At 73.6% G+C, this 115,343-nt stretch carries 86 protein-coding genes, 2 tRNA genes and 2 pseudogenes (1 of these 90 running past the window's edge); 52 read left to right on the top strand and 38 right to left on the bottom strand.

Annotated elements, in window-relative coordinates; all coding sequences use genetic code 11:
• On the bottom strand, window positions 1–5,972 hold the 5' portion of the coding sequence (locus ACIQ87_RS29030) for an RHS repeat domain-containing protein (RefSeq protein WP_402412087.1). It extends 766 nt beyond the left edge of the window; 5,972 of the gene's 6,738 nt are visible here — the first part of the coding sequence; its start codon is at window positions 5,970–5,972; its stop codon lies off the left edge, out of view.
• A 531-nt stretch (window positions 5,973–6,503) separates the two neighbouring features.
• Here ACIQ87_RS29030 and ACIQ87_RS29025 point away from each other — a divergent pair.
• On the top strand, window positions 6,504–10,793 hold the full coding sequence (locus tag ACIQ87_RS29025) for a ricin-type beta-trefoil lectin domain protein (protein ID WP_402412084.1): 4,290 nt from the start codon (window positions 6,504–6,506) through the stop codon (window positions 10,791–10,793).
• Between the two features lie 190 nt (window positions 10,794–10,983).
• The gene (locus ACIQ87_RS29020) at window positions 10,984–14,937 is read left to right on the top strand and encodes a beta-N-acetylglucosaminidase domain-containing protein (protein WP_402412081.1); all 3,954 of its coding nucleotides are present in this window, start codon (window positions 10,984–10,986) and stop codon (window positions 14,935–14,937) included.
• Between the two features lie 181 nt (window positions 14,938–15,118).
• Here the strand turns inward: ACIQ87_RS29020 and ACIQ87_RS29015 are convergent, their stop codons facing one another.
• Window positions 15,119–15,763 (bottom strand): HNH endonuclease, encoded by a 645-nt coding sequence (locus ACIQ87_RS29015; RefSeq protein ID WP_402412078.1) that lies wholly within the window; start codon window positions 15,761–15,763, stop codon window positions 15,119–15,121.
• A 493-nt stretch (window positions 15,764–16,256) separates the two neighbouring features.
• On the opposite strand from ACIQ87_RS29015, the gene ACIQ87_RS29010 reads away from it, so the two are divergent.
• From ACIQ87_RS29010 to ACIQ87_RS28970, 9 genes are all read left to right on the top strand, one after another.
• A complete protein-coding gene (locus ACIQ87_RS29010) occupies window positions 16,257–17,432 on the top strand; it encodes a mechanosensitive ion channel family protein (protein ID WP_402412075.1) in 1,176 nt (391 codons plus the stop codon).
• 262 nt (window positions 17,433–17,694) lie between these two features.
• Complete coding sequence (locus ACIQ87_RS29005) at window positions 17,695–18,885, top strand: ROK family protein (RefSeq protein ID WP_402412072.1); 1,191 nt, start codon at window positions 17,695–17,697, stop codon at window positions 18,883–18,885.
• A 142-nt stretch (window positions 18,886–19,027) separates the two neighbouring features.
• On the top strand, window positions 19,028–20,383 hold the full coding sequence (locus ACIQ87_RS29000) for an ABC transporter substrate-binding protein (protein WP_402412070.1): 1,356 nt from the start codon (window positions 19,028–19,030) through the stop codon (window positions 20,381–20,383).
• Window positions 20,384–20,410: 27 nt separating this feature from the next.
• Window positions 20,411–21,427, top strand: a complete 1,017-nt coding sequence (locus ACIQ87_RS28995) for a carbohydrate ABC transporter permease (protein WP_402412067.1) — start codon at window positions 20,411–20,413, stop codon at window positions 21,425–21,427.
• A 20-nt stretch (window positions 21,428–21,447) separates the two neighbouring features.
• Window positions 21,448–22,356 (top strand): carbohydrate ABC transporter permease, encoded by a 909-nt coding sequence (locus ACIQ87_RS28990; RefSeq protein ID WP_402412066.1) that lies wholly within the window; start codon window positions 21,448–21,450, stop codon window positions 22,354–22,356.
• Window positions 22,356–23,645, top strand: coding sequence for a 6-phospho-beta-glucosidase (locus ACIQ87_RS28985; protein WP_402412063.1), 1,290 nt, complete (start codon window positions 22,356–22,358; stop codon window positions 23,643–23,645). The genes ACIQ87_RS28990 and ACIQ87_RS28985 overlap by 1 nt, the downstream gene beginning before the upstream one ends.
• Before the next feature lie 172 nt (window positions 23,646–23,817).
• Entirely contained in the window at window positions 23,818–24,837 is a 1,020-nt protein-coding gene (locus tag ACIQ87_RS28980) for an N-acetylglucosamine kinase (RefSeq protein ID WP_402412060.1), read from the top strand.
• A gap of 151 nt (window positions 24,838–24,988) precedes the next feature.
• Entirely contained in the window at window positions 24,989–25,735 is a 747-nt protein-coding gene (locus ACIQ87_RS28975; RefSeq protein WP_402412057.1) for a hypothetical protein, read from the top strand.
• Window positions 25,736–26,078: 343 nt separating this feature from the next.
• Complete coding sequence (locus tag ACIQ87_RS28970) at window positions 26,079–27,179, top strand: hypothetical protein (RefSeq protein ID WP_402412054.1); 1,101 nt, start codon at window positions 26,079–26,081, stop codon at window positions 27,177–27,179.
• Window positions 27,180–27,333: 154 nt separating this feature from the next.
• Here ACIQ87_RS28970 and ACIQ87_RS28965 read toward each other — a convergent pair whose 3' ends face one another.
• Window positions 27,334–27,990, bottom strand: a complete 657-nt coding sequence (locus tag ACIQ87_RS28965; RefSeq protein WP_402412053.1) for a response regulator — start codon at window positions 27,988–27,990, stop codon at window positions 27,334–27,336.
• Entirely contained in the window at window positions 27,987–29,285 is a 1,299-nt protein-coding gene (locus ACIQ87_RS28960) for a sensor histidine kinase (RefSeq protein ID WP_402412051.1), read from the bottom strand. Before ACIQ87_RS28960 ends, ACIQ87_RS28965 begins: the two co-directional genes overlap by 4 nt.
• A gap of 133 nt (window positions 29,286–29,418) precedes the next feature.
• Here ACIQ87_RS28960 and ACIQ87_RS28955 point away from each other — a divergent pair, with 133 nt between their 5' ends.
• Both ACIQ87_RS28955 and ACIQ87_RS28950 read left to right on the top strand, forming a co-directional pair.
• Window positions 29,419–30,330: an ABC transporter ATP-binding protein gene (locus ACIQ87_RS28955; protein ID WP_402412049.1), complete on the top strand. Its 912-nt coding sequence runs from the start codon at window positions 29,419–29,421 to the stop codon at window positions 30,328–30,330.
• Complete coding sequence (locus ACIQ87_RS28950) at window positions 30,327–31,184, top strand: ABC transporter permease subunit (protein WP_402412046.1); 858 nt, start codon at window positions 30,327–30,329, stop codon at window positions 31,182–31,184. Before ACIQ87_RS28955 ends, ACIQ87_RS28950 begins: the two co-directional genes overlap by 4 nt.
• Window positions 31,185–31,278: 94 nt before the next feature.
• Here ACIQ87_RS28950 and ACIQ87_RS28945 read toward each other — a convergent pair whose 3' ends face one another.
• Both ACIQ87_RS28945 and ACIQ87_RS28940 read right to left on the bottom strand, forming a co-directional pair.
• Window positions 31,279–31,842, bottom strand: coding sequence for a DUF4291 domain-containing protein (locus ACIQ87_RS28945; RefSeq protein ID WP_402412044.1), 564 nt, complete (start codon window positions 31,840–31,842; stop codon window positions 31,279–31,281).
• 592 nt (window positions 31,843–32,434) lie between these two features.
• A complete protein-coding gene (locus ACIQ87_RS28940; protein WP_402412041.1) occupies window positions 32,435–33,190 on the bottom strand; it encodes a tyrosine-protein phosphatase in 756 nt (251 codons plus the stop codon).
• Window positions 33,191–33,590: 400 nt separating this feature from the next.
• Here ACIQ87_RS28940 and ACIQ87_RS28935 point away from each other — a divergent pair, with 400 nt between their 5' ends.
• From ACIQ87_RS28935 to ACIQ87_RS28910, 6 genes are all read left to right on the top strand, one after another.
• A complete protein-coding gene (locus tag ACIQ87_RS28935; RefSeq protein WP_402412039.1) occupies window positions 33,591–34,706 on the top strand; it encodes a PucR family transcriptional regulator in 1,116 nt (371 codons plus the stop codon).
• A 311-nt stretch (window positions 34,707–35,017) separates the two neighbouring features.
• On the top strand, window positions 35,018–35,776 hold the full coding sequence (locus ACIQ87_RS28930; RefSeq protein WP_402412036.1) for a hypothetical protein: 759 nt from the start codon (window positions 35,018–35,020) through the stop codon (window positions 35,774–35,776).
• 115 nt (window positions 35,777–35,891) lie between these two features.
• Window positions 35,892–37,922: a flotillin family protein gene (locus ACIQ87_RS28925; protein ID WP_402412033.1), complete on the top strand. Its 2,031-nt coding sequence runs from the start codon at window positions 35,892–35,894 to the stop codon at window positions 37,920–37,922.
• A 152-nt stretch (window positions 37,923–38,074) separates the two neighbouring features.
• On the top strand, window positions 38,075–42,847 hold the full coding sequence (locus ACIQ87_RS28920) for a DNA repair ATPase (protein WP_402412030.1): 4,773 nt from the start codon (window positions 38,075–38,077) through the stop codon (window positions 42,845–42,847).
• A gap of 152 nt (window positions 42,848–42,999) precedes the next feature.
• The gene (locus ACIQ87_RS28915) at window positions 43,000–43,854 is read left to right on the top strand and encodes a class I SAM-dependent methyltransferase (RefSeq protein WP_402412028.1); all 855 of its coding nucleotides are present in this window, start codon (window positions 43,000–43,002) and stop codon (window positions 43,852–43,854) included.
• Window positions 43,855–43,861: 7 nt separating this feature from the next.
• Entirely contained in the window at window positions 43,862–44,953 is a 1,092-nt protein-coding gene (locus ACIQ87_RS28910; RefSeq protein WP_402412025.1) for an aromatic ring-hydroxylating dioxygenase subunit alpha, read from the top strand.
• A 519-nt stretch (window positions 44,954–45,472) separates the two neighbouring features.
• Here ACIQ87_RS28910 and ACIQ87_RS28905 read toward each other — a convergent pair.
• The 6 genes from ACIQ87_RS28905 to ACIQ87_RS28880 form a co-directional block, all read right to left on the bottom strand.
• Window positions 45,473–47,149, bottom strand: a complete 1,677-nt coding sequence (locus ACIQ87_RS28905) for an FAD-dependent oxidoreductase (protein WP_402412022.1) — start codon at window positions 47,147–47,149, stop codon at window positions 45,473–45,475.
• 69 nt (window positions 47,150–47,218) lie between these two features.
• Window positions 47,219–48,130, bottom strand: coding sequence for a diiron oxygenase (locus ACIQ87_RS28900; protein ID WP_402412019.1), 912 nt, complete (start codon window positions 48,128–48,130; stop codon window positions 47,219–47,221).
• A 264-nt stretch (window positions 48,131–48,394) separates the two neighbouring features.
• Window positions 48,395–49,444: an alpha/beta hydrolase gene (locus tag ACIQ87_RS28895; protein ID WP_402412017.1), complete on the bottom strand. Its 1,050-nt coding sequence runs from the start codon at window positions 49,442–49,444 to the stop codon at window positions 48,395–48,397.
• A gap of 201 nt (window positions 49,445–49,645) precedes the next feature.
• Window positions 49,646–53,026, bottom strand: coding sequence for a tetratricopeptide repeat protein (locus ACIQ87_RS28890; RefSeq protein WP_402412014.1), 3,381 nt, complete (start codon window positions 53,024–53,026; stop codon window positions 49,646–49,648).
• A gap of 15 nt (window positions 53,027–53,041) precedes the next feature.
• Entirely contained in the window at window positions 53,042–54,229 is a 1,188-nt protein-coding gene (locus ACIQ87_RS28885; RefSeq protein WP_402412012.1) for an RNA ligase family protein, read from the bottom strand.
• 77 nt (window positions 54,230–54,306) lie between these two features.
• Window positions 54,307–54,936 carry a TetR/AcrR family transcriptional regulator gene (locus tag ACIQ87_RS28880; protein ID WP_402412009.1) on the bottom strand — a complete coding sequence of 210 codons (630 nt, stop codon included), beginning with the start codon at window positions 54,934–54,936 and terminating at the stop codon, window positions 54,307–54,309.
• Between the two features lie 138 nt (window positions 54,937–55,074).
• Between ACIQ87_RS28880 and ACIQ87_RS28875 the strand changes: the two genes are divergently transcribed.
• Window positions 55,075–56,487 carry an amidase gene (locus ACIQ87_RS28875; RefSeq protein WP_402412007.1) on the top strand — a complete coding sequence of 471 codons (1,413 nt, stop codon included), beginning with the start codon at window positions 55,075–55,077 and terminating at the stop codon, window positions 56,485–56,487.
• Between the two features lie 61 nt (window positions 56,488–56,548).
• On the opposite strand, the gene ACIQ87_RS28870 is transcribed toward ACIQ87_RS28875, so the two are convergent.
• Together ACIQ87_RS28870 and ACIQ87_RS28865 are read right to left on the bottom strand one after the other, a co-directional pair.
• Complete coding sequence (locus tag ACIQ87_RS28870) at window positions 56,549–57,313, bottom strand: response regulator (protein ID WP_402412004.1); 765 nt, start codon at window positions 57,311–57,313, stop codon at window positions 56,549–56,551.
• Window positions 57,310–58,548 carry a histidine kinase gene (locus ACIQ87_RS28865; protein ID WP_402412001.1) on the bottom strand — a complete coding sequence of 413 codons (1,239 nt, stop codon included), beginning with the start codon at window positions 58,546–58,548 and terminating at the stop codon, window positions 57,310–57,312. Before ACIQ87_RS28865 ends, ACIQ87_RS28870 begins: the two co-directional genes overlap by 4 nt.
• 343 nt (window positions 58,549–58,891) lie before the next feature.
• Between ACIQ87_RS28865 and ACIQ87_RS28860 the strand changes: the two genes are divergently transcribed.
• Window positions 58,892–62,542: an AAA family ATPase gene (locus ACIQ87_RS28860; protein WP_402411998.1), complete on the top strand. Its 3,651-nt coding sequence runs from the start codon at window positions 58,892–58,894 to the stop codon at window positions 62,540–62,542.
• A gap of 2 nt (window positions 62,543–62,544) precedes the next feature.
• Here ACIQ87_RS28860 and ACIQ87_RS28855 read toward each other — a convergent pair whose 3' ends face one another.
• Complete coding sequence (locus ACIQ87_RS28855; RefSeq protein ID WP_402411996.1) at window positions 62,545–62,679, bottom strand: hypothetical protein; 135 nt, start codon at window positions 62,677–62,679, stop codon at window positions 62,545–62,547.
• A gap of 472 nt (window positions 62,680–63,151) precedes the next feature.
• Between ACIQ87_RS28855 and ACIQ87_RS28850 the strand changes: the two genes are divergently transcribed.
• The gene (locus tag ACIQ87_RS28850) at window positions 63,152–63,421 is read left to right on the top strand and encodes a hypothetical protein (RefSeq protein WP_402411993.1); all 270 of its coding nucleotides are present in this window, start codon (window positions 63,152–63,154) and stop codon (window positions 63,419–63,421) included.
• Between the two features lie 915 nt (window positions 63,422–64,336).
• Here the strand turns inward: ACIQ87_RS28850 and ACIQ87_RS28845 are convergent.
• From ACIQ87_RS28845 to ACIQ87_RS28830, 4 genes are all read right to left on the bottom strand, one after another.
• On the bottom strand, window positions 64,337–64,693 hold the full coding sequence (locus tag ACIQ87_RS28845) for a hypothetical protein (RefSeq protein WP_402411990.1): 357 nt from the start codon (window positions 64,691–64,693) through the stop codon (window positions 64,337–64,339).
• 293 nt (window positions 64,694–64,986) lie between these two features.
• A tRNA-Leu gene (locus ACIQ87_RS28840) sits at window positions 64,987–65,070 on the bottom strand.
• A gap of 107 nt (window positions 65,071–65,177) precedes the next feature.
• On the bottom strand, window positions 65,178–66,176 hold the full coding sequence (locus tag ACIQ87_RS28835; RefSeq protein ID WP_402411987.1) for an alpha/beta hydrolase: 999 nt from the start codon (window positions 66,174–66,176) through the stop codon (window positions 65,178–65,180).
• Window positions 66,177–66,182: 6 nt separating this feature from the next.
• A complete protein-coding gene (locus ACIQ87_RS28830; RefSeq protein WP_402411985.1) occupies window positions 66,183–67,250 on the bottom strand; it encodes an alcohol dehydrogenase catalytic domain-containing protein in 1,068 nt (355 codons plus the stop codon).
• Between the two features lie 97 nt (window positions 67,251–67,347).
• Between ACIQ87_RS28830 and ACIQ87_RS28825 the strand changes: the two genes are divergently transcribed.
• Both ACIQ87_RS28825 and ACIQ87_RS28820 read left to right on the top strand, forming a co-directional pair.
• On the top strand, window positions 67,348–67,977 hold the full coding sequence (locus ACIQ87_RS28825) for a CGNR zinc finger domain-containing protein (protein ID WP_402411983.1): 630 nt from the start codon (window positions 67,348–67,350) through the stop codon (window positions 67,975–67,977).
• A gap of 113 nt (window positions 67,978–68,090) precedes the next feature.
• Entirely contained in the window at window positions 68,091–68,453 is a 363-nt protein-coding gene (locus ACIQ87_RS28820) for a peptidoglycan-binding protein (protein WP_402411980.1), read from the top strand.
• Between the two features lie 69 nt (window positions 68,454–68,522).
• Here the strand turns inward: ACIQ87_RS28820 and ACIQ87_RS28815 are convergent, their stop codons facing one another.
• The 3 genes and pseudogenes from ACIQ87_RS28815 to ACIQ87_RS28805 all read right to left on the bottom strand — a co-directional run.
• Window positions 68,523–68,780, bottom strand: a complete 258-nt coding sequence (locus ACIQ87_RS28815) for a DUF397 domain-containing protein (RefSeq protein WP_402411977.1) — start codon at window positions 68,778–68,780, stop codon at window positions 68,523–68,525.
• Between the two features lie 20 nt (window positions 68,781–68,800).
• On the bottom strand, window positions 68,801–69,031 hold the full coding sequence (locus tag ACIQ87_RS28810) for a DUF397 domain-containing protein (RefSeq protein WP_402411975.1): 231 nt from the start codon (window positions 69,029–69,031) through the stop codon (window positions 68,801–68,803).
• A gap of 13 nt (window positions 69,032–69,044) precedes the next feature.
• Window positions 69,045–69,794, bottom strand: a pseudogene (locus ACIQ87_RS28805) (Scr1 family TA system antitoxin-like transcriptional regulator); the annotation flags it as partial.
• Between the two features lie 202 nt (window positions 69,795–69,996).
• On the opposite strand from ACIQ87_RS28805, the gene ACIQ87_RS28800 reads away from it, so the two are divergent.
• The 3 genes from ACIQ87_RS28800 to ACIQ87_RS28790 all read left to right on the top strand — a co-directional run bounded on the left by ACIQ87_RS28800 (window position 69,997) and on the right by ACIQ87_RS28790 (window position 71,699).
• Window positions 69,997–70,431 carry an ATP-binding protein gene (locus ACIQ87_RS28800; RefSeq protein ID WP_402411972.1) on the top strand — a complete coding sequence of 145 codons (435 nt, stop codon included), beginning with the start codon at window positions 69,997–69,999 and terminating at the stop codon, window positions 70,429–70,431.
• A gap of 14 nt (window positions 70,432–70,445) precedes the next feature.
• Window positions 70,446–71,000: a hypothetical protein gene (locus ACIQ87_RS28795; RefSeq protein WP_402411970.1), complete on the top strand. Its 555-nt coding sequence runs from the start codon at window positions 70,446–70,448 to the stop codon at window positions 70,998–71,000.
• A gap of 192 nt (window positions 71,001–71,192) precedes the next feature.
• Complete coding sequence (locus ACIQ87_RS28790) at window positions 71,193–71,699, top strand: hypothetical protein (protein ID WP_402411967.1); 507 nt, start codon at window positions 71,193–71,195, stop codon at window positions 71,697–71,699.
• 319 nt (window positions 71,700–72,018) lie between these two features.
• Here the strand turns inward: ACIQ87_RS28790 and ACIQ87_RS28785 are convergent, their stop codons facing one another.
• Both ACIQ87_RS28785 and ACIQ87_RS28780 read right to left on the bottom strand, forming a co-directional pair.
• Window positions 72,019–72,930, bottom strand: coding sequence for a ribosome-inactivating family protein (locus tag ACIQ87_RS28785; RefSeq protein ID WP_402411964.1), 912 nt, complete (start codon window positions 72,928–72,930; stop codon window positions 72,019–72,021).
• A 214-nt stretch (window positions 72,931–73,144) separates the two neighbouring features.
• The gene (locus tag ACIQ87_RS28780) at window positions 73,145–73,837 is read right to left on the bottom strand and encodes an alpha/beta fold hydrolase (RefSeq protein ID WP_402411962.1); all 693 of its coding nucleotides are present in this window, start codon (window positions 73,835–73,837) and stop codon (window positions 73,145–73,147) included.
• Between the two features lie 134 nt (window positions 73,838–73,971).
• Here ACIQ87_RS28780 and ACIQ87_RS28775 point away from each other — a divergent pair, with 134 nt between their 5' ends.
• The 3 genes from ACIQ87_RS28775 to ACIQ87_RS28765 all read left to right on the top strand — a co-directional run bounded on the left by ACIQ87_RS28775 (window position 73,972) and on the right by ACIQ87_RS28765 (window position 76,985).
• Window positions 73,972–74,487: a hypothetical protein gene (locus ACIQ87_RS28775; RefSeq protein WP_402411959.1), complete on the top strand. Its 516-nt coding sequence runs from the start codon at window positions 73,972–73,974 to the stop codon at window positions 74,485–74,487.
• A 238-nt stretch (window positions 74,488–74,725) separates the two neighbouring features.
• On the top strand, window positions 74,726–76,279 hold the full coding sequence (locus ACIQ87_RS28770; protein WP_402411956.1) for an AMP-binding protein: 1,554 nt from the start codon (window positions 74,726–74,728) through the stop codon (window positions 76,277–76,279).
• A 190-nt stretch (window positions 76,280–76,469) separates the two neighbouring features.
• The gene (locus ACIQ87_RS28765; protein WP_402411954.1) at window positions 76,470–76,985 is read left to right on the top strand and encodes a GNAT family N-acetyltransferase; all 516 of its coding nucleotides are present in this window, start codon (window positions 76,470–76,472) and stop codon (window positions 76,983–76,985) included.
• Here ACIQ87_RS28765 and ACIQ87_RS28760 read toward each other — a convergent pair.
• Entirely contained in the window at window positions 76,967–77,959 is a 993-nt protein-coding gene (locus tag ACIQ87_RS28760; RefSeq protein ID WP_402411951.1) for a GlxA family transcriptional regulator, read from the bottom strand. The genes ACIQ87_RS28765 and ACIQ87_RS28760 overlap by 19 nt on opposite strands.
• A gap of 100 nt (window positions 77,960–78,059) precedes the next feature.
• On the opposite strand from ACIQ87_RS28760, the gene ACIQ87_RS28755 reads away from it, so the two are divergent.
• Entirely contained in the window at window positions 78,060–78,656 is a 597-nt protein-coding gene (locus ACIQ87_RS28755; protein ID WP_402411949.1) for an isochorismatase family protein, read from the top strand.
• Here ACIQ87_RS28755 and ACIQ87_RS28750 read toward each other — a convergent pair.
• Entirely contained in the window at window positions 78,634–78,777 is a 144-nt protein-coding gene (locus tag ACIQ87_RS28750) for a hypothetical protein (RefSeq protein WP_402411947.1), read from the bottom strand. The two genes, ACIQ87_RS28755 and ACIQ87_RS28750, sit on opposite strands and share 23 nt — an antisense overlap.
• An 87-nt stretch (window positions 78,778–78,864) precedes the next feature.
• On the opposite strand from ACIQ87_RS28750, the gene ACIQ87_RS28745 reads away from it, so the two are divergent.
• Window positions 78,865–79,797, top strand: coding sequence for a sigma-70 family RNA polymerase sigma factor (locus tag ACIQ87_RS28745; protein ID WP_402411945.1), 933 nt, complete (start codon window positions 78,865–78,867; stop codon window positions 79,795–79,797).
• 54 nt (window positions 79,798–79,851) lie between these two features.
• Here ACIQ87_RS28745 and ACIQ87_RS28740 read toward each other — a convergent pair whose 3' ends face one another.
• Together ACIQ87_RS28740 and ACIQ87_RS28735 are read right to left on the bottom strand one after the other, a co-directional pair.
• Window positions 79,852–80,370 carry a DinB family protein gene (locus ACIQ87_RS28740; protein WP_402411943.1) on the bottom strand — a complete coding sequence of 173 codons (519 nt, stop codon included), beginning with the start codon at window positions 80,368–80,370 and terminating at the stop codon, window positions 79,852–79,854.
• Window positions 80,371–80,422: 52 nt separating this feature from the next.
• Window positions 80,423–80,998, bottom strand: a complete 576-nt coding sequence (locus ACIQ87_RS28735) for a nucleosidase (protein ID WP_392878738.1) — start codon at window positions 80,996–80,998, stop codon at window positions 80,423–80,425.
• Between the two features lie 531 nt (window positions 80,999–81,529).
• Between ACIQ87_RS28735 and ACIQ87_RS28730 the strand changes: the two genes are divergently transcribed.
• The 10 genes from ACIQ87_RS28730 to ACIQ87_RS28685 all read left to right on the top strand — a co-directional run bounded on the left by ACIQ87_RS28730 (window position 81,530) and on the right by ACIQ87_RS28685 (window position 94,977).
• On the top strand, window positions 81,530–82,870 hold the full coding sequence (locus ACIQ87_RS28730) for a hypothetical protein (RefSeq protein WP_402411940.1): 1,341 nt from the start codon (window positions 81,530–81,532) through the stop codon (window positions 82,868–82,870).
• 22 nt (window positions 82,871–82,892) lie between these two features.
• Window positions 82,893–83,843, top strand: coding sequence for a glutamate ABC transporter substrate-binding protein (locus ACIQ87_RS28725; RefSeq protein WP_402411937.1), 951 nt, complete (start codon window positions 82,893–82,895; stop codon window positions 83,841–83,843).
• Between the two features lie 257 nt (window positions 83,844–84,100).
• Window positions 84,101–85,498, top strand: a complete 1,398-nt coding sequence (locus ACIQ87_RS28720) for a hypothetical protein (RefSeq protein ID WP_402411936.1) — start codon at window positions 84,101–84,103, stop codon at window positions 85,496–85,498.
• Between the two features lie 5 nt (window positions 85,499–85,503).
• Window positions 85,504–88,020: a tetratricopeptide repeat protein gene (locus ACIQ87_RS28715; RefSeq protein ID WP_402411933.1), complete on the top strand. Its 2,517-nt coding sequence runs from the start codon at window positions 85,504–85,506 to the stop codon at window positions 88,018–88,020.
• A 3-nt stretch (window positions 88,021–88,023) separates the two neighbouring features.
• Window positions 88,024–89,343, top strand: a complete 1,320-nt coding sequence (locus ACIQ87_RS28710; RefSeq protein WP_402411931.1) for a protein phosphatase 2C domain-containing protein — start codon at window positions 88,024–88,026, stop codon at window positions 89,341–89,343.
• Between the two features lie 108 nt (window positions 89,344–89,451).
• Complete coding sequence (locus ACIQ87_RS28705; RefSeq protein WP_402411928.1) at window positions 89,452–90,807, top strand: VWA domain-containing protein; 1,356 nt, start codon at window positions 89,452–89,454, stop codon at window positions 90,805–90,807.
• Between the two features lie 73 nt (window positions 90,808–90,880).
• Window positions 90,881–92,209, top strand: a complete 1,329-nt coding sequence (locus tag ACIQ87_RS28700) for an FHA domain-containing protein (RefSeq protein WP_402411925.1) — start codon at window positions 90,881–90,883, stop codon at window positions 92,207–92,209.
• Between the two features lie 194 nt (window positions 92,210–92,403).
• Complete coding sequence (locus ACIQ87_RS28695) at window positions 92,404–93,321, top strand: ABC transporter ATP-binding protein (RefSeq protein ID WP_402411923.1); 918 nt, start codon at window positions 92,404–92,406, stop codon at window positions 93,319–93,321.
• Complete coding sequence (locus ACIQ87_RS28690) at window positions 93,318–94,454, top strand: ABC transporter permease (RefSeq protein ID WP_402411920.1); 1,137 nt, start codon at window positions 93,318–93,320, stop codon at window positions 94,452–94,454. Before ACIQ87_RS28695 ends, ACIQ87_RS28690 begins: the two co-directional genes overlap by 4 nt.
• A gap of 118 nt (window positions 94,455–94,572) precedes the next feature.
• Entirely contained in the window at window positions 94,573–94,977 is a 405-nt protein-coding gene (locus tag ACIQ87_RS28685) for a globin (protein ID WP_402411917.1), read from the top strand.
• A gap of 67 nt (window positions 94,978–95,044) precedes the next feature.
• On the opposite strand, the gene ACIQ87_RS28680 is transcribed toward ACIQ87_RS28685, so the two are convergent.
• The 5 genes from ACIQ87_RS28680 to ACIQ87_RS28660 form a co-directional block, all read right to left on the bottom strand.
• Window positions 95,045–95,737, bottom strand: a complete 693-nt coding sequence (locus ACIQ87_RS28680; protein ID WP_402411914.1) for a hypothetical protein — start codon at window positions 95,735–95,737, stop codon at window positions 95,045–95,047.
• A 29-nt stretch (window positions 95,738–95,766) separates the two neighbouring features.
• Window positions 95,767–96,210, bottom strand: coding sequence for an acyl-CoA thioesterase (locus ACIQ87_RS28675; RefSeq protein ID WP_402411912.1), 444 nt, complete (start codon window positions 96,208–96,210; stop codon window positions 95,767–95,769).
• A 128-nt stretch (window positions 96,211–96,338) separates the two neighbouring features.
• Window positions 96,339–98,003: an energy-dependent translational throttle protein EttA gene (ettA, locus tag ACIQ87_RS28670; protein WP_402411910.1), complete on the bottom strand. Its 1,665-nt coding sequence runs from the start codon at window positions 98,001–98,003 to the stop codon at window positions 96,339–96,341.
• 356 nt (window positions 98,004–98,359) lie between these two features.
• A complete protein-coding gene (locus tag ACIQ87_RS28665; RefSeq protein WP_402411907.1) occupies window positions 98,360–99,793 on the bottom strand; it encodes a Cys-Gln thioester bond-forming surface protein in 1,434 nt (477 codons plus the stop codon).
• Between the two features lie 358 nt (window positions 99,794–100,151).
• A complete protein-coding gene (locus ACIQ87_RS28660) occupies window positions 100,152–100,769 on the bottom strand; it encodes a single-stranded DNA-binding protein (protein ID WP_402411904.1) in 618 nt (205 codons plus the stop codon).
• 654 nt (window positions 100,770–101,423) lie between these two features.
• On the opposite strand from ACIQ87_RS28660, the gene ACIQ87_RS28655 reads away from it, so the two are divergent.
• Window positions 101,424–101,499, top strand: a tRNA-Arg gene (locus ACIQ87_RS28655).
• A gap of 243 nt (window positions 101,500–101,742) precedes the next feature.
• Here the strand turns inward: ACIQ87_RS28655 and ACIQ87_RS28650 are convergent.
• Window positions 101,743–102,297: a TetR/AcrR family transcriptional regulator gene (locus ACIQ87_RS28650; protein ID WP_402412098.1), complete on the bottom strand. Its 555-nt coding sequence runs from the start codon at window positions 102,295–102,297 to the stop codon at window positions 101,743–101,745.
• A gap of 129 nt (window positions 102,298–102,426) precedes the next feature.
• Between ACIQ87_RS28650 and ACIQ87_RS28645 the strand changes: the two genes are divergently transcribed.
• From ACIQ87_RS28645 to ACIQ87_RS28630, 4 genes are all read left to right on the top strand, one after another.
• Complete coding sequence (locus ACIQ87_RS28645) at window positions 102,427–102,975, top strand: GNAT family N-acetyltransferase (protein ID WP_402411901.1); 549 nt, start codon at window positions 102,427–102,429, stop codon at window positions 102,973–102,975.
• 325 nt (window positions 102,976–103,300) lie between these two features.
• Complete coding sequence (locus ACIQ87_RS28640; protein WP_402411898.1) at window positions 103,301–103,651, top strand: hypothetical protein; 351 nt, start codon at window positions 103,301–103,303, stop codon at window positions 103,649–103,651.
• Between the two features lie 35 nt (window positions 103,652–103,686).
• A complete protein-coding gene (locus ACIQ87_RS28635) occupies window positions 103,687–104,496 on the top strand; it encodes an enoyl-CoA hydratase/isomerase family protein (RefSeq protein WP_402411895.1) in 810 nt (269 codons plus the stop codon).
• Between the two features lie 166 nt (window positions 104,497–104,662).
• Window positions 104,663–105,271, top strand: a complete 609-nt coding sequence (locus tag ACIQ87_RS28630; RefSeq protein WP_402411892.1) for a hypothetical protein — start codon at window positions 104,663–104,665, stop codon at window positions 105,269–105,271.
• Between the two features lies 1 nt (window position 105,272).
• Here the strand turns inward: ACIQ87_RS28630 and ACIQ87_RS28625 are convergent, their stop codons facing one another.
• Window positions 105,273–106,499 carry an acyl-CoA dehydrogenase family protein gene (locus tag ACIQ87_RS28625; protein WP_402411889.1) on the bottom strand — a complete coding sequence of 409 codons (1,227 nt, stop codon included), beginning with the start codon at window positions 106,497–106,499 and terminating at the stop codon, window positions 105,273–105,275.
• 133 nt (window positions 106,500–106,632) lie between these two features.
• Here ACIQ87_RS28625 and ACIQ87_RS28620 point away from each other — a divergent pair, with 133 nt between their 5' ends.
• A complete protein-coding gene (locus tag ACIQ87_RS28620; protein WP_402411888.1) occupies window positions 106,633–107,256 on the top strand; it encodes a TetR family transcriptional regulator in 624 nt (207 codons plus the stop codon).
• A 140-nt stretch (window positions 107,257–107,396) separates the two neighbouring features.
• Window positions 107,397–108,836, top strand: a complete 1,440-nt coding sequence (locus tag ACIQ87_RS28615; protein WP_402411885.1) for a cellulase family glycosylhydrolase — start codon at window positions 107,397–107,399, stop codon at window positions 108,834–108,836.
• A gap of 66 nt (window positions 108,837–108,902) precedes the next feature.
• On the opposite strand, the gene ACIQ87_RS28610 is transcribed toward ACIQ87_RS28615, so the two are convergent.
• On the bottom strand, window positions 108,903–110,927 hold the full coding sequence (locus tag ACIQ87_RS28610; RefSeq protein ID WP_402411882.1) for a M3 family metallopeptidase: 2,025 nt from the start codon (window positions 110,925–110,927) through the stop codon (window positions 108,903–108,905).
• A gap of 279 nt (window positions 110,928–111,206) precedes the next feature.
• On the opposite strand from ACIQ87_RS28610, the gene ACIQ87_RS28605 reads away from it, so the two are divergent.
• The gene (locus tag ACIQ87_RS28605; protein WP_402411879.1) at window positions 111,207–112,919 is read left to right on the top strand and encodes a bifunctional 3'-5' exonuclease/DNA polymerase; all 1,713 of its coding nucleotides are present in this window, start codon (window positions 111,207–111,209) and stop codon (window positions 112,917–112,919) included.
• Window positions 112,920–112,971: 52 nt separating this feature from the next.
• On the opposite strand, the gene dhaM is transcribed toward ACIQ87_RS28605, so the two are convergent.
• Window positions 112,972–113,364, bottom strand: a complete 393-nt coding sequence (gene dhaM / locus ACIQ87_RS28600; RefSeq protein WP_402411877.1) for a dihydroxyacetone kinase phosphoryl donor subunit DhaM — start codon at window positions 113,362–113,364, stop codon at window positions 112,972–112,974.
• Window positions 113,365–113,530: 166 nt separating this feature from the next.
• Here dhaM and dhaK point away from each other — a divergent pair, with 166 nt between their 5' ends.
• Both dhaK and dhaL read left to right on the top strand, forming a co-directional pair.
• Window positions 113,531–114,526, top strand: coding sequence for a dihydroxyacetone kinase subunit DhaK (dhaK, locus tag ACIQ87_RS28595; RefSeq protein WP_402411874.1), 996 nt, complete (start codon window positions 113,531–113,533; stop codon window positions 114,524–114,526).
• 26 nt (window positions 114,527–114,552) lie between these two features.
• A complete protein-coding gene (gene dhaL, locus ACIQ87_RS28590) occupies window positions 114,553–115,173 on the top strand; it encodes a dihydroxyacetone kinase subunit DhaL (RefSeq protein WP_402411871.1) in 621 nt (206 codons plus the stop codon).
• 8 nt (window positions 115,174–115,181) lie between these two features.
• Here the strand turns inward: dhaL and ACIQ87_RS28585 are convergent.
• Window positions 115,182–115,343 (bottom strand): annotated as a pseudogene (locus ACIQ87_RS28585) (IS110 family transposase); the annotation flags it as partial.

The raw sequence follows: 115,343 nt of genomic DNA, 5'->3' as shown, positions 1-115,343 counted from the left end.
CGGGCGTCGTTGAAGCCGATCAGGTCGCCGACGATGTCGACCACCTTGTGCACGAGCTCGTCGCGCTTGCGCTTGCTCTCGTTGAGGTTCTTGTGCGCGGTATCGAGTGCCTGGCCCGCGGTCCACTCTCCCCGCGTGGGCGCCGGTGGCGGGGGCACCGTGGGCGGCGACCAACTCGCGGGGGTGATCCAGGTGTAGCCGTGACCATTGTCCATTGCGGCTGTGATGCCGTCACACTCTGCCTGAGTGTCGCACGTGGGCTTCAGACCGTTGGCGTCCGACTTGTTGATCGGGCTGTTGTTGGCGTACGCGTACGCGTTCCACTGCTGGGGATCACCGGCGTCCACGATCGGGTCGGGGCTGATGAAGCGCCCCGTCCCGGGGTCGTACTCACGGGCGCCGAGAAGGGTGAAGCCGGTCGACTTCTCCATGGTGCCGCCGACGAAGCCCTTGTCCCCGGCCCAGACGCCCGCTGCGGGCTGGGTGCCGCGCTCGTTGCCGAACGGGTCGGTGGGACGGCGGACGTGGGCGAGGGTTGCCGAGTCGAACTGGACACCGTTGGTGCCGTGCGGGTCCGCGCCCTGGTACGCCAGCGTCGACGTCCCGTTGGTCGTGGTGCGCGTGATGGAAAGGCCGTTGGGCGCCCCGTAGCTCCGGACGTTGCTGACGACCTTGGTGGCGGTGTCCAGGGTGATCTGGTCCGCGCCCAGGTTGAGCGTGGTCTTGCCGGCCTCGCGACGGATCAGCTGGTTGCCCGACACGTCGTACAGGTAGCTGGTCGCACCGCTCTGGCCGGTGCCGGTGATCTGGTCGAGCTTGCCCTGGGCGTTCCAGGTCAGCGTCCTGGTGCCCGGAGTGTCGGTGATCGAGGTGGTGTTACCCGCCGCGTCGTAGGTGTACGAGGTCACCGCCGTACCGGCCGGGCCGGTCCGGGTGGACTTCATCAGCGCGTGCGGACCGCCCGTTCCGCCGCCCGTCTTCGGGTCGGTGGACGGGGCGTTGGGGCCGGTACCGAAGGTCTGGGTGGTGGTGACGTCCTTGGTGGCGTCGCCGGTGACGTCCTTCTGGACCAGCTTCGTCCGGTTGCCGATGAGGTCGTACTCGTACTGCTGCCAGTACGGGGCGGGCCCGCCGATGCTTGGCTTGCCGGCGGTGACGGCCGGGCCGTCGGTGTTGGTGCAGGCGCCGACGCCGGGAACGCTCGGCTGCGGCTTGGTGGTCTGGGTCCCTGCGTCGGTCCAGGCCTGGGTGAGCCTCCCGAGGTAGTCGTGGGTGAAGCACTGCAGGTCGGCGACCTGGCCGTCCTGCGCGTTGCGGGCCGAGGTGACCTGGCCCATCGGGTTGTAGGTGTAGTCGACCGAGTCCACGTGCGCGGTCTCGGCGGTCTGCTTGTCCACGATCGAGCGCGTCACCCGGCCGGTGGCGTTGTCGATCACCATGGTGGCGACCATCTGCGCGCCCGCGCCACCCACTGTCGTGCGGTACGGCCGGCCGTAGGGGTCGTAGCGGACGTCGGCCACGAGGGTCGACTTCGCGGCGCCGAAGCTGCTGGTGAGTCCGCCGAACTGCCCGACGGTGTCGGTGGCGAAAGTCAGCTTCTCCCTGCCCATGCCGGCCACTGCCGGCATGGTCGTGGTTGTCAGGCGGCCTGCGGCGTTGTAGGTGTTGTCGGTCTGGTAGACCCCCGCGAGTTCCTTCTCCGCCGTCGGGATGGTGACCTTGGCGCCGAGTTCGCGGTATCCGATGTCGTAGCCGGTGATCTCCGACGTGTAGGCGTCGTTGCCCACGTATCGGGTCGAGGAGGTCGGCTTGCCCTTGGCCAGGCTGTCGTAGGTCCAGGTGGCGACCTTCTTGGCCGGGTCGGCCGTCGTGCCCTCGTAGGCTGCGATGTTGCGGCCGAGCAGGTCGGTGACGCTGGTGGCGCTCTTGCCGCGGGAGTCCGTGACCGTGACGAGGTTCTTGCTGTCGTCGTACGCCGTCGTCCCGGTGCCCGAGTCCGGGTCCGTGGACTTCACCAGCCGGCCCAGAAGGTCGTACTCATACGTCCACCGGTTGCCGGCCGCGTCCTTGCGCCAGGCCTCCTTGCCCTCCGGCGTGTAGCCGTAGGTGGTCTCGTCGTACGCGCCGGTCGGGGTGTTGGCCTTGTACTGGCGCAAGGCGACCGTGTTGCCGCGGGCGTCCGACACGGTCGCGGTGGCGTAGCCGCCGGCCGGCGGGGTGGTGCGGACCTCGTCGGCTCCCAGGTAGTCCGCGTGGGTGCGCCACTGCTCGATGCCGTACGACTGGAAGATCGAGTCGACGACCCGGCCGATGCCGTCGTACTTCTTGACGGTCTGGGACGGGATCTTGCTGTCCGGCTGGACCCCGCCGTTGGGCAGGAAGAGCTGACCGCTGGGCGGCGCCTGGTCGTTGTGGTAGGCGGCGCTGGTCTTGACCTGCCAGCCGTGCGAGTCGAACAGCGCGTCGGTGATCATCCGGCCGGTTGCCCCCGAGGGGGTGCTGGCCTGGGTCTGGCGGATTCGGCCGAGGCCGTCGTAGATGGTGAAGCTGGAGGTGTAGGTCTCCTCCGTGCCCTCCATGTTGCCCATCAGGGCCTGGGAGAGTACCTGCGAGGGCGCGTTGGAACCGTTGACCGAGTACGAGAACTTGCGGTTGGGACGGGTGGGATGTGTCGCGCGGTCGTTGCCGGGGCTCCAGCCCGCGACGGCGCGGCCGAGGGAGTCGAACTCCTGCTCGCTGATCCGGCCGTTCTCGTCCTTGATCTTGAGCGCCGAGCTACGGCCGACGTCGAGGGTGCTGACGGTCTGCCAGCCCATCGGGTTGGTGTGGGTCACCTGGGTCGGCAGCTGGCCGGCCGCCGGCGAGTAGGCGGTCTTGGTCTCGGCACCGCCCGGGTGGGTGGCGTCGGTGCGGGTCGGGTCGACGGTGCTGATGACCCGGCCGTAGTCGTCGAAGCTCGCGCGGGCGGTGGCCCGGTAGACCGGCCTGCCCGCCTCGTCGTATCGCTCCAGGACCTCGGACGAGGTCTGCTCGGCCTTGGCGCCGGCCTGGCCGAGCAACATGTTGTCGAAGTAGGACCGGGTGTCGGCGACCGTGTTGTCCTTGGTCGCGGTCTGGCCGCAGGCGCCCTTGAGGACCAGGGTGCGGGAGGCCAGCAGTGTCGGCGCCTCACCGGGGCCGGCGGCGTACTCGAAGGAGGTGCAGAGCAACTGCTCGGGGTGGGCGATGTCCCCGTTGTCGTAGACCGTCAGCGGACGGGCGAGTGGCGTCGAGTCGTACGTGGTGGAGCTCTCACGGGTGCGCCAGTCGCCGTTGGCGAGCTTCTCGCGGTTGGTCGCCTTCAGGGCGTTGACAGCCCGGGCCGTGACCGCGGGCATACCGCCGGACTGGTTGCGGGTGGCCGTGATCGGACCGAGCCAGGGGTCGGTGACCACGGTGGACAGCAACTCGCCGTTGTCACCTGTGTAGTTGGCGGAGTCACGAACGAACCCGGCCAGGACGTTCTCGTCCTTGATGGTGCCACCGTGGGCGTCCTTCACCGACACCTGACGGGTCGTGCCGTTGGCGAGGACGTCGCCGTCCATGCCACGCAGGAAGGTCGTCACCGACTTGGTGCGGGGCGCCTCGACGTCGCTGCCGCTGCCGCTGCGGGTGGTGACCGTCGCGTACCCGCGGAACTGGTCCCAGGTGCGTGCCTTGGGGTCGGCCATCTCGGAGTCGTTGCGGTGCCAGGCCGCGCCGCCGCCGTACTCGTAGTCGGTGACGACCGCGGGCTGGCCGCCGGCGACCGAGTCCTCCTGGGTGACCGACTGCACGATGATCTTGTTGAACCAGTCGTTGACCGGGTCCGGCGCGGTCTGCCCGGGCAGGTACCACTTGACCGGCATGCAGGCCATCGTGTTGCTGTCCTCGGACGCCGGCATCTTCCCGCCGACCTCGCGCGAGCACTCGGCGGGCCGGTACACGACGTTGATCAGGCCGCCGGTCTCGGTGGTGATCTTCTGGATGCGCGGACGCTTGTACGGCTCGATCGAGGCCGAGGTGCCGTCCGGTTGGACGATCCGGCCCGTGACGCGGTTGGCGATCTGCAGCGGCTGGAAGTACACCGCGGGCAGGGTGATCGGCGTGCGGTTGTTGCTGCCGGTGCGCTGGATCGAGTCCAGCCAGAGCGACGGCGAGGTGCCGTCGCCCGGGTCCTGGAAGGACTGGTTGAGGGCGTAGGAGTCGACCGGGCGGTACTTGGCGCCGTCCCAGACCTCGGTGTCGACCTTCGTCAGGCGCTTGGCGGTCCAGAAGGTCGGCGAGTAGACGGTGCAGTCACCGGTGGCGTCGCAGTTCTGGTCGACCGGGGTGTCCGGCCAGCGCTTGGCATTGGCCTTGGTCCGCAGGGACGGGTCGCAGCTGAAGTCCTTGTCCGGCAGGCAGCGTTCGGCGGTGCGGAACCACACCTGGGCGGCCGGGTTGGCCTTGCCCTTGGCCGCGATCTGGTCGGGCAGGCGCTGGCCGTAGCCGACCCAGGTCGGGTAGCTCGCCCGCTGGTACTGCGTCCGGGTGCCGTTGCCGTTGTTCTGGCCGCCGCCCCGGGCGTAGTAGTTCTGCTCCTGGTCGTACCGGTAGGTGATCAGGTTCTGGTGCGGGTCGACGACGTAGTCCAGCGACCACTGCCAGCCCATCTGGTTCCAGGAGCTGGTGGCCGGCGAACCGGTCTTCAGGCACGGGTCCTGGCCCCCGGGCCAGTAGACCGGCACGGTGGAGACCGAGTTGCTGGCCTGGTCGGTGCCGTCGCCGCCGGGCAGGTGGTTGGCGCCGAAGTAGTACTGGGTGCCCTCGGTGGTGGTGATCCGCCAGGCCTCGCCGTTCCAGGCGCCGTTGTTCTGGCCGGTCAGCCGCTCGACCTTGGTGCCGTCCTCGCCCTGGAGGTGCCACTCGCAGGACTTGTCGTCCTTGACCAGCTGGCCCGCGTGGCCGGCGAGCGAGAGCTGGAGCAGGTCGCCGCCCCAGCACTGGTCGCCCGACTTGTCGATCCCGGCGTCCTTGCAGCCCTTGTAGGCGCGGACGATGGAGCCCGGCTGCCAGTCCCAGCCCTCGCCGATCCAGGACGGCTGGGCGTTGGTGGAGGCGGTCTTGCCGTCCACCGCGGAGGAGTCGTAGCCGAACGAGACGTCGGGGGCCGGGCCGGCCAGTGCGGAGGGCAGCTCGGCGGTGTAGCCGTAGGTGAAGTTGCCCGCGTTACCGCCGGCTTGCCATGAGGCTGACGGGGTGATCGGCGAGGCGGTGAAGTCACCGCCGCTGCCCTTGGCCTCCGCCTCGACGGCGAGTGCCACGGTCGAAGCGGTGCCGGCCGGGCTCCCGGAGGCCCCGGAGGCGAAGGACTTGGCGGCGACGGAGGTGGTCGGCTGCGGGACGTCGACCTCGGCCACCAAACGGCCGGTCGAGGCGTCCCGATGCGACGGGACCGGGGTGCGGGTGCCGCAGCCGACGGCCCCCGGAGTCGTCAGTGCGCAGCCGGGCAGCTGGACGATACGGGCCCGCGAGGCCCAGTTGGCGCCGGCGTTCTTCGCCCAGGCCTGGATGTCGATCCCTACCTGGACCCGACCGGCCTGAGCACCCTCACCGGCGTCGGTGACGCCCAGCAAGGCGCCGTTCACACCCGCGGCGCTGGTCCGGGCCTGGTCGGCCAGTTCGATCCGGAGCGCCGGGGATTGGAGCGCCGACGCGGCCTCCTGGGCCGCAGGTGCCGCGAGGCCGGCCGACTTCACGCCGGGCGCCGAGGCGACCCAGACCGGCAGCGAACCGGCCTGCACGGGCACCGAGGTCGGCGTCGCGTCAGCCGCCGACGGCGCCATGGCGGCACCGGCACCGCCGAGGACGGCGGTGGCCAGGCCTGCCGGCGGGCTGGAGTCAGCCGGCGGCGACCACTTCTTGCCCGGATCCGGCGTGTGGCCGGTGGGCTTGCCGTCGGCGCCCTTCACCGGCTGGGTAGCCGGAACCGGCGTATTCGGTGGCACCCATACGTCGGGAGGGGCGGCCGCTTGGGCGACCGCCTCCACCGAAGGGAGCGTCACCACGGACATGGTGACGGCCAGAGCCGCCACCACGGCCACCCGCAAACTTCGCGGACGGGTGAACAGGCGGACAGAACGAGACAACTGATCCCCCACAGATTGTCGAAGCTCGAATCGGGCCGACCGGACCGGCCCAGGCCCCCGGCACCATAGGCGCACACGACCGATCAAAAGTAGGAAAGATGTAAAAGCTTCCCCTGTGATCAATGTCACCTGGAGAGCAAGGCGTTACCACCCCGACAACTCGGACACCTCGTCGACAAAACGCTTTGACAGCGAAGCAAATGTGAAGGCAGCGTGCGACCGATCTCTGCTCACATCACCAATGACGAGGGGGTCTTCATGTCGAGGTCACATCCTCCATCTCCGTCCTTTTCGCGACGACCTGCGGGAATCCGGACATTCCGAGTGGCTCTCCTGCCGCTCGCTTGCACGGCCGTGCTCTCCCTTGGCGCCGGGCTGCTGGCGGTGCCCGGAATCGCGGTAGCGGCTCCCGCCGACCGCAACCACGGGCCCGCCGACGCCTCCTGGCCGACGCCATCCGCCAAGGGGCAGCCCGACTCCCGCTCGGCGCGGACCGAGGCGATACGCGCCGCCCAGGCGAAGGCGAAGAGCACCGGGAAGCCCGTCGTGGTCGACTCCATGACCACGGGCGGCAGCCAGACCACGGCCAACCCGGACGGCACGCTGACCACCGACTCATCGCCCATCGTGGAGCGGGTCAAGAACGCCGACGGCACCTGGCGCGCCGTGGACGCGACGCTGCGGACCACCCCCGACGGGACGGTCACGCCCACCGCCGTGCCCTCCGGCCTCACCTTCTCCGGAGGCGGCACCGGCGCGCTGGCCACCCTGGCCACGGCGGACGGCAAGAAGCTGTCGATCAAGGCGCCGTTCACCCTGCCGAAGCCCGAACTCTCCGGCAGCAGCGCCCTCTACCGCTCCGTCCTGCCGGACGTCGACCTGGAACTGAGTGCCACCCCCGCCGGTGGCTTGCGTCAGGTCCTGATCGTGCGCACCGCCCAGGCGGCGGCCGACCCGAAGATCCAGAAGCTGCACCTCGACACGGCCGTCGACGGACTGACCGTCAAGGCGGACGCCACCGGCAACCTGTCGGCTGAGGACGCTGCCGGCAAGGCCCGCTTCACGGCTCCGGCACCCGTCATGTGGGACTCGTCCACCGCTCCGGTCCCGGAGCCCAAGGCCGCGGCCCAGTCCGCCGCGGCACCCGCCGCGGACGGCACGGCGGAGGCCGCCGGATCCGACAGCAAGGCTCCCGGCCCCGGCGCCCGGACCGCGCCGATCGCCACCACCGTCAGCGGCGGCGGCATCGACCTGGTGCCGGACGCCTCGCTCCTCGGGCAGGGCACCGGCCCCTGGTTCATCGACCCGGGCTGGAACCCCAGCGTCGACAACGGCACCCAGGCCTGGGCCCAGGTGCAGTCGGCCTACCCGGAGACGATGGAGTACAACGGCACGCAGCTCGGCCAGGACACGCCTGCGGCCGGCTACTGCGGCTACATCGACACGAGAAACCGCTGTGAGAAGGAGGGCAAGGAACGCGCCTACTTCCAGCTGGGTCTGAACTCGGCGTTCTGGGACTCGACCGTCCTCACCGCCAAGCTCTACGCCACCGTCGCCGAGTCGTCCAGCCCCTCGACCGACACTCCGATGGGCCTCTACTCGACCGGGTCGGCCAACAGCAACCCGATCAACCAGTGGACGCGCTGGAACGCCCAGCCCTGTCCCGAGCCGTGGAACTGCTCCAAGGTCGGCATGAACTGGATTCGCGGCGGCGGCGGCAAGGAGTTCGACGTCTACAGCCAGATGGTCCAGGCCGCCCGCGAGCACTGGGACGGCTGGACCTTCATGTTCGCCCCCGACGACGAGGGCAACAAGTACTACCGCCAGCGGTGGGCCAACAACCCGCACATCGTGGTGACCTACGACTTCGCGCCCCACGTCGGCGATCCCAAGACCAGCCCGCCCCCGGGCTTCGCACGCGACGCCACGTCCGACCCGTGCCAGACCCCCGGCACCGCCAACCCCTGGGACAACCCGGGCTGGGTCGGGATCAACACCGACATCACCCTGAGCGCGGACACCTGGTCGCCGACCGGTGAGCAGCTCTGGACCGCGTTCAAGATCTGGGACGACGACGACAACGGCTCCTCGAAGGTCTACGAGACCGGCTGGGCGGCGAGCTCGGGCCCCAAGTACGCGAGCGTCGGATCGTTGATCGACGGCCACCAGTACGGCTGGTTCGCCACCACCACCGACGGCACGCTCGCCAGCGACAACAGCCGGACGTGCTTCCTGCGCGTCGACCGGACTCCGCCGACCGCCCGCATCACCTCGACGGACTTCCCCGAGTCGGGAACCCTCGGTGGGCACCCCAAGCGCGTCGGTGAGCCCGGTTCCTTCGTCCTGACCGGCACCGACCCGGCCCCGGCCACGGGCGGCCGCTCCTCCGGCCTGGCCTGCGCCCGCTGGACCACCGACCCGATCCAGGCGTCGGCCACCGGCTGGAACTGCAACGACGGCGGCAACGTCGTCAAGATGAACGGCGACGGCAGCTTCGAGCTGAAGAACTTCGTCGCCAACCACTGGGGGACGAACTTCCTCTACCTGCAGACCCAGGACAACGCCGGCAACATGTCCCAGCCGGTCGCGTACACCTTCTTCGTCCCGAGCAACCCGGCCGCGGGCGACCCGGTCATGGGCGACATCGACGGCGACCGGAAGGCCGACGTCCTGTTGCCCGACGGCACCGGCTCCTTGCGCCTGGTCGGCGCGCACGCCGACCCGTACGCATCGCCGAACACCAAGCCGGCCTCAGCGCCGGGGGCAGCCGACAACCAGGACTGGAGCACGGTCCAGATCACCCACCGGGGTTCGTTCAGCGAGCGGAACGTCGACGATCTTGTCGCCCACGCTCCCGGGGCCGGCAAGCTCTACCTGTACGCCAACGACGACACGGCCGGGCATCTCGACGGGCAGGCGGCCGTCGAGCTCTCGAAGAGCCGCGCGTGCATCCTGCCCAACTACACGCCGATCGACTGTGCGACGCACGGCAACGGCGGTGACTGGTCCGCGGTGACTCAGATCGCGGCGTTCGGATCACCCACCGGCGACACTCCCAGGAACCCCGGGACCAACATGGCCGGTTTGCCGAACTCCTCGCTGCTCTTCGTCGAACACGGTCGGCTGTGGCTCGGCCAGCAGGACACCAACAAGAACCTCGACGGCCCCACCATCCTGCTGTCGGAGCCGGACCCGCTCAAGGACAAGCAGGACTGGGACTACTACAACCTGATCACCCCCGGTCCGGCCAAGGGGACGAAAATCCCCACCCTGTGGGCCCGTTCGAAGACCGACGGCACCATCCACGCCTACCAGTTGGCCCCGGCACCCGGGAACACCTTCGACGCTTCCGCCTTCTCCAGCCCCACCAAGGGCTGGCTGGCCAACGGCGTCGACCCCAAGCTGTACCCGAAGGTGGGTTCCAACGGCGACGTCACCGGTGACGGCGTCCCGGACCTCTGGGCCGTGGACACCAACAACCAACTGGTCGCCTGGGCCGGCATCGGCACCAAGGCAGCCGACGTCAACGCCGGCCCGACGGTGACCGGCCTGGAGAAGACCCCGGTCGCGCTCGGCAACCTCAACCGCCCCGCCGGCAACTGGCTGGCCACGCACGACGGCACCAACACCGTCCGCGACGGGCAGAAGCGCACCGACGGGTCGGCCACGAACGTCGGCTGGGGCCCGGAGACCGTGGACGGCCGGCCGGCCACCGTGGGCTACTTCAACCCCGGCGTCGGCTCGAACGTCACCATGACGGGGCCGGTGGTCGACACCCGCAAGAGCTTCACCGTCTCCACCTGGGCCTTGTCCGGGTCGGCCGGCGGTGTGGTCGCCAGCCAGGAGACCTCGCACGGCAGCAACTTCCTGCTCTACAGCGACGGCGCGGGCATGAACTGGCACTTCGCCCTGGCGACTTCGGACGACGACACCTGGTCGTACGACTACACCGACACGCAGAACGCCGCCGCCCAGACCCGGCTCGGTGTCTGGACGCGGCTGACCGCCTCCTACAACGCCGGCTCCGGAGCGATGGCGCTCTACGTCGACGGCGTCCTGGCCGGCACCAAGGTCCACCGGGCCGGCACCAGCCCGGCGTCCTCGGGGCCGTTCACGCTGGGCCGGTACAGGTACCAGTCCAAGCCGTCCACGAGTTTCGACGGAGCCATCAGCAGCACCGCCGTCTACCCGTTCGCGGTGGCTCCGAGCGCGCCGGGCCTCACCAGCGTCGTCCGCTCGGGCGTCGACTCGAACATGTGCGTGGACGACGTCAACGCGAGCACCGCCAACGGCAACCCGATCATGCTGGTGAACTGCAACGGGAGCGAGGCGCAGCAGCTCGCCCTCGGGAACGACGGCACCGTCCGGGTGAAGGGCGGGTGCATCGCCACGGTGAACGCCGGCATGACCGACGGCACTCAGCTCGAGTACCGCACCTGCGACGGCACGGCGGCGCAGAAGTGGATCCCGCTCGCGAACGGCGCGCTGTTCCACCCCGCGTCCGGTAAGTGCTTCGAGATCCCCGGCGGGCCGGCGGCCAACGGCACACGGCTCCAGATCGCGGGCTGCGGCTACTGGCCGAACCAGCAGTGGAGCCTGCCGATGCTGAAGTCGGCCGTGCTTCCCGCTCCGCCGCGCTCCTGACCTCCGGGTTCCGAGTGGGTGTCAGGGCCCGCGTCGCCGGTCGGCGGCGCGGGCCCTGCGCGTTGCCGGGCGCCCTTCGGAGAGGGAGGAACAGGGCAACTCAGGCATATCAGTCGACGGCGTTGACACCCGGGTCGGCCAGCTGGTGGGGTTGCCGGAGATGTGGTCGTGGCCTGGCGAGGAGGCTCCTGTGCAAGCCCGAGTGTCCGTTGCGGCCGGGCGGCGGCTGCGGTCGCAGTTGGAGCAGAGTCCCGCGTTGCGGGACGTCGTGCAGCACCCCGCGGCGGTGGCGGCGCGCCAGCTGACGGCGCGGACGTGCCGTCAGTTGGCGCCGCGTACGGCGGACCGGCTGATCGCCGATCTCAAGGGGACGGAGCCGTTGCTGGCGTCCGTGCGGGAGGAGCGGGCCGAGCGGGCCGCCGGGCGGCCGGGGCGGCGGGCGATACAGATAGCCGCCGGGGTCGCGGCCGCGGCGGTGGTGGGCGGGCTGCTGGCCGGCTCGGTGCCGTCGACGGCGTACGCGGCACCCGCCGCGGCCTCGGCGCCGGACGTGGTCGGCGCCGCGCCGCAGACGCCGCTGGGCAGCGTGACCGACCCGAAGGTGTTCCCGAAGCCGCAGCAGCAGACGGTGGCGGGCAGGCCCGTCGCGGTGCCGTCGGCCGTGACGCTGGTGACCGCGCCCAAGGTGGACCAGGGCGCGGTGCGGGCCGTCCACGAGGTGCTGGAGGTCGCCGGGGCGACCGAGGTGACGCCGCAGCCGGACGGCGGGACGCCGGCCGCCGGCACGCTGGTGGTGTACGTCGGCGGGCCCGCCGAGGGCGCCGGCGGCGAGACCGGCCGGGTGCTGCGCCAGTTGGCGGTCGCGGCGGGCGGCCGGGAGGACGCCGCGCCCTCGACCGCGGGGATGCCGGCCGGCGGGTACGTGCTGTCGGTCGGTCAGCTGCCCGCCCAGGGCGGCGGGACGTACGGCGCCGTGGTGCTGTCCGGCGTGGACGCCACCGGTACGTTCTACGCCGCGCAGAGCCTGCGTCAGCTGCTCGCCGCCGTACCGGCCGGGCAGGGGCAGGCGCCGGGTGCGGCCGGGCTCGGACTGCCCGGGATCACGCTGCGGGACTGGCCGACCGGCGCGCCGGTGCGCGGCACCGCCGAGGCCTTCTACGGCACCCCGTGGAGCGCCCGGCAGCGGCTGGAGCAGGTCGACTTCCTGGGCCGCTCCAAGCAGAACTTCTACCTCTACGCGCCCGGTGACGATCCGTACCGGCTCTCCCGCTGGCGCAACGCCTACCCCGCGGCCCAGGCCGAGGAGCTGCGCGAGCTGGGCTTCCGGGCGCGCCAGAACCACGTCACGCTCGGCTACGCGATCGACCCGGGGCAGTCCCTCTGCTTCAGCTCCGGCAAGGACGTGGACGCGCTGGTGAACAAGCTGGACGGGCTGCGGGGGCTCGGCTTCACCGCCTTCCAGCTGCAGTTCCTGGACGTCAGCTACGACGAGTGGCACTGCGGCGACGACCGCGACGAGTACGGCACCGGGCCCGCCGCGGCCGCCAAGGCCCAGGCCGAGCTGGTGAAGAAGGTGCAGGACCGGCTGGTGGCGCGGAACCCGGGCCTGGCGCCGCTGTCCGTCGTCCCCACCGAGTACCACCAGCAGGGCGCCACCCCGTACCGCAAGGCGCTGGCGGCTGCGCTGCCGGAGGGCGTCCAGGTGGCGTGGAGCGGGGTCGGGGTGATCCCGGAGAAGATCACCGGCGCCCAGGCCTCGGACACCGCCGGGCTGTACGGGCACCCGCTGCTCACCATGGACAACTACCCGGTCAACGACGCCACCCCGGACCGGCTCTTCCTCGGCGCCTACGCCGGGCGCGACCCGGAGGTGGCCACCCGCTCGGCGGCGCTGCTGACCGGCGCGATGCAGCAGCCGGTGGCGTCCCGGATCGCCCTCTCGACGGCCGGCGACTTCGCCTGGAACCCGGCCGGGTACAAGCCGGAGGAGTCCTGGCAGGCCGCCGTGCGCTCGCTGGCCGGGCCGACCGGTGCCGCCCCGACACCCGCCGGGACGGCTCTGTCGGCGGTCACCGCGCTGGCCGGGAACAGCACCTCCTCCCCGCTGTCCAAGCAGGAGTCCGGCTATCTGACACCACTGCTGGACCGGTTCTGGGCGGCCGCCGAGCCCACCTCGGGCGCCACCCCCGACGTCGCCCGCCTGGTCGAGGCCGCCGCCCCGCTGCGGGAGGCCTTCGCCACCATGGCCACCGCCCAGCAGACCCTGGCCGGCACTCCGGCCACCGCCCAGCTGGCCGGCGAGGCCGCGCCCTGGCTGGGCCCGCTGCGCGACTACGGGCTGGCCGGACAGGCCGCCCTGGACATGCTGCTGGCGCAGCGCGGCGGCGACGGCACCGCGGCCTGGAAGGCCCGGGTCGAGCTCAACCGGCTGCGCGAGCAGCTGGACCGGGCCCCGGCCACCGTCGGCACCGGGGTGCTCGGCCCGTTCCTGGACCGCGCCGTGCGCGCCGCCGACAACTGGGCGGGCGTGGGCGGCGGCGCCGTCACCCCGACCACCACCATGGGCACCGCGCAGGACCACCTGCCCGCACTGATGACCGACGGCGTGGCCGAGACCTTCTACTGGAGCTCCGCTCCCCCGCAGCCCGGCGACGCGGTCGGCCTGGACCTCGGCGCGGGCCGCCCGGTCAGCGGCGTGACCGTGCTGATGGGCGGCTGGGGCAACGGCCCGGACGCCCGGACCGCCTCGGACGACTACATCCGCGACGGCGTGCTGGAGTACACGACCGGCGAGGGCGGCTGGAAGCAGCTCGCCGCGGTCAGGAACCAGAAGACGGTCAGCGCCCAGCTCCCGCCGGGCACCGTGGTACGGGCGGTGCGGCTGCGGGCCACCACCGCGCAGAAGACCGCCGTCGCGGTGCGCGAGTTCACCGTCACCGCCCCCGACGAGTCCCCGGCCAGCGTCAGCGGCGGTCCCGACGCGGCGCCCGGTTCCTCCGCCGCCGCCGTGCTGGACGGCAACCCGGACACCGCGTACCGGGCCGCCAAGGCGCCGACGGCGATGGACGAGCCGCTCGTCGTCGAGCTCGGCGCGGCCCGTCCGCTGGACCGGCTCACCGTGCTGACCGACCCGGCCGTGCACGCCACCGCCACCCTCGCGGTGCGCCGGGCCGACGGCACCTGGGCCGACCTCGGCACCGTGCAGCCCGGCTACAACGAGCTGCCGGCCGGCGGGCTGGCCGCCGACGCGTTCCGGCTGACCTGGCGGCCCGGCGGCGACCCGCCGGTGGTCAACCAGGTGATCCCCTGGTACGCGGACGCCCCGGCGGCCCGGCTCAGCCTCGCCGACCCGGCCCTGGACGTGGTCACCGGCGCCCCGGCCCCGGTGACGACCCGGGCCACCGTCGAGGCCGGCCGGCCCGAGGGCACCACCGGCGAGCTGCGCACCGAGGTGCCGGCCGCCGCCAAGGGCCTGACCGTGACCCCGGCCGGCCCGGTGACCGTGCCGCGCGGCGGCCGGGTGGGCGTGCCGCTGCTGGTGAGCGCCGCCGCGGACACGCCGTCCGGGACGTACCAGGTGCCGGTGCAGTTCGTGGCCGGCGGCACCACCGTCCGGCAGGTGCTCCAGGTGCACGTGGTGCCGCCCACCGGCGGTCCCGACCTGGCGCCCGGCGCCAAGGCCACCTCCTCGGGCGACGAGACGGCGGGCTTCCCGGCCTCGGCGGTCAACGACGGCGATCCGAAGACCCGCTGGTCCTCGCCGGCCAAGGACGACGCCTGGGTGCGGCTGGAGCTGCCGCAGCCGACCAGGCTGGGCGCGGCGGTGCTGCACTGGCAGGCCGCGTACGCCGTCTCGTACCGGATCCAGGTCTCGACGGACGGGAACACCTGGACGAACGCGGCGACGGTGGACAACGGCAGGGGCGGCGACGAGACGGTCCGCTTCGACGCGCCCGGGGTCCGGTACGTCCGGGTGCAGGGCGTGGCGCGGGCGACCAAGTACGGCTACTCGCTGTTCGGCATCGAGCTGTACGCCGTGACCCCGCCGGCCGCGCCGCAGCCCCCGGCCGGCGGCCAGCCCGCCCAGCCCGGCGGCGTGCCGGGCGGCCCCGCGGCGCCTCCCGCGACGGCGCAGAAGCCGTAGCCGCAGCCGTAGCCCGCAGCCTCAGCCGTAGCCCGTAGCCGGGCAGGAGCCGGGCAGGAGCCCGAGAAACGCGGCCGGGCCCGGAGAACGCGGCGGGCCGCCGGCTCCCCTGCGCGGGGGGCTCGGCGGCCCATGAGGCGCGTACCGACGGTGTGACGGGCGGGCCCTTGTGGAGCTGCGGTCAGGCGGAGAGCGGTTCGGGCTGCTCGCCGCGGCGGACGGGGGCTGGGTGGGCGGGGTGCGCCCGGCCGAGCGGGACGGGGTGGACCGGCTGCTCGGTATGGTCGTGGTGCTCGTACTCGCCCCACTGTGGGGCGCGCAGCTGGTCGCCGCCGTAGGGCTCCAGGTAGGGCCGCCACCGCGGGTCCTTGATCCCGGTGCCGATGATGCGCCAGGCCAGGCCGCTGGGCGGCGCGGGTGGTCGCTTCATCCGCCAGCCGAGCTCGGTGAGGTGGCGGTCGGCCTTGGTGTGGTTGCAGCGGCGGCAGGCCGCCACCACGTTGTCCCACCGGTGCTGGCCACCGCGGCTGCGCGGGATGACGTGGTCGACGCTGGTGGCGGCGGCCCCGCAGTAGACGCAGCGGCCGTGGTCGCGGGCGAACAGCGCCCGGCGGGTGAGCGGGACGGGCCCGCAGAACGGGACCCGTACGAAGCGGGTCAGTCGGACGACGGACGGCGCCGGAAGGGCGCTGGTGGCGCTGTGCAGAGTGACTCCCGAGTCCTCCAGGCTGACCGCCTTGTGGTTGAGGACCAGGATGAGTGCGCGGCGCATCGATACGACGCCGAGTGGCTCGTAGGACGCGTTGAGGACCAGGACATGCGGCACGGATGCCTCCTTGGACGCCTGCGGCGCGTGGCTCGCGCCGGGACGAGCGGTTGGACCGCGCCACGCGTGCGCGATCTCCCCCAGTGTCGCCTTACGCCTTTGTACGGCGCCACCACTCCTGTGTAACGGACCTGACTTGAACTCCGGGTGTGGTCTCTGTCATAGCCGGTATGCCCGGGGAAGGTCGGGTTGCACCCGGGTGGCGGTGCGGTGCGCCCCGGTGACCCTGCCGGGTGGCCCTCCGGGGGCACGGTTCGGCCGTCCGGAGCAGCGCCCCGACTGCCCCGGGCGGCCAGGTGGCGCCGGTGCGCGGGGAGCGTACGGGGGCGTTGACGGGGCGTTCGGAACGCTCCGTACGCCCTCGGGCACGCTCGTGGGAGGTTCCCGGCGCGTCAGGCCGGGCAGACGGTGGCGGATAGGCTAACGCTCTCGGTCCGCGGGCCGCTCGTCGGCGGTGCGGGCCGGACCGCACCCCCGTCAGGAAGGCCCGCACGTGTTCAGCTCCGGTGCCACCGGTCCGTCCGACGCGTCCTCGACGCTCTCCCCCCCGACGCCGGCCCCGAGCCCCACCGCGCAGCTGCCCGAGCTCGACCTGCGGATACCGACCAGCGCGCAGGAGGTCTCGGACACCACCCGGCAGGCCGCCAGCTGGTTCGACACCCACTGGCAGGGCTGGCTGGCCGCGGGGCTGCGGATCGTCTTCATCATCATGCTGGCCCTGGTGCTGCGGGCCGTGGTGCGCAAGCTCATCACCCAGCTGATCGGGCGGATGGCGCGCTCCTCGGAGAACCAGGAGGAGAGCCGGCTGGGCGGGCTGCTGGCCAACACCGGGGTGGTGAACACGGAGCGGCGCCAGCAGCGCTCGGAGGCGATCGGCTCGGTGCTGCGCAGCGTGGCCTCCTTCAGCATCCTGGGCACCGCGGCGCTGATGGTGCTCTCCGCGCTGGGGGTGAACCTGGCGCCGCTGCTGGCGAGCGCCGGTGTGGCCGGTGTGGCGATCGGTTTCGGCGCCCGCAACCTGGTCACCGACTTCCTCTCCGGGGTCTTCATGATCATGGAGGACCAGTACGGCGTCGGCGACGAGATCGACACCGGGGTGGCCACCGGCACGGTGCTGGAGGTCGGCCTGCGGGTCACCAAGCTGCGCGGCGGCAACGGCGAGATCTGGTACATCCGCAACGGCGAGGTGAAGCGGATCGCCAACATGAGCCAGGGCTGGGCGACCGCCTCGGTGGACGTGCAGGTCGGGTACAAGGAGGACCTGGTCAGGGTCGAGGACCTGATCCTGGCGACGGCCGAGGGGATGGCCAAGGAGGCCCCGTACGACGAGCTGATCTGGGCGCCGGTGTCGATCCTGGGCGTGGAGTCGGTCGCCTCGGACTCGGTGGTGGTGCGGATCGAGGCCCGGACCGCCCCGGGCAAGGCGGCGGCCGTCTCCCGGGCGCTGCGCCAGCGGCTGAAGGTGGCCTTCGACCAGGCCGGGATCAAGGTCAAGGAGGAGGTCCCGGCAGCGACGGCCGGGGCGACCGGCGTGGTGATCGCGCCCTCACCGGTGCCGGCCGCCGAGCAGGCCGCGCCGTCCGCGCTGGCCGACCCGGGCTCGCCGCGCTACCGGGCGACCGATCCGATCCCGGTGGCGAAGGGGGCTGACGACCCCTCGAAGCCGTAGCCGTCCGGCGACCCGGACCCGTCCACGAGGCCCCGCTCCCACCCGAGCACGGTGGGGGGCGGGGCCTCGTGCTGTCCGGAGGCCGTCCGGTAACGCTTCGGCATCCTCCGCTCCACCGACCATTGACACCCCGCTGACACGGCCCTTACGGTCCTTCCCAAGCGACTGGAAAGTTTCCTAACAGTTCTTCAAGCCTCTGCCAGGCCCTTCCCCGTCCTTCCCCGACCGTTCTCCCGACCAGCCGAACGAGGAGGATTCCGGCATGACCAAGAGCACCGCCAAGGCCCCCCTCGCCGGCACCCCCAGCCTGCTGCGCGCCATCAACGACCGCGCCGCCCTCGAACTGCTGCTGGAGAACGGGCCGCTGTCGCGCACCCAGATCGGCGCCCTCACCGGGCTGTCCAAGCCCACCGCCTCACAGCTGCTGTCCCGACTGGAGGCGGCCGGACTGGTCCTACCGGTGGGCACCACGGCGGGCGGCCCGGGCCCCAACGCCCGGCTGTACCAGGTGAATCCGGCCGCCGGGTACGTCGCCGGACTGGACGTCACCAACAGCGAGATCCGGGTCGCCGTCGCCGACATCACCGGCACCACGCGGGCCGAGCACGCGGTGCCGACCAAGGGCGTTCCGGCCGCCGGGACGGTCCCGGCGGTCGCCGCCGCCGTCGCCGAGGCCGTGCGGGCCTCGGGGATTCCCGAGGGCGCGCTGCGTACCGTGGCGATCGGGGTCGGCGGCGCCCCCGATCCGGTCACCGGCAAGCTGCGCTACGCCTCCCACCTTCCGGGCTGGCACTCGCCGCGGCTGGTCGAGGAGTTGACCGAGGCGATCGGCGCGCCGGTGTCGATCGAGAACGACGTGAACCTGGCCGCCGTCGCCGAGCAGTCCTCGGGCGCCGCGGCCGGCTTCGAGGACTTCGTCCTGCTCTGGGCCGGGGCGGGGGTCGGCGCGGCGATCGTGATCGCCGGGCGGCTGCACCGCGGCTTCACCGGCGGCGCCGGGGAGGTCGGCTACATGCCGCTGCCCGACTCGCCGGTCGAGTGGGACGCCCGCCGCCGCAAGTTCGGCGGGTTCCAGGCCCTGGTCGGCGCACCGGCCGTGCGGGCCCTGGCCCGTGAGCACGGGCTCGGCGCGGCCACCGCGCAGGAGTCCGTCGCCAGGGCGCTGGCCACCCCCGGCGCCGGCGACGACTTCCTCGCCGAGCTGGCCGGGCGGCTCGCCGTAGGCCTGGCGGTGATCGTCGCCGTCGTCGACCCCCAGCTGGTGGTTCTCTCCGGTGTGGTGCCGAGCGCGGGCGGCGAGCGGCTGCGCGCGCTGGTCGAGGACGAGCTGGCCCGGATCTCCATCGCCCGGCCGGAGGTCCGCAGCAGCGGCCTGCCCGGCTCCCCGGTGCTGCTCGGCGCCCTGCAACGTGCCCTGTCCGACGCCCGCGAGGCGGTCTTCTCCACCCACTGACGCACCACCCGACGCGCCAACCCGACGCACCCACTGACGCTCCCCCTGTCACCTCGCCACCTGCACCCCACCTCTCCCCAACCCCCGAACGCGGGACCCGAGGCAACGAGGCCTGCCCGCGCACCCCCAGGAGGATCCCGAAGTGCACGCCACCACGTCCCACAGGGGCCGCCGCACCATCGCCGCCGTCGCCGGCAGCGCCGTCCTGGCCCTGCTCGCCTCCGCCTGCACCGGTTCCAGCGACGCGGGCGGCAACGACGACTCGGCCAGCGGCAAGGACGTCACCATCACCTTCTGGCACGGCTGGAGCCAGGAGAACGAGGTCAAGGCGATCAACGACAACATCGCCGCGTTCGAGAAGACCCACCCGAACATCCACGTCAAGGCGGTGGACGGCCTCGCGGACGACAAGGTCAACCAGGCCCTGCGGGCGGGCGGCGCGGACGCGCCGGACGTGGTGTCCTCCTTCACCACCAACAACGTCGGCATGTTCTGCTCGACCAAGGCCTTCGTCGACCTCAAGCCGCTGCTGCAGAAGAGCGGAATCGACCCGGCCAAGACCTTCCCGGCGACGATGCTCGACTACACGCAGTTCCAGGGCAACCAGTGCTCGCTGCCGCTGCTCGGCGACGCCTACGGCCTGTACTACAACAAGAAGGCCTTCGCCGCCGCCGGCATCGCCAACCCGCCGAAGACCTTCAGCGAGTTCGCCGCCGACGCCGCCCTGCTGACCGCCCCCGACGGCGACTCGTACAAGCAGCTGGGCTTCATGCCGCTGTACCACGGCTACGAGTCCACCACCGAGCACTACCTCGGCCAGTACGGCGCGAGCTACTTCGGCTCCGACGGCAAGTCGAACATCGCCACCGACCCGAAGGTCGCCGCGATGCTCACGTGGCAGAAGGGCATGGTCGACCAGCTCGGCGGCTACGCCAAGCTGGAGAAGTACCGCGCCACCTTCGGCGAGGAGTTCAGCGCCAAGAACCCCTTCAACACCGGCCAGGTCGCGATGATCATGGACGGCGAGTGGCGCACCGCCTCGCTCGCCAAGGACAAGCCCGACTTCGAGTGGGCCACCGCCGCCTTCCCCGTCCCGGACGACCAGGCCGACACCTACGGCCGCGGCTACCAGACCGGCACCATCGTCGGCATCGCCAGCACCAGCAAGAAGCAGGCCGCCGCCTGGGAGTTCGTCAAGTACCTGACCACGGACACCGACGCGGTGGTCAGCTTCGCCAACGCGATCCACAACGTGCCGAGCACCTTCGCCGCGCTCGACTCACCGAAGCTGGTCAGCGACGCGAACTCCAAGACCTTCCTGGACGTCGCCAAGAACGCCCATTCCAGCACCACCCCGCCGGCCGTCAACGGCGGCTCCTACATCACCACCCTGCAGAACCTCGGCTACGACTACGAGTCCGGCAAGCAGGGTGACCTCGCCGCGGGCCTGGCCGCCACGGCCAAGCAGATCGACACCGACATCGCCCAGGCCAAGTAAGGGCCGGGAACGGTCCACGGAGCTCCCATGTCACTCGCGTTCGGCACCCGCAAGGGGAACGGCGACCGGGCCGGCGCGGAACCGACCAGCCCGGCGGCGCCCTCCACGCAGCACCTGCTGCGCCGGAAGCGCCGCCGGGAGGCGGCCCGCACCCTCGCCTTCCTCTCCCCCTGGCTGATCGGGTTCAGCGTCTTCTTCGTCTACCCGCTGGTCTCCACCGTCTACTTCTCCTTCACCTCCTACAACGGCTTCGGCACCCCGACCTTCAGCGGCCTGAAGAACTGGGACTACGTCTTCAACCACCTGCCGACCTTCTGGCAGGGCCTGCGCAACACCCTGTGGCTGGTCGTCGTGATGGTGAGCCTTCGGGTCGCCTTCGGCCTGGGCGTCGGGATGCTCATCACCAAGGTGAAGACCGGCGCCGGCTTCTTCCGCACCGCGTTCTACCTGCCGTACCTGGCCCCGCCGGTGGCCGCGACCGTCGCCTTCGCCTTCCTGTTCAACCCCGGCACCGGCCCGGTCAACCACCTGCTGGGCGAGCTCGGCCTGCCGCAGCCCGGCTGGTTCGCCTCCGAGGACTGGTCCAAGCCCGCGCTCACCCTGCTCGCCATGTGGGGCGTCGGCGACCTGATGGTCATCTTCATGGCCTCGCTGCTGGACGTCCCCCGGGAGCAGTACGAGGCGGCCGAGCTGGACGGCGCCGGCCCGTTCCAGCGGTTCCGGTACGTCACCCTGCCGAACATCTCGCCGATCATCATGTTCGCGGTGGTCACCGGGGTGATCCAGACCATGCAGTACTACACCCAGGCGATCGTCGCCGGGAAGGTCGCCAGCGGCATCGCGGGGGGCTCCGGCCAGCAGTTCGAGCCCGGCTACCCCGGCGGCTCCACCTGGACCCTGCCGCAGATGGTCTACAAGCTCGGCTTCCAGACCTACAACTACGGCGCGGCCTGCGTCGTCGCCGTGGTGCTGTTCGCCATCTCGATGGCCGTCACCTCGATCCTGCTCCGCCGCCGCTCCGGCTTCATGGCGAGCGACGACTAGCGGCCCGGGAGGACCCGATCATGACCCTTGGCACCACACTCACCAAGGGGCCGGCCACGGCCGTCCCCTCCCGGTCCGGCGGCCCCGCCGCCCGGGCCGCCCGGCGCCGCGCGTTCCTCAGCTGGGTGGCCGTGCACACGGTGGCGATCGCCGCCGCGCTGTTCTTCCTGCTGCCCTTCGTGTTCGTCTTCCTCACCTCGGTGATGTCCGACGGGCAGGCGCTCACCACCGACTACTGGCCGACCGACTGGAACTGGGGCAACTACAGCAAGGTCTGGGACACCCCCGGCTTCCTCGTCTGGTGGCGCAACACCCTGCTGTACGCCGGTCTCGGCACCCTGCTGACCGTGGTCTCCAGCCTCCCGGTGGCCTACGCGCTCGCCAAGTTCCGCTTCCGGGGCCGCAACCTCGCGCTGATGGGGGTCATCGCGATGATGATGCTGCCCCCGCAGGTCACCGTCATCCCGATGTTCCTGTTCTGGTCCAAGCAGATGGGCATGGACGGCTCGCTCTGGCCGCTGATCATCCCGATGGCCTTCGGCGACGCGTTCTCCATCTTCCTGCTGCGCCAGTTCCTGATGACCATCCCCAAGGAGTACCTGGAGGCCGCCCGGATCGACGGCTGCGGCGACCTGCGCACCCTGCTGCGGGTGGTCCTGCCGATGGCCAAGCCGGCCATCGCGGCGGTCGCGCTGTTCCAGTTCTTCTACTGCTGGAACGACTACTTCGGCCCGCAGATCTACGCCAGCAACAACCACGAGGCCTGGACCCTCAGTTACGGACTGGAGTCCTTCAAGGCCGCGCACCACACCAACTGGAACCTCACCATGGCCGCCACCCTGCTGGTGATGGCGCCGGTGATCATCCTCTTCTTCTTCGCGCAGAAGGCCTTCATCGAAGGCGTGACACTGACAGGGGTCAAGGGCTGATGTCCGCACTGAAGTTGGCAATCGTCGGCGGGGGTTCGACGTACACCCCGGAGCTGATCGACGGCTTCGCCCGGCTGCGCGACACCCTGCCGATCGGCGAGCTGGTGCTGATCGACCCGGCCGCCGAGCGCCTGGAACTGATCGGCGGCCTCGCCCGGCGGATCTTCGCGAAGCAGGGCCACTCCGCCGTCGTCACCGTCACCACGGACCTGGCGGCGGGCGTCGCCGGCGCCGACGCCGTACTGCTCCAGCTGCGCGTCGGCGGGCAGGCGGCGCGCAACCAGGACGAGACCTGGCCGCTGGAGTGCGGCTGCGTCGGGCAGGAGACCACCGGCGCCGGCGGGCTCGCCAAGGCGCTGCGCACCGTCCCGGTGGTGCTGGACATCGCCGAGCAGGTGCGCCGGACCAACCCGGACGCCTGGATCGTGGACTTCACCAACCCGGTCGGCATCGTCACCCGCGCCCTGCAGACCGCCGGCCACAAGGCCGTCGGGCTGTGCAACGTCGCGATCGGCTTCCAGCGCAAGTTCGCCGGACACCTGGGCGTGGACCCGGAGCTGGTCCGGCTCGACCACGTCGGCCTCAACCACCTGACCTGGGAGCGCGGGGTGACCCTGCTGGACGCCCCGGGCGCCGCGGGCGGGCGCGAGGTGCTCCCCGGGCTGCTGGCCTCGCACGGCAAGGAGATCGCCGAGGACCTCCACCTGCCGCAGGCCGTCATCGAGCGGCTCGGCGTGGTGCCGTCCTACTACCTGCGGTACTTCTACCAGCACGACGCGGTGGTGGCGGAGCTGAAGGAGCAGGGCTCGCGGGCCGCGCAGGTGGCCGAGATCGAGCGGCAGCTGCTGGAGCTGTACGCCGACCCGGCCCTGGACACCAAGCCCGAGCTGCTCGGCAAGCGCGGCGGCGCCTTCTACTCGGAGGCCGCCGTCCAGCTGATCGCCGCACTGCTCGGCACCGGCGGCGGGACCTCCGTGCAGGTGGTGAACACCCGCAACGACGGCGTGCTGCCCTTCCTGCCGGACGACGCCGTGATCGAGGTCCCGGCGGAGGTGGACGCGCGGGGCGTGCGCCCGCTGCCGCAGCGGCCCGTCGAGCCGCTGTACGCCGGCCTGATCGCCGCCGTCACCTCGTACGAGCACCTCGCCCTGGACGCCGCCCTGCGCGGCGGCCGCGACCGGGTCTTCGACGCCCTGCTCGCCCACCCGCTGGTCGGCCAGATCGAACTCGCCGACCAGCTCACGGACCGGCTGCTCGCCCACAACCGCGAGCACCTCGCCTGGGCCTGACCTGTGCCCGCCGGCTGCCCGCCCGACGGCCAGAGAGGGCCGCGGGCGGGCGCCGTGAGGAGACCGTCCACCCCCGGCCGGGGACCCTTCGGCCGGGCTCCCCGGCCGCGACCACGGCCGGGCACCCGGCCGACGACCACGGCCCGGGCCACGTACGAGCCGCGGGGACCTGATGACCCACCAGCCCGAACCACTCCTGCCCGGCGTCCTCGCGATAGACGCGGGGAACTCCAAGACCGACGTCGCCCTGATCGGCGCGGACGGCAGTATCCTCGGCACCGCCCGCGGCGGCGGCTTCGCGCCGCAGAAGATCGGCGGCGCCGCGGCGGTCGCCGGCCTCGCCCCGCTGGTCGAGCAGGCCGCCGCCGCGGCCGGCCACCCGGCCTGGAGCGGCGTGCTCACCAGCCACGTCAGCGCCTGCCTGGCCAACGCCGACCTGCCGGTCGAGGAGGAGGCCCTGCGCGTGGCGCTGGAGTCCCACCCCTGGGGGGCCGGCAACACCGTCGTCAACGACACCTTCGGCCTGCTGCGGGCCGGCACCGACGGCCCGCGCGGGGTCGCGGTGGTCTGCGGCGCCGGGATCAACTGCGTCGGCCTGCTGCCCGACGGCCGCACCGCCCGCTTCCCCGCCCTCGGCGAGCTCACCGGCGACTGGGGCGGCGGCTCCGGGCTCGCCGTCGCCAGCATGTGGCACGCCGTCCGCGCGGAGGACGGGCGCGGTGGCCCGACCGGGCTCGCCCGGGCCATCGCCGAGCACTTCGGCCTGCCCAGCGCCGGCGCCGTCGCCGAGGCCGTCCACCTCGGGCACCTGCCGAACGCCCGGCTGCACGAGATCGCCCGGCTGCTGTTCGCCGTCGCGGGCGAGGGCGACGAGGTGGCGCTGAAGCTGATCGACCGCCAGGCCGACGAGATCGTCCGGCTCGCGGTGGTGGCGCTCCGGCGCCTGCAGCTGCTGGACACCCCGGCCCCCGTGGTGCTGGGCGGCGGCGTGCTCGCCTCCCGGCACCCGCTGCTGCTGGACAACCTGACCGCCCGGCTCGCCGAGGCCGCGCCGCTGGCCGAGCCGCGGGTCGTCGTCGCCCCGCCGGTGCTGGGCGCGGCGCTGCTCGGCCTGGACCACCTGGCGGCGGGCGCCGAGGCGCAGGCCCGGGTGCGGGAGGCGTACGAGGCGGGTCGGCCGGTCGCGGCCTGACCCCCGCTCGGCCGGTCGCGGCCTGACACCCGCTCAACAGCTTCCCTCCTCCGCCGGATCCGCACATCCGGCGGGGGAGGGAACCGCGGTCCGGGCCCCGCGCGTGTCAGGTGATTACCGACCACCGCCACCGCCCGGGGAGACTTGTGCCATGGCCACGCCCCGCATGCTCCTCGCCGCCGCCCTGCTGGTCTGCGGCACCGCCGCCGCGCTCACCGCCTGCACGCCCGCCGACTCCGGCTCCACCGTGGCCGCCGCCTCCGCCGCCGCGCGGGCCGACGAGGGCGCGGACGACCTGCTGGACGAGGACGACGGGTTCCTCTTCGAGGAGGACGACGAGGAGGCCTACTCGCCCGTGGGCCCGACCGGGGGTGCCTCCTCCGCCTCCGCCGCTTCTCCCGATGAGGCCTCCGGCGGGGCCTCCGCCGCTTCTCCCGATGAGGCCTCCGGCGGGGCCTCCGCCGCTTCGTCCGCCGCTTCGTCCGGTGGGGCCTCCGCCGCGTCTTCCGCCGTCGCCGAGTGCGCCGTGCCCACCGAACGGCCCGGCCATCAGGTCCTCCTCGTCGTCGCCGCCGGCCCGGCCGAACTCACCGCCGGCCCGGCCCGCTTCAGCTGCGGCTCCGCCCGCTACGAGCCCGCCGGCAGCCCTGTCCACTACGGCTTCGCGGCGGCGGGTGTGACGGCCACCCTCGTCGACGGCCCGCGCGACGCCCCGCACGACACCCCGGCCGCGGCCGTCCCCCTCGACGAGCTGATCGCCCACCTCGACGACTGCCTCGCCGAGCGCGAGCCGGCCGAACCGTACGGCTGCCACGGCAACGCCTACGACGTGGTGCTGGACTCCCACGGCCGGATCATGCGGATCGGCGAGGTCGGGGGCCCCTCGGGCACTCCCTGACGGCGCTCCGCCGGCCCATACGGTGTAGAGCCGCCTCTCAACTGTTGGTATTCCGCTGCGCTACGCGCATCGACCGGGCCGCAGCTGGGGGCTTTTGACGTTCGATACGTTCACGTGGGCCTTCCTTGGGACTGGTCTTACCTTCTCCGTCGTTGACCCGGTTTCGGCGGCGGTGCTTTGCTTCCGGCCGTCGGCGGTGACCGGCCTCCGATCCCCGCGCCACTGACGGTCCTTGGCGGACCGTCGGCTCGCCGGCCTGCCGCCGTCGCTCCTCCCACGTCGTCCCCCACAGTGCCGTCGCGCCGCACCCGGGCGCGGCCGGCACCAGAGAGGAACCCTCACGATGGGCATCTCCCCCACCTCCCGCCGGATGCGGCTGCGGGCCCTGACCGGGCTCAGCGCCCTCGCGCTGGCCGCCGCGGGCTTCGCCGCCGCCCCGGCCGCCCAGGCCGCCCAGGACGACCGCCCGGCCGGCGAGTTCGCCGGGCAGCCGCACCCCTACCGGCACGGCGCGCACCCGACCAAGGAGGCCGGCAACTCGGCCAAGCCGGCGGCCGCCAACCTCCGCTACGGCGGCGGCGTGGACGGCATCGGCGTCACCACCGGCGCGCCGAAGGTCTACCTGATCTTCTGGGGCTCCCAGTGGGGCACCCAGGGCACCAACTCCGCCGGCTACACCACGCTGTCGGGAGACCCGAAGGGCGAGGCCGTCCGGGCGCAGCAGCTGTTCAAGGGCCTCGGCACCAACAGCGAGACCTGGTCCGGCGTCATGACCCAGTACTGCGAGGGCGTCGCCGCGGGCGCGACCAGCTGCCCGACCGGCTCCACCCACGTCGGCTACCCGACCGGCGGCGCGCTGGCCGGCGTCTGGGTCGACGAGTCCGCCGCCGCGCCGAGCCAGGCCAGCGGCTTCCAGCTGGCCTCCGAGGCCGTGAAGGCCGCCGGGCACTTCGGCAACACCACCGCCGCCTCCAACCGCAACGCGCAGTACGTGGTGCTGTCGCCGACCGGCACCCACCCGGACGGCTTCAACACCCCGAACGGCGGCTTCTGCGCCTGGCACGACTACAACGGCGACACCACCCTGTCCGGCGGCGCCGCCCCCTCCCCGTACGGTGACGTGGCGTTCACCAACGACCCGTACGTGACCGACATGGGCACCTCCTGCGGCCAGAACTACGTCAACAGCGGCAGCGCGGGCACCCTGGACGGCGTGACCATCGTGTACGGCCACGAGTACTCGGAGACCATCACCGACCAGAACCCGGCGGGCGGCTGGACCGACTCGACCGGCTACGAGAACGCCGACAAGTGCTCCTGGAACGGTGTCGGCGGGACGGGCGGCGCGCAGAACGTGACGTTCGCGACGGGCTCCTTCGCCATGCAGGGCACCTGGTCGAACGGCGTCAGCGGGTGCCAGGTCTCGCACGCGATCGTGCACTGACGACGCTGAGCTCCCGAGCTCCCGAGTTCCTGAACGCCGGAGCACCGGAGCACCGGAGCACCTGAACGCCGGAGCACCGGAGCACCGGAGCACCTGAGCGCCGGAGCACCTGAGCGCCGGGGTGGGCCGTGCGGGCCCGCCCCGGCGCTTGCCGTCACGGGGCGACCAGGCCGAACTCGTAGGCCTGGATGACCAGATGGACCCGGTCGCGGGCGTCGAGCTTGGTGAACAGCCGGGCGACGTGGGCCTTGGCGGTGGCCACGCTGATGGTGAGCTCCGCGGCGATCTCGGCGTTGGACAGGCCCCGGCCGACCAGGGTGAGCACCTCGCGCTCGCGCTCGGTGACGGCCTCGGCGACCGGCCTGCGGGGCCGGGCCGGGCCCTGCGGGCGGGCGGCGAACTCGCCGATCAGCCGGCGGGTGATGCCGGGGGCCAGCAGGGCGTCCCCGGCGGCGACCACCCGGATGCCGTCCAGGATGGTCTCCAGGGAGAGGTCCTTGACCAGGAAGCCGCTCGCCCCGGCGCGCAGCGCGCCGTACACGTAGTCGTCGTCGTCGAAGGTGGTGAGGACGAGGACGTTGGTGGGCAGGTCCGGGTCGGCGGTGATCCGGCGGGTGGCCTCGATGCCGTCCGTACCCGGCATCCGGATGTCCATGACGGCGACGTCGGGGCGCAGCCGGGCGACCAGTTCGACGGCCTCGGCGCCGTCGCCGGCCTCGCCGACCACCTCCAGGTCGGGGGCGTCGGCGATCAGCACCCGCAGGCCGGTGCGGATGAGCGGCTGGTCGTCGGCCAGGACGACGCGGATCACGGCGCCACCTCCAGGGCGGTCTCGGTGGAGGCCTCGCGGGAGGCCTCGGCGGGCGTCCCGTCGCGGGTCTCGGCGGGTGTCCCGCCGGGGGTCTCGGCGGGCATCCCGTCGCGGGTCTCGGCGGGGACGGGTTCGGGGAGCGGCAGTCGGGCGGCGACCAGGAAGCCGCCCCCGGAGCGCGGGCCGGCGCTGAACTCGCCGTGCAGCAGGGCGACCCGCTCGCGCATGCCGGCCAGGCCGTAGCCGCTACCGGGGGTCGTGGTGGGCACCCCGGCGCCCTGGTCGACGACGGTGACGGCGAGCTCCCGGGATCCGTACTCGACGGTGACGTGGCAGTCGCGGGTGCCGGCGTGCTTGACCACGTTGGTGACCGCCTCCTGGACGATCCGGTAGGCGGCCAGGTCCACCTCGGGCGGCAGGGTACGGGCCGCGCCGCGCCGGGTGAGCGCCACCCGCACCCCGGCGCCCGCCGCCCTCGCCACCAGCCGGTCCAACTCGCCCAGCCCGGGCGCCACTTCGAGTGGTGCGGACTCCCCCTCGCCCTCCCGCAGCGCGCCGAGCATCCGGCGCAGCCCGGCCAGGGTCTCCCGGCTGGTGGCCTCGATCGCGGTGAGCGCGTTGCGGGTCTCGGCGGGCTGGGTGTCCATGACCCGGCTGCCCATGCCGGCCTGGATCGCGATGATGCCGATGTTGTGGGCCACCATGTCGTGCAACTCGCGGGCGATCCGCAGCCGTTCGGCGGTGATGGCCTGCTCGGCGGCCCGGCCGCGCAGCGCCTCGGTGTGGGCGCGGCCCTGGCGCACGGTGTTGCCGACCAGCCAGGCGATCAGCGTGGTCGCGGCGAAGCCCGCGTAGGCGAGCGGGTTGACAGGGTAGCCCTCGACGGCGCCCCAGGCCTGCAGTCCGGCGAGGGTGGCGAGCGGCAGGGCCAGGGCGCTCAGCGAGACCCGCCGGGAGCGGGTGGCCGCGCAGTAGCCGACCACCGAGTCGGCGATCAGGAACTGGAGCGGCCCGGTCTCCGGGACGCCCCACATCCCGAGCGCGAAGACGCCGCCCGCGAGCGCCACCGCGATGGCCGGCAGCGGCAGCCGGACCAGCAGCGCCGCCACCAGGGTGGTGACCACCGCGGTGACCACCAGCGGCATGTCCTCGGGGTTGCCGTGGTAGTCGAACAGGTGGCGCAGCTCGTCCTCGCGCGTGAAGAACCGGAACACCACCAGGGACGTCCACAGCGCGCCCACCCACACGCCCGCGGGCAGGCGCCTGAGCAGCGGCGGACGGTGTTCGGTGATCATGCCGCGATGGTAGCGGCGGGCCGGGAGACGGCACATCGGCCCGGGGGCGTAATCCCCGGGGCCACCGCGGTGGCCCGCGGTTGTGTCCCGCGGCCCGATGCCCGGGGCGGGCGCGGGCGGCAGCGTTGTCGCCGTGATCGAGATCGAGCGACTGACCAAGCGGTACGGCGCCACCACGGCCGTCGACCGGCTGACCTTCACCGTCCGCCCGGGCACGGTGACCGGCTTCCTCGGCCCCAACGGCGCCGGCAAGTCCACCACCCTGCGGATGATCCTGGGCCTCAACACCCCCACCGCGGGCACCGTCACCGTGGCAGGGGTGCCCTTCACCGGCCGGCCGCGCGGCCTGCGGCACGTCGGCGCCCTGCTGGACGCGGGCGACGTGCACGGCGGACGCAGCGCCCGGGCGCACCTGTCGGCGCTGGCCCGGAGCAACCGCATCCCGCTCGGGCGGGTGGACGAGGTGCTGGCGGAGGTCGGCCTCGGCAAGGCCGCCGGGCGGCGGATCGCCGGCTACTCGCTGGGCATGAAGCAGCGCCTGGGCATCGCCGGCGCGCTGCTCGGCGACCCGCCGGTGCTGCTGTTCGACGAGCCGCTGAACGGGCTGGACCCGGAGGGCGTGCACTGGGTGCGCGGGCTGTTCCGGCGGCTCGCGGACGAGGGACGGACGGTGTTCGTCTCCAGCCACATGATGGCGGAGATGGAACACACCGCGGACCGGCTGGTGGTGATCGGCCGCGGCCGGCTCATCGCGGACGAGGGCCTGGCGGATTTCTCGGCCCGCGACGCGGTCTCCTCGGTGGCCGTACGGACACCCGAACTCACCTCGCTGGCCGAGGTGTTGCGCGCCGAGGGAGCGGAAGTACGGCTGGCGGAGCCGCGGTTCGGGATCGTCACGGGGATGCCGGCCGCGCGGATCGGCGAACTCGCGCTGCGGCACGGCGTGGTGCTGCACGAACTGGCCGCCCGGACGTCGTCGCTGGAGTCGGCGTTCATGTCCCTGACCGCCGACAGTGTCGACTACCCGGCTGGAGAAGCCCGATGAGCACCACGATCCCTGGCTCCGACGCCGGTTCCACCGCGGACCCGGCACCGCGGTTCCTCGACCTGCTCGCCGCCGAGTGGATCAAACTGCGCTCGCTGCGCTCCACCTACTGGGTGCTGGCACTGGCCTCGCTGGTGGCGATCGCGGTCGACGTGAACGCCGTCCACACCGACCTGACGTACATCGACCACCCGCCGCCGCGGATGCCCGGCCAACCGCCGCACACGTACGACCCGCTGTTCCACGGCCTCAACGGCATCGCGAGCGACCTGATGGCGGTCGCGGCCGGCAGCCTCGGGGCGATCGCCGTGTTCGGCGAGTACACCACCGGCCTGATCCGCACCACCTTCGCCGCCGTACCGGACCGGCGGGGCGTGATCGCGGCCAAGGTGGTGGTGATCGGCGCGATCACCGCGCTCGCCGGGCTGGTGGTCTCGACGGTGTCCTTCTTCACCGTCAACGCGATGCTGGCCTCCCGGCACCTCGGCCTCTCCATCGCCGACGACGGCTGCCTGCGGGCCGTGCTCGGCTTCGCGGCGATCGTGCCGGTCTGCGCGCTGATCGGGATGGCGCTGGGCGCGCTGCTGCGGCACGCCACCGCCTCGATCGTCTCGCTGGTGCTGGTGCTGTTCATCCTGCCGATGCTGTTCGGCGGGGACCGATACCGGTGGCTGAAGGAGATCGGCACCCACCTGCCGACCGCCACCGTGCAGCGGCTGACCATCAACCCCGCCTCCACGACCACGATGGGGAAGTACGCGCCGAGCGTGCTGGACTCGTGGATCACCATGGGGGCCTGGGGCGTGGCCGCGGTGGTGGTGACGGTGGTCGTGGTGCGGCGCCGGGACGTGTGAATCCGTCTCCCCGGCCCGGGCCGGAGCCTCATCGGCCCAGGCCGGAGCCTCGGCCCAGGCGGGAGCCTCGTCGGCCCGGGCCGGGCGGCCGCCCTCAGTCCAGGCCGAGCCGCCGCGCGGTCGCGGCGGGCAGCCGGTACGGGCGCTCGGGCGGCAACAGCCGCTGCGCCTTCGCCACCTGCCCGCCGTGGACCAGCGCGGCGATCCGCCGCACCCGCGGGGTGAGGTCGGTGAGTCCGACGACCCACTCCTCGGCGTAGGCGCGGATCAGCCCGCGGCCGATGCCCACCTGGATGCTGTAGTGGTTCAGCGCCGCCCCGCGCAGCGACCGCTCCGGGTCCCACTGCACATGGACCTCGGCCCGGGCCAGCTCGTCCGGGGGCGCGGTGGTCAGGACGGCGCGGGCGAGCGCCTCCTCCCAGCCCTCCCGGGTGATCCGGACGGCCAGCACCCTGGTCTGGCCGGGCTTCTGCGCCCAGTTGCTGCGGTGCATCAGCCAGCGGAACGAGGGCTTGATCCACGTCATCCGGTGGAAGCCGAACGGCGCCACGAACCGGCCCGCCGCCAGCGCCGCGTCGGCGACGGCCGGCGGATAGGCCTGGTAGAGCACGATCGTCCGCTCGTCGTGGTCGGCGCGGACCTCCCGCAACGCGCTCATCCCCCGGCACCCCCTTCGCCTCGCCGGCCCCTCCCCCGGCACGCTGCCAGCGCGGGGCGGGGCGACGCAACGGGATTACGGGGCGGTGCGGGGGGACTGCCGGGCGGTGCGGGGGGGCCGCTGCCAGGCGGGTGCGGGGGGCGCTGCCGGGCAGTGCGGGGGCCGGCTGCCAGGCGGTGCGGGGGCCGCTGCCGGGCTGTGGGAGGGACCACCGGCGAGCGCTATGGCAGGTCCTGGGCACCGATCAGCCCGTGCCCGGTCCGGCGGCGGCCCGCCGGACCGGGAGGACGGCGGCGGAGAGGCGCCCGGGGCCGTCGGTCCGCAGCACCTCACGAGCCCGCTCCTCGGCCGACTGCCGCTGGGCCCCGTTCGGGTCGAAGACCGCCTCGACGGCCGGACGGCCGGTTGCGGGTGCAGACGGAAAGTTACGGGCCCGCTCCCGCGCTCCTCCCAGGCCGCGTACGGGCCGCCCGGGTCGTCCCCCGGCGGACCCGCCGGCCCTTCGGCTCATCTGGCTCCTCCGGGGAGCCACACGCGCGTCGGCTCATCGCCCGCCGGCCTACGGCTCGGCACGCGGCGGCGGGCCCTCGGCTCAGACGGCGGCCGCCTTGGTGCGGAAGGCGCCGAGGGTGGCGGCCGGGACGCCGCAGCCGGGGAGGAAGGACGCGGCGCCGCCGTGGTGGGTGCGGACGCGGTCGAGGAACACCGACATGGCCTCGGCCGGGGCCTCCAGGAGGGGCGCGGGGATGGTGAGGTTGCGGCCCTGGGAGTCGGTGACGCGGGAGGTGGTGTGGTTGTTGAGGGCGGTGCGGTGGCGCTCGGCGAGGCCGGCGAAGATCTGCGGGAGGGCGTCGGCGGTGCGGGTGTAGTCCGCGACGATGTGCTCGGCGGGGACGTCGAGGAGATCCAGCAGCAGGGCGGTCAGCAGGCCGGTGCGGTCCTTGCCGGCGGCGCAGTGCAGCAGGACGGCGCCGGGGCGGACGGCGGCGTCGACGGCGGCGGCCACCGCGTCGGGCGCGGACTCGGCCAGCAGGACGTAGAAGTCGCCTAGGTCGGCGGCCGTGGCCATGGTGCTCATCCGCGCGGTGAGGGCGTCGGTGGCCGGGTTCACCGGGGCGGCGACGACGGCTATGCCGGCGGCCTCGGCGGCGGCCCAGTCGGCGGGGTCGGTCTCCCGCGGGTCCCGCAGGTCCACGATGGTGCGGATGTCGCAGCCGCGCAGCTGGGTGACGGTGGCCTCGTCGGCGGCCGGGAACGGCTGGGCGGAGCGGTACAGCACACCGGGACGGACCCGCCGGCCCTCGGGGTCGCCGAGGGTGGCGGCGTCGCGGAAGTTGACCAGGGACATGCGGGGCCTTTCGGTGGGGCCGCACCCGGGACGAGACGGGGGCTCCGGAGGCGGGGCACGGCGGCGACGTCTTGGATGTGTAACGCCTCCGGGGGCCGCCCGGCAAGCCCGGACCGGTGCATCCCTCCATCGCCCCCGTCGGCGGGCCACGGCGACCCGGCGCCGTACGGGCGCTGCGCGGGCGCCGCACGGGCGCCGCACGGGCGGCGGCGGATCGACGGCGGTGGCGCGCGCTCCGGCCGGCCGGGCTGTCCGCGACCGTTCGCCCGGACCGTCCGGGACTGTCTGCCCGGGCTGGCCCGCGACCGCTCGCGAGGGCCGCCGCAGCCGTCCCGACCTGGGACGTCCCTGATAAATTCAGCGCCGAAACACCAGGCCGTACGGGGGATGGCAGGACACGGTGATCGAGGGTAACGACTACGACATACCCACCGAGCTGGCCGAGGTCTACCTCGTGCTGCTCGCCGACGTCTCCAGAACCGGCCGGCTGCTGCGCCGCGAGGAGCTGGAGCGCCTGCGCAAGCTGGGCGAGCACTGCGCGGAGGCCGGGTACGGGCTGCGCGAGGTGGTCGCGCACTGCCTGGCCGCGGCCCGGCGGGCCTGGCAGACCCTGCCCGGGACGACCGCCGCGAGCAGCGTCAGCGAGCTGCGTCGGATGGGCGACGCGGTGCTCGGCGCCACCGACGCCGCGCTGGCCGCGCTGGGCGAGGGCCACGAGCGGGCGCAGCGCCTGGCCGTCCGCCAGGAGGAGGCGGCGCGGCGGGAGTTCATCGACGACCTGCTGTTCGGCCGCAGTGACCTCGGGCTGCTCGCGGAGCGCGCGGAGCGCTTCGGGCTGCGGCTGGCGGGCGCGTACACGGTGGCCGTCGCGGTGGGCGACGAGCCGTTCGCGGACGTGCATCCGCTGGTGCACCGGGTGGAGCGGGAGCTGAGCGGGCGGTTCGGCGAGCGGGACGCGCTGCTGGCCAGCAAGGACGGCCGGATGGTCTGCATCGCCCCCGACTCCGAGCGGGCCGTGCTGGAGGCCTTCGCCGAGCTGGCGCTGCGTCCCGGGCCGGGCTACCAGCCGGTGCGCCGGGTGGCGACCGGCCGCCGCCACTCGGGGCCCAGCGGGGTGCTGCGCAGCTACGAGGAGGCGCTGGACGCGCTGGACTACGCGCACCGGCTGGACCTGCCGGCCCGGCAGCTGCGGGCCGAGGAGCTGCTGGTCTTCCCGGTGCTGATGCGCGACCGGGCCGCCATGGCCGACCTGGTGCGCAGCGTGCTCGGCCCGCTGACCGAGGCGCGCGGCGGTGCGCGGCCGCTGCTGGACACCATCGTGGTGCAGGCGGAGGCCGCGTACGTGAACGCGGAGGCGGCGCGCCGGCTGGGCCTGAGCGTGCGCACCCTGGGCTACCGGCTGGAGCGGATCAAGACGCTCACCGGGTACGACCCGGCGGACGCGCTCCAGCGCTTCACCCTGGAGACGGCGGCCATGGGGGCACGGCTGTTGAACTGGCCGGAACAATCGCTGTAGTTCCGGCCACTACGGCTGCAGTGCCGGACACTACGGTTGCAGTGTCGTTCACTGCGGTTGTAGTTCCATCCTCGCGATTCCGTACCGCCTCCGCGGCCCCGCGGCGCCAAACCCGCGGGGCTCCGTTGCGGCCGTCCGGCGGTCGTCCTGTTGCCCGGTTGTTGCAGTGTCACGCGGGCCGTGCGTACCAGGGTGTCAAGAGGGCGTAAAGATTGCCGGATCCTGGCAATGTGCGGCCGCGCCCGGCACTGCCATGATCTCCCCGGCACCGAAGCACGGTGCCGTCGGAAGGGCGGGGGAGGGTGGCCGGGATGGAGGGATTCTTCGCGGCCGCGCTGGCCTTTCCGACGGCGCTGTTCAGCTTCGCGCTGGTGGTGGTGGTCGGGTACTGGCTGCTGATGCTGTTCGGCGGCCTGGTGCCCGGCGCCGTGCACGGGGGACACGGCGCCGGGCACCACGTGGACGTCGGGCACCCGGGGCACCATCTGGGTGCCGAGCACGGGGGACACGCCGGACACGTCACGGACGCCGGTCACGGGGGACACGGTCACGGTGGGCACGGTGCCGGGGGGCACGATGCCGACGGGGGATCCGACCGGAACGGCTCCGGCCACCACGCGGGCGTGCTGGACGCGCTGGGGCTGGGCGGGGTGCCCGTGACGGTGGCGGTGTCGCTGCTGGTCGCGATCGCCTGGTTCGTCAGCCTGGCCGGCACCGTCCTCACCTCGGGGGCACCGGCGCGCGGCGGCGTGTTCGCCGTCGCGCTGGTCGCCTCCTGGGCGGGCACCCGGGCGCTCGTCCGGCCGCTGTCGCGGCTGTTCCCGCAGGACCGGCCGGCTACCCGGGGGGACTTCGTCGGCCGGGTCTGCGTGATCCGGACCGGCCGGGTGACGGCCGACTTCGGGCAGGCCGAGGTCACCGCGGAGGACGGCTCCACCGCGACCGTCCAGGTCCGTACGGCGGAGCCCGAACCGGCTCTGACGGCCGGGCGGACCGCCCTGATCTTCGACTACGACGCCGAGGGCGAGCACTTCCTGGTGGCGCCCTTCGATCCGCCGTCCGTCACCTGACGCCCGTCCCGCCGGTTCACCGACGCTCGCTTTCCCCTTCCCTCCCGCCTTCATCGCACCTCTCTTCGTCTTCTTCTCTTCGCACCAACTCGCCATCTCGTCAAAGGACTCCGTGATGGACACCATCGCCGTGGGTTTCGGCGTGCTCGTCGCCGTCGTGCTGCTCATCCTGCTCGCCATGCTGCTGTTCGTGGGCCGCCTGTTCCAGAAGGTCGAGCAGGGCAAGGCACTGATCGTCTCCCGGACGAAGAAGGTGGACGTGACCTTCACCGGCGCGATCGTCCTCCCGGTGCTCCACAAGGCCGAGTTGATGGACATCACCGCCAAGACGGTGGAGATCCACCGGGCCGGCCGGGACGGCCTGATCTGCCGCGACAACATCCGCGCGGACATCCGGATCTCGTTCTTCGTCCGGGTCAACAAGACCGTCGAGGACGTCATCAAGGTCGCGCAGTCGATCGGCACCGCCCGGGCCAGCGACCCGCAGGCGATCCAGGAGTTCTTCGCGGTCAAGTTCGCCGAGGCGCTCAAGACCGTCGGCAAGCAGCTGGACTTCACCGACCTGTACACCCACCGGCACGAGTTCCGGGACCAGATCATCGCGGTCATCGGCACCGACCTCAACGGCTACACCCTCGAGGACGCGGCCATCGACCACCTGGAACAGACCCCGATGAGCCAGCTGGACTCCGACAACATCCTGGACGCCCAGGGCATCCGCAAGATCACCGAGCTGACCGCGATCGAGCACGTGCGCACCAACGAGTACCAGCGCAACGAGCAGAAGGAGATCACCCGGCAGAACGTGGACGCCCGGGAGGCCGTCCTGGAGCTGGAGCGCCGGCAGGCCGACGCCGAGATCCGCCAGCGCCGCGAGATCGAGACCCTGCGGGCCAAGGAGGACGCGGTGATCGCCCGGGTGCAGGAGGAGGAGCGGCTCAACGCCCAGACCGCCTTCCTGCGCACCGAGGAGCTGCTCGGGGTGCAGCGGGAGAACCAGGCCCGCGAGGTCGCGGTGGCGCAGAAGAACCGCGAGCGGGTGATCGCGGTGGAGAACGAGCGGATCGAGAAGGACCGCCTGCTGGAGGTCGTCGGCCGCGAGCGGGAGACCGAACTGGCCACGATCGCCAAGGCGAAGGAGGTCGAGTCCGCCAAGCGCGAGGTCGCCGACGTGGTCCGCGAGCGGGTCGCGGTGGACCGCACCGTCGCCGAGCAGGAGGAGGCCGTCAAGACCCTGCGCGCCACCGAGGAGGCCGAGCGCGTCCGCAAGGCCGTCGTGATCCAGGCCGAGGCCGAGGCGCAGGAGAAGCTCGTCAAGGACATCAAGGCCGCCGAGGCCGCCGAGCAGGCCGCCGCGCACAAGGCCCGCGAGGCGCTGGTGATGGCCGAGGCCCGGCAGCAGGCCGCCGAGCTGGACGCGGCCGCCAAGATCCGGATGGCCGAGGGCATCCGGGCGGAGGCCGCCGCCGAGGGGCTGGCCCGGGTCCAGGTCCGCGAGCAGGAGGCCGCGGCGGTGGAGAAGGTCGGCCGCGCCGAGGCCGCCGTCCAGGCCGAGAAGGCGAAGGCCGCCGCGTTGGAGATCGGCGGGAAGCTGAAGGCCGAGGCCGAGGGCCTGACCGAGAAGGCCGCGGCGATGGCCAAGCTGGACGAGGCCTCGCGAGGGCACGAGGAGTACCGTCTGCGGCTGGCCGCCGAGAAGGACGTCCGGCTGGCCGGGCTGGACACCCAGCGGCAGATCGCCGAGGCCCAGGCGGCGCTGGTCGCGGCCGGGCTGGAGAAGGCGAAGATCGACATCGTCGGCGGGGACTCGGTGTTCTTCGACCGGCTGGTGCAGTCGGTGACGGCAGGCAAGAGCGTGGACGCCTTCATCGGCCACTCGCAGACCGCGCAGACCCTGGCCGGCCCCTGGCTGGACGGGCGGGCGAGCTTCACCGAGGACCTCACCCGGGTGCTCTCCTCGGTCTCCACGGCGGACGTGCAGAACCTGACGGTGTCCGCCCTGCTGATGAAGCTGATCGGCTCCGGCGCCGGCGACCAGGCCGGGCAGCTGCGCCAACTGCTGGACTCGGCACGGAAGCTGGGCGTCGCGGAGACCCCGATCGGGGCACTGGCCGGCGGCCTCGCCGCGGCCAACGGCTCCAAGTGACCGGCCGAGCGGTCACGTCAGCCGACCCACCCGGGCCGAGCGACCCACCCGGGCCGAGCGCCCCCCGGGCCGAGCGGCCCACCCGGACCGAGCGTTTGGCCCGGGCCGACCGTTTCACCTGATTCAACCCGCTTCAACCGAGGAACGTGACCGTGACCGTGGACGCCCTCGACGCCCGGCTCGACGCCGGCACCTACGAGGTCCTGCGCGACCGGCTGGCCCGAGCCGCCGCCGAACTCGCCGACCGGGCCCAGGCGTTGAATGCCCGCCGGGTCGCCGAGTTCGGCGGCGGGGAGCTGCGGCTGGCCGGCACCGGGCGGCTCACCACCGCCCGGGCCTGCCTGCCGCAGGATCTCACCGCCGCCGGCGGGCAGCTGCTGCTCGGCACCCGCCCGGCCCAACCCGCCGACGGCGACGAGGACTTCACCGACGTTCTCGGCCTGCACCACCCCGACCTCTCCCCGGCGCCCGCCGAGGGCACCCTGCTGGACGACCCCCGGCTGCGCCAGGACCTCGCCGACCTGCGCCGCTACTTCCGCGACGCCCGGCTGGAGCGGCTGCGCCCGGTGGACGGCCGACTGCTCGCCGTCTTCCGCACCGGCCCGGCCGCCACCGACGTCCGGGTGCTGCGCTGGCGCCTGGACGGCGGCCTCGCCGACGGCGCCCGGCCGTCCTATCTGGACGGGCGCGGTGAGCGCGACCACACCCCCGCCGCCGGCCAGCAGCTGCCCTGGACCACGCTCACCCGGGACGACCAGCTGCCCGCCGGTCCGGGCCGCCCGCCCCGCGCCGACCTCGCCGGCGAGCTGCTGGTCGGCGTCGACGGCGGCCGGCTGACCATCGCCGCCCCGGACGGCCGGGAGCTGCACCGCGAACCGCTCGCCGAGGCCCTCCAGACCCTCGCCGACGCCCGGATCGCCCACGCCCGGCTCGGCACCCTGCTGCTGGTGCGGGTGCGCCCGTACCAGGAGGAGACCGAGCGGCACCTGGTGGTCCACCTGCCCACCGGCACCGTCACCCGGATCGACGCGCTCGGCCAGGCCTGCCTGCGGCTGCCCGCCGACCAGGGCGTCGCCTTCCCCGGCGGCTGCCACCTGGTGGACGGCACCGTGCGCACCTTCGACCAGCCGGTCGACGGCCTGGTGTACGAGCGCACCGTCCTGTCGCCCAACGGCGAGGACGTGCTGTACGAGTTCCGCTCCCCCGTCGACGGCCGCGCCCTGCTCCAGCCGTACAACAGCGTCCGCCAGGAGGCCGCCGCCCCGCTGCCCTGCCAGGGCTACGCGCTGCTCGCCGACGGCACCCTGATCGCCCTGCGCCCGGCCGAGGACGGGCCGACCCGGCTGCACCCCGTCCAGCTCTGGCAGACCCCGTTCACCAGCGAGCGCTTCGCCGCCGAACAGCCTTCCGGCAGCGGCCCGTTGGCCCGGATCGGCAACGCCGACCTGGTCCGCGGCCTGGCCGACTGCCTGGCCCTGGCCCGGCTGGCCGCGGCCGGCGCCGACACCCCGGCCGGCCACCAGGCCGTCCTCGCCGCCTGCACCCGCACCGCCGACCGGCACCACTGGCTCGGCCAGAGCGGCCTCGGCGACCTCGCCGCGCCGCTCGCCGAGATCCGCGACACCGCCCGCCAGGTCGTCGCCGAGTACGAGGCCGTCGCCCAGCTCACCGCGCACGCCGCCCGGCGGACCGACGAGGCCGCCGAGCACGTCGAGGGCCTGCTGCGCACCGCCCGCGGCGAGACGCTGGCCGACGCCGCCGAGTGGGTCGACCGGCTGGCCGGGCTGCGCCGCGCCCAGGGGCGCGTCGAGGCGCTGCGCGAGCTGCCGCGCGCCGACGTCCAGCGGATCGACGCGCTCGCCGCGCACCTCGCCGACGGTCTGGCGGAGGCCGCCGACCGCGCCGTCGTCCAACTCGCCGAACCGGCCGCCTTCGAGCCGCACCGGCGTCGGGCCGGCGAACTCGCCGAGCGCTGCGCCGCCATCGCCACCGCCGCCGAGGCCGAGCCGCTGGGGCTCGAACTCGGCACCCAGAGCGAGGCGTTGCAGACCGTCTCGGAGCTGGTCGGCACCCTCGACCTGGCCGACGCCACCACCCGCACCGCGATCCTCGACCGGCTCGCCGACGTCCTGGGGCTGCTCAACCGGGCCCGGTCCGTGCTGACCGTGCGCCGCCGCGAGCTGCGCACCCGCGAGGCCGCCGCCGAGTTCGCCGCCGAGACCGCCCTGCTCGGCCAGGCCACCACCGCCGCGCTCGCCGCCGCCGACACCCCCGAGGCCTGCGACGAGCAGCTCGGTCGACTGCTGCTGCGGATCGAACAGTTGGAGACCCGCTTCGCCGACGCCGACCCGGCCCTCGGCGAGCAGCTCACCGCCCGGCGCACCGAGATCCACGACGCGCTCACCGCCCGCCGCCAGCACCTGTTGGAGGAGCGGGCCCGGCGCGCCGACCGGCTGGCCGCCTCCGCCGGGCGCGTCCTCGACACCCTGCACCGCCGGCTGGCCGCGCTGGACTCCGCCGAGGAGATCGAGGCGGCCTTCGCCGCCGACCCGACGGCCGTCAAACTCCGCGACCTCGCCGGGCAGTTGACCGCGCTCGGCGATCGGGTCCGGGCCGAGGAGCTGACCGGACGGCTGCGCGCCGCCCGTGGCCGCGCCCACCGGGCCCTGCGCGACCGCGCCGAACTCGCCGGGGACGGCCCGGGCACCCTGCGGCTGGGCCGGCACCTGTTCGCCGTCACCACCCAGCGGCCCGAACTCGCCCTGGTGCCCTGGCGCGGACGCCCCGCCTTCACCCTGACCGGCACCGACTACCGCTCCCCCGTCACCGACCCGGCCTTCGCCGCCACCGAGCGGTACTGGGACCGCCCGCTGCCCTCGGAGACCCCGCAGCTGTACCGCGCCGAGTACCTCGCGGCGAGCCTGCTGTCGGCCGCCGAGGCCGGGTCGCCGCCTGCGGACGGCGACCTGCTGGAGTACGTCCGGCGGGCCGCCGAGCAGCGCCCGGACGAGGGCTACCAGCGCGGCGTGCACGACCACGACGCCGCGCTGCTGCTCCGCGCCCTGCTCCGACTCGACGCCGAGGCCGGACTGCTGCGCCACCCGGCGGCCGCCCGGGCCGCCGCGCAGCTGTACTGGGCGCACGGCACCGACGAGCGACAGCGGCTGCTCTGGCACACCCGGGCCCGCTCGCTGGGCCTCGCCCGGGACGCCTTCGGCGGCGCCCCGGCACCGGCCGCGCTGGAAGCGCTGGCCTCGCTCGCCGACGAACTCACCGCCGCCGTCGCCGACTTCGCCCCGGGAGCGGAGCCCGCCGGGCCCTACCTGGTGGCCGAACTGGCCGCCGCCGCACCCACCTTCGCCCACTCGGCGGGCGCCGCCGCACTGCTCGACAAGTTCCGCGCCGCCCCCGAGTCGGCCGGCCTCACCGAAGCGCTGGCCGCACTGCCCGAGGAGCCCGCGCTGCTGCCCGTACGGCGCCAACTCGCCACCACCTGGCTGGAGTCCGGATCGGTCGACGCCGATCCGGCCGACCTCGCCGAGGCCGCCGCCGCACTGCTCTGCCCGTCCCTGCCGCGCCGGCCCGCCGAGGGGGCCGTGGGCGCCAGGGTCACCGGCCTGCTCGGCGACCACCCGCGGCTCACGGGCGGGGCACTCGACCTGCGACTGGACGAACTACTCGCCAGGGTACGGGAGTTCGAGAAGATCGAGATGCCCGGCTACCGGGCCTACCAGCGGCTGCGCGGCGACCTGCTGGCCGCCGAGCACGCCCGGCTGCGGCTCGACCAGTACCGGCCCGCCCCACTCAACGGCTTCGTCCGCAACCGGCTCATCGACCAGGTGTACCTGCCGCTGGTCGGCGACAACCTCGCCAAGCAGCTCGGCACCGCCGAGTCCGGCGGGCCGGTCGACCGCAGCGGCCTGCTGCTGCTGGTCTCCCCGCCCGGCTACGGCAAGACCACCCTGGTCGAGTACCTCGCCGAGCGGCTCGGCCTGCTGCTGGTCTCCGTCAGCGGCCCCGCGCTCGGCCACCGGGTCACCTCGCTGGACCCGGCCGAGGCCCCCGACGCCACCTCCCGGCGCGAGCTCGAGAAGCTCAACTTCGCCCTGCACGCGGGCGACAACGTGCTGCTCTACCTGGACGACGTCCAGCACACCTCGCCCGAGTTCCTCCAGCGCTTCATCCCGCTGTGCGACGCCCAGCGCCGGATCGACGGCGTCTGGGACGGCGAGGCCCGCGAGTGGGACCTGCGCGGCAAGCGCTTCGCCGTGGTCATGGCCGCCAACCCGTACACCGAGTCCGGCCGCCTCTTCCGGCTGCCCGACATGCTCGCCAACCGCGCCGACGTGTGGAACCTGGGCGACGCCGTCGCCGGACGCGAGGACCTCTTCGCGCTCAGCTTCGTCGAGAACGCCCTGCCCGCCAACTCCCACCTGGCCCCGCTCGCCACCGCCGAACGCACCGACCTGGACACCCTGCTCGCCCGTGCCTGCGGCCTGCCCGGCGGCACCCTGGCCGGAGCCTGGCCCGCCGCCGAGGCCGAGCGGATGACCGCCGTCCTGGCCGGCCTGCTCCACCTGCGCTCCACCGTGCTGGCCGTCAACCGCGCCTACCTCGCCTCCGCCGCCCAGGACGACCGCGCCCGCACCGAGCCCCCCTTCCTCCTCCAGGGCTCCTACCGCAACATGGCCAAGCTCGCCCAACGCCTCGACCCCGCCCTCACCCGCCCCGAACTCGACGCCCTCCTCACCGACCACTACCGCGCCGAGGCCCAGCCCCTGGGCGCCGACGCCGAGGCCCAACTCCTCAAGCTGGCGGAGCTCCGGGGCGTCCTCACCGAGGAACAGGCGGCCCGCTGGGCGGAGCTGAAGCGCTCCTGGCGGTCACGTGCCGGCACGGATGCCATCCACAGGTTCGCGCCGTAGGTCGAGGCCTGGCACTTCGCGCTCGAACACTCGAGGTGATCAGACCGGTCTTTCGCGAGCCATCTTCATCACATGACCACACGATTCCCTCCATCGGGGAATCCGCGCGCATCGTCGGATAATTGGCGCCGCCGGGCGGGTAGCCAGGTGCCATGGGTGCTGAGGGGCTCGATCTGGCCGGGCTGCGCAGGGTGTACGGGCGGGCGGGGAGTCGGTGGTTCTACACCCGGGTGGCGCGCAACGCGCGGCACTGGGGGTGGACGGAGCCGGGGCAGTCGAAGTGGCGGCTGTGGCGGGCGCAGCGGCAGTTGCAGGACGTGCTGGGGCGCAAGCTGGCGCTGCCCGCGGGGGCGCGGGTGCTGGACGCCGGGTGCGGGGCCGGGGTGGTGGCGCGGGCGATGGCGGTGCGGTTCGGGCTGGAGGTGACCGGGGTCGACGTCCTGGACTTCCACCTCGCCGAGGCCCGCCGGCTCAGCGCACGGGCGCGGATGGACGGGCGGACGGCGTTCCGCTTCGGGGACTTCCACCGGCTCCCGTTCGGCGACGGGGAGTTCGACGGCGCGTACTCGATGGAGACGCTGGTCCACTCCTACGACCCGTCCCGGGCGCTGGCCGAGCTCCACCGGGTGCTGCGCCCGGGCGGCCGGCTGGTGCTGCTCGGCCCGATGTGCACCGGCCCGCTGGAGGAACTGGAGCCCGCAGCAAGGGCGTTGATCGAGCCGTTCCTGGACGCGATGACGATGACCGGCGCCAGGATCTACCACGCCGGCAACCTCTCCCGGCTGCTCGCCGGGGCCGGGTTCGAGGTCGAGGAGGCGCTGGACGGGACGCCGTACTACCTGCCGACCTCGGAGGCGGTGCACGCGTACTTCCGGCTGCCGTGGGAACTGGTGCGGCGCTTCGGCGATCCCGCCAAGTGGATCAATCTCCGCTCCACGGTGGAGATGTACGCCGTGCGCGAGCACGTCGCCTGGTACGTTCACACGGCTGTCAAGCCATCGAGGTGAACTCCGCATGGACGAGCACGCCGCCCCCTTGCCGTACCCCACCGGCTGGTTCTGCGTCGGCCGGGCCCGGGACCTGCCGCCCGGGCGGGTGCGCACCGTCCGGCTGATGGGCGAGGACGTGGTGCTGTACCGGACCCGCCGGGGCGCGGTGCGCGCGGTCGGCCCGCACTGCCCTCACCTGGGTGCGCACTTCGGGGCGGGCGGGACGGTCCGGGGCGAGGAGCTGGTCTGCCCGTTCCACGGCTTCGCGTTCGGCCCGGACGGCTCGTGCACCGGTTCGCCGGACGGCGTCCGGTTCCGGGCCTCGCTGGCGCGGCGCCACCTGTGCGAGCGGGACGACGCGTTGTTCGCCTGGTGCGGGCCGAGCGGCGGGCTGAACGGCGGACCGGGCGGCGGACCGGACGGCGGCTCGGACGGCGGCTCGCCCGCCTGGGAGCTGCCGCCGGCTCTCGGGGTGCGGCCGCTGGCGTGGTGGAGCGGGGACGTGGCCTCCCACCCCCAGGAGGTGATGGAGAACAGCGTCGACTTCCGGCACGTGCGGGTGCTGCACGGCCTGGACACCCGGGAGACCGCCCCGCCGGAGGTGGCCGGCCCGCTGTTCACCGTCCACCAGCGCACCACCACCCGGTTCCCGGGGCTGGGCGCGGTGAACCTGGAGCAGCCGGTGACGCTCGCCGGGCTCGGGATGAGCCGGATGGAGGTGGAACTGCCGCAGGTGGGCGGCACCTTGTGGGTGTGGGTGCTACCGACGCCGATCGCACCGTGGCGGACCAGGGTGCGGTTCGCCGTGACCGCCACGGTGCCGGTGCCGGGGGTCGGCGCGGCGCGGGCCGTCGACCGGGCTGCTTCCTGGGCGGCACTGCGGGCCTCGGTGCGGATCATCAAGCAGGACCGGCCGGTGCTGGCCCACAAGCGGTACCTGGCGCAGCCCCGGCTCGTGCCCGGGGAGCGTTCGATCGGGCTGTTCCGCCGCTGGGCGCGGCAGTTCTATCCCGGGTTCCACCCCGAGCCCGCCGCCGGGTTCCGCTCCGAACTCCAGGGCGAGCCCCAGGCCGGGCCCTCGAACGGTCTGCGGCCCGAACCGGACACCGCCGACTGAGCCCCGGCCGGGGCGGCCAGCGACTCCCAGACCGGATCGGGCAGTCCGGGGACGGCCCGCCCCTCGGCCTGCCAGCGCCGGGCCAGCTCGGCGTAGATGGGCGCCTCCGGTGCTTCCGGTGCGCCGGGTGCGCCGGGTGCTTCCGGCGCGTCCGGCACGTCGGGCGGGCCGGGTACCTCCGGCGCCTGCGACACCTGCGACACCTGCGGCACCTCCGGCGGCCGGTCCGGGGCATCGCGCAGGATCGTTTCCTCACCCGGTTGCCACCCCGGCCCCGGCAGCCGCCCAAAACCACTCACGCCCACCCAACGCCCCCGGCCGCACCGGGACACGGCCACGTCAACCCGGCGCGACGCAGGTCAACCCCCTGCGGGAGACGCCGGGTGCGCAGGAAGTCGGCCCACCCGACTTCCTGCGCACGTCACGCCGCCACGGCACCGCCCGGCCCCGGCACCCGGCAGGCCCCGGCACCCGCGGCGGGACCGTGGCAGGACCCCGCCGGGGCCCCGGCAGTCCCCGCTACCGCCGCCGCCCCGCCGCCAGCAGCTCGGGGACGGTGGCGAGCTTCACCCGGGGCCGCCCCTCGCTCTCGCCCCGCTCGCGTTCCGCGCGGTCCACCGCCCGCAGCTCCCGCAGCCCGACCGCGTCCGGCCGCAGGCGGCGCACCAGCCGTTCGAAGTCCCTGCGGTCGGCTTCCGGGACGGGCAGTACGCGGGCGGTCGCGTCGTCCAGCAGCGCGTCCACCGTCTCCCGTGCGCAGGCCCGGTTGGCGCCGATCCCGCCGGACGGCCCGCGCTTGGCCCAGCCCACCACGTACGTCCCCGGCAGCGGCCGCCCGGTCGCCGGGTCGACCACCCTCCCCGCCCGGTGGGCGACCGTCCCGGCCCGCTCGTCGAACGGCAGCCCGGGCAGCGGGACCGCCCGGTGCCCGATGGAGCGCACCACCAGCCCGGCCCGCAGCACGTCCCGCGCCCCGGTGCCCTCGACCCGGCCGTCCGCCGCCAGGGTGGTCCGCTCGACGGTCAGGGCCTCGACCCGTCCGGCCCCGGACAGCTCGACCGGCGCCGACAGGAACCGCAGCACGATCCGCCGCCCCGGCGCGGGCGCCGCGGCCCCGTCGTACGGCACCAGCGGCAGCCCGGCGAGCAGCGCCGCGCCCGAGCCCGCATCCGAGCCCGGCTCCGCCCCCGCCGCCTCGATCGACGCCCGCACCCGCGGGTCGTCCGCCACCACCACCTCGACGCCCGGCAGCTGCCGCAGCGCCAGGAACTCCGCCCTGGTCCAGGCCGCCTGCTCCGGACCGCGCCGGGCGAGCAGCACGACCTCCCGGACCCTGCTGCGGCGCAGCGCGGCCAGCGCGTGGTCGGCGATGTCGGTGGCCGCGAGCCGGTCGGGGTCGGTGAGCAGGATGCGGGCGATGTCCACCGCGACGTTGCCGTTGCCGACCACCACCACCCGCTCGGCCGCCGCGAGCTCCACCGCGTCGGCGGGCACGGTCGGTTCGGCGTTGTACCAGCCGACGAAGGTGGTCGCGGGCAGGCTGCCCGGCAGGTCCTCGCCGGGGATGCCGAGCCGGCGGTCGGCGGCCGCGCCGACCGCGTACACCACCGCGTGGTGGTGCGCGGCGAGTTCCCGGTGGCTGACGTCCGTGCCGATCTCCACGTTGAGGTGCATCCGCAGCCGCGGGTCGTGGAAGACGCTCGCGAAGCTCTCCACGATCCGCTTGGTGGACTGGTGGTCGGGTGCGACGCCGTGCCGCAGCAGGCCGCCGGTGACGGGCAGCCGGTCGATCATGGTGATCTCGGCGCTGGTGCTGCGCAGCAGTTCCTGCGCGGTGTACCCGGCGGACGGGCCGGTGCCGACGACGGCGATCCGCAGCGTGCCGAGCTCGCCCGGCAGGCTGCGCGGGAAGCTGGGCGCGCCCCAGGCGTGGTCGCTGGGGTGGTCGCGGAACCAGTCGCGGTTGAGGTCGCCGAACACGGTGTCGGGGCCGCGCAGCCGGTCGACCGGGTACACCGCGTCCACCGGGCAGGCGTCCGCGCAGGCGCCGCAGTCGATGCACGCCCGCGGGTCGATGTAGAGCATGTCGGTGGTGCCGAACTCCGGCTCGTCCGGGGTCGGGTGGATGCAGTTGACCGGGCAGACGGACACGCACGAGGCGTCGTTGCAGCAGGTCTGGGTGATCGCGTAGGCCATGGCCGGGGTGGGGTCCTCGCTGTGTCCGATGGGCGGGAAACGATCCGGTGGAGGTGTTCCTACGGTGCGTCAGATCATGTGCACCCGGCGGTAGACGGCCGCCGCGCGGCTGGTGAGCAGCCCGGTCTCGGCGAGGAAGGCCATCAGGTGCCGGGAGCTGGTGCGCATCATCGCCTTGCGGTGCTCGTTGGCCCGCACCTCGGCGAGCGCCCGCGGGACGTCGAGCCCGGCGGCCTTGTACACGCCCGGGTGCACCATGCTGGTGACGATGACGTACGCGCCCACGGCGATGCCGGTGGCCGAGGCGCGCCGGCGGGCCGGGCTCGCGTGACGCATCCGCTCGCGGATCTCCTGCCGGGCGAACTTCATGTGCCGGGACTCCTCGACCACGTGGATCCGGGAGGTGCCGCGGACGATCTCCAGGACGTTCTCGCCGCGCATCCAGTCGCGCTGCATGACGTCGAGCACCTCCTCGGCCACCAGGATGCCGCCGTAGGCGAGTTCGCCCTTGGCGAGCGCCTTGAAGGCGCGTCCGGCCTGGGCGATCAGCTTGTGCGGGCGGTAGGCGGGGACGCCCATCTTCTCGCAGGCCCGGGCGAACATGATCGAGTGGCGGCACTCGTCGGCGATCTCGGTGAGCGCGAACTGGAACTCGGCACTGGCGGGGTTCTTGAGGTACTGGTCGCGCAGCACCATCTGCTGGAGGATCATCTCGAACCAGATGCCGGTGTTCATGATCGAGCAGACCTCGTGCCGGGTGAGTGTGACCCGCTGTCGCTCGGTCATCTCGTCCCACAGCCGGGTGCCGTAGAGGGTGCTCCACTCCGGGTTGAGGCCGTAGTGCTCGTCCGGGAGGGGGTCGTCCCAGTCGATCTCGGCCGAGGGGTCGAAGGAGAGGGTGGCGGCCGACTCCAGCAGCCGCTTCGAGACGTCGTCGTCGGCCGTGGTGTGGCCGTGCCCCGCGTGCCAGCTGAGCGCCATGGCTGCCTCCAGGTGCCTGTTCCGCCGCGGGCTCCCGCCCACGCGCTTATTAGACGGACAGTACAATAAGAGCCGGTCGCCGAGAACCCCCTGTGCGGCAACGACCCGGCGTGCGGGTTCGACTCACGCCCCCTGCACGCACTGCCCGCCCCGGCCCGGTCCACCCCCCACGGCATGGCGCGGGGCGGGCCCTCCCCCACGGCCCGCCCACGGCCCCGCCCTCAGCCCCGCCCACGGCCCCGCCCACGGCCGTACGCGTGTCCGCTACCCGCCGATCGCCTGCCGCAGCGCCTCCGCCGCCTCGGCGGCCGCCTCCCGGAAACGCCCGCCGAGGCCGAGGTAGTTGACGTACCCGTGGATGAGGTCCGACTGCCGGCTCAGCCGCACCGCGACCCCGGCCTCCGCCAGCGCCCGCGCGTACGCCTCGCCCTCGTCGCGCAGCGGGTCGAAGCCCGCGGTGCCGATGTACGCGGGCGGCAGCCCGGTCAGGTCCTCGGCGAGCAGCGGCGACAGCCGCGGGTCGGTGCGGTCGGCGGCCGCGGGCGCGTACCGGTCGGCGAACCAGTCCATGTCCGCGCTGGTCAGGAGGAACCCGTCGGCGAACAGCCCGCGCGAGGGGCGCCGGGTCGAGGCGTCCATCGCCGGGTACAGCAGCAGCTGGAACACCGGCGCGGGTCCGCCCCGCCGGACGGCCTGCTGGGCGACGACGGCGGCCAGGTTCCCGCCCGCGCTGTCCCCGCCGACCGCGATCCGCTCCGGGTCCGCGCCCAGGTCGGCCGCCTTGGCGCAGGCGTAGTCGAACGCGGCCACCGCGTCCTCGGCCGCCGCCGGGAACACGTGCTCGGGCGCCAGCCGGTACTCCACCGACAGCACCCGCACCCGCGCCCGCCGGGCGAGGTAGCGGGCGACGTGGTCGTGGCTGGCCCGGCTGCCGACCACCCAGCCCCCACCGTGCAGGAGGACCAGCAGGCCGGAGCCCGCCGCCAGCCCGTCCGGGGTGTACAGCGTCGCGGCCAGCTCACCGTGCTCCTGTGGGATGCCGACGCCCCGCGCGGCCACCGTACGGTCCGTCGGCCCGCCCACCAGGTGCCGCGAGTGCTCCATCGCGGCGCGCGACGCCCCGACGCCGCCCGGCGCCACCAGGGACACCCCGGACAGCCGCTGGAGCTTCAGCATCACCTGCGCGTCCGGCGCGAGCCGCTGCCCGTCGCGCACCACCGGCTTGCCCGCGATCGCCCGCCGTAGCCCTTCCGGCAGGGCGTACAGGGCCCGGACGGCGGCGGCCTGGATCCGAACGGGGAGTGGGATCGTCATCTCTTCTGCCTCCTGAGGGCGGCCCGCGAAACGGGACCGGGGCGGTGTCGGGGCGGTGTCGGGGTGGTCCTGCCGGGACCGGGAGCCCATGATGGGCCCCTCCCACCGGACTTGGAAGCCTCTCGTACACCACCCGACCCCGGCCTCGGCATCGGCCGGCAGATCTCCGAAGACATCTCCCGGCTCCTGCCCTGCAGGCGGTCAAGCTACGGCAGGTGCCCTGAGCACCCGCAACGCGGCGTCGGCCCGAGGCCCGACGGGCAGTTCCGCGTGGGCCAGTTCCTCCACGTACGCGCAGACGTCGAGCAGTACCGTACGGATGCCGGGCGTGGCCAGGAACCCACCCGCCAAACTGCCCGGTGCCGCACGACCGGCAACCAGTCCGTGGAGCAACTCGGCCGTCGCTGTCTCGATGCGGCTCTCCGAGTCGCGCGCCGCGTCCAGGTACGCGTCCCAGGCTGTGAGGGAACCCGCCCTTCCGTCGTCGAGCAGCTGCTGCACGGCAGTCTCCTCCAGGACGCCCAAGTCCGCAGGACCGATCTCCGTCGCCCGACGGAGGACGGACCGCGCCTCTTCGACACGTCCGCTCCGTCGGTGGACAGCAGCCAACGCACATGCGATCCACAGGAGTTCGGGGGTGTCACCGAGGCCAGCGGAAAGATTCGCGACTGCCGCGTCAAACCTGCCCAACAGCCCGTTGGCTCGTCCGAGGCATCCGAGTGCCCACGCGTCCCCCGGGTCCAGGTCCAGCGCCGCGGTGAGGTCCGCCACGGCCTCGTCCAACTGCCCCGCCTGCCGACGGGCCTCACCGCGGACGACGAGCGATCCTCGCCCGTACTCGGGACATCGCTCCAGGAGGGCGGTGTACTCCGCCACCGCATCCTCCAAACGGCCCGCTTCCTGGAGGATGATGCCGCGGTTGACCAGCGCCAGTGCACTCGCGGGGTCGATCTCCAGGGCCGCTGCGAAGTCCGCCAGTGCCTCGCCGGTCCTGCCCGCCTGCATGTGGGTCTCACCACGCCTCGCCAACACCCACTCGGCTTCGGCTCCCAACTCAAGGGCTGCGGTGAAGTCCGCCACCGCTTGCTCCGACCGACCGGCCGACCGATGGACGTCACCACGGCGTGCGAGCGTCCACCCCTCCCGGGGGTCCAACGCGACGGCCACTGTCAGGTCCGACAGCGCGTCGTCCAACCGGCCCGCCGCCTGGTGAACCCCCGCGCGGAGACCGAACACCCAGGCCAGACTTTCGTCCTGGGCGAGGGCCGCGTCGAAGTCGGCCAGCGCCTCGTCCAGTCGGCCCTCCGACTTGTGGATCTCGCCCCGAAGGCCACGTACCCAGACCATCTCGGGGTCCAGTTCGAGGGCCGCGTCGAAGTCCGCCAACGCCTCGCCCAGCCGACCGTCCGCGCGGTGGATCTCACCCCGGAACCCGAGCGCCGCCGCATCCTCGGAGTCCAGTTCGAGGGCCGCGTCGAAGTCCGCCAACGCCTCGCCCAACCGACCCGCCAGACAGTGGGCCTCACCACGACGAGCGAGCGCCCACGCGTCCGTCGGGGACGCTTCGTGCGCCGAGGCGAAGTCCGCCATCGCCTCGCCCAACCGACCCGCCAGCCGGTGGGTTTGTCCCCGGAACCGGAACACCCAGGTGAGACTCGGGTCCGACTCCAGGGCTGCGGAGAAGTCGTCCACCGCCGCGTCCAGCCGGCCTGCCGACAGATTGGCCACACCGCGGTACGCCAACGCCGCGCCCAGGACGGGATCGAGATCGAGCACGGCATCGAGATCGACCAGCGCCTCCTCGGTGCGGCTGGTCAGGACGTTGACGCGGCCTCGGCATACAAGCGCCATCGGGAACTCCGGAGCCAGGAGCACGGCTCGGTCGAGGTCCGCCCGGGCTTCGTCGAAGCGGCTCGCCACGCAGTGGTAGTCACCTCGGACGGCGAGCGCCCAGGCCCGCACCCGCGACGGCATGCCCGGCGCGCAGAGGGCGGTGAGGACCTCGGCCTCCGGCTCCTCCGCGCGCGCCATGGCACACAACCTCCGGTGCCACCCCGCGAGTTCCGTGTCCTCGGTGTCCTTCGCCGCTTGCCCCAGCATGTCCACCCACCCGGCCAGGTCTGCCGCCACCAGCCAGGCGACGTACTCCAGAGCCCGCGGCAGGTTGGCCACTGGATCCGCGCACAGCGAGTGGTACGTCTCGTTCAGCGCCAGCCGGCGCCAGCGGGCATCCACCGGGCGCCGGTGCTCCGGCAACCGCTGCTCCAGCACCTCCCGTTCGGCTGCGTAGTGCGCTGCCAGCCGCTCCTGTGCCGTCGCCCAGGTCCGGGGCGAGTGCGTCCGCCCGCGCCGCAGCAGGCTTGCCCGCACGACCGCGTGGTACTGCCGGTACGACCCCCGCCCCGAAACGAACGGCTGGCTGAGCAACCAGTCCCAGGCGTCGGCCGCCACCCCCGGCACCGCACAGGCGAACAGGTCGTGGTTCAACTGGAGCGGCAGCGCCGCCGCGAGGACGGTCTCGCGCCGCTCCGGTTCCGGGATCCACAGGAGGAAGCGCTCCACCGCGTGGTCGGTGAGGTCCGCGTCGGCCTCCGCGACGTCGTCGACGGCCTGGAGGTCGGACTGGGCCAACAGCGCCACCAACAGCGGCAGCCGCATCGACAGGAGCGTCACGGCCTCGACCATCTCGGGGTCGGTGACACCCCGGACGGCGAGGAGTTCGCGGGTCTCCTGCTCGGTGAAGACGTCGAGCGGGACGTCGACGACGGCCGGGCGCAGGACGCCCCAGTCGCGTTCGCTCAGCTCCTCACGGCCGGCCAGGACCACCATGACATCGAGCGGGACTTCGCCGTAGGCGCCGTCCAGGAGTTCGCGCAGCCAGGCGTCCAGGTAGCGGCCGGTCTGTTCCCAGGTGTCCAGGAACAGCACCACCCACCGGCCGTCCCGCCCGCACAGCTTCTCCAGCTCCGTGACGAACGCCCGGTTGAGCGCCGCCTCCTCACCGTCGTTGCCGCGGCGCCTTTGCCGCATTCCGGCGAGGAGGCGGTCGGCGCCGAGGGCCACGTTGTCCGGGTTGGCGATCGCCGCCACCACGCCTCCGCCCGGCAGCATCGAGGCGGCCCCGAAGGCCGCCTGGGTGACCATCCGGGACGGGAGCGACGCCGTACCGCCGCCCGCGGGCGGTTCCGGAACGCGGTCGGCGGCGGCCTGGCGGGCCCGCCGGTACTCGTCGAGTGCCTTGTCGAACTCCTTCAACGGCCCAGCTTGTTCGGAGAGTTGCCGAGCGAGTGCGGCCAACGCCGACTCCACCCCGTGGACGTCACTCTCGTCCACCACCGCCGTCAGCGCCCCTGACCGCCGGGCCGCCTCTCGCCATTCCGCGATCAGCGTCGACTTGCCGACGCCGCCGACGCCCCGGACGTGGAAGAGGAAGTCCGCCGGGTCGTCGGTGGCCTCCGGGTCGGGGCTCTTTCGTAGATTCTCCGTGAAGAGCGCCAACTGGGCGCGGCGGCCGACGAACCGGGCGCCGGCCCGCCGCCGTAGCGCCTCTGCCCGCGACAGCCGTTTTCTCGCCTGGGCCATTCCGCTCCCTCGCTGTCAGGAGTTGCGTCGGTCCTGCGCGTCGAAGGACGCCAACGAGCGCGCGCCGGGTTCCAGGGCCAGGCGCAGTGCGGCCAGGACGGCGGTATCCAACCCGCCCACGGCGTCGGCGAGTTCGTCGGCCACGTCCGCCGCTATCTCCTCCGCCACGGCCTCCGCCGCCGTGCGCGGGCCCAGTTTGCTGACGGCGGCCGCCGCGCGGGTGGGGGTGAGCAGGGCTGAGGCCTGGACGAGGAGCCAGGCGGGGACGCCGGCCGCGCCCTCGGGCGGGGGGAGGTAGGGGCGGGCGCCGTCGTAGCGGTCGTCCTCGGCGAAGGCCTGCTGCTTCACCTTCACCAGGGGGCGGGCCGGACCGGACTCGTGCCACTCGCCGGCCGGCTTGAGGACGTACCCCTCCGCGAGGTTGTCGGGCAGCTCGGGCAGGCCGAACAGGGCGGGCACCCGGGTGGGGTAGCGCACCGGGAGGTCGTGCAGGGTGTTCAGGGGCCCGTGTCCGAGCAGGGGCACGCAGGTGAGTCCGGCGGCCTGGGCGGCCGTGCGCAGGGTGCGGTCGGCGATCCACCGACGGCCTTCGGATGTCTCGACGGTGGCGTCGAACGGCAGCCAGCGCAGGCCGGGGGCGTACCAGACGCCGGTCTGGACCGGGTCGACGCCGGGGGCGGCGGGCACCTCGGGGTGCGGGTAGCGGCCGCCGGCCAGTTCGCCGTAGATCGTCACCACGGCGCCGGGGCCGCCGGTCCCGCGCACCACGGCGGCGAACCTGGCTGCCGCGACGGAGAGTTCGGGCCAGATCCGGCTCACGCCGAAGAAGCCGTCCAGCCCCTCGTCGTCCAGCAGTTCGCGCCGCTTCGCGGCCCGCACCGAGCCGCCTTCGCAGACCACGGCGAAGTGCGCCCCGTGCACCTTCTCCGCCGCGGTCCACTCCCGGCTGCCGGGCCCGCCGGAGCGGCCGCGCGCGGGGATCTTGGGGTAGGGCCGCAGCTCGGGCCCGTCGGACACCGTCTCGAACACCGTCTCGGACACGAACGGAATCCTCGCCGCCCGGCCCGCCGCCTGGCAACCGGGATTCCGGAGGAGCCGGGCGGCGCCCGCCGCGGACGGGGTGTTGTGGACGTCCTCGATCCGCACCGGCCCGGTGGCGAACGGGGCGATGGCGGCGAGCAGCCGCCCCCGGTCGTTGATCATCTCATCGCACGGATTCGGCACGGATCCGGCGCGGGTCCGGCGCGGATCCGGTACGGCTGACGGACCCCGCCCCCGTTTCAGCAGCGCGCCCAGAGCCCGGCCAGGTGCGCGTGCAGGACCTCCTCCGCCTCCGCCACCGTCCGGTGCCCGACCAGGACGTGCGCGGTGAGCCCGTCGGCCAGGGCGAGCAGCGTCCGGGCCTCGGTCCGCGCGACCACCGTCGCGCCGGCCGCCTCCCCGCCCAGCGCCGACCCGCCGACCACCGCCGCGCCGGCGGCCTCGGCGACCAGCCGCACCATCAGTTCCTCCAGCGCCGCGTAGCTGCTCCGCAGGGTCGCCGCCAGCGCCGGGTTGACGGCGGCTCCGGCGACGAAGGCGAGCCAGATCCTGGCCTCGGCCCGGTGCTCCTCCCGCAGCAGCGCCACCTCACCGGCCACCAGCCCGAGTTCGCTGGCCGCCGACTGCGCCGGGCCGGCCGTGAGCCGGCCGCGCACCCGCTCGGCGACCCGCTCGCCGACGTGGCTGAGCGCGAACAGGAGCATCTCCTCCTTGGTGCGGAAGCAGCGCTGGACGGCCCCCATCGAGACCTCCGCCCGGGTGGCGACGTCCCGCAGGCTGACGCCCTCCAGCCCGTGCTCGTCCACCAGCAGGCAGACGGCCTCGGCGATCCGCCGGCGCCGGTCCTCGTGGTCCACCTGCTTGGGCATCTCCGGTCTCCTCCGCACGTCATCCGGTCTCGTCATCCGGTCTCGGACTTATTCCGATGCAAGCGTATCGGTTCCCGGGCTAGAGTGCGGTAACCGATGCGACCGCATCGGAACGTCGAAAGTCGGAGGAGTACCCCCATGCCCCTGTGGAGCAGGCCCGCCACCGAACTCGCCGCCGCCGTGGGCACGGGCGAGGCGTCGGCGCTGGACGTGGTGGACAGCCACCTGGCCCGGATCGCCGAGGTCAACCCCGACCTGAACGCCGTCACCCAGCTCCTCGCCGACCGGGCCCGCGAGGCCGCCCGGGACACCGACCGCCGCCGGGCCGCGGGCGAGGACCTCGGCCCGCTCGCGGGCGTGCCGTTCACCGTGAAGGAGTGCACCCCGATCGCCGGCGTGCCCACCACCTTCGGCGCCCCGCACTTCCGCGACCACGTCGCCACCACCGACGCCGTCCCGGTGGCCCGGCTGCGCGCGGCGGGGGCGATCCCGATCGGCCACAGCAACATGCCGACCCTGATCGTCGCCGGCATGCACACCCGCAGCGAGCTGTACGGCGACACCCGCAACCCGTGGAACGCGAGCCGCACCCCCGGCGGCTCCAGCGGCGGGGACGGCGTGGCCGTCGCCGCCGGGATGGCCCCGCTCGGGCTCGGCAACGACTCCGGCGGCTCGGTCCGCGTCCCGGCCTCGTTCTGCGGCGTCGCCGCCCTCCAGCCGACCCTCGGCCGCTTCCCCACCGACCAGCGCCTGATCGGGCCGGACGACCCCGGCCCGGCCTCCCAGGTCCTGGTCACCGACGGCCCGTTGGCCCGTACGGTCGCCGACCTGCGGCTCGCCTACGAGACGCTGGCGGGCACCGACACCCGCGACCCGCGCGCCGTGCCCGTCCCGCTGTACGGAGAGCCGCTCGACGGTCCGATCAGGGTCGCCGTCGTCACCGACCCGGGCGGCCGGGGCGTCCACCCCGCCGTCCGCCGCGCCGTCGAGACCGCCGCCGACGCACTGCGCGACGCCGGGTACGACGTCCGGGAGATCCCCGACGTCCCGAGGCTGGACGAGGCGTACGAGACGTACCACCGCCTCCCCGTCAGCGAGTTCGCACCGACCTGGCCCGCCGTCCGGCAGCTGCTGGGCGAGGGCGGCGACCGCTACATCGAGCTGACGATGCGCAGCGCCCCGCCCGCGGACGTCGCGGGCCTGGTCCGGCTGATGAGCGCCCGGATGGGCATCCGCCGCTCCTGGGCGGAGTTCCTGCACGAGTACCCGCTGGTGCTGGGCCCGGTGTTCACCGAGCCGCCGGTCGAGCCCGGTCTGGAGTCGCGGGACCAGGCGGGCCGTGACCGGGTCGCCTCGGCCATGCGGCTCTGCTCGGTGACCAGCCTCGTCGGCGTCCCGGCCGTCGCTGTCCCCACCGGCCTCGACGCGGACGGTCTGCCGACCGGCGTCCAGCTCATCGGCCGGGCCTTCCGGGAGGACCTCTGCCTGGCCGCCGCCCAGGCCGTCGAGGACCGCCTCGGCACCCTCACCCCGGTCGACCCGAGGCCGTGAGCCCCGCCGGGGCCGCCCTCACCCCGATCGGCCCTCGGCCGTGAGCCCCACCGAGGGCCGGTCAGGCCCCCGGCAGGCCCGGCACCACCAGCCCGCTCTCGTACGCGATCACCACCGCGTGGGTCCGGTTCTGCGCGCCGAGCTTGCTCAACACGTTCCCCACGTGCGTCTTGACCGTCTCCTGGCTCACCGCGAGCGCCTGCGCGATCTCCGGGTTGGACAGTCCCGTCGCCATCAGCCGCAGCACCCCCTCCTCCCGCCCGGTCAGCCCCGCCCTGGGCAGCGCCTCGGCCGAGTCCAGCGGCCGGGGCGCGACCATCCGGCGCAGCGCGGCCGGGAACAGCACCGCCTCCCCGGCCGCCACCACCCGCACCGCCTCGGCGATCTGCGGGACGGGCAGCCGCTTGAGCACAAAGCCGCAGGCTCCGGCGCTCAGCGCGGCGGTGACGTAACCGTCGTTCTCGAAGGTGGTGATCACCACGACCTTGGGAGGGCCACCGTGCTCCCCCGACGGACCGTGCTCCCCCGACGGGCCGCGCCCGCCCACCGGGCCGCGCTCCCTCAGCAGTTCGCGGGTCGCCTCGATCCCGTTGCGGCGCGGCATCCGCACGTCCATCAGCACCACGTCGGGCCGCAACACCCGTGCCCGCTCGACCACGTCGACCCCGTCGGCGGCCGTCCCGACCACCGTGATGCCCGGCTGGGCACCCAACAGGGTGCCCAGCCCGCTGCGGGTGACGGGATCGTCGTCGGCGATCAGGAGGGTGACGTCGGGCGTACCCGGATCGGCGCCGCTCCCGCCGTTCCCCTCGCTCCCACCGCTCACGCCGACCACCGCATCGGCAGCCGGACCACCAGCCGCCACTGCCCCTCGCCGTCCGGCCCGGCCTCGAACTCGCCGTGCAGCAGCCGCACCCGCTCGGCCAGGCCGGGCAGCCCGTGCCCCGAGGTCGGGAAGCCGCCCGCCTCGGACCCCGCCGCACCGGCCCCACCACCCGGACCGCCACCCACCCCGTTGACCACGCTCAGCTCCAACTGCTCCGGCCCCGCCGCCACCCGCAGCTCGATCGGCCCGCCCGCGCCGTGCCGCAGCGCGTTGGTCAGCCCCTCCTGGACGATCCGGTAGGCGGCCCGGGAGAGCGTGCCCTGCACCCGCGCCAGGTCCCCGGAGGTCCGCGGCACCACGACCGCGCCCGCGTGCCGCAGCCGGTCGACCAGTTCGGGCAGGTCGGTGAGGGTGCGGGTCGGCGCGGTGCCCGACTGTTCGTCGCGCAGCGCGCCCAGCACGTAGTCGAGGTCCTCCAACGCGGCCCGGGTGGACTCCTCGATGCTGCGCATGGCGGCCCTGGCCGCGTCCGGGTCGGCGGCCAGCACCTCGCCCGCGACGGCCGCCTGGATGGTGGCGGCGGTCAGGGTGTGCCCGATCGAGTCGTGCAACTCGTGTGCCAGCCGGTTGCGTTCGGCCAGCAGTCGCTCCCGCTCGGCGGCCATGGCGAGCCGCTCGGCCGGCGAGGGCCCGAGCAGTCGCGGCGCCGTCCACCGCAGCGCGCCCGACACCCCCGCGAACAGGGCGGCCGCCAGGGCCAGGCAGAGTGCCGCCACGATCCAGGCCCAGACGCCCGTCACCTCCGCGGCCCAGCCGAAGAGGCTCACCCGCGCCTCGCCCGCCGCCCAGCGGCCGGGCAGCGTCAGGCCCATCACCAGCAGCGTGCTGCCGCCGATCAGTACCGTCCACCCCAGCAGCACGTGCACCACCACGAACGCCGGCGTCCGCCACCGCTCCGTCGCGGCCCCCTTCACCGGGTCGGGCACCGCGACACCCAGCAGCCGCCGCGCCCCCGCCGCCAGCACCCGGCGCACCACCCGGGGCAGCCCGGCCACCCCGAGCAGCACCACCCACACCGGCAGCGCCGCCCAGGCCGCCTCCGGCCGGCCGTCCAGCCCCAGCGTCAGCCCGAGCGCGACCATCGCGACCGGCAGCCCGGCCAGCGCCCCGACCACCGCGAACAGCACACCCGTATACGTCGACCCGCGCAGCAGCGGCCGCAGTCCCTTGATCATGTTCGCCAGTATCACCGGCCTTCCGGCCCCGCTCCTCCCCCGATCGAGGGAGGACCTCAACCGCCACGACCACCGCTCCCGCCACCGCCACCGCCACCGCCACCGCCACCGCCACCGCCACCGCCACCGCCCGACGAAGCTCGCGGGCACCCCGTCCGGTTCCCCGCCGACGCCCCGCCGACGCCCGGGCCACCCGACCCGCCGGCCCCGAACCCCCGCCCGGGGAACGCCAGTTCCGTCTGTTCGTCACCGCCCGCTCTCTGGTAGTTGTTTCACCACGCACGGACACAGGCCCGTGACGCAGGCCCGCAGCGGCGCCCCGGGCGCCGCAGGGAGGACGCACATGGGCACGACCACTCGGGACCAGGTCCTGGCTGTCGAACAGCGAGCGGTGGACCACGCCTACCGCTGCTACGCCGCACGGCTCGGTGAGCTGAGCGGATCGTCGACGGCCGAGGCGTCGGCGAGTGGCAAGGACGGGATCGCCAACCGGGCGGAGGCGGAGGCCAGAGCGGCGGAGTACGACGGGCTCAACGACGAAGCCCTGGTCTTCGCCCGGGTCGACGCCCCGGAGGACCCCGGCGGGAAGCCGCGCCCCTGGTACATCGGGCGCCGGGGCGTACGGGACGACGCGCGCGACCCGGTGGTGGTGCTCTGGACGAGCCCGCTGGCGAAGCGGTGGACGGAGGCCCTGCCCGAGTCTCCGGGCGAGGTCTCCCTGCGGCGCCAGTTGCGGTGCGTGCGGCACATCGTCGAGGACTACTTCGACGAGATCGCCCCGTCGGCCTCCGCATTGATGCCCGACGCGCTCCCCGCACCCGAGGCGGTCGCCGAAGCGACCCCCGAGGCGGTCGCCGAGCCCCGTCCCGTACCCCGGCCGATCCCCCGCCCCACGCCCCGGCCGATCCCCCGGCAGGCCACCGAGCACCGCGGCCGGCGCGGCCCCCACCCCGCGGCGAAGGACGCGGCCGACGCCCCCGCCCCGTCCCGTCCGGAACTCCGCCCGGAACTCCGCCCGGACGACTTCCTGCTGCGCGAACTCCAGCGCTCGCGCAACGGCCGGATGCGGGACATCGTCGAGACCATCCGGCGCGACCAGATGGCCCTGGTCACCGGCTCCCCCTCGGACATCCTGGTCATCCAGGGCGGGCCCGGCACCGGCAAGTCCGCCGTCGGCCTCCACCGGGTGACCTGGCTCGTGAACAACGACCACTTCAAGGCCCAGGACATCCTGGTCATCGGCCCCCACCAGCGGTTCCTCGACTACGTCGGCCAGGTCCTCCCCACCCTCGGCACCCGGGACGTCAACGCCGTCCAGCTGAACCGCCTGTGGGACGGCGAGGTGCTCGGCACGGACTCCCCGCGGGCCAGGACGGTGAAGTCGGACGAGCGGATGGCGGCCGTCCTGCGGCGGCGCGTCGAGCGCGAGTACCGTCCCGAGGCGCTCGACGACCTCACCGAAGCCCCCTCCTTCGAGGGCGACGAGCCCACGGTCGTCGTGACCGCCGGAAGCACGACGCTGCGCGTGCCGCGGTCCGAGGTCCTCGCCCTGCTCGCCCGGGCCCACGCCGGCGACGGCCCCTACCGGGAGCGCCGCGACCGCTTCCGGGGCCTGCTCGTGGACCGTCTACTGAAGGAACTCTCGGACGTCGCGCCACGGCGCCGGCAGGCCGACTCGGTCCGCCGTGACCTGGAGCGCAACCGCCGGGTCGAGCGCCTCGTGGACCGCGTCTGGCCGTCACCGGGCGCCCGGGAGGCCCTGCGCACCCTCTACGACTCGCCCGACCTCCTGGCCGCCTGCGCCGACGGCGTCCTCGACGCGGACGAGCAGGCGGTGCTGCTCCGGGCCCGCGCCGCCACCGCCGGCGCCGAACCCTGGACCCTCGACGACCAGGTCTGCCTCGAAGAGCTCCGGCTGCTGATCAGCGGGGAGACCCCGAGGCGCTACGGGCACATCGTGATCGACGAGGCCCAGGACCTGACGCCCATGCAGGCTCGCACCCTGCGGCGGCGCTGCGCCGTCAACGGCTCCATGACCGTCCTGGGCGACCTCGCGCAGGCGACCGGGCCGCACATCCCGGCGACGTGGGAGCAGCTCGGCGCGATCCTCTCCGACGACGGCGACTGGCGCATCGCCCGGTTGGAGACCAGCTACCGCGTTCCCGTCGAGATCATGCGGTTCGTCGCGCCCCTCGCGCAGGCGGTCGCACCGACGCTGACGTCTCCCCAGGCCGTCCGCTCGGTGGGCCCGGACGCGGTGCGGACGGTGGCGACCGACCCGTGGCGGCTGCTCGACGACACCGTCGCCCAGGTGGCCCGCCTGGTGGGCACCGACGACAGGCACACCCCCCGTTCCGTGGCCGTCATCGTCCCCGACGACTCGAACTGGCTCGACGAGATCGACCGCCGGCTCAACCGGAGCGGCGCCCCGGCCGATGGCACGGGCGGCGGCACGGGCAGCGCCAAGGCCGACGGCACGGGCGGCACCGAGGGCCGCGAGTCGGTGTCCGTCCTGACCGCCGCCCAGGCCAAGGGCATGGAGTACGACCACGTCCTGGTCATCGAGCCGGCCACCATCGCCGATCGCGGCCCGGCCGGGCTGCGGCAGCTGTACGTGGCCCTGACCCGCAGCACCCAGAGCCTCACCGTCCTCCACACCGCTCCGCTGCCGGAGGCGCTCACCGCCCCCGGCGCGACCGCACCCCGGGCCTCACTCCAGGCCGACTCCCAGGCCGACCCCCAGGCCGTTCCGGCGGAGAAAGCCGTTCCGACGGAGAAGGCCACCGGCCCGCTCCCCCGGATCGGCGCGGACGTCAGGGTCGAGGTCGTCGGCCGCGCGCCCGGGGGCCGCTACCGGGTCAAGCCCGTCTCCCCCGGGATCGACCGTCCCGTCGTCCTCACCGTCCGGCACGGCTCGGTGCCGCCGCGGCTGGGCGAGAAGCTGGACTGCTGGGTGTTCACGAACGAGACCACCCAGACCGTCCTCACCGCCGACCAACGGGGCCGGTCCCCGGTCTCCGAGCGGATGGCGGGGCGCTACGTCGCGGCGCTGGACGTGCTCGGCGAGCTGGTCGGGAGGGACGGCGACGTCCCGGACGCCCGCGTCCACCTCTCCGAGCTGCAGGGCATGGCCAACCGCGTGCTGCGGCGGGACCAGGCCGACTGGGTCGACGTGTTCCACCTGTTCGGCTCCCCCGAGCGGGACGCGCTGGGCGCTCTGCGCGACCTCGCCGCGACGACCAACCGCGCGCTGAAGGAGGGCGCCCTGGACCTCGCCCGGCTCCGGGAGGAGCTCACGGCGTCCGGCTGGACGGAGCGCCTGGCCGAAGCCCGCGAGCGGCTCCGGGCCCGCTTCACCCCCGCCACCTCGGCCTCATCCACCCCCGCCGAGACCACCCGCACCGAACCCACCCGCACCGAACCCGCCCCCGCCGAGACCACCCCCAGCCCCGCCGAACCCGCCCCCACCGACGCGGACACGCCCCCCGCCGCCCCGCGCCACCCCGAGCAGGAGGACGACAGCCCGATGGTCCCCGCGGTCAGCACCCCCGCCGCACCCGCCCCGGCCACGAAGGAGGGCTTCCTGCGCATGCTGGAGGCGTCCGCCGAGGCCGACCGCGGGTGCAAGAAGCACGAGGCGGTCCGGTACGCGCTGAAGTCGGCCCTGCTCTGGGCCGACTTCCAGCCGACCGACTCCCCGGTCGTCGACGTCGCCTGCGTCACCGGGCAGGGTCTCTTCCTCTACGAGGCGCTCGGCGCCGGCTGCTCCTCCTACCCGGACCTGCGCTCGGGCGCGACCCGGCTGCTGGAGATCAACCACACCCTGCCCGCGGGAGCCGCCGCTCTCTACCTGGTGCTCGCCGAAGCGCCCACCGAGAACTGGTCGGCCGACACCGTCCGCGACGTCTTCGGCGTCCACGTCATCTGGCGCCGCCCGGACGGCGGTTGGGGCGGCCGGGACACGGACACCGCCCTGGGCGCGCCGGGGACGTAGCCTCAGCCCGCGCGCTGCGGCGGCTCCGGCACCGGGCCGAGCGCGTCGCGCAGCATGGTGCGGGAGGTGATGCCGAACTTCTCGTAGATCTGGTACAGGTGCCACCGGACTTTCCCCGGGAGGAATCCCCTCGGCACGGCCGTGAACGCCTCTGAACCGCCCATTGTGGCGCCGGCTTCCGTGGCAACCCCGGCATCGGTGGCGAACGCCCTGCGACGGCTGCCCGGTGTGTGCGCTCTGCCTCTGCCGGCACGAGAGCGGGACGGGCACGAGAGCGGGACGGGCTCGAAGCCGATCGTCCGAAACGTCCACGGCCAGCGGCCGCGTTCCTCTCCGGCCCCGGCCCGGTGAGCCCGGCGGCCGGTCGTCCGCGGATCGACCGGCCGCCTCCGTGGTGTCCGGCGATCGGCGTGCTCCGCCCGAACGACCTTGCGGACAGATCGCCCGATCGGCCGTTTCCGCAGGTCAGCACGGTGTGTCTGACAGTCCGTGAGGTCTGTTCGGATGGCGGCGTCGCTTGCGGGGGGTCGCGGCCCATGGCTGTCTGGTTCCGGCGGGGCCGACCGGTCGCCGCCGCTTCTGATCTCGAACTCCACGGAGAGAACCATCATGCGTGCTGTCAAGCGTGTCCTTGCCGTCGCCGCCCTCACCACCCCGCTCGTGATCGGCTGCGCCGGCCTGGCCTCGGCCACCGAAGGCCTGGACGCGTCCTTCGGTCAGGGCTTCTTCACCGCCAACCAGAACGGCGCCGGCTTCGGCGCCAACCAGTCCACCGTCAGCCCGGACGGCCTCTCCCACGCCACCGCCTGGACCTACGCCGACAACGAGGGCATCAGCGGCTCGTACACCGGCGCGGGTGCCGCGTGGAGCAACGAGTGACGAACCCCGCACCACCGAAGCCGTGAGGCCCTCACGGCTCCGGAACGGCCGGACGGCCGGTCGACCAGGAGGTCGACCGGCCGTTCCCGTGCAGGCACCCGCCGGTCGCGGGGGAAAGGCACCGCATGGCGCGGGTCGGCACCGCCGTCCTGATGGCCCTCGTGCTCGCGATCGCCCTGGTGGGCCTGATCACGGGCCCCCAGTCGATCACGGGGCAGCCCGCCTGGGCGAAACCGGCCCGCTTCGCGCTCTCGATCGGCCTCTGCACCCTCACCCTGCTGTGGCTGCTCACCTTCGGCACCACGACGGCGACGACGGCGTGGATGACGATGACGATGGCCCCGCCTTCATCGTCGCCACCTGGGCGATGGCCCTGGCGACCGTCGTGCTGCTGCTACGCCAACGGGTGCCGCCACCGGAGTCCGTCTGGGGGCTGCGCCTGGGCATGGCGGTGAGCGCCCCGGGCATGGCCGTCGCGTTCCTGAGGACGATGCCCACCGCCGAGCAGCGCGCGGCCGCCGCGCGGGGCCACGGCCTGCCGGTCGTCGGCGCCCACACCGTCGGGCTCGCCGACGGCGGCCCGGGGCTTCCCGTCACCGACTGGAGCACCCTCGGCGGCGACCTGCGGATCCCCCACTTCGTCGGCCTCCACGCGCTCCAGGTGCTTCCGCCGATCGGCCTCCTCCTCGCCACCCGGCCGCCCGGCCACCCGGTCGCGCGGACTGTCCGGGCGCGACCGGGTCGCGCTGATGTGGATCGCGGCGACGGCCTACCTGGGCCTGGTGCTGCTCCTCCTCTGGCAGGCGCTGCGCTCCCAACCCGTCACCCGCCCCGACCTGACGACCGTGGCCGCGCTGCTCGCGCTCGCGGCCGCGACCGGCACGGCCGTCCTCGCCGTCCTCCGCCGAGGGCGGCTCATTCCTCTCCGGCCGGTCGCGCGGACTGGACGGGGTACGGGAAGCTGGCCGTGCCACGGCCCGGTTCGACGGCGACGCGGAGGCCGCCGTACGCGGGCAATTCGTAGAAGCACCAGGCTACTTGGCTGAGGTTGACCGCACTCTCGACGGGCGGTTCGATCAGCGGTCGCGGCTGCCGGATGTGCTCCAGCAGGCCCTGGTAGTCCGCCTCGGTGTACGCGCACACCGTGTGGCCCCGGGGGCGGCCGAGCTGCCTGGGGACGGACGGTGCGCCCGCCGCGGGGATCACGGCGGCGCTCGCGAGCGCCGCCGCAGTTAGGGAGACGGCCGCCCGGCCCCGCATGGACCACGGCACGGCGGCCCCCCTCCGATTCCTCGGCGAGCGGCGACCTCGCCACTCGGAAGGGGAATCCCACCCCGGAGGGGAGGGGTAAACAGCGGCCGGGAAAGTCGTACCTTACGAAATGGCCACCGGGGCCCGGGAGTTGGAACGCGGGAGGGGCCCCGTGCCCGGCCCGGCAGCCGGGGCAGGGGCGGGGGCGGGGGCAGTGAGGGCGGTGCCGTCGGCGCCCTGCCGGCGAGCCGACGGTCAAGACGAGCGGAAGACAAAACGGCCGGTCGATCCGAAGATCGACCGGCCGTTCGCTGTGCGCGAGGGGGGAGTTGAACCCCCACGCCCTTTCGGGCACTGGAACCTGAATCCAGCGCGTCTGCCTATTCCGCCACCCGCGCATCTGGGTGATGAGGAAAACTATAGACCATCCGGAGGGGTGCCTCTGACCACCCCCCGGCGAACAGGCGGGGCCGCCCCGGGTGGGGGCGACCGCCGCCCGGTCGCGCTACGGGGCCGGGGCCCGGAGATGGCGGGTGAGGTAGCCGAGCCAGGCCTGCTTGAAGGCCTGCGCGAGCTGCGACTCGGGGGCGAACAGGTCGAAGGCGTGGTAGGCGCCGGGGTACAGGTGGAGTTCGACCGGGACGCCGTGGGCACGCAGGCGCGTGGCGTAGTCCAGGTCCTCGTCGCGGAAGCAGTCGAGTTCGCCGACCGCGATGAAGGCCGGCGGCAGCCCGCCGAGGTCTTCCGCGCGGGCGGGGGCGGCGTACGGGCAGACGTCGCCCGTTCCGGCGCGTTCGCCCAGGACCGCCTGCCAGGCCAGGAGGTTGGCGGAGCGGTCCCAGATGCCGATGTCGGTGATCTCGTGGCTCGACGCGGTCCGGTTCCGGTCGTCGAGCATGGGATACATCAGCGCCTGGAAGAGCGGCGCCCGGCCGCCTCGGTCGCGGACCAGCAGGGCGGTGGCCGCCGCGATCCCTCCGCCGCCGCTCTGGCCGGCGATCCCGATCCGGGCGCCGTCCAGGCCCAGGGCCCCCGCCTCACGGACGAGCCACCGGTGAGCGGCGTACCCGTCCTCGGCGGCGCCGGGTGCGGGGGTCTCGGGGGCCAGCCGGTAGTCGACGGCGGCGACGGCGCATCCGATTCGCGCGCACAGTCGCTTGAGCCAGGGGTCGTCCTGGGCGGCGAAGCCGAGCACCTGCCCACCACCGTGGAACCAGAGCAGCACCGGCAGTGGCCCGCTCGCGGTCGTGGGCCTCAGCAGACGGATCGGCACGTCGGGGCCGCCGTCCGGCCGCGCCGCGCGGTGTTCCTCCACGGCGACGGACGGGTCGTCGGGTGTGTCGGCGGCGCTCGCCTCGGCGAAGGCGCGGAGCGTCTCGCGCGTGGCGGCGATGTCGGTCAGGTCGAACGCGCCGTTGGGGGTCATCGGAACGCCGTCGAGGGCCCGGCCGAGTTCCGGGTCGATCCGCAGGCGGGGAACGGACGTCGTCGTGTCCGCTGCCATGGCCGCTCAGGCCCCGAACTCGTCGATGACGACCACGCCGGTCGGCCGGTACGTCTCCAGGTCCGCCAGCACCGAGCCCGCCTCGTGGAGGCCGACGGTACGGGTGACGATCCGGCCGGGGTGGAGGCGTCCGGCTTCGATCATGTTGAGCATCGTGCCGAACCGCTGGCCCTGCATGCCGAAGGCGCCCAGGAACTCCAGCTCCTTGACCATCATCACGTCGACCGGCAGCGCGACGTCCCCCCGCTCCGCGCCGGTGGTGTGCCCGAGTTGGAGGTGGCGGCCGCGCGTGCGCAGCGAGAGCACGGAGTTCCGGCAGGCCTCGGCGATCCCGACGGCGTCCACGGACACGTGGGCGCCACCCCCGGTGAGGGCCTTCACCGCCTCCGTCGGCTCGTCCGTGGCCGCGTTGACGGCGTGGACGGCCCCCAGGGCGCGCGCGGCCGAGAGCTTCTCGTCGTCGATGTCGACCGCGATGACGTTGGCGCCGGTCGCCTCGGCGATCTCCACCGCGGACAGGCCCATGCCGCCGCCCGCCCCGTACACCGCGACCCACTCCCCGCCACGGACCCCGGCCTGGTCGACGACGCCGTGGAAGGCGGTCATGTAGCGGCAGGCGAGGGCGGCGACGTCGACGAAGCCGACGGACTCCGGCACCCGGACGAGGTTCACGTCGGCGAAGCGGACCATGACGTACTCGGCGAAGGCACCCCAGTAGGAGACCCCGGGCACGAGCGAGTCCACGTGCTCGCACACGTGCTGGTTGCCGCTGCGGCACATCTCGCATGAGCCCTCACCAGGGTTCATCGGGAAGATGACGCGGTCGCCCTCCCGCCAGCCCCGGACGTCCCGGCCGACCTCCACGACGGTGCCGGCGAACTCGTGGCCGAGGACGAACGGCGGCTCGACCCGCGGCCCTCCCGTCCAGAACTCCCCCGCCCACAGCGCCCAGTCGGTGCGGCAGATGCCGTTGGCCCCGACGCGCACGATCGCGCCGTCCGGAGGGCACTCGGGGTCGGGCACCTCGCGGATGACGAGGGGCTTGTGGAGTTCTTCGATGACTGCGGCGCGCATGGACGCGACCTCCTCAGGGATTGTCCACCGGTTCAAGCGGTGGACTTGGACGCTATGCGCTCGCCGCGCGCCGCGTCAACCGCCTAAAGTGGTGGACATGAGCGATGGGGACGGCCGACGAGAAGGGCGCCAGCGCGCCAAGACCGACTTCCGGTTCGACGACGCGCGGCTGTGCTTCGCCTTCGCCGGCACGCTGGCGGACCGCGGCAGGGAGGTACGGGTCGAACGGCTGGCCCGACCGGAGGACCTGAGCCGCTGGTGCGTGGAGAGCGGCTGCACGACAGCCGCGCCGACCTGCACCGAGGCGGACCTGGACGGCGCCAGGCGACTCCGGGAGGCGGTCCAGCGGATCGGCCTCGCCCTGGCGGAGGGAGCGACGCCCGCACCCGGGGACGTCGGCCTCGTCAACCGCGCTGCCGCCGCACCGACTTCGACGCCCGTGCTCTCACCCGACGCGGCCACCGTCCGCTGGCACGGGGACGACATCGCGGCCGTACTCTCCATGGTCGCGCGAGACCTGATCGAACTCTGCGGGTCCGACCAGCGGACGCGCGTCCGCATCTGCGGGAACCCGGCGTGCGGGACACCGTTCGTCGACACCTCCCGTGCGGGGGCACGGCGTTGGTGCTCGATGAAGACCTGCGGCGCCCTGGTGAAGAAGCGGGCCTACCGGGCGAGGAGCCAGGCGACCACCGAGGCCGACGAGGCGGCCGTGTCTATCCGATAAGCGCACCCGGATGAGGTATTTTCTGGACAGCCCTCACGGGACCTCTCGGGCCACTCTTGGTACACACACGCTGCGCCGCCGGTACGGCGCACGTCAACGGGAGGGGACCCTCAATGCGCAAGCTCGTCACCGGCCTCGCTGTCACCGGCCTGCTGTTCGCCGGCTCCGTCGCCACCGCCGGCACCGCCAACGCGGCCCAGCCCGGAGCGACCTGCAGCGAATACACCACCTCCGAGCCGCTGCTCCGGTCGAACAGCACCGGCGCCGCCGTGCAGGCTCTCCAGTGCGAACTGAACCTCTCGATCAACCCCAACCAGGGCTACCGGCTCGACAAGGACGGCGTCTTCGGCCAGGCGACCCTGAGCGCCGTCTACAAGTTCCAGAGCTGCGTCGGCCTCACGGTGGACGGCGAGGTCGGCCCGCAGACCTGGGCGAAGCTGGACTACTGGAGCAACGCGGCCGGCTGGGCCTGCTGACAGGACTGGTCAACGCATCGGGGCGGGGCACCGGCAGGTGCCCCGCCCCGAGGGCGCTTGAGGGGTGGGTCAGCCTTCGAGCGGCAGGCGGCCGGTGCGGACGGCCTCGACGAAGGCGCTCCAGGCGGCGGCCGGGAAAACGAGCGCCGGGCCCTGCGGGTCCTTGGAGTCACGCACCGGAACGAGGCCGGGGAATCCGGGGGCTACCTCGATGCAGTTGCCGCCGTCGCTGTTGCTGTGGCTGCTCTTCCACCAAGCGGCTGCGGCGACCTCGATGCAGTTACCGCCGTTGTCACCGCTGTGGCTGCTCTTCCGCCAGATCAACACAGCTCGCTCCTCGGGGAGTTCTACGCCGGGAAGTCGCCCTCACGGACGGCCGCAACGAAGGCTTCCCAGGCAGCGGCCGGGAAAACGAGCGCCGGGCCCTGCGGGTCCTTGGAGTCACGCACCGGAACGAGGCCGGGGAATCCGGGGGCTACCTCGATGCAGTTGCCGCCGTTGTCGCCGCTGTAGCTGCTCTTCCGCCAGGCCGTCACGACGAGCTCGTTGCTCTTCATCCTTGAAACCCTCCAGCGCATCGGCCATCAACCGAAGCGAGTCATACTCTGACAAACACTCAGCGCGGAACTGATCATAGCGACGCTGATGCTTGGCCACGACGTCAGGATCACTGCTCAGGTGCCCTCGATCGAGGCTCTCCGAGTACACCGATCGCTGCCCATCCGGCAGCTCCAGCATCACCATAGCCGCGTTGAAGACCATCCGACGGAACGAGAATGGTGCCACCTGGATGATGACGTTCGAGAGCTGAGCCACTCGCAGCAGATGCTCCATCTGCCTTCTCATCACATCCGGTCCGCCCACGACCGTTCGAATGGCACTCTCGTCAAGGATGACGAGCAACAGCGGTCCATCAGGTTCGAGAAAGCGACTCTGTCGACTGAGTCGAGCCCTGGTCAGCTCCTCGATCTCCGCAGGCTTTCCGGTCGCAACACCGCTGGCGAATAGCGTCTGCGCATACTGCCTGCACTGCAACAGCCCGTGCATCACAGAGTCCTGGTACGCGCGCACCCCGATCGCGATGGCCTCCTGGTCCACGTACTCCTCGAACCAGTCCGGGTGATCGATCGCCACGTTCCAGTCGACCCGCCCGTACAGCCGCATCAGCAGGTCACCGGCGTCCAGCAGCTGCCCGATCTCCACGACCTCGTCGAGAGGCGGCTTGCGTCGCCCACCCTCGGTCCGTGAGACCACCGTCCGGTCGAGGTGGAGCAGCTTGCCCAACTCCTCCTGGGTGTAGCCCGCTTGCTCGCGCGCGTAGCGGATCTCCTCGCCGAACATGATCGCGGAGCTCGCCGTCGGTCCGCGCTACTTTCGCCGTGTCATCACCACTCCCACCTGTGCGTCACGTGCCCAACACGTGGATTTGGACGCAACCGTACTCCCGCAGGCCGATCATTGACACCGGAAAGCGATCATCTGCGTGCGCAGCGTGAACTTTGCGCCCCACTCGCACGCCCCTCCGCCCCCTTCGAGGTGCCCCATGCTCACTGCCCGTCGCCCCCGCATGTTCGTCGCGCGCCTCGACTCGCGGACCGAGTCCACGCCCCTCGCGCGCTACCTGCTCCGGGCGTACCTCTCCGGGCTCCCCTCGGGCGAACGGTACGGCGACACGGCCGAGTTGCTTCTCGGTGAACTGTTCGCCAACGCCGTCCAGCACTCGGATGCCCCCGACGAGAGGCACATCGAAGTCCGCTTCTCGCTCGTTAACTCCCGCCTGAGGATTGAAGTCCACGACGTCGGCACCACCCACCCCGCCCTCCACGCCCCCACCCCCGACGACGAACACGGCCGCGGACTCTTCCTCGTCAACGAGCTTGCCGAACGCTGGGGCAGCGCCTCCCGCCCGGACGGCGTCGGCAAGTTCGTCTGGGTCCTCGTCGCTCCCGTCCCCACCCCCGTCCTCGTCACCGTCTGAAAGCCCGAACCCCCATGAATCTCGCCACCCTCGCCCGCCACACCCTCTCCCGTGGCGCCACCCCGGCCGCCACGTACGCGCTCATCGCCCGCCTCGGCCACCAACCCCTGATCTGTGCCCGCGCGGTCTGCCTGGCTCTCGACATCCCCCACGCCGAAGCCACCCGCCGCCTCGACGACTGCTACGACGCCCTCCTCGCCGACCCCCGCCCCAACTCCGAGGACGACACGGGCGAACTCCTCGAAGCCCTCGGCGTCTTCGACGTCCCCAAGAGTCTCGACACCACCGAACTCGCGGTCGTCGACCTCTTCCTGGCCGCCATCGAGGCCCTGGGAGGGATTCGCCCGGGTCACCAGCACGGCCTCCAGCGCTGGTTCACCACCGGCAACCTCACGGCGGCCTACCTCTCCCTCACCGCCACCCACCCCCTCCCCCGCACCGGCGACCCGGTCCAGTACTGGAACACCCTGACCAGCGCGGGCGAGCTCCTCACCGCCACCCCCAACCCGGACCCCCGCCTCAAGCTCGCCCTCACCCACTGCCGCACCCAAGCCGCCACCCACCCCTGAACCCACCGACTCCGCCAGCACCCAGCGGCCACCGAACGCGCCGCACCCCACGCGCCCCGCGCAGGAAGTCGACCCCGCCGACTTCCTGCGCACCCCCGGCGAACAGCAGTCGCCGGCTCCGCCGCACGAACGCGCGCTCGGCCAGCACAATGAGGCCGAACCGCACGTACGGACGAGAGGCCCCGGGCATCCATGCTGAACCCGCTCGCTGCGCCGGACGCGGTGGAAGCCGCGGCGGAACCCCTTCTGGACCTGCTCCAGGACTGCGACCACGAGCCGTTCATCGAGCTGCTTCACGTGGTCCCCGTGGCGGGGACGACACCCGGGCATGACCGGATGCAGGGTCTCGCGCAGGCCGTCTACGACGCCGGCGGCTGGGGCAGCGGGTACCAGGTGACCACACCCCTAGCCCCGTTCACGTCATCCCGGGCCTGGCGGGGCATTCTCCGTCGACAGGTGACCGAGGGGTTCATGCAGCCCGCCAACAGGCGGCCGGCAGCCAACCTGCGCACGCCCGACGAGATCCGGCAGGCCGGCGAACTCGCCGATGGCGTCGCCGACCTCATCGAGGCACACCTCGGTCCCGTCCGAAGCTCCGGCGATGTCGGAGGCCCGCACTCGTCCTACACCTGGTGGCGCAACCTGCTCTTGGTCACCGACAGTTGGGCCACGATCCTGCATCTCGCGATCAGCGACTGACCAACCACCTCTCCTCCGGCACCGGCCACCCTCCGGTTTCCTGGGGTCGTGTCCTGCGGAGTGGCGCAGCGGATCACCCCGGGGCGGTGTTCACGGTCACCGCCAGGCCCCGGGAAGCACTGCGCCCCGCACCGGAAGTCAGCCCCGCCGACTTCCTGCTCACTCCGGCGCCCGGCGGCGAAACCCGGCGGCGCCGCCGGCGGCCGGATGCCGGATGCCGGACCACGACAACGCGCAGGAAGTCGGCCTGGCCGACTTCCTGCGCGTTACCTCCGACCGGAAGCCGAGCAGCTGCCCTGCCGGCTTCCCGAGCGTGTGACTACCTGGGACGGGACCCGCTGAAGAGGTCCATGTAGCCCACGTACGGCATCAGCTGCTGCAGGGTGTAGAACGTGCGGACGAACCCCTCGGTGCCGAACGTGAGGGGAGGAGTGCCGGCGTTGTTCATGACCCGGTACACCCAGTTCGAGATCGTGGCCCAGTTCGTCTCCAGGTTGACGTTCTCAACGCCGATCTGAGCGAGGCCGTGGTCGCGGATGTTGCCGCGGATGTTGTCGAAGATCCGACCGAAGCGCGCCGCCTCCGAGGTGGCCTGGACCATCATGAGGATGGAGTCCGCCAGGAGGCTGCGCCCACTGCCGCTGGCCATGAGGCCGGAGATGTGGTGCACCTGCTGCAGGGCGTTGTCGAGCCTCGGCCCGTTGATCTGCTGGTTCTGCCGGCTACCGCCGCCAGGGATGTTGTTGTAGTTGCTGGACCAGGGGAGAACGCTCGCGTTGACGCCCAGGACCCGGTTGAAGCGGTTCGTCGACGCGGCGCCGTCGTTGAAGACCCAGTGCGTGCCCCCGGCCTGGTAGAAGCCGGCCAGGTACAGGTTGTGCGGCCAGAAGTACATCGCACCCTGGTAGACGCCGCTCCGGTGGATGCTGATCTGGATGAGCTGCTCGTTGTCCGCCACGACGGTCTCGTCCAGGTCGGTCCTGAACCAGTCGTGGCTGCTCAGCGTGTGGAGCCGGGAGATCACGTCCCAGTACCGCTGGTGCGGCGAACCGCCACCACCGTTCAGGTCACTGATGTCCCAGTCGATGTTGGTGAGACGTTCGTTCGTGTCGGCGCGCGCCGCGGGCGACGTCATGCCCGTGAGCCCGACCGCCAGCGCGAGGGCGATCAGTGCGCCGACCAGTCGGTGGAGCACCCGTGCCGGTGCGGCGGGTGCTTTCGTCGTTGGCATGCGGGAATTCCTCCGTGGTGAGGGAACCAGTCGTCAGCGCGCCCCGCCCGGCCGCCTGTTTCTCCACGCAGCGAGCGTCCGTGACGCGCCGTCAGCACCATAGGCGGCCGCTCCTTCTCCGCATGCTCCGTCAGGGACCAGGCATTTGATCACCAGTGCACACGCTGGACACCGCCCCACCCGGACAGCACGAGTTCACTCTTGACGTCTCCGTCTACAGCGCGGCCCGGTACGCCTCCAGCCGGTCGGCCAGTTCCTCCGGGTGGCCGAGCATCGGGAGGTGGTCGCCAGGCATCTCGTCGGGCCGGAAGCCGAGGCGCTCCTCGACGTGGCGCCGCAGGAACGCGGGCGGGAAGAAGCGGTCGCCGGTGGCGAGCAGGAACCTGGTCGGCACGTCCGGCCAGGCCGCCAGCGGCCACGGTGTCCCGAACGGCGTCGTCGACTGCCGCCGCTGGTGCTCCGTGAGGAGTTCCTCGGCCAGTGCGGCCGGGGTGTCGTGCAGGAACAGGGCGCGCTCGTCCTCCTCCGCACCCTCCGGCACGCCCCTGCTGCGGTCGGACTCGCGGCGGGCCGGCCCGTAGCCGGTGTTCTCCCACCAGGCGCCCGGCGTCTCCCCGGGTGCCGGCACCTGGGCCTGGAGCATGATCAGCAGTTCCACCGGCACCCGCGCGCACACCAGCGGTCCGGTGAAGCCGCCGAACGAGTGGGCGACGACCACGAGTCCGCCCGTCCGGTCGCCGATCGCCGCGACCACCGCGTCCGCGTACTCGGCGAGCCCGGCCGCGTCGTCGTCGCACGGCAGGTCCGGCGCGAGCACCTCGTGGCCCCGTCCGCGCAACTCGGCCGCCAGCGGCTCCCAGCACCAGGAATCGGCGGCCGCGCCATGGATCAGAACGTACGTCGTCACGGATCACTCCCGCCCGGAACGGATCACTCCCGCATCGCACCCGAGCCTACCGGCCGATCCGCCCCCGAACGGCCGGTAGGCACCCGCATACTCATCCCAACGACCATTCACCGACCACTCGTTGGGGGAAGCCCTTGTTCCGCGACACCCGCCCGCGCGACATCCGCGTACCGACCCACCGCGAGACCGCCGCGGAGTGGGGCGAGCAGATCGCCGCGCTCCGCGCCGCTCCGCCCGGGTGGTCCTTCCTGCTGGGGCGGCTCTCCTCCGACGGCTACCTCTGCCACCTGGACCTCAACTACCACCTGGACGGCGAGCCCGTCGCCGTCGTCCAGACCTCGCGCCCCGTCCCGGACGCCCACCGGGTGGGCTCCCTCACCACCCCGCAGTCCCAACTCTCCACCTTCCTGGCCAACTCGGACCGCCTCGACCCGCTCACCCACCTCGCCCCGCTCCACGGCCCGCCCACCCCGGGCGAGGTCCTGCTCCACGGCGTCCCCGTCCCGGTCGAGGTCCACCACAGCCACGGCTGCCACAGCGCCCTGCTCCCCCGGCTCCCCTCCCAACGGGGCTACGTGATCGTCACCGCCGCCACCGAGCACTGGGCCACCGCGACCGACCTCGCCCTGCGGCCCCCGGCGGCGTTCTGAGCGGGGCAGCGGGCGCGGGGCAGCGGAGCGACGCGCCGAACTGTCGAACGACATACCGAACTCCCGGGCGATTCACTCGAACAGCGGAAGAACCGGCGCCAAGCCCGAACTGACCTGACGTCATAAATGCGCCGACAGCGCTATGTTCACGCCAATTACCCGCAGAGCATCCCCGGTCCGGTGGCACGGATGGGGTTAGCCTGTGGCCATGGTTGCAAACTACAAGGAAGAAGTAGCCATGCCCGACGCGGAGTTCGTCAGCGGCCCCGCGCTGATCCTCCAGTCCCTCGCCTCCGACCCCGACCGGCGGGCCGTCGTCGCCGCCGACGGCACCGAGGTCACCGCCGGCGACCTCGCCACCGCCACCTATCGCCTCGCCCACGAGCTGATCGCCCGGGGCGTCGCCCCCGGCACCACCGTGACCCTGCTGACGGGCAACACCCCCGAGGCCCTCAGCGCCCGGTACGCGGCGGGCCTCGCGGGCGCCCGGGTGGTGAACCTGTACGACGGCATGAGCACCCCGGTGCTGGCCGAGATCACCGCGAGCGTCGACACCGCCGTGCTGCTGGTGGACGCCGAACGGTACGCCGAGGCCCCCGAGTTGCTCCCGCTGATCGACGTGCCGACCGTCCTCACCCTGGGCCCGGGGCCGCTCGACGGCCGCACCCCGGCCATCGGCGAGGACGTGATCGCCGCCTCCGCCCACCGCCCGGCCGAGCCACCGGAGGTCCGGATCGGGCCGGAGGACGACCTCAGCATCCGCCACACCGGCGGTACCACCGGCATCCCGAAGGGCATCCTCAGCCTGCACGGGCCCTACCGCCGCGTCTTCGACGCCCCGATCGTCAGCGACCCCGCCGACGGCACACCCCGCCTCCTCGCCGCCACCCCGCTGGCCCACCTCAGCGGGGTCCTCGCCGACGCGGCCCTCCAGCGCGGCGGCACGGTGGTCCTCCTGCGCTCCTTCGACCCCGGCGCGGTCCTGGCGGCGGTCGAGCGCGAACGCATCACCGACTTCTGGGTGCTGCCGCCGTTGCTCCACCAGCTGCTCGACCACCCGGCGATCGGCCGCACCGACCTGTCCAGCCTGCGGCAGATCCTGTACGGGGGCAGCGCCGCCTCACCGACCCGGATCCGCGAGGCGCTCAAGGTCTTCGGGCCGGTCCTGGTGGGCGTCTACGGGATGTCGGAGGCGCAGCTGATCTCCGTGCTCACCCCGCGGGAGCACGAGCGGATCGGCCAGGGCGGCCGGATCCCGGTCGGCCGGCCCGTCCCTGGCGTCGAGGTGGCGATCCGCTCGCTCGACGGCACCGACCTGCCGGCCGGCGAGCAGGGCGAGATCCACGTGCGCTCCGACGTCGTCATGGCCGGGTACTGGAAGCGGCCGGACCTCACCGCCGCGGTGCTGCGGGACGGCTGGCTGGACACCGGCGACATCGGCTACTTCGACCAGGACGGCTACCTCTACCTCTCCGACCGGATCAAGGACCTGATCATCGTGGTCGGCGGGCACGTCTACCCCTCCGAGGTGGAGGACCTCCTGCTCACCCACCCGACGGTCGCCCGTTGCGCGGTCTTCGGGGTCCGCGACGACCAGGAGGCGGAGCACGTCCACGTCGCCGTCGTCCCCGCCACGGGGCAGCGGCCGCGGCTGGACGAGCTCCAGGCCTTCGTCACCGAGCGCAAGGGGCGGATCTTCGCCCCCGAGGTGCTGCACGTCGTCGACGAGATCCCGCTGACGCCCGTCGGCAAGCCGGACAAGAAGCGCCTGCGCGCGGCCGCCACGGGCTGACGGCGCCCACGGGCCCACGGCCCACGGCTTCACCCCATGGTGGGGTTTGGCTCAACGGACCACGGCCCCCGTGCCGAGAAGCCAACGGGGTGGCGGCGCTGAGGGCCGCCACCCCGCGCCACCCCACCCCCGCCGGGCCCGCGAAAAATCACTCGTCGACCACCTGTTCGTATGCCTATGATCACCCCTCATGACCAGCAGAGATGTGGGGAAACGCGTGACGCAGCAGACCGCCGACCGCCAGGGCCGGACCGTGGTGCTCGAGGAGATCACGGAGGAGAACTGGCGCGACGTCGCCGACGTGGCGCCGGCCGACGACCAGCGCCGGTACGTGGCCGCACTCGCCGCGCGCTACCTCCTGCTCTCCCAGCGCGGCGGGGTCTGGACGTCCCTCGGCGTCCGCGCCGGCGAGGACATCGTGGGCCACGTCATGTGGGCGTACGACGACGAGGACGGCACCCACTGGATCGGCGGCATGGTGGTGTCCGAGGCCGAACAGGGCCGGGGCGTGGGCCGCGCCACCATGCACGCCGTGATCGAGCGTCTGTCGGCGCTGCCGCAGTGCCGGGAGATCCGCCTCTCCTACCACCCGGACAACACCTCCGCCGGGCACCTCTACACCTCGCTCGGCTTCCGGCCGACCGGGGACCACGAGGACGAGGAGATCGTCGTGGCGCTCCCCGTCGGTCAGGCGGTCACCACCTGACCGCGTAGACCTCGGGCGTCCTCCCGTCCCCGGAAGGCCCGCCGGTACTCCCTCGGTGCCACGCCCACCCTGGCCGTGAAGACCGGCCGCAGCGAGACCGCCGAGGCGAAGCCGCAGTGGGTGGCGACGGCGTCGACGGGCAGGTCGGTCTCCTCCAGGAGGCGCTGGGCGGCCAGGACGCGCTGGTCGAGGAGCCAGCGCATCGGGGCGGCTCCGGTGGCGGCGGTGAACCTGCGCGCGAAGGTGCGTTCGGACATCAGGGCGGCGCCGGCCATCCGGCGCACCGTCCAGGGGGCGTCGAGGGAGGTCAGCACCTCCGCCCGGAGCCGGGCCAGCGGGTCGTCGCCGACTGCCGGGTCCGGAACCGGGGAGGGGATGAACTGGGCCTGGCCGCCCGCCCGGAACGGCGCGGTGACCATGGCGCGGGCGATCGCGGCGGCGGCCTGCTGGCCGTGGGCGGTGCGGACGAGGTGCAGGCAGAGGTCGATGCCCGCCGCGACGCCCGCCGAGGTCCACAGGCCGTCGCCGCCGGTGAAGAGCACCTCGGGCCGGACCGTCACCGCCGGGAAGCGGCGGGCGAGTTCAGGGGCGAGCGCCCAGTGGGTGGTGGCCTCGCGGCCGTCCAGCAGGCCGGCCTCGGCGAGGACGAAGGCGCCCGCGCAGAGCGAGGCGATCGGGACGCCGGCGGCGGAGACGGCCCGCAGGGCGTCCAGGATCTCCGGGCTCCGCCGGACGGCCGGGTCCTCGACTCCGGGCACCACCACCAGGTCGCAGTCGACCAGCGCCGCGGGGCCGTGGTCGGGGACCCGCTCCAGCCCGCCGCCCAGCCGCACCCGGGCGCCCTCCGGCCCGCAGACCAGCAGGTCGAAGGCGGGCAGGCCGGGCCGGGAGGTCCGGTTCGCCCACACCTCGCCGATCACCGCGTAGTCGAAGGCCCGGACCCCGTCGAAGATCAGACACCCCACGGTTCGCATGGCAGGAACCTATGGCACCGGAACCCGTGGCAGGAATCCATCGATGGGTGGCCCCTGCGCCCATCACGCCGCCCGGGCGGCCCCGACCACCATGGTCGGCATGACCAACACCGACGCCTTCGACGCCCCGCTCACCCTCGACCCGGACGCCGTCCTGCTGCTCGTCGACGTCCAGAAGGGCTTCGAGGACGCCTCCTTCTGGGGCCCGCGCGACAACCCGCGGGCCGAGCAGCGGATGGCCGAACTGATCGCCGTCTGGCAGGACACCGGCCGGCCGATCGTCACCGTCCAGCACGCCTCCACGGCGGGCCCGCTCGCCGAGGGCACCCCGGGGTACGCGCTGAAGGACTTCGTCGCCGACGTCACCCCCGCCCTGCACGTCACCAAGACCGTCAACAGCGCCTTCTACGGCACCCCGGACCTGCACGCCTGGCTCCGGCAGCGCGGCGCCCGGCAGGTGGTCGTCACCGGGATCATCACCAACGTGTGCTGTGAAACCACCACCCGGATGGCCGGCAACCTCGGCTACGACGCGATCTTCCCCACCGACGCCATGCACTCCTTCGACATGACCGGCCCCGACGGCACCACCGTCCCCGCCGCCGAGCTCGCCCGCGCCACCGCGACGACCCTGCACGCCAACCGCTTCGCCAAGGTGGTCACGACCAGGGACGTCACCCGAGCCGCCACGGCCTGAACAGCGGCTCGCACTCGGCGTCCTCCTCCTCCGCGTCGAGCAGCACGTACGAGGCCCCGGGGCCCGGCGCGCGCTCCCGCAGCCGCGCCGGGGCCTCGGCCGGGGCGATTCGTCCGGGCACGGCGCCGGAAGGGAGTTGATCTCCCCGCCGCCGCCGTTGTTGGGTGGCTCCTGCTGCCCTGCCCCCGGCGACGAAGGACCGTGACACGTGGACGAGAAGGTGGACGACCGGGCCGCCCGGGCCGCGCTCTTCGAGGAGCACCGCCCGCACCTGCGCGCCGTCGCGTACCGGATGCTCGGCTCGGTCGGCGAGGCCGAGGACGCCCTCCAGGAGGCGTGGCTGCGCTACGACCGCACCGACACCACCGACGTGGCCAACCTCGGCGGCTGGCTGACCACGGTGGTCTCGCGGGTCTGTCTGAACCTGCTGCGCACCCGCGCCCAGCGCCGCGAGGAGCCGCTGGAGCCCGTCGGTCCCGGCGGCGAGCCCGGGCCGCCGCGCATCCCGGACCCGCTGCTGCGGCGCGAGGGCGTGGTGGACCCGGAGCAGGAGGTGGTGCTCGCGGACTCGGTCGGGCTGGCGCTGATGGTGGTGATGGAGTCGCTGTCGCCGGCCGAGCGGGTCGCCTTCGTACTGCACGACCTGTTCGCGGTGCCGTTCGAGGAGATCGCCCCGCTGATCGAGAAGACCGCCGCCGCCACCCGCCAGCTGGCCAGCCGGGCCCGCCGCAAGGTCCGGGGCCAGGCGCCCGCGCCCGACCCGGACCTCGGCCGGCAGCGCGCGGCCGTGGACGCGTTCTTCGCCGCCGCCCGCAACGGCGACCTGGACGCGCTGGTCGCCGTGCTCGACCCGGACGTGGTGCTGCGCTCGGACGGCGGCACGGTGCTGGCCCGGCACACGGTGGTGCTCTCGGGCGCGGGCACGGTGGCCGGCCAGGCCGTCCTGTGGGGCACGCTGTCGCCGTTCGCCCGCCCGGCGCTGGTCAACGGCACCGCGGGCGCGGTGGTCATCGGCGGCAACGGCCGGGCGCTGTCGGTCATGGCGTTCACGGTGGTGGACGGCGCGATCGTCGCGATCGACGTGCTCACCGACCCGGAGCGGCTGGCGGCGCTGGACCTCTCGGACTTCCGGGACGCCTGACCCGGGGCGGCGGGGGTGGGCGGGCCCGGTCCGCCCTCCCGCCCCCGCTCCGCGTCAGCGCCCGACCGCGCCGTCCAGCTGCTCGCGGATGATGTCCGCGTGCCCGGCGTGCCGTCCGGTCTCCTCGATCATGTGGACCAGCACCCACCGCAGCGACGGCCCCTCGGCGTCGTCCGGCCGCAGCGAGCGCGCACCCGGCCGGTCCAGGTCCGGGGCGGCCGCGGCCACCGCGTTCGACCGCTCGATCGCCGCCCGGTAGCCGGCGACCTCCGCGGCCACGGTCGCGCCGTCCAGCGGCACCTCGTCCGACTCGCGCGGCTCGGCGCCCACGCCCCGGTAGGCCCAGGTGAACCAGTTGTCCTCGACCACGGCGAGGTGGCGCACCAGCCACAGCAGGCTGGTGCCGGAGGCGACGCCGGGGCGCCGGGCGTCCTCGTCGGCGACCCCGTCGAGCTTGGCGATCACCGCCGCGCGCAGGTAGTCCAGGAAGGACAGCAGGGTGGTCGACTCGTCCGCGTTCAGGCTCGGCGGACGGACGTCGGAGGGCCCGCTCGGGGCGGTGGTCTCGGTCATCGCGCCACCCTAGCCAGCGCCGGAACCTCGGGACAGCGACTTTGAGGAGGCGTCACCAGCCCTGCGCGACCACCCAGTCGGCCAGCTTCCGGGCGCAGTCGTCCACCGACTCCTTCCAGCTGTGCCCCGCGCCGTCCCCGGCCTCGTCGCTGACGTGCTTGACCAGCCGCACGGGCACCCCGGCCCGGTGCGCGACGGTGGCGACGGCGTAGCCCTCCATGTCCACCAGGTCGGCGTGCTCGGCGAGCCGGTCGCGGGCGTCCGGGTCGGAGACGAAGAGGTCGCCGGTGGCCAGCACCGGGCCGTCGCCCTTGCCGATCACCAGCGGCGCGCCGTACTCACGCCCGGTGAGCGCGTGCAGGGTGGTGGTGTCCAGGTCGTGCTGGATCACCTGGACCACGTGGTGGATGCCCTCCCAGCCGGGGCGCAGCGCACCGGCCGTGCCCAGGTTGATCACCTCGGAGGGCTTCTCGCCCTGCGCGAGGACGGTGGCCAGCGCGACGGCGGCGTTGACCTTCCCGATCCCGGTGAGCAGCACGGGCAGGCGGTCGTCCAGGTGGGCGGCCTCCTCGCGCACGGCGACGACGAGCAGCGGGCGGTCGGGCGAGATCGTTCCAAGCAGGCGCATACCTCCATCGTACGGAGCGAGGGGATGCCGCACCCGGGAACGCACGCCCCCACCCGGCCCCCGCGCTCCGCCCGGCGGGGAACCGCGGAGGGGCCGGCCGGCGTCGGACGGTTCACCACCTCCCGGGGCGACCGGCACGACCGGCAGGAGCGGCCGGAGCGGCAGAAGCGGCAGGGACCGGCACAAGCGGTACCGGCGGTACGAACCGCCCCGGGGAACGTGCACGACATGCTCAAGATCGGCGCAAGTCAGGTGTGGTCGCGGGGAGTCACGGCCATACTGCTGCCATCGGTCGGGCCCCGGGGACGGGCCCGGCCCCAGGGGAGGATGAGGCGGGTGGCAACACCAGTAGGCAACGGCGCGTCCGGCGCCGCGGTCCCGGCACGGCCGAACCAGCCGCCGGGTACGGCGGTGGCGGCGGCCGCACCGGTGGCGACGGCCGGGTCGGGGGGCCGCCCTGCCGTTCCCGGAGCGGCCCCGCCCGCGCGGCCCGGCGGCGCTCCCCCGGCGCCCAGACCCGGCGGGGCGCCCGTGCAGCGCCCCTCGACGGCCGTCGCCACCGGTGTGCGCGCCCGGCTCGCCCAGGCGACCCGCACGCCCCCGGGCCGGCTGCGGCTGGCCGGTGTGGTGCTCGCGGTGCTCACCGTGGCCTTCGGGGGGCTCACCGCCTGGCAGTTGGAGACCAGGGCACAGGCCGCCGACCGGGTGGTCTCGTACAGCCAGCCGCTCAGCCGGGACGCCGCCGAGATCCACCGCAACCTGGCCGACGCGGCCACCACCGCGGCGAGCGGCTTCCTGCTGGCCGGCGCCGAGCCCGACGAGGTCCGCAGCCGCTACGAGCAGGACGTCGCCACCGCCGCCAAGCTGATCGCCGAGGCCGCCGCCCGGACCACGGCGACCTCCCCCGCACAGGGCTCGCTCGCCCGACTGAACCAGCAACTCCCGGTGTACGCCGGCCTGGTGGAGACGGCGCGGGCCGACAACCGGCAGGGCATCCCGCTCGGCGGCGGCTACCTGCGCTACGCCTCCGAGCAGATGCAGACGGTGCTGCTGCCGACCGCCGCCGAACTGGCCGCCGCCGAGAACCAGGAGCTGGCCGACGACTACGCCGCCGCCGAGGCGGTGCCGTGGGCGGCGTACGGCCTGGCGCTGGTCACCCTGGCCGCGCTGGCCTGGGTGCAGTCGACGCTGTTCCGCCGCACCAACCGGGTGTTCAACATCGGACTGCTGGGCGCCACCGCCGCCGTGCTGGCCGGCGCCCTGTGGCTGACCGTCACCGGGCTGGCCACCGACGCTGCCCTCCACCGCAGCAGCCGCGAGGGCGCGGGCCCGCTGGAGGCGCTCAACTCCGCCCGGGCGGACGTGCTGACGGCCCGGCTGGCGGAGAACCTGCACTTCGTCGCCCGCGGCTCGACCACCAAGTACGCCGACCAGTGGGCGAAGGCCGCCGAGAACCTGGCCGGCGCCGAGAAGACTCCGCCGGGCCGGTACAGCGGCTCGCTGGCGGATGCCTTCCACAAGGCGCCGGAGGCCGCCAAGCCGAGCGTCCAGGAGGCCGGGAAGCAGTTCGACGAGTGGCGCCGGCGGCACGACGCGGCCCGGACGCTGGAGGTCGACAACGCCGACTACCAGGGCGCCCTGGAGGCCACCGTGACGGCCAAGGGCGACGCGGCCACCGCCGACGCCGCCTTCAACGCCACCGACAAGGCGCTCGCCCAGGCCGCCGACATCGAGCAGGACCGCTTCACGAAGGCCGCCGAGGGCACCGGCGGGGACCTGCGGGCCGCCGCCGTCGCCGCCGCGCTGCTCGGCCTGCTGGCCGCGGCCGCCGCGCTGCGGGGCCTGGGCCGACGACTGGCCGAGTACCGGTGACGGGCGAGGGGGAGACCGACCGATGCGCACCATGACCTTCCGGAGAACCACCAGGCCCGCCGCCGCGCTGGCCCTGCTGGCGGCCGGCGCGGCCGTGCTCGCCGGGGGCGGCCCGGTCGGCGCCGCACCCGCGGCCGCGACCGCCGCGCCCCTGGCCGTGCAGCAGGAGCAGACGCCGGGCGACGGCTGCGACGTCTACAAGAGCGTGCCGCCGAGCACCGAGGACGGCCCCGCCGTCAAGGCCATCAAGGCCAAGCGCAGCCTGGTGATCGGCGTGGACCAGAACAGCTACCGCTGGGGCGCCCGCAACCCGAACACCGGGCAGATCGAGGGCTTCGACATCGACCTCGCCCGGGCGATCGGCGCGGCCGTCATGGGCGACCCGGAGAAGGTGGTGCTCAAGCCGGTGGCCACGGCCGACCGGATGGACGCCATCAAGAAGGGCCGGGTCGACCTGATCGTCCGCACCATGACGATCAACTGCAAGCGGATGGAGGACGTCGCCTTCTCCAAGCCGTACTTCAACATCAGCCAGCGCGTCCTGGTGCCGAAGTCCTCGCCGGCGAAGAACATCGACGACGCGGTCAAGGACAAGGCGGTCTGCGCCGCCGACGGCTCCACCGCGCTGAACATCGTCAAGGAGAAGAAGACCGCCCGGCAGGTCGTCACGGTGGAGAACCAGCTGGACTGCCTGGTCCTGATGCAGCTCGGCAAGGTCGACGCCACCATGACCGACAACGGCCTGGCGGCCGGCCAGGCCGCACAGGACCAGACCGTGCGGATCGTGGACGGCGAGGCGCAGCCGGAGGTGATCGGCGTCGCCATGCTGAAGGACAGCACCGACCTGACCGCCCGGGTCAACCAGGTCCTGGCCGACTACTACGCGCGCGGCGACTGGGCCCGTTCGTACGAGCACTGGCTCAAGCCGTACATGCTCAACGAGGCCGATCACTACTGGCCGGGCTCGCACTGAGGCGGCGTCCGGCCGGCCCGGCGGCGACGCGCGGGGCCGGCCCGCGGTGACGCGGAAGACGGCGCGGGGGAGGTAGCGCACGCGCCGTCAGCGGGGCGTTGACGGTGCCTTGACGCCCCGCGCCCGCTCCGCCGGAACGGCCACCGGTTAGGGTTCGGGACGATCACCACGGGGAGACCGGTGGTGGATACGGGGGTTGTCGTGGGACCGCACGTCAGGCACGTCGGGATCGCACGCGAGGAAGGAAGGACACCGCGGTGGCGGCATCGGCTGGCCCGGCACTGAGCCGGGAGGAGGTCGACCGCGCGCTCGCCCGCCTCGGCGCGGAGCGGGACGCGGTCGAGTCGGCGCTGCTCGCCCTCCAGGACCACCCGGGCCTGCGGCTGCTGGACGGCGCCGAGCTGTCCGGGCGCACCCTGGAGCGCTGGTCCGTCGCCGGCAAGGGCCTGCCGCTGCTCTGGGCGCTGTTCGACCGCTACTCCGAGGCGCTGGCCTCGGCCCGTGCCGTCCGGGCCCGCAAGGCCAAGCCCGGCGCGCCCGAACTGGCCGAGCTGAGCGAGCTGCTGACCGGCGACGCGGTGACCGTCCCCGGCGGGGTGGTGCCGGACGGCCCGCAGGTGCTCGGCGCGCCCGCCAAGCTGGTCGAGCGGATCAGCCTGGACGCGCTGATGACCCGGATGAACTCCTGGTACGCCACCGTGCTGGAGGTGGTCAGCGCCGCCGACGCGGTCTGGTCGGCGCTGCCGGCCCGGATCGACCTGCTGCTGGCCGAACTCCAGCGGGTGCGCACCCTGGCCGCCTCGCTCGGCGTGCGCACCGGCGGCCACCCGCTGGGCGACGACCTGGCCGGGATCGAGCAGGACCTCACCGCGCTGCGCACCGAGGTGCACGGGGACCCGCTGGCGCTGTGGCGCCCGGCCCGGGTGCCCGCCCAGCGCGGCACCGTCCCGGAGGGCTCGGCCTTCGCCGGCCCGGCCGGGGTGGTGGACACCGAGCGGTTCGACCGGGCCGGGCGGGCGCTGGACGGCGTCCGGCTGGAGCTGGAGGACCTGCTGCGGCTGCGCGACGAGGCCGAGGAGCGCCTCCAGGGCGTCGGCGACCTGCTCCAGCGGGCCGACGCCACCCTGGCCGAGGCGCGCCGGGCGCGCGGCGAGGTGCTGGCGAAGATAGCGTCCAGCGACGTCCCGGCGGTGCCGGGCCCCGCCTCGGCGCTGCGCGAGCGGATCGTCGCCGCGCTGGACCTGCGCCAGGCCGGGCAGTGGGGCCGGCTGGCGCCGGTGCTGGACGCGCTGGAGGACGCCGCCGCCAAGGAGCTGGGCCGGGCCCGGCAGTCGCTCACCGAGGTGACCCAGCCGCTGGCCGTCCGGGCCGAGCTGCGCGGCCGGCTGGACGCCTACAAGGCGATGGCGGCCCGGCTGCGGGTCGCCGAGGACCCGGAAGTGGTCGAACGGTACGAGAAGGCGCGCTGGCTGCTCTGGAGCGCGCCCTGCGACCTGCGGGCGGCGGCCGCCGCGGTGGCCCGGTTCCAGCAGTCGCTGCGCCCGGCCCATGCCGAGGCCGAGCCCGGGCGGGCTCGGGAGGCGGCCGGCCCGGCGCCGGGCGCCTCGCAGGTTCAGGACGGACAGGCTCAGGACGGACAGGCTCAGGGGGGCTGAGGTTGATGGGCGGGACGTGCGAACGGCCGGAGTGCTCCGGCAGCGGCAGGATCGACGCCGACGGCTACTGCGACGAGTGCGGGCTCGCCCCGGCGGGTGGGACCACCGCGGCGACCACGACCGGAACGACCGGGGCAGCCGCGCCCGCCGGGCCGGGCTCGCCCTGCCCGCGCGACTGCTCCGGCACCATCGACCCGGACGGCTACTGCGACGAGTGCGGCCTGACGCCGCCCGCCGACGACACCGGCGTCACCCAGCCCTACGTCCCCTCCGCCCGCGTCTCCGGCGGCTCCGGGCACACCGGCTCGGGGCACACCGGCTCCGCCCGTTCGCTGTCGGCCCGCACCGGCTCGGCGCGCTCGATGTCCGGCCGCTCCCGCTCGCACCGCTCGACCCGTACCGGCAGCGGCCGCTCGCTCTCGGTCCGCTCCACCCGGGGCAGCGCCTCCGCGGGCACCCGCAACCGGCTGGGCGCCGGCCTGGTCACCGTGCCGACCGTCGAGGCGGCCGACCCGTCCCAAGCCGTCCTGGCCGACGCCGAGGTGCCCGAGCGCAAGCGGTTCTGCTCCAGGTGCGACGCCCCGGTGGGCCGGGAGAAGAACGGCCGCCCGGGCCGCCCGGACGGCTTCTGCACCAAGTGCGGGACGCCGTACTCGTTCACGCCCAAGCTGCGCCGCGGCGACCTGGTCGGCGGACAGTACGAGGTGGTGGGCTGCCTGGCGCACGGCGGGCTCGGCTGGATCTACCTGGCGGTGGACCGGCGGGTCAACGACAAGTGGGTGGTGCTCAAGGGCCTGCTGGACACCGGGGACGAGGACGCGCTCGCGGTGGCCGTCGCCGAGCGGCGCTTCCTGGCCGAGGTGGACCACCCGAACATCGTCCGGATCATCAACTTCGCCGAGCACCCGGACCTGCGCACCGGCGCCACCGACGGCTACATCGTGATGGAGTACGTCGGCGGGAAGTCGCTCAAGGACATCGCCAACGAGCGCCGCACCCCGGACGGCCGGCGCGAGCCGCTGCCGGTCGAGCAGGCGATCGCGTACGCGCTGGAGGCGCTGCCGGCCCTGGGCTACCTGCACGGCCGGGGCCTGGTCTACTGCGACTTCAAGATCGACAACGTGATCCAGAGCGGCGACGCGCTCAAGATCATAGACATGGGCGCGGTCCGCCGGCTCGACGACGACGGCCCGATCTACGGCACCATCGGCTACCAGGCCCCGGAGATCGCCACCGACGGCCCCTCGGCCGCCTCCGACCTGTACACCGTGGCCCGCACCCTCGCGGTGCTCACCTTCGACTTCCAGGGCTACAGCAGCACCTACCGCGACTCGCTGCCCGGCCCCGAGCAGGTCGAGGTCTTCGCCCGGTACGAGTCGTACTACCGCTTCCTCGTCCGCGCCACCGACCCGGACCCGGCCCGCCGCTTCGCCTCCGCCGAGGAGATGGCCGACCAGCTCACCGGCGTGCTGCGGGAGGTGCTGGCCCTCCAGGACGACCGGCCCCGGCCCGCGCCTTCCACCCTGTTCGGCCCCGAACTTCGCGTCGTGGACACCGAGTTGGTGCTGCCCACCGAGCAGGCCGGGAAGCTCGCGGTGGCCCCGCTGGACCCGGCCGCCGCCGCCCTCGCCCTGCCCGTCCCCCGGGTCGACCCGGGCGACCCCAACGCCGGCTTCCTGGCCGTCCTGGTCACCCCCGACCCCGAGGAGACGCTCGCCGCGCTGGCCGCCGCACCCGCCGTCTCGGTCGAGAGCCGGCTGCGCGAGCTGCGCGCCCTGCTCGAACTCGGCCGCCACGAGGACGCGGTGAGCCGGCTCGCCGAGCTGGAGCGGGACCAGCCGGACGACTGGCGGGTGGTCTGGTACCGCGGCCTGACCGCGCTGGTCGGCGGCGGGGCCTCCCGGGTTCGGGCCGCCGCGGAGGCCTTCGACGCGGTCTACGACGCCTTCCCCGGCGAGGCCGCGCCCAAGCTGGCCCTCGCCATCTGCGCCGAACTGCTCGGCGACGGCGCCGACGCGGCCGAGTTCTACCGGCTGGTGTGGGCCACCGACCGCGCCTACCTGAGCGCCGCCTTCGGGCTGGCCCGGGTCCGGCTGGCCGAGGAGGACAGGACCGGCGCGGTCCGCGTGCTGGAGACCGTCCCGGCCACCTCCAACCAGTACACCGCCGCCCGGATCGCCGCCGTCCGGGCCCGGCTGCGCGAGCGCCGGCCCACCGACGACCTGGCCGCCGACCTCGACGCGAGCTCCGCGCAGCTGACCGCGCTGCGGCTGGACGACCGCCGCCGCGAGGAGCTGGCCGTCGAGGTGCTCGACGCGGCCCTCGGCTGGGTCGGCGCCGAGGCGGCCGCCGGCCGGCGGGCCACCGGACTGGTGGTCCTGGGACGTCCCGCACAGGAGCGGGAACTGCGCTTCGCCCTGGAGCAGTCATACCGGGTACTCGCCCGGTTGGCCGACCGGGCCGAGAACAGGATCGAGATGGTGGAACGGGCCAACCGTGCCCGTCCCAGGACGTGGGTGTAGCAGATGCCGCAGCAGACCGAGTGCCCGAGCTGTTCGGAGCCGATGGAGCCGGAGGACGCCTACTGCGGCTCCTGCGGGACGGGCCGGGACGGCCGGGCGGCCCCCGGCTCGATGCCGGCGAGCTGGGCCGCCGCACGCGGCGAGGCCGTACCGTCGCCGCGCGGACCGGTCTGTGTGCACTGCGGGCAGCCGCAGGTCGCCCCGGACGGCTACTGCGAGGGCTGTGGCAGCGCCCAGCCGCGCCCGCGCGACCACATGGAGAAGGCCCTCGGGGGCGTCGCCGGGGTCAGCGACCGCGGCGTGCGCCACCACCGCAACGAGGACTCCTTCACCGTCGCCGCGACCTCGCTGCCCGGTGGCGAGCCGGTCGTGGTCGCCGTGGTGTGCGACGGCGTCTCCTCCTCCGACCGCCCCGACGAGGCCTCGGAGACCGCCGTCGACGCCGCCTCCGAGTCGCTGCTGACCGCCCTGGAGGCCGGCCGGGACCCGAACCAGGCGATGCGCCAGGCCATCGCCGACGCCGCGCAGGCCGTCGCCGACCTCGCCACCGACGGCGCCGGCCCCACCCGGCCCGACCTCAACGCGCCCGCCTGCACCTACGTCAGCGCGATAGCCGCTGGCGGCCGGGTCACCATCGGGTGGGTCGGCGACACCCGGGCGTACTGGATCCCGGACGACCGCGCCGCCGCGGAGCCGTTCCGGCTCACCCAGGACGACTCCTGGGCGGCCCGGATGGTCGAGGCCGGGCTGATGAGCGAGGCCGAGGCCTACTCCGACCCCCGCGCGCACGCGATCACCGGCTGGCTCGGCGCCGACGCCGAGGAGGTCGTGCCGCACACCCTCGACTTCACCCCGCACGTCCCCGGCGTGGTGCTGATCTGCACCGACGGCCTGTGGAACTACGCCGAGGCGGCCACCGACCTGGCGTACTACGTGCGCCCGGACGCCCGCACCGAGCCGCTCGCCACGGCGCAGACCCTGGTGAAGTTCGCGGTCGCGGCCGGCGGCCACGACAACATCACCGTCGCCGTGCTGCCGATCGACCCGCCGGCCGCCGCCGAGGACGCCGACCAGACCCCGACCGCGCTGGACCTGCCGGTGATCACTCCGCGACCGGCCCCGGCGGCGGCCGGCGGGGACGACGAGGACCACGACCCGACCCTGCCGGACCTCCCGGTGATCGGTTCCGCCGCGGCCCCGCTGCCCCCGGTCCCGCCCGCGCCCCCGGAGGTCCCCCCGGCGCCGCCCGTCCCGCCGGCCGCTCCCGCCCCGCCCGTCGCACCGCCCGTCCCGCCGCAGCCGCCGCACCCGCCGACGGCCTGACCGACCACCCGCCGGACGCCCCGGCGCCACGGCCCGCCGGCCCGCCCGGCGGGCCGCCCCACCGTCCTGAGCACGTCCACCCCTCACCCGACGGGAGCCGACCGCCCCATGGCAACACTGGCGAAGCCGAACCTGCCCAGGTTCCACGTGGAGATCTTCCAGAACGAGTACCTGGCCGACGGCGCCCGCGAGGTCAACGCCATCGTCACCGTCACCGCGACCGGCGGCGGCACCTCCGGCGGCCGGCCGCTCGGCTTCGCCGACGCCACCCCGGCGGGCAGCGGGACGGCGGCGGCCGTGGTCATCCTGGTGGACTGCTCGGGCTCGATGGACTACCCCAAGACCAAGATCAACGGTGCTCGCGAGGCCACCGCCGCCGCCGTCGACGCGCTGCGCGACGGCACCGCCTTCGCCGTGGTCGCCGGCACCCACGAGGCCCGCGACATCTACCCCGGCGACGGCACCCTCGCGATCGCCTCCGCCACCACCCGCGCACAGGCCAAGGACTCGCTGCGCCGGCTCACCGCGGCCGGCGGCACCGCGATGGGCACCTGGCTGGCCAAGGCCGACAAGCTCTTCCTGACCCGCCGCGACATCGCCATCCGGCACGCCATCCTGCTCACCGACGGCAACAACGAGCACGAGTCGGCCGAGGACCTGGCCCGCAACATCGAGCGGGTGACCGGCCACTTCACCGCCGACTGCCGCGGCGTGGGCACCGACTGGCGGATCGACGAGCTGCGCCGGATCTCCTCGGCGCTGCTCGGCACCACCGACATCGTCGCCGAGCCCTCCGGCCTGGCCGAGGACTTCCGCTCGATGATGGCCGGCGCGATGGGCAAGCAGGTCGCCGACGTCGCACTGCGGATCTGGACCCCGGCCAACGCCACGGTCCGGTTCGTCAAGCAGGTCGCCCCCGCCGTCGAGGACCTGACCTCCCGCCGCACCGAGGCCGGCCCCCGGGCCGGCGACTACCCGACCGGCTCCTGGGGCGACGAGAGCCGCGACTACCACGTCTGCGTCGAGGTGCCGGCCGCCGCGGTCGGCAACGAGATGCTGGCCGCCCGGGTCAGCCTGGTGCTGCCCGAACAGGTCGCCGGCGGCACCCCCGAGGTGCTCACCCAGGGCCTGGTCAAGGCGGTCTGGACGGACGACCTGGCCTCCTCCACCCGGATCAGCCCGCAGGTCGCCCACTACACCGGGCAGGCCGAGCTCGCATCCTCCATCCAGGAGGGCCTGGAGGCCCACCGGGCCGGGGACGTCGACCGCGCGACCGCCAAGCTGGGCGCCGCCGTCCGGATCGCACACGCGACCGGGAACGAGGGCACCTACAAGCTGCTCCAGAAGGTGGTGGACGTGGTGGACCCGAAGGAGGGTACGGTTCGGTTCCGTAAGAACGTGAGCGAGGCCGACTCGATGACCCTTGAGACCCGGTCGACCAAGACGGTACGTGTGAAGAAGTGACCGCTGAAGACGTGACCGGGCCGGCACCCCGGCGCGACGCCGCACCGCGCCGGCCCGAAACGAGGGGGACCTGATGCCGATCTGCCCGAGGGGCCACGAGTCGCAGGCCGAGGACTGGTGCGACTTCTGCGGCTTCCCGATGACTCCGCCGGCCCCCGCCCCGGGGGCGCACGGAGGCTACCCGGGGGCACCCGGGAGCGACCCCGCGCCCGGTACCCACGCCGGGCACCCCGGGTACGGCGGCGCCTCCTTCGGCGCGCCGCCGCCTGCGCCGCCGATGCCGCCGGGGGCCGTCCCGCCACCCGGGGCTCCGCTGCCCCCGCCCGGCATGATGCCCCCGCCGCAGCACGGGGCCGTGCCCCCGCACGGCGCCGCCCAGTCGCACGGGGCAGCCCAGCCGCACGGGGCCGTCCCGCCGCAGGCCGGGCCGCAGGGCCTCACCGCGGGCCTGGCCGTCTGCCCGATCTGCCGCAGCCCCCAGACCGGACGGTTCTGCGAGGAGTGCGGCTACGACTACGAGCTCTCCACGCCGTCGCGCCGCCAGGTGCCCGGCGCCGGCCACACCCCGCCCGGCCCGGCCCAGCAGCCGCCGCTGAACATCCCGCCGGCCTACGGCGGCACCCCGCCGCAGGCCCCGGCCGGCCACTCCCAGGCCCCCCTCGGTCAGCCGCCGTTCGGGCAACCGCCGCTCGGCCGGCCCCCGTTCGGGCAGCCGCCGGCGGCCCAGCAGGCCGTCGCCCCGCCCGTCCCGCAGCAGCCGCAGGCCCCGCAGCACCCGCACACCTACGGCTATCCGCCCTCCATGCCCGGCACCGGGCAGGAGGGGCCCACGCCGGAAGCCGCGTTCCCCGATTCGGCGGTGCGCGAGGACTCCGGCCCGGTGTACGCCCAGCCGGCCGGCCCGGGCCCGAACAACCGCGGCGGCGACTTCGGCACCTCCTTCAACCTGGCCCCGCCGCAGCCCCAGGAGCCCGCCCCGGCCGAGCCGGTGCGGACCAACTGGATCGCCGTGGTCTCGGCCGACCGGGACTACTTCACCGAGATGATGGCCCGCAGCGGCCCCGAGGCGGCCGGCCTGTTCTTCCCGCCGTACTGCCCCGAGCGCCGGATCCCGCTGACCGGCCGCGGCCAGCTGCGGATCGGGCGGCGCAGCCAGCACCGCGGCACCGTCCCGGAGATCGACCTGTCCGTCCCGCCGGAGGACCCGGGCGCCTCGCACCAGCACGCGCTGCTCGCCGAACAGGCGGACGGCAGCTGGGTCCTGGTGGACCAGGACTCGACCAACGGCACCACCATGAACGGCGGCGCGGAGCCGATCGCCCCGCACATCGCCGTGCCGCTGAACGACGGCGACCGGATCCACATCGGCGCCTGGACCACCATCACCGTGCACCGCGGCTGAAAGTCCGTGAGCTGAAAACTCGTCCGATCGTTTTCCGGACGGTCGATCAGCTCCGATCGGCACCAACTCCGGCCGGGCCGGGCGGAATTCGACATCCGCCCGACCCGGCTTTGTTTACGTCGCCTTTAAAATATCCGCAAATTCGCTCGCACAGATGTGCACAGGAGCCTTCACAACCCCTAGGCTCAGCGCACATGACTGCTGCTATATCCGCTGACGGCATCCGCCAGCGGTACGGGGATGTGCAGGCCGTCGACGGGGTGTCCCTCACCGTCGAGGCCGGCGAGTTCTACGGGATCCTGGGCCCCAACGGCGCCGGGAAGACCACCACGATGGAGATCCTGGAGGGCGTCCGGAAACCGGACGAGGGCCGGATCGAGCTGCTGGGCATGGAGCCCTGGCCGCGCAATCCGAAACTGCTGCCGCGAATCGGCGTGCAGTTCCAGGCATCCGCTTTCTTCCGCAAGTTGACGGCCCGGGAGACCATCCGCACCTTCGCGTCGTTCTACGGGGTCGGCCCCAAGCGGGCCGACGCGATGCTGGAGCGGGTCGGCCTCTCGGACAAGGCCGAGACCCTGACCGACCAGATGTCCGGCGGCCAGGCCCAGCGCCTGTCGATCGCGTGCGCACTGGCCCACGACCCGGAGCTCGTCTTCCTGGACGAGCCCACCACCGGCCTGGACCCGCAGTCCCGGCGCAACCTCTGGGACCTCCTGCGGGACATCAACGCCGAGGGCCGCACCGTCGTGCTGACCACCCACTACCTGGACGAGGCCGAGGTGCTCTGCGACCGGGTCTCGATCATGGACCACGGCAGGGTCCTGCACACCGGCGCCCCGGCGGCGCTGATCCGCGAGATCGACGACACCGTCCGGATCAGCGTGGCCTCCGGCCAGCTCCCGCTCGACCGGGCCCGGGAGCTGATGACCGCGGCCGGCGCGGACGTCGCCAACCTCGAGGACGACACCGTCTCGCTCTCCGTCTCCACCCGCCTTCCGGCCCCGGTGCTCAGCGTCCTCGCCGAGCAGAACGCGCTGCGCGGCCTCGAAGTGCGCGGCGCCACCCTGGAGGACGTCTTCCTCCAGCTGACCGGACGGGAGTTCCGCGCATGACCTCGACGACCCCCACCGAGCCGCAGGCCCCCGCCCGGCGCGGCGGCCCGGCCGCCGGCGAGCACGAGCGGGTCAGCGCGTTCTGGAGCCTGTCCCGCGCCATGCTGCTCGGGATGAAGCGCGACCGCACCGCGACCTTCTTCATCCTGCTCTTCCCGCTGGTGTTCCTGGTCTTCTTCGGCACCGTGACCAAGGGCTCCGGCAGCCCCCACGCCAAGGTGGCACAGGTCGGCGCGGTGAAGCTGTTCGACTCCATCCAGGGCGACGAGCGGGCCGGGCTGGACAAGGTCCTCACCATCACGAAGACCGACGACGAGGCCGCCACCCTGGAGAAGGTCCGCAAGGGCGACTACGACGCGCTGATCAAGCAGGGCCCGGACGGCAGGGTCGAGCTGCGTTACACCGCCGCCGACCAGGTCCGCGCCGGCGCGCTCCAGGGCATCCTCAACTCGGTGGTCCAGAACGCCAACCAGGCGGCCACCGGCCAGAAGCCGGCGTTCGTGCTGGACTCCCAGCAGGTCGAGGACAAGTCGCTCAAGCCGATCCAGTTCCTGACCCCCGGCCTGCTCGGCTGGGCCGTCGCCACCGGCGCGGTGTTCGGTGCCGCGCTGACGCTGGTCAACTGGCGCAAGTCCAAGGTGCTGCGCCGGCTGCGGCTGGCCCCGATCAACGCCGGAACCGTGGTCAGCTCCCGGATCCTGGTCTCGCTGCTGACCGCCTTCCTGCAGACCGCCGTCTTCCTGGTGGTCGCGACGAGCTTCTTCGGGCTGAAGCTCACCGGCGACTGGTGGCTGGTCATCCCGCTGGTGGCCTGCGCGACGCTCGCCTTCATGTCGATCGGCCTGCTGGCCGGCTCGGTCGCCAAGACCGAGGAGGCGGCCAACGGCATCTCGCAGATCATCGTGCTGCCGATGTCCTTCCTGTCCGGATCGTTCTTCCCGCTGGACGGGGCCCCGGGCTGGCTGAAGGGCGTCTCCCAGGTCATGCCGCTACACTACCTGGTCGACTCCGCCCAGTCGGTGCTCACCCGCGGCGGCGGCGTCATGGACGCCCTGCCGACCATGGGCGGCCTGCTGCTCTTCGCGGCCGTGCTGACCGGCATCTCCTGGAAGCTGTTCCGCTGGGAGGACTGACCCTCCCCGGCTGACGTCCGCGGGCCGATGTCCGCTGATCGACGTCCACCGATCCCGACGGGGTCGTACGCCTTTGGTCCCGGTGTACGACCCCGTCGGCGTCTGCGACCATGGTCGGGTGACAGAGATCCGGCGAGGCACGCTGAGCGAGGAGACCTTCTACGACCAGGTCGGCGGTGAGCCGACCTTCCGGCGGCTGGTCCACCGGTTCTACGAGGGCGTCGCCCAGGACGAGCTGCTGCGGCCGATGTACCCCGAGGAGGACCTCGGGCCGGCCGAGGAGCGGATGGCGCTCTTCCTGATGCAGTACTGGGGCGGCCCGCGCACCTACAGCGAGCAGCGCGGTCACCCGCGGCTGCGGATGCGGCACGTGCCGTTCAAGGTCGACAAGGCCGCGCACGACGCCTGGCTCACCCACATGCGGACGGCCGTGGCGAGCCTGGAGCTGTCGGCCGAGCACGAGCGGCAGCTGCTCGAGTACCTGACGTACGCCGCCGCCTCGATGATCAACACCCCGGGCTGAACCGGCCCGTCACCGGGATCCGGCCGAGAGTCACCGGATCCGGGCCGTCACCGTGATCCGGTCGGGATCACCGGATCGGGCTCAGCCCCAGCCCCGCGCCCGGCGCGGCCACGGTGCGCACCACCACCGAGCCCGCCGGGGCGCTCAGCCGCAGCCAGCCGCCCGCCCGGTGCACGGTCAGCGGGGCGTCGGGCCGCAGGAAGCCGATCACGTACGCGGCGTGCGGCACGCGCAGCGGCAGCTCGGGCAGCACGGTGACCGGCCGGGACCAGATCTCGTCGGCCAGCGCGTCCAGCACCGCGCGGGTGCGGTGGTGGGCCGGGACGGCCTCGCTGCGCTCGCGGAACTCCCGCACCCCGGCCATCAGTTCGGGGTACACCTCGGCCACCGGCGGGGCCCCGACCGGTCGCCAGCCGGTGCGCGGCGGCAGCATCCCGGCCCAGGCCGGGCCGGTCACCGGAGCGGGCAGCGCGACGGCGCCCGCGTCGGCGTCCACGCCGTCCAGCAACTGGCCCGCCGAGACGGTCAGGTCCACCGCCTCGTCCAGGCCGCTCAGCCGCACGGTGCGGATCGCCAGCGCACCGCTGCCGCCCAGCGGCAGCCGTCCGAAGACCGCCAGCACGCCGTCTTCCTCCCCCGGGCCGACCGCCTGGATCCGGACGGCCGCCGCCCGGTCGAAGCGCAGCAGGCGCAGCAGGAAGGCGGAGAGGTCGGCGGCCTCCCCGGTGTCGGTCAGGGCGAGACGGGCGGTGGTGGTCACAGTCGTTCAGCTCGAATCGTCAGGTGGGATCAGACGGTGGCGACTACCGGCTCTTCGTCCATGAAGCGGCCGAGGAACTCCCGCTCCACCGGCGAGATCCGGCGCGGCCGACCCTCGGCCAGGTCGTAGGGGACGACCACGGTGGACGCCCGGACGTACACGATGTCGCTGCCGTCCTCGGCGATGTCCTTGATCTCGTACGAAACGGTCAGCGAGGCGCCGCCGATCCTGGTCACCCAGGTCTCGATGGTGACCGGCTCGGGCCGGTGCACCAGCGGACGCTTGTAGTCGATCTCGTGGCGGGCCACCACCGAGCCGCCCGCGAACTCCCCGGCGCCGGCCGCGGCGGCCTGGGTGAACATGAAGTCAATCCGGGCCTCCTCCAGGTAGCGCAGGAAGACCACGTTGTTGACGTGCCCGAAGGCGTCCATGTCGGACCAGCGCAGCGGGCAGGCGTAGATGTGGCGAGCCACGGAAGTTCTCCTCGGTGTCCGGTCGCCCCGCCGGCGCCGCTTCTCGGCGTCGGCCGGCGGTGGCGACGGGCCGCGGCCCGGCAGCCGCCCCGGAGGGCAGTCTGCCGGGCCGTTGTGACGGCTGGGTGTCAGCCTCGGGTCAGCTTCTTGTAGGTGGCCCGGTGCGGACGGGCGGCGTCGGCGCCGAGCCGCTCGATCTTGTTCTTCTCGTACGACTCGAAGTTGCCCTCGAACCAGAACCACTTGCTGTCGCCCTCGTAGGCGAGGATGTGGGTGGCCACTCGGTCCAGGAACCAGCGGTCGTGGGAGATGACCACGGCGCAGCCGGGGAACTCCAGCAGGGCGTTCTCCAGCGAGGAGAGCGTCTCGACGTCGAGGTCGTTGGTGGGCTCGTCGAGGAGCAGCAGGTTGCCGCCCTGCTTGAGGGTGAGCGCCAGGTTCAGGCGATTGCGCTCACCGCCGGAGAGCACGCCGGCCGGCTTCTGCTGGTCCGGGCCCTTGAAGCCGAAGGCCGACACGTAGGCGCGGGACGGCATTTCGACCTGGCCGACGTTGATCCAGTCCAGACCGTCGGAGACGACCTCCCAGAGGGTCTTCTTCGGGTCGATGTTGGAGCGGGTCTGGTCGACGTAGCTGATCTTGACCGTCTCGCCGACCTTGACCGTGCCGCTGTCCGGGGCCTCCAGGTCCTGGAGCATCTTGAACAGGGTGGTCTTGCCGGCGCCGTTCGGGCCGATGATGCCGACGATGCCGTTGCGCGGCAGGGTGAAGCTCAGGTCGTCGATCAGGACCTTCTCACCGAAGGCCTTGTTGAGGTTCTCGACCTCGATGACGACGCTGCCCAGGCGCGGGCCCGGCGGGATCTGGATCTCCTCGAAGTCCAGCTTCCGCATCTTGTCGGCCTCGGCCGCCATCTCCTCGTAGCGGGCCAGACGGGCCTTGGACTTCGCCTGGCGGCCCTTGGCGTTGGAGCGGACCCACTCCAGCTCCTCCTTGAGGCGCTTGGCGCGCTTGGCGTCCTTCTGCCCCTCGACCTTGAGACGCGACTGCTTGGTCTCCAGGTAGGTGGAGTAGTTGCCCTCGTACGGGTAGGCGCGGCCGCGGTCGAGCTCCAGGATCCACTCGGCGACGTTGTCCAGGAAGTACCGGTCGTGGGTGACGGCGACGACGGTGCCCTTGTACTTCTCCAGGTGCTGCTCCAGCCAGTTCACCGACTCGGCGTCCAGGTGGTTGGTGGGCTCGTCGAGGAGCAGCAGGTCGGGGGCCTCGAGCAGCAGCTTGCAGAGCGCGACGCGGCGCTTCTCACCACCGGAGAGCTTGGTGACCGGCCAGTCGCCGGGCGGGCAGCCCAGGGCGTCCATGGCCTGCTCCAGCTGGGCGTCCAGGTCCCAGGCCTCGGCGTGGTCCAGCTCCTCCTGGAGCTTGCCCATCTCGTCCAGCAGGGCGTCCGAGTAGTCGGTCGCCATCAGCTCGGCGATCTCGTTGAAGCGGTCGAGCTTCCCCTTGATCTCCTTGACGCCGTCCTGGACGTTCTCCAGGACCGTCTTGGTCTCGTCCAGCGGCGGCTCCTGGAGGAGCATGCCGACGGTGAAGCCCGGCGAGAGGAAGGCGTCGCCGTTGGAGGGGTGCTCCAGGCCGGCCATCATCTTGAGCACGGTGGACTTACCGGCACCGTTGGGGCCCACGACGCCGATCTTCGCTCCGGGGAGGAAGCTGAGCGTCACGTCGTCAAGGATGACCTTGTCTCCGTGAGCCTTGCGCACCTTGCGCATCGTGTAGATGTATTCCGCCACGTGAGATCGCTCCGGCGTCGTCGGGAGTAATTCGGCTTGCAGCCTTCCATTGTGCCGCACCCGGCCCCGGAGGCCCGAATCGCCCAGGTGACCCCTTGGGGGTATCCGGAGCCCCTCCCCTCCCGCCCCGGCCCCGCCGCTCCCGCCCCACGGGCAACACCCCGGCCGGTCGGGCCCCCGGCACGACCGGCCGGGCCCCGGACGCGGGACGGCCCGGCTCCCCGCAGCGGGTGCGGGGAGCCGGGCCGGTTGCCGCTCTCAGGGCCTCGGGAGGTGAGTGCCTCCCGGCCCGCTCGGGCGGTTCGGTCGGTCCGGTCGGTTCGGCTGGTTCAGCCGGTTCGGCCGGTCCGACCGGTTCAGGCGGTGGTGCGACCGTGGCGGCCGCGGCGGCGCAGGACGAAGACGGCGGCGCCACCGGCCACGACCAGGCCACCGGCGACGGCGGCGAGGATCGGAGTGGAGTCATTGGCACCGGTCTGGGCCAGGCCACCGGTACCCGGGGCGGCGCTGGTGGTCGCCGGGGCCGGCTGGCCGGCGCCGTTGCTCGGGGTGCCCGACGGGGTCGCGACGGGGGTGCCCGACGGGGTCGCGGCCGGGGTGGTCGGGGCCGGGGTCGGGGTCACGCCGACCTTGCAGTCCAGGACGCCCGTGAACTGCTTGGTGTAGCCGTTCGGGCCGGTCACGGTGACGTCGTAGTTGGCCTTCTCCTCGACCTTGACGAGCACGCTCTCGGTCTTGCCCGGCTGGACGGCGACCTGCTGCTTGCCGACCGTGACGGTGGCGGCCTCGTCACCGCTGTTGGTGACGGACACCCGCACGCCGCCGGCGGCGCACTCCTCCTTGGCGGAGCTGTCGACCAGCGCGCCCTTGCCCTGCTTCCAGGTGGCCTTGGCGCCGGCCGCGACGTTCACCTTGGTGGAGCTGGCCAGGATCATGGTCTGGCTGTGGCGGCCCTGCTTGTCCACCTTGCTCATGAAGACCCGGCCGCTGAGCACGTTGGCCTCGGCGGTGGCGCTGATGGCGGCCTTGCCGTCCGGGGTGCCGGCCGGCACGTCCAGGAACAGCGGGGTGTCCTTGCCGATCGGGCCGGCCAGGCTGCCGTTGACCGGCTTGTTGTCCTTGTCCAGCAGCTTGACCTTGTCCGCGGCGTCACCGGTGACGCTCAGCTTGACCTCGTTCGCGCTGGAGTTCAGCAGGAACGGGCCGAGCTTGCCGCCCGACTTCCCGGAGGCCGAGTCCGGGGAGATCGTCAGCGAGGGCTTGGGCTCGGCCGCGACGCCCTTGTTGGCGTCGCCGACCAGGTAGTCGCGCAGCTTCTTGGCCTTCTCGTTGCGCGGGACGGCGTTCTTGTTGTCCGAGAACTTCCAGATCGCGGCCTGGGTGCCGGCGGCGGCGTCCGCGTCGCTCAGGCTGTCGACCTGGATGGCCGTGGCCAGGGACGCCAGGCTCGCCTGCGGGTACGAGTTGTCCAGGATCCAGCGGATCTTGGGGGCGTTGGCGTTGCTGTTGAGGGAGCTCGACGCCCAGTCCGCCTCGTGGTACTTGGCGCTGCTGTCCAGGTAGACCGGGTTGTCGAAGTCGATGCAGTACGTCCGGAGCTTCTCGCCGGCGTCCGTCTTGAGGGTGAACAGACCACCGTCGACGGTCCTGTTCCCGACATCGATCTTCTCGCCGAGCATCTCGTTCTGGACCTCGGCGGTCACGCCCGAGGTCGGAGCACCGGCGGCGGCCGCGGCCGCCGCACCGGCCGCGAACAGGCCTCCGCCCAACGCCAAGCTGGTCGTGAGCATGACAGTGGTTATCCGGGACAGACTCCGCCCCTGCCTCTGGAACATCTGGGATCCCTCCGGGCCAGGCCGCACCGAGTGGGCGGCCCGCCGACTTGCCGTCCCGCGCGTGCCCCCTGTGGCACCGCTGCGGGTATGAACCAGACGAATCCTATTGAGCCCCGGAGGCCCCGAAACCCCCATGCGAAATCAGGACGATTCCGTATCTGGATCGTTATCAATCCCCTCAGGTCCCACACAAGCTGACGGCCGACCAGAAACCGGCGTGCGGTTTTCTGTTATCCCGTCGGATTGCGCACGCGGGTACAACGACCGTCTCGATCAACATATTTGTCGACAGGAAGGTCACCGACCCGTCGAATCAGGGCGCCCCTCCGGCGTCACCTCCCCACTCCCTCCCGGGCGCCTCGCCCGACTCCCCCGCGGCCGACAGCCCGCCCGCCGGCAGCGCCCGCACGGCGGCTGCCGCCAGCGGCGCCGGGGCCGGGACGGGCGCCGCCCCGTACGGCGCCCCGGAGCCCCTGCGCGCCTCCACCGCGCTGACGATCCACTCCGGCACCACCTCGCCCCCGGCCTCCACGCCGCCCGGCCCGGGGCCGGCCGGCGGCTGCCCGCGCACCCCCGCCGCCCACCGGAACGCCGTGGTACCACGGGTGAGATCGTGTCCGACCGATCGCGCGTCGATCTCGGCCCGGCTCCGCTTCACCTCCCCCTCCGTCCACTCGCGCACCCGCAGCCGACCGCTCACCAGCACCGGATCGCCCTTGGCCAGCGAGCCGATCAGGTTGACCGCCAGCGCCCGCCAGGCCGTCACCGTCACCCACTGCGTCTCGCCGTCCACCCAGCACTCGCGCTGTCGGTCGTACCTCCGCTCGGTGCAGGCGAGCCGGAAGTTGGCCATCGGCACCCCGCCGCTGGTTTCGCCGTAGCTCACCTCCGTCGCCACATTGCCGATCACCGTCACATGCGTCTCACTCACGGCACACCCTCCGCTCTCGCCGATGCACCGTACGGAATCGACCGGTGCGCCTTGAGCGTGCACTTCCGGGGAAATCCCGGCCACCGACTTCCGAAATCCTGTGGATAACTCGCCACTAGGGAACTTCTGTCACTCGCAGGGGTGAATTTCAGCCCTCCGCGGCCGCTTCACCCCGGCTTCTTCGCGGCCATGACAACAAACCCGCTGCTCGCCGCCCCGCCGGTGCACCGCCGAACCCGCCCGGGAACACAACGACGGAACGCGCCCCGCCGACCGTCCACGCACGTCATCCGACCGGAGCAACGCGATTAAGGCCCCCCACCCGCGCCGTCGGCGGCACATTCTCCGTGCCGAATCCATAACGGGTGAGGAGGCAGCCCCGTAACGACTGCACAACGTCCGGCGCGGAACACTCCCAGACCGCTGCACTCACGGCCTTCACCTGCGATTATCGGACCGCTCCACCGAACCGACACACCAACGGCGGTGTCGTCACACCCGGCCGGGCGACCGGTCACCCTTATCCTGTCCCCGACAGGGCGAGGGCCCACCACCCCCACCCCTCCCTCGGGTACGGGGCCGGACAGCGCGCGCCCCGGCGCTCGCCAGCCCGATCCCGGCCACGGTCACGCCCGCCAGGGCGACGCCCGTCCCGCCCCCATAGCTCAGCGGATAGAGCACCCGCCTTCTAAGCGGTAGGTCGCAGGTTCGAATCCTGCTGGGGGCACCACTCGGCAATTCCGCAGGCCAACGAGCCGGCGAACACTTTCCGTATCCGCTTCGGGTCACCCCGTAATCCCCTGTGGTGAACAAGCCGCGCACGCATCGCACAGAACTCGTGACCATGCGTGTCGACGGGTGCCGCGAATACGGGGCCGAAAACGGGGTCAACCGGAACAACCGGAATTCCCGGCGAATCCCCCGCATGGAACGGAACGGAACAGCCCGCCCCGCTCCGCCCGCCGGGCCCGGCCTACTCCGCCAACCCGGCCAGATAGGCGTCCAGCAGCTCCGTCTGCCGCTGCGCCGGGAACTCCTCCGGGGCGAACAGCGCCTGCACCACCAGGCCCAGCACGAAGGCCTGCGCCCCCGCCGCGAGCGCCGCCGGATCGGCCTGCGCCGGAAGCTCCCCCAGCCGCTGGGCGTCCGCGACGTGCGCCGTGAGCGCGGCGCGCGAGCGCGCGTAGCGGCCCGCGTGGGCCGCCGCCAGCTCCGGATCGGCCAGGGCGTGGTCCCAGGAGCCGACCCAGATCCGGTTGTCGGCCGCAGCCTCACCGTCCAGCGGCAGGACGTCCAGCAGCGACGCCCGCACCCGGGCCAGCCCGGACGGCGGCGGGCCGCCGTCCGCCGGCTCGGTGCGCCGGGGCCGGGCCAGCGAGCGCCGGTCCAGCTCCTCCAGCGCATGGCTCAGCAGCGCCCGTTTGTTCGGGAAGTAGTGCGTCAACAGCCCGGTGGAGGCGCCCAGTTCAGCGGCCACCGCACGCAGCGTCAGCCCCTCGAAGCCCCGACTGGAGAGCACGCGCCACACCCCCTCGGACACTTCGGAACGTCGGGCGTCGTGGTCTCCGCGGGCCGGTGTCATGGGGGCTATCGTACATACCAAACGTTTGTTATGAATGATCCCAGCCAACCTCGGCACCACCCTGAAAGGCCGCCCGTGTTTGCCGTACCGCTCACCGAGAACGCCGAACTGCGCCCGCTGGAGCCCTGGCAGGCCCCCGAGTTCCTGACCCACCTGGACCGCGCCCGCGCCCACACCGACCCGTGGATCCCCTGGGCCACCTTCTCGGTCGACCTGGACTCCGCCCGCGCCACCCTCCAGCGCTACGCCGACGGCCTGAACGCCGACCAGAAGCGGATCTACGGCATCTGGCTGGACGGCACGCTGGTCGGCGGCGTGATGTTCGTGAACTTCGACGCCCGGTCCGGCGTCTGCGAGATCGGCGCCTGGACCGAACCTGCCGGCGAGGGCCACGGGCTGGTCACCGCGGCCGTCAGGCAGCTGCTCGACTACGCCTTCGTCACCCGCGGCATGCACCGCGCCGAGTGGTGGTGCTCCTCCGTCAACGCCCGCAGCCGGGCGGTCGCCGAGCGGGTCGGCATGACCCGCGACGGCGTCCTGCGCGAGTGGTTCCCGTACAACGGGGTCCGCTACGACAAGGAGATCTGGGCCATCCTGGCCTCGGAGTGGACCGGCCGGGCCTGAGGAGCCGACCGGACCCGAAGGCCTGAAGCCCGAGGCCCGGAGCCTGAGGCCCGGAGCCTGAGGCCCGGCGCCTGAAGCCCGAGGCCCGAGGCCCGGCGCCTGAGGCCTGAGGGCCCGAAGAACCGACCGGACCCGCGACCGCCACAGCGCGGGGCCCGGTGGACTCCCCCGCCCACCGGGCCCCGCCGCCTCGGCCGCCACCCCGTCAGGCGGCCGGGGCCTCCTCCGTCGACCGCAGCCGCAGCGCGCACACCAGCGCCAGCGCCAGCACCCCGCCCGCCGACAGGAACACCACGTCCACCGCGTCCGTGAAGCTGCGCACCGCGTGCTCCCGCGCCGCACCGGCCAGCGCGCCGACCGCGCCGAGCGGCCGCCCCGGCTCCCCCGCCGGACTCCGGCCCTGCTCCTGCGCGCCACCACCGGCTACGACCACCGGGCGCAGGCCCTGCTGACGGACAAGCTGCTGGCGCAGGACCCGGTCGGCGACGAACTCACCGCCAGGATCGCCGCCGCCCAACTGCTCGCCGCCCAACTGACCCTGACCGGCGAGAACCAGCGCCGGCTGCTGGCCGGCGGGCGCGCCGCGGACGCCCTGCCCACGGCCCTCGACCAGGCCCACCGCGCCTTCGCCCTGATCGAACACGGCCTCGGCGACTACGGCTCCGGCGCCGCCTGAGAGAGTTGGCGCACCACGACCGACCGGAGGTGCGCATGGACCAGCCGCTGCTCACGCGGGACCGCTCCGCCCTGCCCGCGCAGGCCGAGGGCCTCAACGCGTACGTCGGCGAGGACGGCGTCGCGGTGCTGGAGTTCGCCCGCCCGCACCGCCGCAACGCGGTGACCCTGGCGATCTGGCAGGCGCTGCCCAAGGTGCTCGAGCAGCTGGCCGGCCACGAGGGCGTGCGCGTCCTGCTGCTCACCGGCGCCGGCAACACCTTCAGCGCGGGCGCGGACATCGCCGAACTCTCCGAGGTGTACGGCGATCCGGACCGCGCGGAGGCCTACCACGCGACCAACGTCGCCGCCGAGGAGGCGCTGGCGGCCTTCCCGCACCCGACCCTCGCCGTGGTACACGGCGCCTGCGTCGGCGGCGGCTGCCAACTGGCCGTCGCCTGCGACCTGCGCTTCGTCGCCGAGGACGCCCGGCTCGGGATCACCCCGGCCAAGCTCGGCGTGGTCTACTCGGCGGTGCCGACCGTACGGCTGTCCCGGCTGGTCGGCCCGGCCCGGGCCAAGTACCTGCTGTTCTCGGGCGAGTTGGTGACCGGACGGGACGCCCTGCCGCTGGGCCTGGCCGAACGCGTCCTGCCGGACGCCGAACTGGACGCCGCCGCCCTGGACTTCGCCCGGCTGCTGACCCGCCGCTCGACCCACACCATCGGCGCGGCCAAGGCCGTCCTGGACGCCCCGCCCGAGCGGGCCGACGAGGTCCTGGCCCCCTGGCTGCTCCGCTCCCGGGAGGGCTCGGACGTCCGCGAGGGCCTGGCCGCCTTCCTGGAGGGCCGCCCCGCCCGCTTCTGAGCGCCGCCCGCTTCTGAGCCCCGCCCGCTTCCGAGCGCCGCCCGCTTCCGAGTGCCGCCTGCTTCCGAGCCCCGCCCGTCTCCGAGGACTCGGGCCGCACCCCCGACCCATACGATCATCCGACCGACACCCGCCCGCCCCCACACGCCCCCGGAGCACCACCCCGATGACGACCGAGGCCGCGCCCGCGCCCGCCCCCACCAGCCGGACGATCTGGGCCCGCCGGATCACCGACGGCCTGGAGCCGAAGAACGTGATCCTCGCGCTGCTCCCGCTGCTGGGCGGCCTGCGCTACGGCTGGCCGGGCATCGGCTGGGCACTGTTCGCCGTCGTGTTCGCCGCCGTCGTCCCGACCCTGATCATCCGGTACGGCATGCGCAAGGGCACCGTGTCGGACCGCCACGTCGGCCGGCGGCAGCGCCGGCTGACCGTCTTCCCGCTCATCATGGCCTCGGTGCTGCTCGGCTTCGCGGTGATGATCGCCCTGGACGCCCCGACCGACCTGACCGCGCTGGTGCTGGCGATGTTCGCCTCGCTGGTCCCGATCCTGGTGATCACCGCCTGGTGGAAGGTCTCCGTGCACACCGCCGTGGCCACCGGCGCGGTGATCTGCCTCGCCATCGCGCTCGGCCCGCTCTGGCTTCTGCTCGGCCCGCTGGTCCCGGCGATCGGCTGGTCCCGGGTGGTGCTGCGGGACCACACCACCGCGCAGACCGTCGTCGGCGCGGTGGTGGGCGCGGTCACCGCCGGGCTCACCTTCTGGCTGGCCCGCTGAGTCAGCGGATCGGCATCCCCGAGATCGCCCGGGCGATCACCAGCCGCTGGATCTCGCTGGTCCCCTCGAAGATCGAGTAGATCGCGCTGTCCCGGTGCATCCGCTCCACCGGGTACTCGCGGGTGAAGCCGTTGCCGCCGAGGATCTGCATCGCCTGCGCGGTCACGTACTTGGCGGTCTCGCCCGCGTACAGCTTGGACATCGAGCCCTCGGCCGCGGTGAACGGCTGGTTGTTGACGGCCATCCAGGAGGCCCGCCAGACCAGCAGCCGGGCCGCGTCGATCCGGGTCCGCATGTCGGCGAGCTGGAAGGCCACGCCCTGGTTGTCGATGATCGGCCGGCCGAACTGCTCCCGGGTCTTCGCGTAGTCCAGCGCCACCTCGTACGCGGCCCGGGCGATGCCGATCGCCTGCGCGCCGACGGCCGGGCGGGAGGCCTCGAAGGTGGCCATCGCCGCGTTGCCCCTGCCGCCCGGGCGCTTGACGCCCTCGCGGGCCCGGGCGAGGCGCTCGTCCAGCTTCTCCTTGCCGCCGAGCAGGCAGCTGCCGGGCACCCGGACGCCGTCCAGCACCACCTCGGCGGTGTGCGAGGCGCGGATGCCGTGCTTCTTGAACTTCTGGCCCTGGCTCAGCCCCGGGGTGCCCGGCGGGACCACGAAGGAGGCCTGGCCCTTCGCGCCGAGCTCCGGGTCGACGGTGGCGACCACCACGTGGACGGCGGCGATCCCGCCGTTGGTGGCCCAGGTCTTGGTGCCGTCGAGCACCCACTCGTCCCTGGCCTCGTCGTACACCGCCCGGGTGCGCAGCGCCGAGACGTCGGAGCCGGCGTCCGGCTCGGAGGAGCAGAAGGCGGCCACCTTGACGTCCTCGGGGGTGCCGAACATCTGCGGGGTCCAGGTGCCGATCTGCTCATCGGTGCCGTTGGCCAGCACCGCGACGGCGGCCAGGGTGGTGCCGACGATGGACAGCCCGATGCCCGCGTCGCCCCAGAACAGCTCCTCCATGGCGATCGGGATGCCGACGCCGGAGGGGTCGAAGTACTGCTGGGCGTAGAAGTCCAGCGAGTAGATGCCCAGCTTGGCGGCCTCCTGGATGACCGGCCAGGGGGTCTCCTCGCGCTCGTCCCACTCGGCCGCGGCCGGGCGCATCACGTCGGCGGCGAAGCCGTGCAGCCAGTCACGTACGGCGAGCTGGTCCGCACCCGGATCCAGCGAGAACGTGCTGCTCATGGTGCTTGCCTCCGAAGACGTGTGCGGCCGACCGGGGTGTTACCACGGGTAACATCGTCGGAGTCTGCTACTGATTGGTAACCGGTGTCAACGCCCAGGCAGACCCCGCCGAGCCCGATCCGAGGAGCAGCGCATGTCCCGAGAGCCCCGCCGCGAGCAGCTGCTCAACGCCGCCGACCGGGTCATCCAGCGCGAGGGGCCGGGCGCCAGCATGAACGCCATCGCCGCCGAGGCCGGCATCACCAAGCCGATCCTCTACCGCCACTTCGGCGACCGGAACGGCCTGATCAGAGCCCTGACCGAACGCCACACCGGCGGCCTGCTGGCCGCCGTCCGGGCCGCCCTCGCCGAACCGCTGGAGCGCCGCGACCGGGTCGAGCACGTCCTGGACACCTACCTCGCCGGGATCGAGGCCCGCCCCCAGGTCTACCGGCTCCTCACCCACCCCGAGCCGGGCGACCCGAGCGGCGCCGGCAACGCGCTCGCCCCCGCGCTCCGGCAGATCGCCGAGGAGATCACCCGGGCCGTACAGAGCCAGGTCGACCTCGGCGCCGACCGCGACCTGCTCGCCGAGGCCTGGGGCCGGGGCATCACCGGCATGGTGCTGGCCGCCGGGGACTGGTGGCTGGAGAGCAAGCCCTGCTCGCGCACCCGGATGGTGCAGGCGCTGGCCGACCTGCTCTGGGGCCGGCTGGCCGCCGCCGCGGACCTGCCGACCGCCGTCCTGCCGACCGCGCCGGAACCTCCCGCCGGCTGAACCGTCCGCCGCCTGAACCATCCGCCGGCCGACCCGTCCACCGGCCGAAGCAGCCGCAGAGCCGACTGAACTCTTGTGCGGCACACGACAGTCCGGGCATCATCGGGCCCCACCCCCACCCCCGCCGTGCGAGGTCCCCGATGCGCCTGCGCCGCACCGCCGTCGCCCTGCTGATCGCCGCCACCGCCGCCCTCACCGCCGTCCCGGCCTCGGCCCACGACGGGCCGCCGCACCGCTTCCCCACCGGCACCGCCACCGCCGCCGACGGCCGCACCTCCCTCACCGACGCCCAGGGCCGCCACCTGCGGCTGCGCGGCTTCAACCTCGACAAGTACGCCGAGGCCACCGCGGCCGACCTCGACTCCGTCGCCGCCCAGGGCTTCACCCTGGTCCGACTGCCGGTCTCCTGGACCAGGCTGGAACCCCGGCGCGGCCGCCTCGACGCCACCGAGCTGCGCCGCGTCCAGCGGCTCCTCGACCGGGCCGACCGGCTCGGCCTGCTGGTCCTGGTCGACTTCCACCAGGACGTCTACGGACCGAAGTTCGTCGGCGGCAACAACGGCGTCCCCGCCTGGGCCACCCGGGACGACGACCTGCCCTTCACCCCGGATCCGGACGACTGGTTCGCCGGCTACTTCCAGCCCGCCGTCCAGGCCGCCTTCCGGCACCTCTACGACGACCCCGACCTGCGCGCCTGGCAGGCCGACTTCTACACCCGGATCGCCCGCGAACTGCGCGGCCACCGGTCGCTGTTGGGCTACGACCTGTTCAACGAGCCGTTCGGCCCGGTGGACGGCGACCCGAGCGACCCGGCCGTGCTGGCCGCCTCCGCCGCCGCCCTGGAGCAGGGCCGGCTCGCCGACATGTACCGCCGTCTGATCGCCGCCGTGCGCCGGTCCGACTCCCGCGCCTGGCTGTTCGTGGAGCCGACCGTGCTGGTCGGCCAGGGCGTGCCCACCCGACTGCCCGGATTCGCCGACCCGCGCCCCGGCGCACCCCGGCTGGGCTACGCGCCGCACTTCTACGACACCGCGGTCGAGGGCGGCGCCGACTGGGATCCGGCCGGCGGCTTCGTCGAGCGGTACACCGCCGCGATCACCGGCTACCCGGCCGCCCACCGCCTGCCCGTCCTGGTCGGCGAGTGGGGCCCGCCGAACTCCCGCACCCCGGGCAACGCCGAGCTGGTCCGCCGTCAGGTCGCCGCGATGGACGGCTTCGCCGAGGGCTGGACGATGTGGTACTGGTGCCGGGGCGACGGCGGCTACTGCGCGCTCGACCCGGCCGGGCGCCCCGCCCCCGGCGACGAGCCCGCCTTCGGCCCGTACCCGGTGGCCGTCGCGGGCACGGACGTCCGGACGGCCGCCACCACCGTGAGCTGGCGCGCCGACGGCACCGGACGCGGCAGCGAACTCCTGCTCCCCCCGGCCGCGTTCCCGCACGGGGCCGCGGTCACCATCGCCCCGGCCGGTGCCCGGGTCGAGGTCGAGCAGCCGACGGGCGGGCACGCGGGAACCGTACGCATCCGGCTCCCGCACGCCCGCCCCGGCACGACCGTGACGGTCACGCTCACCGCGCGGTGAGCCGCCCGGCGAGCCGCCCGGTCGGATGCCCGGTGAGCCGCCCGGTGAGCGCCGTGGCCGGGCCGCTCACGCCAGTCCCCGGCGGGCCAGCAGCGGCCCGGTCTCCGGCGCCCGCCCGACCACCGCGCGGAAGGACTCCAGCGGGTCCCGGCTGAACCCGCGCGACAGCAGCTCGCGGCGGAACAGCTCGCCGCTCTCCCGCACCGGGCGGCCGTTGGTCTCGAACCACTGCACGGTGTCCGCGTCCAGCACCTCCGACCAGATGTACGCGTAGTACGCCGCGCTGTAGCCGCTGGCGAAGATGTGCTGGAAGTACGCCGTCCGGTAGCGCGGCGGGATCGCGTCCACCGCGATCCCGGCCGCGGCGAGCGCCCGCGCCTCGAACTCCTCGGCGTCCGCGATCTCCGTGCCCCGCGGCACGGTGTGCCACGCCCAGTCCAGCAGTGTGGCCGCCAGGTACTCCACCGTCCGGAAGCCCTGCCCGAAGCCCTCGGCCGCCGTCATCCGCTCGACCAGCTCGGCCGGCAGCGCCTCCCCGGTCGCGTGGTGGCGGGCGTAGTTGGCCAGCACCTCGGGCCGGACCATCCACATCTCGTTGACCTGCGAGGGGAACTCGACGAAGTCCCGGGGCACCGAGGTGCCCCAGAACAGCGGGTAGCGCACGTCCGAGAACAGCCCGTGCAGCGCGTGCCCGAACTCGTGGAACAGCGTGCGGACCTCGTCCCAGTCCATCAGCGCCGGCTCGCCGGACGCCGGACGCGGGATGTTCAGGTTGTTCAGCACCACCGGCCGCCGCCCGGTCAGCCCGGACTGGGCGACCAGCTCGGACATCCACGCGCCGCCGCGCTTGGACGCCCGGGCGTGGAAGTCGCCGACGAACAGGCCCAGCGGGCTTCCGTCCTCCTCGAACACCTCGAAGACCCGGGCGTCCGGGTGGTGCGCCATGAGGTCCGGCCGCTCGGTGAAGCTCACCCCGTACGCCAGGTTCGCGGCGAAGAACACGCCGTCCCGCAGCACCCGCTCCAGCTCGAAGTACGGGCGCAGCACCGCCGCGTCCACCTGGTAGGAGCTCTGCCGGACCTTCTCCGAGTAGTACGCCCAGTCGTGCGCGGCGATCTCCCCGATCCCGTCCGCGGCGGCCTCCCTGGCCAGCTCCCCGGCCTCCCTGCGGGCCATCGCCACGGCCGGGCCGACCAGCCGGGACAGCAGCCCGGAGACCGCCTCGACGGTGCCGGCCGTCTCGTCCGCCACCACGTACGAGGCGTGGCTCGGGTGCCCCAGCAGCTCGGCCCGCTCGGCGCGCAGCGCGGCCATCCGGATCGCCAGCGGGCCGTTGACGTCGAGGCCCCGGCCGAGCGAGGCGGCCAGCAGCCGCTCGCGCACCGAGCGGTCGGTGAGCTGGGCCAACTCGGCCTGGCCGGAGGTGTTCCGCACGCTCAGCACGTACTTCCCGGGGTGGCCGAGCACCCGGGCGTTCTCCGCGGCCCCGGCGATCGCGCCCTCGGACAGCCCGGCCAGCTCCTCGGCGGAGTCCAGCACCAGCGCGGCGGAGCGGGTGACGGCGTTCACGTTCTGCTGGAACGTGGTGCCGAGCGCGGCGAGTTCGGCGTTCAGCTCGCGCAGCCGGGCCTGCTCGGCCGCGCCCAGGCGGGCGCCGGAGCGCACGAAGGCGGTGTACCGGCGCTCCAGCAGGCGCAGCGACTCCGGGTCCAGGCCGAGCCCGGCGCGCTCCTCGTACAGCGCCTCGATCCGGGCGAACAGCGCGAGGTCCAGGTGGATCGCGTCGTGGTGGGCGGCGAGCAGCGGGCTCACCTTCGCCTCCACCTCGTCCAGCACGTCGGTGGTGTCCGAGGAGGACTGGTTGAGGAACACCGCGTCGACCCGGCGCAGCAGCTCCCCGGAGCGCTCCAGGGCCACCAGGGTGTTCTCGAAGGTCGGCAGGCTCCGGTCGGCGGTGATCGCCGCGATCTCGGCCAGCTGCTCGGCCATGCCCCGCTCGTACGCGGGCAGGTAGTGCTCCTCGCGGATCTCGGCGAACGGCGGGAGTTCGTAGACCAGCGGGCTGGCCTGGAAGAACGGGTTCTCGGTCATTTCGCGACCATACGCCGTGCCACCCGCCCCTCTCATGCGCTTTACCGCCCGTCGCGGACGGCCGCCCGTCGGCCCCGCCTGTCCGCCTGCCCGCCCCCGGCCGCACCCGCCCGCCGGCCCCCGCCGAAGCCGCCTGCCGCCCGTTGTCGGACCCACCCGTTAACGTCGACGGCGCGGACCCGTCGGTCGCGGGCCGCGGCGCGCCCCACCCGCGGGCTCGCACCCCGTCCCGTCCCCGTCCCCGCACGCCCGACCGCGCGCCGGAGAGGAGCAGCCCCCGTGGCACCCAGGACCGCCCTCGCGCCCGACCCGCACGGCCCCGGCGGCCGGCTCCAGCCGCTGGACGACGCGGGCGCCCCGCTCGGCCCGCCGGAGGCCGTGCGCGACCTCGCCACTGCCGTCGCCGCCCGGGAGGCCGCCGAGCGTCCGCGCTGGGTCTGGGCCGCGGCCGACTCGGCGTACGCCCCGCTGCTGCCGCGCCTGCCCGACCGGCTCGCCCGCTGCCACGACCTCCGGCTGGTCGAGGCGCTGCTGCTGGCGCACGAGGGCCGCTTCGGCGCGCCCCGCTCGCTCGGCGCGGCCTGGTCCCGGCTGCGCGGCCTGCCCGTCCCCGACGACCTGCCCGAGCCCGGCCTGGCCGACGCGGACGACGGCCAGGACACCCTGTTCGCCCCCGACCGGCTGCAACTGCCGCCCGGCGCCGACCCGCTGGCGGCCGTGGTCGCCGTCCACGCCGAACAGCAGCGCCGGATCACCGCCCTCGCCGACCCGGCCGCCCGGCAGCGGTTCCGGCTGCTGGTCGCCGCCGAGTCGGCCGGCGCCCTGGTGGCCGCCGAGATGGCCCACGACGGGCTGCCCTGGCGGGCCGACGTCCACGACCGGCTGCTGACCGAGCTGCTCGGCCCCCGTCCGACCGTCTCCGGCACCCAGCCCAGGCTCCTCGCCGAACTCGCCGTCGAGCTCCACCAGGCCCTCGGTGCCAAGCCGTTCAACCCCGACTCGCACGCCCAGGTGCTGCGCGCCTTCGCCGAGGCGGGCCTCCAGCTCGGCTCCACCCGCTCCTGGGAGCTCAAGGGCGTCGACCACCCGGCCGCGCGGCTGATGGTCCGCTACAAGGAGCTGTCCCGGATCCACGTCGCCCACGGCTGGGCCTGGCAGGACGCCTGGGCCCGCGGCGGCAGGTTCCGGCCCGAGTACGTGGTCGGCGGCGTGGTCTCCGGCCGCTGGGCCAGCCGCGGCGGCGGCGCCCTGCAGATCCCGCGCATCCTGCGCGGCGCCGTGGTCGCCGACCCGGGCTGGCACCTGGTCGTCGCCGACGCCGCCCAGCTGGAGCCGCGGGTGCTGGCCGCGCTCTCCCAGGACGCCGGGCTGGCCCGCACCGCCGCCGGCGGCGACCTGTACGAGGCGCTCGCCGCCCACGCCTTCCAGGGCGACCGCGAGAAGGCCAAGCTCGGCCTGCTCGGCGCCATGTACGGGCAGACCAGCGGCGACATCGGCCCGTTGCTGAACACCCTGCACCGCCGCTACCCGGCCGCGATGGGCTACGTCGAGGCCGCCGCCCGCACCGGCGAGGACGGCGGCGTGGTCGCCTCCCGGCTCGGCCGGGTCTGCCCGCCGGCCTCCGCCGACTTCCTCGACCTCACCGAGGGCGAGACGGCGGGCGAGGCCGGCGGCCGCACCGCCCGCGCCCGTGGGCGCTTCACCCGCAACTTCGTCATCCAGGCCAGCGCCGCCGACTGGGCGCTCGCCCTGCTCGCGGCGCTGCGCCGCCGACTGAACGGACTGCCGGTGCCCAGCCCGGCGGACCGCCCGCACCTGGTGTTCTTCCAGCACGACGAGGTGATCGTGCACACCCCGGCCAACCTCGCCGACGAGGTGGCCTCCGCCATCGCCGAGGCGGCCGAGGAGGCCCGCCGGCTGGTGTTCGGCGACACCCCGGTGCGCTTCCCGCTCAGCACGGCGGTGGTGGACTGCTACGCCGACGCCAAGTGACGCGCCGACGCCACGTGACCGGCGCCGCCACGTGACCGGCGCCGCCCGCAGCTCAGAGCTTCCGGAACCCGCGCGCGTCCTCGGCCGCCGCGACCACCTCGGCCAGCCCGGCCCCGGTCGAGGCGGTGACGGCGGCGGCCACCGCGCCCTCCACGAACGGCGCGTCGGCCAGCCTCACGCCCGGACGCGGCTCGTCCTCCAGCACCGTGACGGCGGTGAGCACCGAGCTGCCGAGGTCCGGCAGCACGACCACGCCCGCCCCGGCGTCGGCCCGCGCGACCGCCGCCGCGATCAGGTCGTAGCTGGTGCCGAGCCCGCCGTCCTCGGTGCCGCCCGCGACGACCACCCGCACGCCGTCCGAGGCGAGTTCGGCGAGCAGCTCGCGCAGCCCCTCGGCGAGCCGGGCGCTGTGCGAGACCAGAACAATGCCCACGTTCTCACTCATGCGGCCGACCCTACGGCCGGAACCCGCTGCTCCGGGAGAGTGATCGGAATCCCGCGTGTCGCACCCCGTGCCCACCACCCCCGTCTGGCGTAGCGTCGGGGCAACGGCGTCGACGGCCGTGGCGTCCCCGCCCAGGTCACCCAGGTCACCAAGGGAGCGAAGAGCGTTGAAGAAGCTGATCAACACCCCGGAGGGCGTCCTGGAGGACGCGCTGGCCGGAATCGCCGCCGCCCATCCGGAGCTGGCGGTGGACATCCCCAACCGGGTGATCACCAGGGCCGCCCGCCCGGCCGCCGCCAAGGTCGCGCTGATCTCCGGCGGCGGCTCCGGACACGAGCCGCTGCACGGCGGCTTCGTCGGCCCCGGCATGCTCGACGCCGCCTGCCCGGGCGAGGTGTTCACCTCGCCCGTCCCGGACCAGATGCTGGCCGCCGCCAAGGCCGTGGAGACCGGCGCCGGCGTGGTCTTCATCGTGAAGAACTACACCGGCGACGTGATGAACTTCGAGCTCGCCGCCGAACTCGCCGCCGAGGAGGGGCTGGAGGTCCGCACCGTCCTGGTCAACGACGACGTCGCGGTCGAGGACTCCACCTGGACGGCCGGGCGCCGGGGCACCGGCGCGACCGTCCTGGTCGAGAAGACCGCCGGCGCGCTGGCCGAGCGCGGCGCCCCGCTGGACGAGGTGGCCGCCCTGGGCGAGCGGGTCAACGCCGCCTCCCGCTCCTTCGCGATCGCGCTCACCGCGGCCACCGTCCCGGCGGCCGGCAAGCCCGGCTTCGACCTGCCCGAGGACGAGATCGAGGTCGGCGTCGGCATCCACGGCGAGCCCGGCCGCCGGCGCGAGAAGCTCCGCCCGGCCCGCGAACTCGCCGCCGAGGTGGTCGAGACCATCCTGACCGACCACCACCTGACCCCGGGCGACGAGGTGATCGCCCTGCTCAACGGCCTCGGCGGGACCCCACTGCTGGAGCTGTACGTGGTCTACGGCGAGGTCGCCGCCAGGCTCGCCGAGCGCGGCATCACGGTGGCCCGCAGCCTGGTCGGCAACTACGTCACCAGCCTGGACATGGCGGGCTTCTCGCTCACCCTCACCAAGGCCGACGCCCAGCTGCTCGAACTCTGGGACGCCCCGGTCGACACCCCCGCCCTCAAGCGGGCGTAGGCCCCGAGCCACACGAAGGAGACCCGATGGACTTCGACACCGCCCTGGCCGAGGCCTGGATCCGCGCGATCGCCGCGGCCGTCGAGAAGGAGCGCTCCCGGCTCACCGAGCTGGACTCGGCGATCGGCGACGGCGACCACGGCAGCAACCTCCAGCGCGGCTTCGCCGCCGCCCTGACCGCCCTGGACGGCCTCCGGCCGGCCGGCCCCGGCGCCGTCCTCACCAAGACCGGCACCACGCTCATCTCCAAGGTCGGCGGTGCCTCCGGCCCGCTCTACGGCAAGGCCTTCCGCGCGATGGGCGCCGCCCTGCCCGAACCGGCCGGCCCGGCCGCCGTCGCCGAGGCCCTGTCGGCCGGCCTGGACGCCATCCGCCTCCTCGGCAAGGCCGAACCCGGCGACAAGACCATCGTGGACGCCTGGACCCCGGCCGTCGCCGCCTTCCGCGCCGCGGCCGGCACCGGTCTCCCCGCGGCGGCGTCGGCGGCCGCCGACGCCGCCGAACAGGGCGCCCTCGACACCGTCCCGCTCCGGGCCCGCAAGGGCCGCGCCTCCTACCTCGGCGACCGCAGCATCGGCCACCAGGACCCGGGCGCCACCTCCACCGCCCTCGTCTTCCGCACCCTCGCCGACATCACCGCTTCCTAATCTCGTTGTCAAGCCGTCTCGGTCGCTGGGGGTGTGATGTGGTAGCACCGTCGGTCACGAATCAGGGCCCAGAGAACGTTGACGCGTCTGCGGGCCAGGGCCATCACGGCCTGGACGTGCCGTTTCCCCTCCGCGCGTTTGCGGTCGTAGAACTTTCGCGAGTTCGGGTC

Source organism: Kitasatospora sp. NPDC096204, from assembly GCF_044763205.1.
Taxonomy (GTDB): Bacteria; Actinomycetota; Actinomycetes; order Streptomycetales; family Streptomycetaceae; genus Kitasatospora.
This window is presented reverse-complemented; position numbering and strand designations above follow the sequence as displayed.

Bases quoted from the DNA above. Each gene is read 5' to 3' on its own strand.
- ACIQ87_RS28810 (WP_402411975.1), bottom strand. From the start codon at position 69,031: ATGCGCTGGAGGGTTTCAAGGATGAAGAGCAACGAGCTCGTCGTGACG.
- ACIQ87_RS28880 (WP_402412009.1), bottom strand. From the start codon at position 54,936: ATGCCCAAGCAGGTGGACCACGAGGACCGGCGCCGGCGGATCGCCGAG.
- ACIQ87_RS28770 (WP_402411956.1), top strand. From the start codon at position 74,726: ATGCCCGACGCGGAGTTCGTCAGCGGCCCCGCGCTGATCCTCCAGTCC.
- ACIQ87_RS28885 (WP_402412012.1), bottom strand. From the start codon at position 54,229: ATGATCAACGACCGGGGGCGGCTGCTCGCCGCCATCGCCCCGTTCGCC.
- ACIQ87_RS28620 (WP_402411888.1), top strand. From the start codon at position 106,633: ATGTCCCGAGAGCCCCGCCGCGAGCAGCTGCTCAACGCCGCCGACCGG.
- ACIQ87_RS28765 (WP_402411954.1), top strand. From the start codon at position 76,470: ATGACCAGCAGAGATGTGGGGAAACGCGTGACGCAGCAGACCGCCGAC.
- dhaL (WP_402411871.1), top strand. From the start codon at position 114,553: ATGGACTTCGACACCGCCCTGGCCGAGGCCTGGATCCGCGCGATCGCC.
- ACIQ87_RS28820 (WP_402411980.1), top strand. From the start codon at position 68,091: ATGCGCAAGCTCGTCACCGGCCTCGCTGTCACCGGCCTGCTGTTCGCC.
- ACIQ87_RS28915 (WP_402412028.1), top strand. From the start codon at position 43,000: ATGGGTGCTGAGGGGCTCGATCTGGCCGGGCTGCGCAGGGTGTACGGG.
- ACIQ87_RS28705 (WP_402411928.1), top strand. From the start codon at position 89,452: ATGGCAACACTGGCGAAGCCGAACCTGCCCAGGTTCCACGTGGAGATC.
- ACIQ87_RS28790 (WP_402411967.1), top strand. From the start codon at position 71,193: ATGCTGAACCCGCTCGCTGCGCCGGACGCGGTGGAAGCCGCGGCGGAA.
- ACIQ87_RS28865 (WP_402412001.1), bottom strand. From the start codon at position 58,548: ATGATCAAGGGACTGCGGCCGCTGCTGCGCGGGTCGACGTATACGGGT.
- ACIQ87_RS28985 (WP_402412063.1), top strand. From the start codon at position 22,356: ATGTCCGCACTGAAGTTGGCAATCGTCGGCGGGGGTTCGACGTACACC.
- ACIQ87_RS28905 (WP_402412022.1), bottom strand. From the start codon at position 47,149: ATGGCCTACGCGATCACCCAGACCTGCTGCAACGACGCCTCGTGCGTG.
- ACIQ87_RS28890 (WP_402412014.1), bottom strand. From the start codon at position 53,026: ATGGCCCAGGCGAGAAAACGGCTGTCGCGGGCAGAGGCGCTACGGCGG.
- ACIQ87_RS28665 (WP_402411907.1), bottom strand. From the start codon at position 99,793: ATGCTCACGACCAGCTTGGCGTTGGGCGGAGGCCTGTTCGCGGCCGGT.
- ACIQ87_RS28940 (WP_402412041.1), bottom strand. From the start codon at position 33,190: ATGTCCCTGGTCAACTTCCGCGACGCCGCCACCCTCGGCGACCCCGAG.
- ACIQ87_RS28950 (WP_402412046.1), top strand. From the start codon at position 30,327: ATGAGCACCACGATCCCTGGCTCCGACGCCGGTTCCACCGCGGACCCG.
- ACIQ87_RS28700 (WP_402411925.1), top strand. From the start codon at position 90,881: ATGCCGATCTGCCCGAGGGGCCACGAGTCGCAGGCCGAGGACTGGTGC.
- ACIQ87_RS28970 (WP_402412054.1), top strand. From the start codon at position 26,079: ATGGGCATCTCCCCCACCTCCCGCCGGATGCGGCTGCGGGCCCTGACC.
- ACIQ87_RS28860 (WP_402411998.1), top strand. From the start codon at position 58,892: ATGGGCACGACCACTCGGGACCAGGTCCTGGCTGTCGAACAGCGAGCG.
- ACIQ87_RS28995 (WP_402412067.1), top strand. From the start codon at position 20,411: ATGTCACTCGCGTTCGGCACCCGCAAGGGGAACGGCGACCGGGCCGGC.
- ACIQ87_RS28735 (WP_392878738.1), bottom strand. From the start codon at position 80,998: ATGCGCCTGCTTGGAACGATCTCGCCCGACCGCCCGCTGCTCGTCGTC.
- dhaM (WP_402411877.1), bottom strand. From the start codon at position 113,364: ATGAGTGAGAACGTGGGCATTGTTCTGGTCTCGCACAGCGCCCGGCTC.
- ACIQ87_RS28695 (WP_402411923.1), top strand. From the start codon at position 92,404: ATGACTGCTGCTATATCCGCTGACGGCATCCGCCAGCGGTACGGGGAT.
- ACIQ87_RS28975 (WP_402412057.1), top strand. From the start codon at position 24,989: ATGGCCACGCCCCGCATGCTCCTCGCCGCCGCCCTGCTGGTCTGCGGC.
- ACIQ87_RS28910 (WP_402412025.1), top strand. From the start codon at position 43,862: ATGGACGAGCACGCCGCCCCCTTGCCGTACCCCACCGGCTGGTTCTGC.
- ACIQ87_RS28830 (WP_402411985.1), bottom strand. From the start codon at position 67,250: ATGCGCGCCGCAGTCATCGAAGAACTCCACAAGCCCCTCGTCATCCGC.
- ACIQ87_RS28835 (WP_402411987.1), bottom strand. From the start codon at position 66,176: ATGGCAGCGGACACGACGACGTCCGTTCCCCGCCTGCGGATCGACCCG.
- ACIQ87_RS28930 (WP_402412036.1), top strand. From the start codon at position 35,018: ATGGAGGGATTCTTCGCGGCCGCGCTGGCCTTTCCGACGGCGCTGTTC.
- ACIQ87_RS28980 (WP_402412060.1), top strand. From the start codon at position 23,818: ATGACCCACCAGCCCGAACCACTCCTGCCCGGCGTCCTCGCGATAGAC.
- ACIQ87_RS28725 (WP_402411937.1), top strand. From the start codon at position 82,893: ATGCGCACCATGACCTTCCGGAGAACCACCAGGCCCGCCGCCGCGCTG.
- ACIQ87_RS28715 (WP_402411933.1), top strand. From the start codon at position 85,504: ATGGGCGGGACGTGCGAACGGCCGGAGTGCTCCGGCAGCGGCAGGATC.
- ACIQ87_RS28850 (WP_402411993.1), top strand. From the start codon at position 63,152: ATGCGTGCTGTCAAGCGTGTCCTTGCCGTCGCCGCCCTCACCACCCCG.
- ACIQ87_RS28610 (WP_402411882.1), bottom strand. From the start codon at position 110,927: ATGACCGAGAACCCGTTCTTCCAGGCCAGCCCGCTGGTCTACGAACTC.
- ACIQ87_RS28795 (WP_402411970.1), top strand. From the start codon at position 70,446: ATGAATCTCGCCACCCTCGCCCGCCACACCCTCTCCCGTGGCGCCACC.
- ACIQ87_RS29005 (WP_402412072.1), top strand. From the start codon at position 17,695: ATGACCAAGAGCACCGCCAAGGCCCCCCTCGCCGGCACCCCCAGCCTG.
- ACIQ87_RS28635 (WP_402411895.1), top strand. From the start codon at position 103,687: ATGGACCAGCCGCTGCTCACGCGGGACCGCTCCGCCCTGCCCGCGCAG.
- ACIQ87_RS28630 (WP_402411892.1), top strand. From the start codon at position 104,663: ATGACGACCGAGGCCGCGCCCGCGCCCGCCCCCACCAGCCGGACGATC.
- ACIQ87_RS28785 (WP_402411964.1), bottom strand. From the start codon at position 72,930: ATGCCAACGACGAAAGCACCCGCCGCACCGGCACGGGTGCTCCACCGA.
- ACIQ87_RS28690 (WP_402411920.1), top strand. From the start codon at position 93,318: ATGACCTCGACGACCCCCACCGAGCCGCAGGCCCCCGCCCGGCGCGGC.
- ACIQ87_RS28740 (WP_402411943.1), bottom strand. From the start codon at position 80,370: ATGACCGAGACCACCGCCCCGAGCGGGCCCTCCGACGTCCGTCCGCCG.
- ACIQ87_RS28800 (WP_402411972.1), top strand. From the start codon at position 69,997: ATGCTCACTGCCCGTCGCCCCCGCATGTTCGTCGCGCGCCTCGACTCG.
- ACIQ87_RS28755 (WP_402411949.1), top strand. From the start codon at position 78,060: ATGACCAACACCGACGCCTTCGACGCCCCGCTCACCCTCGACCCGGAC.
- ACIQ87_RS28990 (WP_402412066.1), top strand. From the start codon at position 21,448: ATGACCCTTGGCACCACACTCACCAAGGGGCCGGCCACGGCCGTCCCC.
- ACIQ87_RS28825 (WP_402411983.1), top strand. From the start codon at position 67,348: ATGAGCGATGGGGACGGCCGACGAGAAGGGCGCCAGCGCGCCAAGACC.
- ACIQ87_RS28925 (WP_402412033.1), top strand. From the start codon at position 35,892: ATGGACACCATCGCCGTGGGTTTCGGCGTGCTCGTCGCCGTCGTGCTG.
- ACIQ87_RS28895 (WP_402412017.1), bottom strand. From the start codon at position 49,444: ATGACGATCCCACTCCCCGTTCGGATCCAGGCCGCCGCCGTCCGGGCC.
- ACIQ87_RS28615 (WP_402411885.1), top strand. From the start codon at position 107,397: ATGCGCCTGCGCCGCACCGCCGTCGCCCTGCTGATCGCCGCCACCGCC.
- ACIQ87_RS28900 (WP_402412019.1), bottom strand. From the start codon at position 48,130: ATGGCGCTCAGCTGGCACGCGGGGCACGGCCACACCACGGCCGACGAC.
- ACIQ87_RS28760 (WP_402411951.1), bottom strand. From the start codon at position 77,959: ATGCGAACCGTGGGGTGTCTGATCTTCGACGGGGTCCGGGCCTTCGAC.
- ACIQ87_RS28625 (WP_402411889.1), bottom strand. From the start codon at position 106,499: ATGAGCAGCACGTTCTCGCTGGATCCGGGTGCGGACCAGCTCGCCGTA.
- ACIQ87_RS28875 (WP_402412007.1), top strand. From the start codon at position 55,075: ATGCCCCTGTGGAGCAGGCCCGCCACCGAACTCGCCGCCGCCGTGGGC.
- ACIQ87_RS28710 (WP_402411931.1), top strand. From the start codon at position 88,024: ATGCCGCAGCAGACCGAGTGCCCGAGCTGTTCGGAGCCGATGGAGCCG.
- ACIQ87_RS28960 (WP_402412051.1), bottom strand. From the start codon at position 29,285: ATGATCACCGAACACCGTCCGCCGCTGCTCAGGCGCCTGCCCGCGGGC.
- ACIQ87_RS28945 (WP_402412044.1), bottom strand. From the start codon at position 31,842: ATGAGCGCGTTGCGGGAGGTCCGCGCCGACCACGACGAGCGGACGATC.